The sequence below is a fragment of the Chitinophaga horti genome (assembly GCF_022867795.2).
GTDB lineage: Bacteria > Bacteroidota > Bacteroidia > Chitinophagales > Chitinophagaceae > Chitinophaga > Chitinophaga horti.
Window position 1 is genome coordinate 3,517,161 of sequence record NZ_CP107006.1, and the last position, 115,343, is coordinate 3,632,503.

The 115,343-nt window shown below is 49.2% G+C and carries 106 protein-coding genes, 1 tRNA gene and 1 pseudogene (2 of these 108 cut by a window edge); 52 read left to right on the top strand and 56 right to left on the bottom strand.

Features of this window, described 5'->3' with window-relative positions; translation table 11 throughout:
• The 6 genes from MKQ68_RS14110 to MKQ68_RS14135 all read right to left on the bottom strand — a co-directional run.
• A protein-coding gene (locus MKQ68_RS14110) for a TlpA disulfide reductase family protein (protein WP_264279696.1) crosses the window boundary here: on the bottom strand, positions 1-858 show its 5' portion. 216 nt of this gene lie to the left of the window's left edge; the window shows 858 of its 1,074 coding nt (coding positions 1-858); the start codon lies at positions 856-858; its stop codon lies beyond the left edge, outside the window.
• Positions 859-872: 14 nt separating this feature from the next.
• A complete protein-coding gene (locus MKQ68_RS14115) occupies positions 873-2,402 on the bottom strand; it encodes a RagB/SusD family nutrient uptake outer membrane protein (RefSeq protein WP_244839292.1) in 1,530 nt (509 codons plus the stop codon).
• An 18-nt stretch (positions 2,403-2,420) separates the two neighbouring features.
• Positions 2,421-5,876 (bottom strand): SusC/RagA family TonB-linked outer membrane protein, encoded by a 3,456-nt coding sequence (locus tag MKQ68_RS14120; RefSeq protein WP_264279697.1) that lies wholly within the window; start codon positions 5,874-5,876, stop codon positions 2,421-2,423.
• A 200-nt stretch (positions 5,877-6,076) separates the two neighbouring features.
• Entirely contained in the window at positions 6,077-7,237 is a 1,161-nt protein-coding gene (locus MKQ68_RS14125) for a FecR family protein (RefSeq protein WP_264279698.1), read from the bottom strand.
• A 99-nt stretch (positions 7,238-7,336) separates the two neighbouring features.
• Positions 7,337-7,909, bottom strand: a complete 573-nt coding sequence (locus tag MKQ68_RS14130; protein ID WP_264279699.1) for an RNA polymerase sigma factor — start codon at positions 7,907-7,909, stop codon at positions 7,337-7,339.
• Between the two features lie 117 nt (positions 7,910-8,026).
• Positions 8,027-8,941, bottom strand: coding sequence for a LysR family transcriptional regulator (locus tag MKQ68_RS14135; protein ID WP_264279700.1), 915 nt, complete (start codon positions 8,939-8,941; stop codon positions 8,027-8,029).
• Positions 8,942-9,080: 139 nt separating this feature from the next.
• Between MKQ68_RS14135 and MKQ68_RS14140 the strand changes: the two genes are divergently transcribed.
• A complete protein-coding gene (locus MKQ68_RS14140; protein ID WP_264279701.1) occupies positions 9,081-10,079 on the top strand; it encodes an aldo/keto reductase in 999 nt (332 codons plus the stop codon).
• A 32-nt stretch (positions 10,080-10,111) separates the two neighbouring features.
• Here MKQ68_RS14140 and MKQ68_RS14145 read toward each other — a convergent pair whose 3' ends face one another.
• Together MKQ68_RS14145 and MKQ68_RS14150 are read right to left on the bottom strand one after the other, a co-directional pair.
• The gene (locus MKQ68_RS14145) at positions 10,112-11,380 is read right to left on the bottom strand and encodes an NHL repeat-containing protein (protein WP_264279702.1); all 1,269 of its coding nucleotides are present in this window, start codon (positions 11,378-11,380) and stop codon (positions 10,112-10,114) included.
• A gap of 317 nt (positions 11,381-11,697) precedes the next feature.
• Complete coding sequence (locus tag MKQ68_RS14150) at positions 11,698-12,393, bottom strand: phosphatase PAP2 family protein (protein WP_264279703.1); 696 nt, start codon at positions 12,391-12,393, stop codon at positions 11,698-11,700.
• Between the two features lie 183 nt (positions 12,394-12,576).
• On the opposite strand from MKQ68_RS14150, the gene MKQ68_RS14155 reads away from it, so the two are divergent.
• Together MKQ68_RS14155 and MKQ68_RS14160 are read left to right on the top strand one after the other, a co-directional pair.
• Complete coding sequence (locus MKQ68_RS14155) at positions 12,577-13,251, top strand: response regulator transcription factor (protein ID WP_264279704.1); 675 nt, start codon at positions 12,577-12,579, stop codon at positions 13,249-13,251.
• Positions 13,248-14,318 carry a sensor histidine kinase gene (locus MKQ68_RS14160; protein WP_264279705.1) on the top strand — a complete coding sequence of 357 codons (1,071 nt, stop codon included), beginning with the start codon at positions 13,248-13,250 and terminating at the stop codon, positions 14,316-14,318. The genes MKQ68_RS14155 and MKQ68_RS14160 overlap by 4 nt, the downstream gene beginning before the upstream one ends.
• 37 nt (positions 14,319-14,355) lie before the next feature.
• Here the strand turns inward: MKQ68_RS14160 and MKQ68_RS14165 are convergent, their stop codons facing one another.
• Both MKQ68_RS14165 and MKQ68_RS14170 read right to left on the bottom strand, forming a co-directional pair.
• The gene (locus MKQ68_RS14165; RefSeq protein ID WP_264279706.1) at positions 14,356-14,712 is read right to left on the bottom strand and encodes an EamA family transporter; all 357 of its coding nucleotides are present in this window, start codon (positions 14,710-14,712) and stop codon (positions 14,356-14,358) included.
• A gap of 165 nt (positions 14,713-14,877) precedes the next feature.
• A complete protein-coding gene (locus MKQ68_RS14170) occupies positions 14,878-17,292 on the bottom strand; it encodes a TonB-dependent receptor (RefSeq protein WP_264279707.1) in 2,415 nt (804 codons plus the stop codon).
• 385 nt (positions 17,293-17,677) lie between these two features.
• Between MKQ68_RS14170 and MKQ68_RS14175 the strand changes: the two genes are divergently transcribed.
• Genes MKQ68_RS14175 through MKQ68_RS14195 form a run of 5 tightly spaced genes read left to right on the top strand, consistent with a single transcriptional unit; the run spans position 17,678 to position 21,169 of the window.
• Positions 17,678-17,953: a hypothetical protein gene (locus tag MKQ68_RS14175; protein ID WP_244839308.1), complete on the top strand. Its 276-nt coding sequence runs from the start codon at positions 17,678-17,680 to the stop codon at positions 17,951-17,953.
• Positions 17,919-18,296 carry a helix-turn-helix domain-containing protein gene (locus tag MKQ68_RS14180; RefSeq protein ID WP_264279708.1) on the top strand — a complete coding sequence of 126 codons (378 nt, stop codon included), beginning with the start codon at positions 17,919-17,921 and terminating at the stop codon, positions 18,294-18,296. The genes MKQ68_RS14175 and MKQ68_RS14180 overlap by 35 nt, the downstream gene beginning before the upstream one ends.
• Entirely contained in the window at positions 18,293-19,819 is a 1,527-nt protein-coding gene (locus tag MKQ68_RS14185) for a recombinase family protein (RefSeq protein ID WP_264279709.1), read from the top strand. Before MKQ68_RS14180 ends, MKQ68_RS14185 begins: the two co-directional genes overlap by 4 nt.
• Before the next feature lie 20 nt (positions 19,820-19,839).
• Positions 19,840-20,193 (top strand): ISAon1 family transposase N-terminal region protein, encoded by a 354-nt coding sequence (locus tag MKQ68_RS14190; RefSeq protein WP_264279710.1) that lies wholly within the window; start codon positions 19,840-19,842, stop codon positions 20,191-20,193.
• Positions 20,186-21,169: an ISAon1 family transposase gene (locus tag MKQ68_RS14195; protein ID WP_349773788.1), complete on the top strand. Its 984-nt coding sequence runs from the start codon at positions 20,186-20,188 to the stop codon at positions 21,167-21,169. The genes MKQ68_RS14190 and MKQ68_RS14195 overlap by 8 nt, the downstream gene beginning before the upstream one ends.
• Positions 21,170-21,296: 127 nt before the next feature.
• Here the strand turns inward: MKQ68_RS14195 and MKQ68_RS14200 are convergent.
• The 5 genes from MKQ68_RS14200 to MKQ68_RS14220 form a co-directional block, all read right to left on the bottom strand.
• A tRNA-Leu gene (locus tag MKQ68_RS14200) sits at positions 21,297-21,380 on the bottom strand.
• Positions 21,381-21,460: 80 nt separating this feature from the next.
• Entirely contained in the window at positions 21,461-22,399 is a 939-nt protein-coding gene (locus tag MKQ68_RS14205; RefSeq protein ID WP_264279711.1) for a polyketide cyclase, read from the bottom strand.
• Positions 22,400-22,475: 76 nt separating this feature from the next.
• Positions 22,476-23,318, bottom strand: a complete 843-nt coding sequence (locus tag MKQ68_RS14210; RefSeq protein ID WP_264279712.1) for a sugar phosphate isomerase/epimerase family protein — start codon at positions 23,316-23,318, stop codon at positions 22,476-22,478.
• 401 nt (positions 23,319-23,719) lie between these two features.
• On the bottom strand, positions 23,720-24,559 hold the full coding sequence (locus MKQ68_RS14215; RefSeq protein WP_264279713.1) for a sigma-70 family RNA polymerase sigma factor: 840 nt from the start codon (positions 24,557-24,559) through the stop codon (positions 23,720-23,722).
• Positions 24,560-24,561: 2 nt separating this feature from the next.
• The gene (locus MKQ68_RS14220; RefSeq protein WP_264279714.1) at positions 24,562-25,023 is read right to left on the bottom strand and encodes a carboxymuconolactone decarboxylase family protein; all 462 of its coding nucleotides are present in this window, start codon (positions 25,021-25,023) and stop codon (positions 24,562-24,564) included.
• 390 nt (positions 25,024-25,413) lie between these two features.
• On the opposite strand from MKQ68_RS14220, the gene MKQ68_RS14225 reads away from it, so the two are divergent.
• Both MKQ68_RS14225 and MKQ68_RS14230 read left to right on the top strand, forming a co-directional pair.
• The gene (locus tag MKQ68_RS14225) at positions 25,414-25,878 is read left to right on the top strand and encodes a lipocalin family protein (RefSeq protein WP_264279715.1); all 465 of its coding nucleotides are present in this window, start codon (positions 25,414-25,416) and stop codon (positions 25,876-25,878) included.
• A gap of 98 nt (positions 25,879-25,976) precedes the next feature.
• Entirely contained in the window at positions 25,977-26,582 is a 606-nt protein-coding gene (locus tag MKQ68_RS14230; protein ID WP_244839318.1) for a hypothetical protein, read from the top strand.
• Here MKQ68_RS14230 and MKQ68_RS14235 read toward each other — a convergent pair.
• A complete protein-coding gene (locus tag MKQ68_RS14235; RefSeq protein WP_264279716.1) occupies positions 26,577-27,734 on the bottom strand; it encodes a glycoside hydrolase family 172 protein in 1,158 nt (385 codons plus the stop codon). The genes MKQ68_RS14230 and MKQ68_RS14235 overlap by 6 nt on opposite strands.
• Positions 27,735-27,821: 87 nt before the next feature.
• On the opposite strand from MKQ68_RS14235, the gene MKQ68_RS14240 reads away from it, so the two are divergent.
• The gene (locus MKQ68_RS14240; RefSeq protein WP_244839321.1) at positions 27,822-28,202 is read left to right on the top strand and encodes a VOC family protein; all 381 of its coding nucleotides are present in this window, start codon (positions 27,822-27,824) and stop codon (positions 28,200-28,202) included.
• A 4-nt stretch (positions 28,203-28,206) separates the two neighbouring features.
• Here MKQ68_RS14240 and MKQ68_RS14245 read toward each other — a convergent pair whose 3' ends face one another.
• The 8 genes from MKQ68_RS14245 to MKQ68_RS14280 all read right to left on the bottom strand — a co-directional run bounded on the left by MKQ68_RS14245 (position 28,207) and on the right by MKQ68_RS14280 (position 41,217).
• Entirely contained in the window at positions 28,207-30,609 is a 2,403-nt protein-coding gene (locus MKQ68_RS14245; protein ID WP_264279717.1) for an ABC transporter permease, read from the bottom strand.
• A gap of 130 nt (positions 30,610-30,739) precedes the next feature.
• Complete coding sequence (gene rpiA / locus MKQ68_RS14250; protein ID WP_264279718.1) at positions 30,740-31,417, bottom strand: ribose-5-phosphate isomerase RpiA; 678 nt, start codon at positions 31,415-31,417, stop codon at positions 30,740-30,742.
• 86 nt (positions 31,418-31,503) lie between these two features.
• Positions 31,504-33,462, bottom strand: a complete 1,959-nt coding sequence (locus MKQ68_RS14255; RefSeq protein WP_264279719.1) for a heparinase II/III domain-containing protein — start codon at positions 33,460-33,462, stop codon at positions 31,504-31,506.
• 46 nt (positions 33,463-33,508) lie between these two features.
• Entirely contained in the window at positions 33,509-34,693 is a 1,185-nt protein-coding gene (locus MKQ68_RS14260) for an alginate lyase family protein (RefSeq protein WP_264279720.1), read from the bottom strand.
• 73 nt (positions 34,694-34,766) lie between these two features.
• On the bottom strand, positions 34,767-35,747 hold the full coding sequence (locus tag MKQ68_RS14265) for a DUF4466 family protein (RefSeq protein ID WP_244839327.1): 981 nt from the start codon (positions 35,745-35,747) through the stop codon (positions 34,767-34,769).
• Between the two features lie 23 nt (positions 35,748-35,770).
• Complete coding sequence (locus tag MKQ68_RS14270) at positions 35,771-36,172, bottom strand: DUF5018 domain-containing protein (protein ID WP_244839328.1); 402 nt, start codon at positions 36,170-36,172, stop codon at positions 35,771-35,773.
• Between the two features lie 18 nt (positions 36,173-36,190).
• Positions 36,191-38,047, bottom strand: coding sequence for a RagB/SusD family nutrient uptake outer membrane protein (locus tag MKQ68_RS14275; RefSeq protein WP_264279721.1), 1,857 nt, complete (start codon positions 38,045-38,047; stop codon positions 36,191-36,193).
• Between the two features lie 11 nt (positions 38,048-38,058).
• A complete protein-coding gene (locus MKQ68_RS14280) occupies positions 38,059-41,217 on the bottom strand; it encodes a SusC/RagA family TonB-linked outer membrane protein (RefSeq protein ID WP_264279722.1) in 3,159 nt (1,052 codons plus the stop codon).
• Between the two features lie 459 nt (positions 41,218-41,676).
• Here MKQ68_RS14280 and MKQ68_RS14285 point away from each other — a divergent pair, with 459 nt between their 5' ends.
• A complete protein-coding gene (locus MKQ68_RS14285) occupies positions 41,677-42,192 on the top strand; it encodes a GNAT family N-acetyltransferase (RefSeq protein WP_264279723.1) in 516 nt (171 codons plus the stop codon).
• A gap of 46 nt (positions 42,193-42,238) precedes the next feature.
• Positions 42,239-42,835, top strand: coding sequence for a macro domain-containing protein (locus MKQ68_RS14290; protein ID WP_264279724.1), 597 nt, complete (start codon positions 42,239-42,241; stop codon positions 42,833-42,835).
• Here the strand turns inward: MKQ68_RS14290 and MKQ68_RS14295 are convergent.
• The 3 genes from MKQ68_RS14295 to MKQ68_RS14305 form a co-directional block, all read right to left on the bottom strand.
• Positions 42,832-43,440 (bottom strand): glycosyl-4,4'-diaponeurosporenoate acyltransferase CrtO family protein, encoded by a 609-nt coding sequence (locus MKQ68_RS14295; RefSeq protein ID WP_244839338.1) that lies wholly within the window; start codon positions 43,438-43,440, stop codon positions 42,832-42,834. The two genes, MKQ68_RS14290 and MKQ68_RS14295, sit on opposite strands and share 4 nt — an antisense overlap.
• A gap of 102 nt (positions 43,441-43,542) precedes the next feature.
• Positions 43,543-44,880 (bottom strand): DEAD/DEAH box helicase, encoded by a 1,338-nt coding sequence (locus MKQ68_RS14300; RefSeq protein WP_264279725.1) that lies wholly within the window; start codon positions 44,878-44,880, stop codon positions 43,543-43,545.
• A 36-nt stretch (positions 44,881-44,916) separates the two neighbouring features.
• The gene (locus MKQ68_RS14305) at positions 44,917-45,429 is read right to left on the bottom strand and encodes a DinB family protein (RefSeq protein ID WP_264279726.1); all 513 of its coding nucleotides are present in this window, start codon (positions 45,427-45,429) and stop codon (positions 44,917-44,919) included.
• A gap of 84 nt (positions 45,430-45,513) precedes the next feature.
• On the opposite strand from MKQ68_RS14305, the gene MKQ68_RS14310 reads away from it, so the two are divergent.
• The 4 genes from MKQ68_RS14310 to istB all read left to right on the top strand — a co-directional run bounded on the left by MKQ68_RS14310 (position 45,514) and on the right by istB (position 49,672).
• Complete coding sequence (locus tag MKQ68_RS14310; protein ID WP_244839341.1) at positions 45,514-45,765, top strand: hypothetical protein; 252 nt, start codon at positions 45,514-45,516, stop codon at positions 45,763-45,765.
• A gap of 62 nt (positions 45,766-45,827) precedes the next feature.
• On the top strand, positions 45,828-47,039 hold the full coding sequence (locus MKQ68_RS14315) for a bifunctional pirin family protein/GNAT family N-acetyltransferase (RefSeq protein WP_264279727.1): 1,212 nt from the start codon (positions 45,828-45,830) through the stop codon (positions 47,037-47,039).
• A 340-nt stretch (positions 47,040-47,379) separates the two neighbouring features.
• Complete coding sequence (gene istA, locus MKQ68_RS14320; RefSeq protein ID WP_264279728.1) at positions 47,380-48,903, top strand: IS21 family transposase; 1,524 nt, start codon at positions 47,380-47,382, stop codon at positions 48,901-48,903.
• 28 nt (positions 48,904-48,931) lie between these two features.
• Positions 48,932-49,672 carry an IS21-like element helper ATPase IstB gene (gene istB, locus MKQ68_RS14325; protein WP_264279729.1) on the top strand — a complete coding sequence of 247 codons (741 nt, stop codon included), beginning with the start codon at positions 48,932-48,934 and terminating at the stop codon, positions 49,670-49,672.
• Positions 49,673-49,963: 291 nt separating this feature from the next.
• Here istB and MKQ68_RS14330 read toward each other — a convergent pair whose 3' ends face one another.
• The 4 genes and pseudogenes from MKQ68_RS14330 to MKQ68_RS14345 all read right to left on the bottom strand — a co-directional run bounded on the left by MKQ68_RS14330 (position 49,964) and on the right by MKQ68_RS14345 (position 51,742).
• Positions 49,964-50,263 carry a hypothetical protein gene (locus MKQ68_RS14330; RefSeq protein WP_264279730.1) on the bottom strand — a complete coding sequence of 100 codons (300 nt, stop codon included), beginning with the start codon at positions 50,261-50,263 and terminating at the stop codon, positions 49,964-49,966.
• Positions 50,264-50,481: 218 nt separating this feature from the next.
• On the bottom strand, positions 50,482-50,982 hold the full coding sequence (locus tag MKQ68_RS14335; RefSeq protein WP_264283671.1) for a hypothetical protein: 501 nt from the start codon (positions 50,980-50,982) through the stop codon (positions 50,482-50,484).
• A gap of 57 nt (positions 50,983-51,039) precedes the next feature.
• A pseudogene (locus tag MKQ68_RS25930) lies at positions 51,040-51,225 on the bottom strand (RHS repeat-associated core domain-containing protein); the annotation flags it as partial.
• Between the two features lie 181 nt (positions 51,226-51,406).
• On the bottom strand, positions 51,407-51,742 hold the full coding sequence (locus MKQ68_RS14345; RefSeq protein WP_244839346.1) for a hypothetical protein: 336 nt from the start codon (positions 51,740-51,742) through the stop codon (positions 51,407-51,409).
• A 674-nt stretch (positions 51,743-52,416) separates the two neighbouring features.
• Between MKQ68_RS14345 and MKQ68_RS14350 the strand changes: the two genes are divergently transcribed.
• Together MKQ68_RS14350 and MKQ68_RS14355 are read left to right on the top strand one after the other, a co-directional pair.
• Complete coding sequence (locus tag MKQ68_RS14350) at positions 52,417-52,584, top strand: helix-turn-helix domain-containing protein (protein ID WP_264279731.1); 168 nt, start codon at positions 52,417-52,419, stop codon at positions 52,582-52,584.
• Positions 52,585-52,598: 14 nt separating this feature from the next.
• Positions 52,599-52,751, top strand: a complete 153-nt coding sequence (locus MKQ68_RS14355; RefSeq protein ID WP_244839347.1) for a hypothetical protein — start codon at positions 52,599-52,601, stop codon at positions 52,749-52,751.
• A gap of 56 nt (positions 52,752-52,807) precedes the next feature.
• Here MKQ68_RS14355 and MKQ68_RS14360 read toward each other — a convergent pair whose 3' ends face one another.
• The 6 genes from MKQ68_RS14360 to MKQ68_RS14385 all read right to left on the bottom strand — a co-directional run bounded on the left by MKQ68_RS14360 (position 52,808) and on the right by MKQ68_RS14385 (position 58,477).
• On the bottom strand, positions 52,808-53,374 hold the full coding sequence (locus MKQ68_RS14360) for a hypothetical protein (protein WP_264279732.1): 567 nt from the start codon (positions 53,372-53,374) through the stop codon (positions 52,808-52,810).
• Positions 53,375-53,414: 40 nt separating this feature from the next.
• A complete protein-coding gene (locus tag MKQ68_RS14365; RefSeq protein ID WP_264279733.1) occupies positions 53,415-53,648 on the bottom strand; it encodes a hypothetical protein in 234 nt (77 codons plus the stop codon).
• Between the two features lie 71 nt (positions 53,649-53,719).
• On the bottom strand, positions 53,720-53,872 hold the full coding sequence (locus MKQ68_RS14370; RefSeq protein WP_244839349.1) for a hypothetical protein: 153 nt from the start codon (positions 53,870-53,872) through the stop codon (positions 53,720-53,722).
• 177 nt (positions 53,873-54,049) lie between these two features.
• A complete protein-coding gene (locus tag MKQ68_RS14375) occupies positions 54,050-56,236 on the bottom strand; it encodes a GH92 family glycosyl hydrolase (RefSeq protein WP_264279734.1) in 2,187 nt (728 codons plus the stop codon).
• A gap of 83 nt (positions 56,237-56,319) precedes the next feature.
• A complete protein-coding gene (locus MKQ68_RS14380; protein ID WP_244839353.1) occupies positions 56,320-57,051 on the bottom strand; it encodes a DNA-formamidopyrimidine glycosylase family protein in 732 nt (243 codons plus the stop codon).
• Between the two features lie 235 nt (positions 57,052-57,286).
• Complete coding sequence (locus MKQ68_RS14385; protein ID WP_264279735.1) at positions 57,287-58,477, bottom strand: copper amine oxidase; 1,191 nt, start codon at positions 58,475-58,477, stop codon at positions 57,287-57,289.
• Positions 58,478-59,125: 648 nt separating this feature from the next.
• On the opposite strand from MKQ68_RS14385, the gene MKQ68_RS14390 reads away from it, so the two are divergent.
• Both MKQ68_RS14390 and MKQ68_RS14395 read left to right on the top strand, forming a co-directional pair.
• Complete coding sequence (locus MKQ68_RS14390) at positions 59,126-59,518, top strand: carbohydrate-binding protein (RefSeq protein WP_264279736.1); 393 nt, start codon at positions 59,126-59,128, stop codon at positions 59,516-59,518.
• A gap of 501 nt (positions 59,519-60,019) precedes the next feature.
• A complete protein-coding gene (locus MKQ68_RS14395) occupies positions 60,020-60,391 on the top strand; it encodes a response regulator (RefSeq protein WP_244839357.1) in 372 nt (123 codons plus the stop codon).
• Here MKQ68_RS14395 and MKQ68_RS14400 read toward each other — a convergent pair.
• Positions 60,388-61,098 (bottom strand): sensor histidine kinase, encoded by a 711-nt coding sequence (locus MKQ68_RS14400; RefSeq protein ID WP_264279737.1) that lies wholly within the window; start codon positions 61,096-61,098, stop codon positions 60,388-60,390. The two genes, MKQ68_RS14395 and MKQ68_RS14400, sit on opposite strands and share 4 nt — an antisense overlap.
• Positions 61,056-61,556 (bottom strand): PAS domain-containing protein, encoded by a 501-nt coding sequence (locus MKQ68_RS14405; protein ID WP_264279738.1) that lies wholly within the window; start codon positions 61,554-61,556, stop codon positions 61,056-61,058. The genes MKQ68_RS14400 and MKQ68_RS14405 overlap by 43 nt, the downstream gene beginning before the upstream one ends.
• A gap of 170 nt (positions 61,557-61,726) precedes the next feature.
• Between MKQ68_RS14405 and MKQ68_RS14410 the strand changes: the two genes are divergently transcribed.
• From MKQ68_RS14410 to MKQ68_RS14445, 8 genes are all read left to right on the top strand, one after another.
• Complete coding sequence (locus tag MKQ68_RS14410; protein WP_255860410.1) at positions 61,727-62,095, top strand: SpoIIAA family protein; 369 nt, start codon at positions 61,727-61,729, stop codon at positions 62,093-62,095.
• Positions 62,096-62,464: 369 nt separating this feature from the next.
• Complete coding sequence (locus MKQ68_RS14415; RefSeq protein WP_264279739.1) at positions 62,465-62,845, top strand: hypothetical protein; 381 nt, start codon at positions 62,465-62,467, stop codon at positions 62,843-62,845.
• A 77-nt stretch (positions 62,846-62,922) separates the two neighbouring features.
• Entirely contained in the window at positions 62,923-63,312 is a 390-nt protein-coding gene (locus tag MKQ68_RS14420) for a hypothetical protein (RefSeq protein ID WP_264279740.1), read from the top strand.
• A 174-nt stretch (positions 63,313-63,486) separates the two neighbouring features.
• A complete protein-coding gene (locus MKQ68_RS14425) occupies positions 63,487-66,972 on the top strand; it encodes a histidine kinase (protein ID WP_264279741.1) in 3,486 nt (1,161 codons plus the stop codon).
• A gap of 2 nt (positions 66,973-66,974) precedes the next feature.
• Entirely contained in the window at positions 66,975-67,724 is a 750-nt protein-coding gene (locus tag MKQ68_RS14430) for a LytR/AlgR family response regulator transcription factor (RefSeq protein WP_244839365.1), read from the top strand.
• A gap of 94 nt (positions 67,725-67,818) precedes the next feature.
• On the top strand, positions 67,819-68,643 hold the full coding sequence (locus tag MKQ68_RS14435) for a ThuA domain-containing protein (protein ID WP_264279742.1): 825 nt from the start codon (positions 67,819-67,821) through the stop codon (positions 68,641-68,643).
• A 20-nt stretch (positions 68,644-68,663) separates the two neighbouring features.
• The gene (locus MKQ68_RS14440; protein WP_264279743.1) at positions 68,664-70,043 is read left to right on the top strand and encodes a putative oxidoreductase C-terminal domain-containing protein; all 1,380 of its coding nucleotides are present in this window, start codon (positions 68,664-68,666) and stop codon (positions 70,041-70,043) included.
• 117 nt (positions 70,044-70,160) lie between these two features.
• A complete protein-coding gene (locus tag MKQ68_RS14445; protein WP_264279744.1) occupies positions 70,161-70,622 on the top strand; it encodes a hypothetical protein in 462 nt (153 codons plus the stop codon).
• A 120-nt stretch (positions 70,623-70,742) separates the two neighbouring features.
• Here MKQ68_RS14445 and MKQ68_RS14450 read toward each other — a convergent pair whose 3' ends face one another.
• From MKQ68_RS14450 to MKQ68_RS14465, 4 genes are all read right to left on the bottom strand, one after another.
• A complete protein-coding gene (locus MKQ68_RS14450) occupies positions 70,743-71,867 on the bottom strand; it encodes a hypothetical protein (RefSeq protein ID WP_264279745.1) in 1,125 nt (374 codons plus the stop codon).
• Positions 71,868-72,173: 306 nt separating this feature from the next.
• The gene (locus tag MKQ68_RS14455; protein WP_264279746.1) at positions 72,174-73,034 is read right to left on the bottom strand and encodes a hypothetical protein; all 861 of its coding nucleotides are present in this window, start codon (positions 73,032-73,034) and stop codon (positions 72,174-72,176) included.
• A 66-nt stretch (positions 73,035-73,100) separates the two neighbouring features.
• The gene (locus tag MKQ68_RS14460) at positions 73,101-73,961 is read right to left on the bottom strand and encodes a LuxE/PaaK family acyltransferase (RefSeq protein ID WP_264279747.1); all 861 of its coding nucleotides are present in this window, start codon (positions 73,959-73,961) and stop codon (positions 73,101-73,103) included.
• A gap of 5 nt (positions 73,962-73,966) precedes the next feature.
• Positions 73,967-74,116, bottom strand: coding sequence for a hypothetical protein (locus MKQ68_RS14465; protein ID WP_264279748.1), 150 nt, complete (start codon positions 74,114-74,116; stop codon positions 73,967-73,969).
• Positions 74,117-74,268: 152 nt separating this feature from the next.
• Between MKQ68_RS14465 and MKQ68_RS14470 the strand changes: the two genes are divergently transcribed.
• The 5 genes from MKQ68_RS14470 to bioB all read left to right on the top strand — a co-directional run bounded on the left by MKQ68_RS14470 (position 74,269) and on the right by bioB (position 79,488).
• Positions 74,269-74,718, top strand: coding sequence for a hypothetical protein (locus tag MKQ68_RS14470; protein ID WP_264279749.1), 450 nt, complete (start codon positions 74,269-74,271; stop codon positions 74,716-74,718).
• 84 nt (positions 74,719-74,802) lie between these two features.
• A complete protein-coding gene (locus MKQ68_RS14475; RefSeq protein ID WP_264279750.1) occupies positions 74,803-76,341 on the top strand; it encodes an acyl-CoA carboxylase subunit beta in 1,539 nt (512 codons plus the stop codon).
• Positions 76,342-76,344: 3 nt separating this feature from the next.
• Entirely contained in the window at positions 76,345-77,211 is an 867-nt protein-coding gene (locus tag MKQ68_RS14480; protein ID WP_264279751.1) for a UbiA family prenyltransferase, read from the top strand.
• A 41-nt stretch (positions 77,212-77,252) separates the two neighbouring features.
• On the top strand, positions 77,253-78,353 hold the full coding sequence (locus MKQ68_RS14485; RefSeq protein ID WP_264279752.1) for a M42 family metallopeptidase: 1,101 nt from the start codon (positions 77,253-77,255) through the stop codon (positions 78,351-78,353).
• Positions 78,354-78,492: 139 nt separating this feature from the next.
• Positions 78,493-79,488 (top strand): biotin synthase BioB, encoded by a 996-nt coding sequence (gene bioB, locus MKQ68_RS14490; protein WP_264279753.1) that lies wholly within the window; start codon positions 78,493-78,495, stop codon positions 79,486-79,488.
• 245 nt (positions 79,489-79,733) lie between these two features.
• On the opposite strand, the gene aroQ is transcribed toward bioB, so the two are convergent.
• The 4 genes from aroQ to MKQ68_RS14510 form a co-directional block, all read right to left on the bottom strand.
• Entirely contained in the window at positions 79,734-80,156 is a 423-nt protein-coding gene (gene aroQ / locus MKQ68_RS14495) for a type II 3-dehydroquinate dehydratase (RefSeq protein WP_264279754.1), read from the bottom strand.
• A gap of 34 nt (positions 80,157-80,190) precedes the next feature.
• A complete protein-coding gene (locus tag MKQ68_RS14500) occupies positions 80,191-80,751 on the bottom strand; it encodes a UbiX family flavin prenyltransferase (RefSeq protein ID WP_244839379.1) in 561 nt (186 codons plus the stop codon).
• 84 nt (positions 80,752-80,835) lie between these two features.
• Positions 80,836-81,162 (bottom strand): bacillithiol system redox-active protein YtxJ, encoded by a 327-nt coding sequence (gene ytxJ / locus MKQ68_RS14505; RefSeq protein WP_244839380.1) that lies wholly within the window; start codon positions 81,160-81,162, stop codon positions 80,836-80,838.
• Between the two features lie 4 nt (positions 81,163-81,166).
• Complete coding sequence (locus MKQ68_RS14510) at positions 81,167-81,310, bottom strand: hypothetical protein (protein ID WP_264279755.1); 144 nt, start codon at positions 81,308-81,310, stop codon at positions 81,167-81,169.
• A gap of 186 nt (positions 81,311-81,496) precedes the next feature.
• On the opposite strand from MKQ68_RS14510, the gene MKQ68_RS14515 reads away from it, so the two are divergent.
• The 7 genes from MKQ68_RS14515 (at position 81,497) to MKQ68_RS14545 (ending at position 90,640) form a co-directional block, all read left to right on the top strand.
• Positions 81,497-82,849 carry a UDP-N-acetylmuramate--L-alanine ligase gene (locus tag MKQ68_RS14515; protein WP_264279756.1) on the top strand — a complete coding sequence of 451 codons (1,353 nt, stop codon included), beginning with the start codon at positions 81,497-81,499 and terminating at the stop codon, positions 82,847-82,849.
• A 51-nt stretch (positions 82,850-82,900) separates the two neighbouring features.
• Positions 82,901-83,671, top strand: coding sequence for a 3'-5' exonuclease (locus tag MKQ68_RS14520; protein WP_264279757.1), 771 nt, complete (start codon positions 82,901-82,903; stop codon positions 83,669-83,671).
• 73 nt (positions 83,672-83,744) lie between these two features.
• A complete protein-coding gene (locus MKQ68_RS14525) occupies positions 83,745-84,494 on the top strand; it encodes a polyprenol monophosphomannose synthase (RefSeq protein ID WP_264279758.1) in 750 nt (249 codons plus the stop codon).
• A 36-nt stretch (positions 84,495-84,530) separates the two neighbouring features.
• On the top strand, positions 84,531-85,430 hold the full coding sequence (locus MKQ68_RS14530) for a DMT family transporter (RefSeq protein WP_264279759.1): 900 nt from the start codon (positions 84,531-84,533) through the stop codon (positions 85,428-85,430).
• A gap of 94 nt (positions 85,431-85,524) precedes the next feature.
• Positions 85,525-88,374: an alpha/beta hydrolase family protein gene (locus MKQ68_RS14535; protein WP_264279760.1), complete on the top strand. Its 2,850-nt coding sequence runs from the start codon at positions 85,525-85,527 to the stop codon at positions 88,372-88,374.
• 700 nt (positions 88,375-89,074) lie between these two features.
• On the top strand, positions 89,075-89,923 hold the full coding sequence (locus MKQ68_RS14540) for a helix-turn-helix domain-containing protein (RefSeq protein ID WP_264279761.1): 849 nt from the start codon (positions 89,075-89,077) through the stop codon (positions 89,921-89,923).
• A 93-nt stretch (positions 89,924-90,016) separates the two neighbouring features.
• The gene (locus tag MKQ68_RS14545; RefSeq protein ID WP_264279762.1) at positions 90,017-90,640 is read left to right on the top strand and encodes a DUF4230 domain-containing protein; all 624 of its coding nucleotides are present in this window, start codon (positions 90,017-90,019) and stop codon (positions 90,638-90,640) included.
• Here the strand turns inward: MKQ68_RS14545 and MKQ68_RS14550 are convergent.
• Positions 90,637-91,359 carry a hypothetical protein gene (locus tag MKQ68_RS14550; RefSeq protein WP_264279763.1) on the bottom strand — a complete coding sequence of 241 codons (723 nt, stop codon included), beginning with the start codon at positions 91,357-91,359 and terminating at the stop codon, positions 90,637-90,639. The two genes, MKQ68_RS14545 and MKQ68_RS14550, sit on opposite strands and share 4 nt — an antisense overlap.
• A 242-nt stretch (positions 91,360-91,601) precedes the next feature.
• Between MKQ68_RS14550 and rbp the strand changes: the two genes are divergently transcribed.
• The gene (rbp, locus tag MKQ68_RS14555) at positions 91,602-91,934 is read left to right on the top strand and encodes an RNA-binding regulator (RefSeq protein ID WP_244839396.1); all 333 of its coding nucleotides are present in this window, start codon (positions 91,602-91,604) and stop codon (positions 91,932-91,934) included.
• A 342-nt stretch (positions 91,935-92,276) separates the two neighbouring features.
• On the opposite strand, the gene MKQ68_RS14560 is transcribed toward rbp, so the two are convergent.
• Positions 92,277-93,581: a dihydrolipoamide acetyltransferase family protein gene (locus MKQ68_RS14560; protein ID WP_244839397.1), complete on the bottom strand. Its 1,305-nt coding sequence runs from the start codon at positions 93,579-93,581 to the stop codon at positions 92,277-92,279.
• Positions 93,582-93,647: 66 nt separating this feature from the next.
• Positions 93,648-94,895: a CinA family nicotinamide mononucleotide deamidase-related protein gene (locus tag MKQ68_RS14565; protein ID WP_264279764.1), complete on the bottom strand. Its 1,248-nt coding sequence runs from the start codon at positions 94,893-94,895 to the stop codon at positions 93,648-93,650.
• Between the two features lie 81 nt (positions 94,896-94,976).
• Here MKQ68_RS14565 and dacB point away from each other — a divergent pair, with 81 nt between their 5' ends.
• Positions 94,977-96,380 carry a D-alanyl-D-alanine carboxypeptidase/D-alanyl-D-alanine endopeptidase gene (gene dacB, locus MKQ68_RS14570; RefSeq protein WP_264279765.1) on the top strand — a complete coding sequence of 468 codons (1,404 nt, stop codon included), beginning with the start codon at positions 94,977-94,979 and terminating at the stop codon, positions 96,378-96,380.
• Here the strand turns inward: dacB and MKQ68_RS14575 are convergent.
• Together MKQ68_RS14575 and MKQ68_RS14580 are read right to left on the bottom strand one after the other, a co-directional pair.
• Complete coding sequence (locus tag MKQ68_RS14575) at positions 96,373-96,783, bottom strand: acyl-CoA thioesterase (RefSeq protein WP_264279766.1); 411 nt, start codon at positions 96,781-96,783, stop codon at positions 96,373-96,375. The two genes, dacB and MKQ68_RS14575, sit on opposite strands and share 8 nt — an antisense overlap.
• A 23-nt stretch (positions 96,784-96,806) precedes the next feature.
• Positions 96,807-97,220: a DoxX family protein gene (locus tag MKQ68_RS14580; protein WP_264279767.1), complete on the bottom strand. Its 414-nt coding sequence runs from the start codon at positions 97,218-97,220 to the stop codon at positions 96,807-96,809.
• A gap of 286 nt (positions 97,221-97,506) precedes the next feature.
• Between MKQ68_RS14580 and MKQ68_RS14585 the strand changes: the two genes are divergently transcribed.
• The 3 genes from MKQ68_RS14585 to MKQ68_RS14595 are packed head-to-tail and all read left to right on the top strand — an operon-like array spanning position 97,507 to position 103,268.
• Positions 97,507-100,584, top strand: coding sequence for a tetratricopeptide repeat protein (locus MKQ68_RS14585; protein WP_264279768.1), 3,078 nt, complete (start codon positions 97,507-97,509; stop codon positions 100,582-100,584).
• Between the two features lie 57 nt (positions 100,585-100,641).
• Positions 100,642-102,273: a TonB-dependent receptor gene (locus tag MKQ68_RS14590; RefSeq protein WP_264279769.1), complete on the top strand. Its 1,632-nt coding sequence runs from the start codon at positions 100,642-100,644 to the stop codon at positions 102,271-102,273.
• A 32-nt stretch (positions 102,274-102,305) separates the two neighbouring features.
• Positions 102,306-103,268, top strand: a complete 963-nt coding sequence (locus MKQ68_RS14595; protein WP_255860320.1) for an HU domain-containing protein — start codon at positions 102,306-102,308, stop codon at positions 103,266-103,268.
• Positions 103,269-103,506: 238 nt separating this feature from the next.
• On the opposite strand, the gene MKQ68_RS14600 is transcribed toward MKQ68_RS14595, so the two are convergent.
• Together MKQ68_RS14600 and MKQ68_RS14605 are read right to left on the bottom strand one after the other, a co-directional pair.
• Entirely contained in the window at positions 103,507-104,397 is an 891-nt protein-coding gene (locus MKQ68_RS14600; protein WP_264279770.1) for an SDR family oxidoreductase, read from the bottom strand.
• The gene (locus MKQ68_RS14605; protein ID WP_264279771.1) at positions 104,397-106,478 is read right to left on the bottom strand and encodes a prolyl oligopeptidase family serine peptidase; all 2,082 of its coding nucleotides are present in this window, start codon (positions 106,476-106,478) and stop codon (positions 104,397-104,399) included. The genes MKQ68_RS14600 and MKQ68_RS14605 overlap by 1 nt, the downstream gene beginning before the upstream one ends.
• 181 nt (positions 106,479-106,659) lie before the next feature.
• Between MKQ68_RS14605 and pfkA the strand changes: the two genes are divergently transcribed.
• The gene (gene pfkA / locus MKQ68_RS14610; protein ID WP_264279772.1) at positions 106,660-107,640 is read left to right on the top strand and encodes a 6-phosphofructokinase; all 981 of its coding nucleotides are present in this window, start codon (positions 106,660-106,662) and stop codon (positions 107,638-107,640) included.
• A 13-nt stretch (positions 107,641-107,653) separates the two neighbouring features.
• Positions 107,654-109,150, top strand: coding sequence for a pyruvate kinase (gene pyk, locus MKQ68_RS14615; protein ID WP_264279773.1), 1,497 nt, complete (start codon positions 107,654-107,656; stop codon positions 109,148-109,150).
• A gap of 65 nt (positions 109,151-109,215) precedes the next feature.
• Here the strand turns inward: pyk and MKQ68_RS14620 are convergent, their stop codons facing one another.
• Positions 109,216-110,373: an MFS transporter gene (locus MKQ68_RS14620; protein WP_244839416.1), complete on the bottom strand. Its 1,158-nt coding sequence runs from the start codon at positions 110,371-110,373 to the stop codon at positions 109,216-109,218.
• Positions 110,374-110,484: 111 nt separating this feature from the next.
• Between MKQ68_RS14620 and MKQ68_RS14625 the strand changes: the two genes are divergently transcribed.
• Complete coding sequence (locus tag MKQ68_RS14625) at positions 110,485-111,840, top strand: NAD-dependent succinate-semialdehyde dehydrogenase (RefSeq protein WP_264279774.1); 1,356 nt, start codon at positions 110,485-110,487, stop codon at positions 111,838-111,840.
• 124 nt (positions 111,841-111,964) lie between these two features.
• Here MKQ68_RS14625 and MKQ68_RS14630 read toward each other — a convergent pair whose 3' ends face one another.
• Entirely contained in the window at positions 111,965-113,167 is a 1,203-nt protein-coding gene (locus MKQ68_RS14630; RefSeq protein ID WP_264279775.1) for a DUF6807 domain-containing protein, read from the bottom strand.
• Between the two features lie 70 nt (positions 113,168-113,237).
• Between MKQ68_RS14630 and MKQ68_RS14635 the strand changes: the two genes are divergently transcribed.
• From MKQ68_RS14635 to MKQ68_RS14645, 3 genes are all read left to right on the top strand, one after another.
• Positions 113,238-114,761 (top strand): C25 family cysteine peptidase, encoded by a 1,524-nt coding sequence (locus MKQ68_RS14635; protein ID WP_264279776.1) that lies wholly within the window; start codon positions 113,238-113,240, stop codon positions 114,759-114,761.
• Complete coding sequence (locus MKQ68_RS14640) at positions 114,748-115,023, top strand: hypothetical protein (RefSeq protein ID WP_264279777.1); 276 nt, start codon at positions 114,748-114,750, stop codon at positions 115,021-115,023. Before MKQ68_RS14635 ends, MKQ68_RS14640 begins: the two co-directional genes overlap by 14 nt.
• Positions 115,024-115,220: 197 nt before the next feature.
• Positions 115,221-115,343 carry the 5' portion of a hypothetical protein gene (locus tag MKQ68_RS14645; protein WP_264279778.1) on the top strand. Its footprint extends 405 nt past the window's final position, so only the first 123 of its 528 coding nucleotides appear in the window; it begins with the start codon at positions 115,221-115,223; its stop codon lies beyond the right edge, outside the window.

Below are 115,343 nucleotides of genomic sequence, written 5' to 3' on the forward strand. Positions count from 1 at the left end.
GAGCGATACGCCCAACACTTCAAAATTCCTGGAGCGGTATTTCTCATATGCTTTTGCAACATAAGGATTCTCCGCCCTGCAGGGCTTACACCACGACGCCCAGAAATCCAGCAGCACATATTTGCCCCGGTAATCCGCCAGGCTAATCGTTTTTCCCTTCGGATCGGCTTTGCTGAATAGCGGTGCCAATTGCCCGATATCGCTTTTCTTTAGTTTGATAATAGTTGCTTCCAGGGCTTTACCCTGCGCCGTTTGTTTCACCCCGGCAGAGAGTGTGGAATACAGTGGTTCCAGATCCGAAGCCGCTGGTTGAAAGCCGCCATACTCGATCACCGCGCTCAGACTCACGACACTGTTTGGGTGCGCTTTTACGAAGGCGGCTAAAACGTCCTTCTTTTCTTCCTGCAAAGCTATTTCCGCTGCCTCATCCTGCTTACCGCGCAAAGCCTGCTCCTTTTGCGTAATGGGTTGCAACATGCGCTTTAGTTCGCCATGACTGTCATTGACTGGTCCGCCGGTTACCAACGCATTTTTAATGGCATCGCCGCCCTTCACTGTGATTTGTCCTGGTTCCAGGTATAACGACAGCATATCGCGCGACTGCGTGCCCGGAGCTTTTGCCAGCACCAGGTTTGCGGATACAGGATTTGCAATGGTGCCGTTAATTTTGAAAGCCCCGTTATTCACCAGCGCCGAGTCTTTTATTTGCTGCCCGGCTGCATTGTAATACAAGTATATTTTTGCCGGCGAGCCCACGCCCGTGAGCTGTCCCTGGATAGCGAACGGCTGTTGTGCCCAAAGCACTCCCGGTGCCATCAGCATTGTCGCCATGGCAGTAGTAGTGATAATATGCTTCATGTTGATGTGTTTAATTAATTAAAAGGCCGCTCGTCCAGCGGAATACCCCATTGCGGATTGAATCGCAGGATCGTGTTCGGAATAGGCAACACGAACAACGGCGCGTCTATCGTGCCTTCAAACGTTTCGCTGCCCAGTGTATGTACGACTTTTGTTTTACCCCACGGCTTATCCGGCTCCAGGCAAAAGCGTTTCAGGTCCATAAACCGTTTGATGTGCCCCAGCGGCAATTCCCGGCGGCGTTCGTCCAGCACGAGTTTAATCACCTCATCCTGCGAGGCAGGCATAGCCAGGTCTGGCGTACCGGTAACAAAACGATAGCGGCGCAACAGGTTTACATCGCTCATGGCTTCCGGTAAACGATTGAGGCGGGCGTAAGCTTCCGCACGCATCAGCAACACCTCCGGGTACGTAAAACCGGCTGTCATCTGGAAGCGCGGCAGGCTGTTGGTTAACGAGCCACGGTAGTATTGTACCCGCGGTCCATCATCATAAGCAGTTCCATTGTAGGTGGTCTTATAACCGGGCGCAGTAATCAGGTAATACTTGTAACGCAAATCGCTTGCAGCATCAAACAGCGCAATAAATTCTGCTGATGGATAAGACTGGGTGATGCGTCCCACGGTGTTGTCGGTATTGCGGAAGAAAAGGATTTCCCGGCTGTTGGGCAGGTTGATTTTACTATCCGGGCTTACAATTGCGCTGGACAAGGGGTTACCTGGCGGTGCATAAGTGAGGCTGTTAAAGTTGTAGAGCACACCATCCACCCCTTTTGCCGAGGCTGCCGTCCACGCCAGGTTAGCGTAATAAGCGACGCTGTCGTAACGCCGGGTAAACAGATGATAATAGGCCAGCATCGCTTGTGTAGCAGCTTTATTCGGACGCGAAGGATAGTTAGTCGCCACCGGCGCATGGGCCAGACCGGCATGTAAGTCTGCCAGTACTTTAGTGTAAACTTCCTCCTGGGTAGAAAGGTCCGGCATGGGTGCATTTACGTCGGGATCGGTCAGGTAGGGAATTGTCTTCGTGCTGTTATTGCCTCCTGGTTTGTATACAGGACCGTACACCATGGTCGTATGAAAATATGCCCAGGCCCTGTTAACATACGCCTGCGCCATCACCGCATCCGACTGCGCCGCATTTTCCGGGGTGCGCAATGCACTAACGCCGGAAATCACGTTATTGAAATACTTCATGGCGCGGTAAGTACCCCAGTTCCAGAAGTATTCCAGTGAATTGGGATTCTTAAACGGAGCCCGAAACGTGTAGGCATAGTAGTTATCAAGGCTGGTGTTGTTATTCGCTTTGTAAAACACATTACCCAATCCTTCGGACAGCGTAACATTATCTGTAAGGTAAGCCAGCATGCTCACCGAGTTATTGTTGACGAATGGGTAACGTACGATATCCTCAGCATCCAGCAGATGATCAAAATCCGCTACGGTGGAGGGAATCAGTTTACCCTTAGGCTTTACATCCAGGAACTTGTTGCAGGCACTAAGCGAGATACCTGCGGTCAATATAAGGAAGAATGAAAATCGCATTTGCTTTGCATGTTAAGTTTAAAAATTCACGCGCAATCCCAGGTACACTTCCGGCATGGGACGAAAAGGCGTAAAACCCAATTCCGCATTTATCGGATCCGATGCATTTAATTCATACGCCTCCGGATCGCGCTTATCACTGTTGGCTGCCAGCAGCAGCAGGTTACGGCCCATCAGGGTCAGGCTGGCATTATTCATCCCGATCCTGCGAATCAGTTTGTGATCAAAGTTGTATGTAAGCGAGGCGTCTCGCAGCTTCAGGTAATTCGCACTTTCGACGAATGTGTCGGAATAGCCGAAATAGAACATATCCTCGGAGAAAGGCGCCAGTTTGGGATAAATGGTCGTTTTTTCATCGCCCGGTTTGCGCCAGCGTTTCGCTACATCGGCATGTTGCAGGGAGTAACTTTCGTAAGTGTACTTGCGAAGTACGCCGCCCGTTTTTGCCAGTACCATGAACGATAATTCGAAATTCTTGTAATTGAAGGTGTTCGTGAGGCTGTACATCATTTTCGGACGCACGCTACCATTAAAAACTACATCATCCATTACAACGGACGCACCTTTTATCGCTTCCCCGTTTTTGTTGAAATACAAACCGTTCCCATTATTATCCACACCCGCGCCGCGATAGCTAAACACCGCACTTAAGGGATATCCTTCACGATTAATAGGATACATCGTCAATGAACTGGGGCTTGTGTACAGCGTGTTGTATTCTACTACTTTATTATCGTTGTAAGCCATCGTACCCAGTACATGCCAGGTAAATCCGCCCTGTTTCATCACATTCCCGTCCAGCGCCAGTTCTATACCATTATTGTTGATGCGGCCTACGTTCTGCACCAGGTTAGCGTATCCGATCGTCGGGTCTACGGCGTTTGCGGCCAGCAGGTTATCGCTCCGGCGCTGGTAATAGTCCACCGAAAGATTCAGTCTTGATAAAAGCGTCAGGTCTACGGCAAGGTTAGTCGTTCCTGTTTTTTCCCAGCGCAGCGACTTATTGGGCGGAGAAGTAATAGAATAGGAAATATCGCCTGTCAGGTTAGAATACACGCCCGGCGTCACTATCAAAAAAGGACCGGTTGTGAGCGAAATGTTACCATTGATGCCGAACGATCCTCTCACATGCAGTTTCGTCAGCCAGGGAACATCATAAAAGTCTTCGTTGGATAACTTGTAAGTACCGCCGGCCGACCATAAGGGCTTATAACGGTAGCGCGGATCAGTGCCAAAGAAATTGGTCTGGTCAAGACGGATGCTGCCGCTCACCAGGAAACGCTGATCGTATTCGTACGAGGCGTTGGCATACCACGATGCAAAACGGTTGTCGCGAAACTCCATACTGCCAATATTGACAGGCGATTGTGCCCGAAGCGAGGTGCTCACCATATCTGCATTATACAAACCCGCATTGTAGTCGGCATAATTGAACGTGGCGAAAGTGCCCGCCTGATCATTGTAGCCAAAACGGGTGGGATATGTATTGTAGTCACGGATATCGCGTGTTACTTCCGTACCCGCCAGTGCAATTACGCTATGCGCGCCAAACGTACGATTGTAGTTCATTTGCGCCCGCAGGGTGTAAGCCTGGTTTACATTGCGTGATTCGGTCAGCATGTCGCCATCCGGAATATAATGTTTGGAAGGGTTGGAAACCGAAGTACCCGCATTATACGCCGTACGCATACGAAATGAGTTAGCGCCCGACAACGAACGGGTAAAAGCGTTTCCACGCGTCCAGCTGCCGCCCGCATCGAGTGTAAGTCCTTTCGCGAGCTGAACGTTAATGCCGCCCGTAAAACGCAGTTGCAGGTTTTGGGTGCGGGTAGTTTCCATCGCAAGGTCCTGCAGCGGGTTGTAATTAACGGGTTTCATCCCGCTTAAACCTGCAAACCGGCCGGCCAGGTTAGGATTGATGCCAAATACATCGGCATACTTGCCGGTTTGTGGATCTACCACCAGGTCGTAGGGATGGAGGTAAAAGTTCTGGTAATAACTCAGGAAGTCGTTCGCACTCCGCATCGGCGCTTTACCAGTGCTGTAATTCACGTTTGTCAGCAGGCGCACATTCAGCCAGCGTGCTGGTTTCCAGTCATTCCGTACATCGGCAATAAGGCGATTATTGCTGGTATGCAGCGTGTTGCCACGGTTGGTAATATATTTGAGCGTCGCTGCCGCCTGGTTTTTATCACTGCCGCCAGACAGGGAAATATTATGTTGCTGTGTAAGCTGGTTGCGGAAGAAATAGTCCTGCAGCTGTCCCAGCCCGTCGTTTTGCTTGAGCTGTGCGATCTCGGCATCCACATCTGCCGCAGGCTTTAACCCGCGGGCTTTGGCCAGTAACAGATACGTGACGCGGGAAATAGCCATGTTATTATCGTAATAGAAACCAGGCGTAACAGGGTCCTGGTTAAACAGATCCTCTTCCGCTTCTATATAATCCTTTGCACTACTCCTCCGGAGATACGACAGGTCCGGCGCCTGTATAATGCCTACAGATCCGTTGTACGACACATTCAGCGCTCCTTTACGGCCCTGTTTTGTTGTTACGACAATCACCCCGTTCGACGACCTTGCGCCATAAATAGAAGCGGCCACGCCATCTTTTAACACTGTCACACTCTCAATGTTATCCACATTCAATGTTTCCATCCCACCGGATAACGGATATCCATCTACGATAACCAGTGGTGCAGATTCCGCATTAAAAGTAGAGATACCGCGGATCTCCACGGTGCCTTCTTTCTTTAACACCATACCGGCCACCTGTCCTTCCAGCGCCGCGATCAGATCGGGTCGCAGTTTATTCTCCAGCTGTTTGGCCGTCACGATCGAAAACGATCCGGTGGCCCTGTCACGGGGAATACTCTGGTAACCGGTATTTACCGTAACGGCAATGCCTGCCATAGTGGTGCTCTCAGGGTACAACGTAATCATCAGCGGAGTTGAACCCGCCACACGGTGTTCCAGCGTACGATGTCCCAGGAAGGAAATTACCAGCACATCACCCGCATCCGCCTGTATGTTAAACTGGCCATTCGCATTACAGACAGCCGTCACATCCTTTCCCTTAACGCGTATGGTGGCCCCCGCCAGCGGCGTACCGAGCGAGTCCAGCACGACTCCTGACACGGGCAGAAACACCGGCGTTACAGGTACGGGTGCTGCCATGGGCATAGGTTTCTTTTTGATAAATACGGTTTGCTTTTCCAGGGTATATTCCATCGACTGATCTTTCAGCACCATGGACAGGAAACGCTGTAGCGGCATATTTTCCGCTGCTACGGTAACGGGCTTCGATTCCTTGAGCAATTGTTTACTGACAAGCACCACGTTGCCTGTTTGCTTCTCTATTGCCATAAACACCTGCTCCAGACTAACATTCCGGCCGGAATAGGTGACATGCTGAGCGTACGAATTGGCGGAAAGCTGCAGACAAAAGGCAAACAACAGCAGGAAGGTCATTTTCATCACACGCACGATTTTGGTTGCACACCGGGAACGCGCCACATGTCGCTCTGTAAGGCCTTGTGGCCGGACATGAGGGTCCCGGTTACGAAAAGTTTTAAAAAACATACTTTTGTAACGGTTTTGGTTGATTAAGAAATTAGCATCGCCTGAACTACCGCCGCTTCGTGGATCAGACGGAGCGGCTTCGTTTTATTTAGCGGTCATGGTAACACGACCAGTTTTTTTCCATTTTCTTCTATCCTGAAATTAATACCGGTACCCTCCAGGCCCTTGAGCGCCTCGGCGAGCGTAAGGTTACGCCCCATCTTGCCCCAGAACTCCCGCGAAGGCACATTCCCCTGGTATACCACCTCGATGTCGTACCACCGCGACAACTGTCGCATCACTTCCTTCAACTCCACATTATGAAAATTGAATAACCCATTCTTCCAGGCCATTACCTGGTCTATGTCTGGTTGCTGCACTATACTTATCTTTTCCGCCACCCGTGCCTGCTGCCCGGGTTGAAGTACCGCCGCCTCGCCATCTTTAGTCACCCGCACTGCACCCTGCAAAAGAGTCGTATTGATCGAACCTTCGTCCGCATAGGCATTCAGATTGAAACGGGTACCCAGCACCTGCACGCTCACCTGCTCATTCACCTTTACCCGGAATGGCCGGGCCGCCATCTGCGCCACTTCCAGGTATACCTCTCCGCTCACCTCCACCAGCCGTTCGTTACCTGTAAAAGTAGTCGGGAAGCGGATCGACGATGCCGCATTCAGCCACACTGCCGTACCATCCGGCAATCGCAATTGAAACTGTCCTCCCCGGGGCGTACGCAGTACATTGTAATGCACTTCCGTTTCGCCCGCTTTCGAGTTATAAGACAACCGTCCGCCCTGCTGATGAATAGCAGTTGCACCCTGTTGTAATACCCGGTTGCCTGTACTGTCGAGCGTTACCACACTTCCGTCGGCGAGCGTCAGCGTGGCCCTCGTACCTCCGGGCTGCACATCAACAACGCTCGTCTGCACCACTGCCGGCCGTTCCGGCGCGGGCCTGAACTTGTACAACGCGACGCCTGCCAGTAATAAAATGGCCGCCGCAGCGCTCCAGTAAGGCCACAGCCGGCGTTTTCCGGGAAGCGCTATTGCCGGCTGGTCCATCCGCAACACGTTATCTACGATGTGGTCCCAGTCTGCCCGCCTGTATACAGACAATTCGCCGGGCAAAGGCCGCCCGTCCAGCAACATTTCCAGCTGCGTCGCCGCATCCGGATCGTTGCGCAGCAGTTGTTGCAGCTCCTCATACGCAGCCTCCTGGTCGTCGCCCGACGCTATCCGTTGCAGTAATCGGTCAATATGCGATGAATGGTTCAAATCTTCTTGTTTTGGATGGATGATGAATGATGCATAGGCATTCTCACATACAGCAGATGCCTGAAGAAAGGTTTAGTACCAATGGAAGTAAAAATATTTTTAGAGAGACCACCACCACAGGAGCAGCAGTGGTAAAAACACGCCATGCTCCGCAAGATAGTCCCGGATACTTTTCAACGCACGGCTCAGTGTATTCTTTACAGTTTGCAGCGACAGGCCCAGTGTTTCCGCGATTTCGGGCAGCTTCAGCCCATCTCTGCGGCTCAGCAGGTAAATCTTTTGCGCCTGGGGCGACAACCCTGCCACCGCCTCGTTTACCAGCCGGGAAGTCTCCCGGAAATCGAGCTGCTGGTCTTCTGCGGCCGCTTCAGGCACTATTTCATGGCGGCGCTTTGTGGCTTCCTTGCGCAAATACCCAAAACAGTCATGAAAAGTGATGCGTAATATCCAGGAACGCGGATTTTCAATATCGGGCAGTTTATCACGCGAAAGCCAGATTTTAAAAAACACATCCTGCAAAATATCTTCTATGATATGATCGGTGGTGGTAAGTTTGTAAATGAGCGGACGAAGCAGCGGGGTATAGCGATGGAACAGTTCGCGGAAGGCAGCCTGATCGCCGCCTGCAATCTGCAGGAATAAATGTTTCTCGATATCTGTAGTATGATGCATGCCCTCCCCTACGCTTATGGTTGATATGGGGCTAAAAATAAAAAATCCCCGCCAGTTTTTATCCCGAGGTTTTATTCCGGCACAAAGCGCATGAATGGCGGCAGTTTGAAGATAGCGCTAGGAGACCATTTCCCTCTCCCACTTTTCCTCAAATAGCTTTTTTAATTGCGCTAATTCTTTTTGATACATGGTGTTTTTTCTCGTTCCAAAGTACAGCGTATTTTCCCAGGGGTGGTTTCCGTGCCAGACCAGTTTTATCTTTCCGGCATCCAATGCCTCGTGGCAAAGAAAGTCTGGCACAACGGAGAAGCCCTCGTTATCGCTCAGGCAGCGAATGATAGAACTTATATTAGGAACAATGAAGTTCGGGCTGAAATCAGGGTGTTCATTAAAATTCTTAGACCAGAAGTTTTTCAGGTGTTCGGTATCGCCAGCCGTGCTATACCATAACCGTCCCTTCAAAAATTCCTTCGCACCGTCCATATTACCCTTATCCAATAAACGTTCAAGTTTGGACGTGTTTGTATTACCGCCGGCAATCAGTACGATCCTCTCTTTGGAAAACGGTTCGTAAACGATGTTTTGTTGATTGCCCGTCTGTGGTGTAACGATCATGTCCAGCAGGCCATTGTCCAGGTCCGACTGCATCTGCGGGTAAAGCCCGAATTTGATGATGAGGTTAAAAGGCAGGCTTGCCACATGTTCCTCCAACGTGTACTGGAACGTTTCAAAACACATCCCTACGCTGACGGTCGCCCTTTCGGGCTGTGAACGGCGATGAAAATGCTGCTCGGCATTCTCCAGCTTTTTAAGCGGTTCCAGGATAAAATTGTAAAGGAATTTGCCCTTTTCTGTCGGTACCATCTTTCGCGGGGATCGGTCGAACAGTTTATATCCGGCATATGCTTCCAGCGAATTGAGGTGCAGGCTTACGCCAGGTTGCGAAATAAACAAGGCCTGCGCTGCGGCAGACAAAGTACCCGTTTCATATATGGCCTTGAAAGTCCTGAGCCATTCTAAATTCCACTGCATATCTATTACTTTTCTGATACAAAGGTACAACTTAAACTATTTTCATATTCTACAAATATGATAGACATTTGAAAGATCAATTATAAAAATTATAATTATTATCTCTGGGGATGATAAATCACAATTAAATCTCAGTAAGATGGATTACAGGAAATTAGGTAATTCCGGTTTGAAAGTGCCTATGCTTAGTTTAGGCACCGGAACGTTCGGAGGCACCAATGAGTTCTTCGGACGGTGGGGGAAAACAGATGTAAAAGAAGCCTCACGATTGATAGACATTAGCCTGGAAAGAGGTGTAAACTTCTTCGATACCGCTGACGTATATTCATCTGGTGCTTCGGAAGAAATATTGGGACAGGCAGTAAAAGGGAAAAGACATCATACTATCATCGCGACAAAGGGATCCTTCGCCATGAGTGATCGCATAAACGATAAAGGTTCGTCCCGTTACCATATCATAAACGCTGTTAGCGACAGCCTGAAACGTTTAGATACCGACTATATCGATGTGTACTTCATGCACGGCTTTGATAGTCAGACTCCTGTTGAGGAAACCCTGAGAACGTTAGATCACCTGGTAGCAAGTGGCAAAGTAAGATACATCGGCTGTTCCAATTTTGCCGCCTGGCAGTTGATGAAATCATTGTCTGTTTCAGAAAAATACAATCTGGAAAAGTATGTTATCTATCAAGGTTACTATTCCCTGATAGGCCGGGATTACGAACAGGAATTGAAGCCATTAATAAAAGACCAGCATTTAGGCTTAATGGTATGGAGCCCACTCGGCTGGGGCAGACTTACCGGGAAGATAAAACGAAATCAACCTATAGCCGCAGGCCGGATACAGTCGGGTGGTGCAGTAGGCTCACCACCCGTTGATGACGAGTTTTTATACACCGTCGTCGATGCGCTGGAACGGATCGCCAACGAAACAGGCAAGACCATATCACAGGTTGCCATCAACTGGCTCATACAACAGGAAACCGTTTCCAACATTGTTGTTGGTGCCAGAAATGAGCAGCAGCTTATAGAAAACCTGGATGCTGTCGGATGGTCTTTGACGCCGGAACAGCTTGCGGAGCTGAATGCAGTCAGTGATCAAACGCCGATTTATCCGCATTGGGTTGGGGAGCGGTAATGGTGTAATTGCCCCGAAACGATTACCTCAAATCAATTAGAGATATCTGCTTTTGACCGGTCGAACGGCGTGAAGCTGCTTACTATTCCATCAGGCGTGAGTTTGCGGATCACGCTGTTCTTCCTGTCTACGATAAAGAGATTGCCTTTGCTATCGTATGCCATGCAAGCCGGAAAATTGAAAAGGGCTGTGAGCGCTTTACCGTCCTTATGCCCTTCTTCCGCAAAGCCCCCGATATTTTTCCCGCAATCTGCGATAGCTCCATTCCCCGCCAGGGTGATCACTTTCCCGTCAGCAATTTTGGTGATGCGATGGCTCCTGTTATCGGCATAAACGATATCTCCTTTCTTATCAATTATCAGGTATCCGGGGTCGAATAATTCAGCCTTGCTGGTATCGCCGGTAGTGTAAACAGGGCACCAATCTCTTTTGTAAGGCTTACCGGCCATGGTGCTCACCTGCATTGTTTTTGTATTTAGCTTCCTGACTGCGCGGCTGATCCCACCCCCGGAAAAGATGATGTTGTCGTCCTTGTCAACGGACATGCCAGACAGGCAAAGCAGCAGATACTGGCCATCACTGTTTTTAAGAGTGGTTACTTTGCCATTGCTAACCTTGCGGATAATGCACCAGTAATCCCAGCCGCCGTCTGTCCTTAGCTTTGCTGGAATGCCAGGTTCAAAAGCTACCTGGCCGGTTTTCACACCACCCACGCTCTTCAGGCAACTCGAGGCAACATCTGCAAAATAGATATCCCCGTTGCTGCCGATCGCCGCGCTTCTGAAGCTATTGAATTTTGCAGCCTTCACATCGCCGTCTTCGAAGCCACCATAATTTTTATCGCCTCCATAATACTCGATCTCACAATTTCCGTTGACCACTTTCAATTTATTGATAGTGCTTCCGTACATATAGAACATATTATCGTTCCTGTCAATAACGATCTGACTCCCGCCGATGTTATGTATCCGCTTTACGGTTCCATCAGGAGTGATCATTACCGTACCATCCCTGTCTATCACGTACATATTGTCTTTACTGTCAATTGCCAGGTAGGCGGGGCGATTCACCACGTTGGCTTCCGGCGGGAATGATAGAGGAGCGGCAGCACCTTCCTTTGTTTTATCCACCGATTTGTCGCCTGGCTTCTGCACTGTTTTTTCCGCATTTTTGTCCAGTGATTTATCTATTGACTGCTGAACCGCGCTGTTTACTTTGTCTGTTATCTTTTTCAATAACTGGGCCTGAAGGGGTGCGGTAACAATCATGGTAGCAGCCAGCAGGAGGATAAGCTTTTTCATTATCGTATATTTTTTTCAGATCAAATTTCCCCCGAAATACAGAGGCGGGGCATCCCCTGAAAAGGGGAATTTGAAGTATGCAATGATGCAGAAAGGAACGGGGAGTGAAATGCAGCGGGGGCTAACGAAGGGTCAGGCGTTTATCAATCAGTGGTAGAAGTAGGCATGAGGGCGAGGGAAAAGAGACAGGGGTGATAGAAAAGGATAAAGGCTTGTAATCAGGTGATTACAAGCCTTGGTTGGTGCCCGGTGGCGGAATGTTTTCGAACCAGTTTGTGCAGATGATCAGCGATTTAATTCAAAAAAAGCCGCCCTAATTAACCCTTAAAAACGGCAGCTAGATCGCCACTTCGTCTTTTTCCCCACTTATATTTATGCGTCCAATAAGCCACTTTTATCGACAATATCCCAATTCCTGCTCCCAGCAATACATCCGAAATGTAATGTCGGTTGTTCGCCATGCGGAGCGCCCCTACTGAACTGGCGAGTCCATACGCTGCATATGGCATCCACCTGAAGCGGTGCTTATATTCTTCCACCAGGAACGTAGCCGCCGCAAAAGCCTGGGCAGTATGCCCAGAGGGAAAAGAGGTAAACGCGGAGCCATCTGGGCGAAGCTGGTGGGTATAGGTCTTCAGTATATGTACCGTCGCAAGCATCAATAGTTCCCCCTTTAAAAGTATTCCCGTCCGGTTACCAATATCATTTTTAGACGGGATACCCATTGCGTCCAGACCATAGGCTATAACAAGCGGCGAAAATTGGAGATAGTCATCTATGCTGGTGTGAAACCCGGCAATGTGCTCATTTCTTTCCTCAACAATCTCGTTTTTTACAGATTCTTTACCGTTACCATTGGACGCCACACCCATCACGCTTAATGTAAGCGGTGCCCGTAGCTGCCGGAAACTGAACTTCAAATGAGGATGATATCGCAGGCTGTCCAACGCCTGCCCGCGCGCCATCAAAGCAGTAAAAGAAATCATAAGACAAGACATCCACTTTTTTATCATCGTTAGTTGTTTAACAGGATGCAAAAATGAACTACGATTTGGAGATAATTCTGTATCGTAATTTAGATTTTTCCGCTTTATTTATTTTATATAAATTGATATTCAATTATTTGTGTCTTTTTTGGTGACAATTTGAACAGCCAGGTACAGGAAGAAAACAGAATTACACCATAATTTTATTGCATGAAAATTCTAATCATCGAGGACGAAATAGAGTTGGCAAAGAGCATGGGAACCTACCTTTCAGACGAAAGCTATCTATGTGAATATGCCGCCAATTATGCGGAAGCCCTGGAACGTATTGATTTGTTTGAGTATGATTGCATCTTGCTTGACCTGATGCTGCCCGGCGGGGACGGCTTCCAGATTCTGGAAGAGCTGAAACGGCAAAAGAAAAACGACGGGGTGATTATCATTTCTGCTAAAAACTCCATGGATGATAAAATAAATGGGCTTCGGATTGGGGCTGACGATTACCTCGCAAAACCCTTTCATCTGCCAGAACTGGCTGCACGCGTGTACTCGATTATCCGGCGGAAAAGTTTCGGTAGTACAAACGTTATCGAGCAAAATGAAATTAGGGTGGATGTACTGGGCAAAGCCGTTACCGTTGAAGGAAAGCAAATGGTACTTACAAAAAAGGAGTTCGACCTGTTGATGTATTTCATCGTGAATAAAAACCGTGTCATATCAAAAGCGGCGCTGGCCGAGCACCTTTCCGGCGACGTGGCTGCATTATTCGATAGCTACGATTTCGTTTACTCCCACATCAAAAATCTAAAACGCAAGCTTAACGACGCCGGAGTAGGTCATTATCTTAAAACCATGTACGGAAGCGGTTATAAATGGGAAATATGAGCAAACTGCTGAATTATTCGTTGAAACGGATTGTAATTTGTGCTGCTGCAGTGTTGGTTTGCGTGATACCAATTTACTACGTGGCCCTCAGCCGCCTGTGGCAATATGAACTCGATGAGCATAATGTCATTATAACGCCGGAAGCCGGGCGAGAGGATAAGCTGCTGATCATTGGTGCGGTTACACTCCTAAGCGCATTGTTTTTCGCGGTGTTGCTCCTGGCATTAATTCTGGTGAACCGGATATTATCACGGGGCATGTGGCGGCCGTTCTATCAAACCCTACAACAGATTAGGCAATTTGATTTGGAAAATCCAGACAATATTCAATTTGATAAAACCAATATAGCTGAATTTGACGAACTCAACGAAAGCCTAAGAAAATTACTACAGGCTAACATCGCTGCATACAACCAGCAAAAGGAATTTGCCGACAACGCATCGCACGAATTACAGACCCCGTTGGCCATTGCCCAGTCGAAGCTGGAACTGCTTTCCCAGAGTAAAGCCCTAGACAACGAGGAATACAGCCTCATTGAAGCGGCTCAGTCTGCCCTCACCAGGGCGGGCCGCATCAATAAAAACCTGCTGTTGCTTACCAAAATTGAAAACAAACAGTTTGCGGATAAAGAAGTGATTGGTCTTAGAGAACTTCTAAATGAACTTTGTGTTCAGTTTTCACCGTTTTTTGAAGAAAAGGGCAGCGAGCTGAAGGTAACTATCAATGCAGAACCAACCGTAAATGGCAATAAAATACTGCTGGAAATCCTCATAGGCAACCTGATAACCAATGCCATTCGGCATACCCTGCTGCCGGGTAACATTTATGTGACCCTGGCGGCCGGCCGCCTTACGGTTTCCAATCCCGGGGCGGAATCGCTTAACAAAGCCCAGCTATTCAAGCGCTTTGCCTCTGCCTCGCATAATTTGCCCGGCACCGGTTTGGGGCTGGCGATTGTCAAGCAAATCGTGATGCGTTATCAATGGAATGTGGATTATGATTTCGCGGAAGGATATCACCATTTTATTTTGTGTTTTTCAAAGCTTAAGGAAGTAACAGCACAATAGTTCCAAGTATAATAAGTTCGGCCCCCAGTGCCATTTTTTAAGTTAGTGTTTCGCCCAGAAAAACAATGGCGAACAATAGCGTTAGTGCCACGCTCAGTTTGTCTACTGGGGCCACCTGTGATAACTTACCCACCTGTATCGCCTTAAAATAAAATAGCCATGAAAGTCCGGTGGCCAGACCAGAAACAAGGAGGGAATAAACGCCCTGCTTCGAGAGGGCGCCTAGTCCTTTTGCTTCTCCACGCAGGAGTGTAATTGTGCAGGCCAAAATAAGTATTACCATCGTGCGGATGCAGGTAGCGAGATTGGAATTGATACTCACTACACCGACTTTCGTAAAAACGGCAGTCATAGCAGCAAACAGCGCCGACAATAAAGCATACATCCACCACATAACATTAATGTTGTTGCAGCCAACGCAAATTTTCCGCTTTTTGTTCCGAAAGCTTTCGCTGGCAATACACTGTAAAGAAAATGATGTTTTTTCATAAACGCGATAGATCGCTCCCGCTTATCCGACTGGCCTATTTCACGAAGCATCCGTTTCCATTCCATTTTGCTAAAACTTATAGTTATAACCGACGCGTATCACCTGCGTTTCATAATAATCTTTGCTAGTATAAGTGAAACCGTTGCCGATAATGGTGCGTTTAATTACCATGGTATTCAGCAGGTCGGTGGCATTAATAAAAATTTCTCCTTTGGATTGTTGTATTGTCTTTTTGATACCCGCATCTAGGGAGAAGCGCGCTTCCATTGTTCCTTGGGGAATAATGTCCGGTGCCATGTAAACTGCCGTCAATTGTGCCTCCAGACCATTTCTAAACCTTAAATTGTTGTTGAGCTTCACGCTGCCCGAGGTGATATTCTGTGCCGCGGCGGTAAATTGATGCTCCACCGGGTACAGATTATTAACGGTGTACGCATCGATCCGATTACGGTAGATGTTTCCATTTATATTGAACGTGTAGAAAGGTGCCACCTTTTGTTCTAACACCATTTCCATCCCTGTGTTATAGCTTTTGCCTGCATTCTGAAAAATGGCGTATACCGATGTGCTGCCCGGCACTACCGTGGAAATGCGGGTGATAGTCCCGTCCACATAACGGTGATATGCGGCGGCGTACAAACTACCACCCGACCAGGTGTTTTTGTAACCCAGCTCAATGGAATTGGTGAACTGTGGCCGCAGCGCGGGATTACCCACTTTGATAATATCCGCATCGTCGTATTTCGGGAAAATCCGGATGTCCACTTCATTAGGCCGGTCAACACGGCGATTAAAGAAGGCTGACAGCTTATTCCGGTCGTTAAGCTTATAGCTTAACCGGAAGTTCGGGAACGGTTGTGTGTAATGGTATCCATCGCTACTATAGGTCCGGTGGCCCGGGTTTACATCATACCGGATACGCACGTATTCCAGTCGCAGCCCCAGTTCCGCCTCCCATTTCGGCGTTTCGAACACGTAGTTGCCGTACACGGCTGGGATCAGTTCACGGTAGGTGGCCCAACCACCCGCCGTGGTGTCCAGTACGGAATTAAGGCCGGGAATAAAGTTCATGTCCGTTGGAATACTGCGGTTACGCAGCTTAATGCCTGTTTCGATCCGTCCGTATTTCAGGGGCTTCACATAATCGATGTTCAGGTCATATACCTGCTCGTCCGATAACAGCTTAAAGGCATCAGTGCCTTTGGAAGCAGGCAGCGTGTTGTCATAAAAATACTTTTCGTCCTCCCTATGAAATGTGTAGTTAAACCCGATATTCAGTTGGTGGCCGGGCTGCTCAAACTTACGCTGGTAGTTTGCGGTAGCCATTACGGTCGTTTTCAATTCATCTTCCAGGAATTGCCAAAGGCGCGTGCGTTGAGATAAATCCGCGTTAAAGAATGGCTGATCGCCACGGTCTATAATCTTTTCGCTGCCGAACATTCCGGATATCGTGAGCGTATTTTTATCGTTGATGAACCAGTCTATTCCCGCGCGGGAATTGAAGAAGTTAGTATTTCGGTTGCGCTTCAGCTGCTGCCTCACCACATCGCCGTTATCGTATATCCTGTTGACAAACTCGTTTTTGTTCAATGTGTGCGTGTACAGGTTGTCCGCCTGCAGGAAGGCGTTTACCTTGTTCTTGCGGTAATTCAACGACAGGGAAGGGTTGATTTTAGGCGTCATCCTGTACTGCGGACGAATGCCCGGCAGGTTCGCCTGCCGCTCCCACAGCGCACCGGCGCCTAAGGCAATGCCGGCTTTTCCGTTCCAGCCATCCTGATTATTTTTCTTCATGATGATATTGATGATACCTGCATTCCCATTTGCATCGTACCGCGAAGAGGGATTATTGATGATCTCAATTCTTTCAATGGAAGATGCGGGAATATTATCCAGGCCGTACTGACTGCCGAATCCCGTCAGCGCTGTTTGTTTCCCATCTATTAACACCGTCACTTTATCATTTCCGCGCAGTTGCACCTTGCCGTCCTGTATTGTAATACCAGGCAGGTTTTGCATGGCCTGTAGTACAGAGCCTCCGCCCTGGCTAATGTTATCCGATAGGTTATAAGTCTTTTTGTCCATGGCGAGGCTAACTGACTGTTGTTGCCCCGCTACCTCTACACCTTTCAGCTGCGATGCCGTTTCCTCAAGTTCGATGGGCGGGATATCAATGTAGGGCGACAATGTACCGACGAACAACGGCTGTGTAATCGTTTTGAATCCCATAAAAGAAGCCTCCAGCAAATAGTTCCCGGGCTTTACGCCGCTCAACGTAAATAATCCTTTCTCATTACTTGCGGCGCCGGCTACAAAGGTGCTGTCTTGTACCTTCCTTAAGATCACGTTTACATAGGGTAGGGCTACGCCGTCCTTCTTTGACTTAATCGTTCCGGATATGGAAATGCTGGGCGACTGCGCATTAACCGCCTGCGATAGAATTTGCAGCAGGGCTACAAACAATAAGATGGTAGTTGTTTTCATCGTATAGTTTTACTTGTTCTGCCGCTAAGTTCAAAAGCGATTTAGGAGAGATTTAGGAAGGGATTAAGAGTTACTTAGTATTAGATGTTTTGTACGCTTTTTTGCGAAAGGCTATTGGTTTCTGATGAAGGTGGCAATATCTGTCGACAGAAAAAAACAGATTCTCCACAGAATTGAAGTAGGGTTTCTTCATAATACAGTACCAGTCTACATTTGGCGACGCCCTCCCGAAGCTGGCGAATGTTAGCTTGTCAGTCCGAGAAATTTTTGTTTATATTTTTCACCTATTGAATTTGTTGAATATCTACGCCGAAGCTGTTACAATGGTGCTACATGGAGAAACCGGCAAGGCACAGACAGTCATATTGTGACATATGCGGGAACAATGATGCAGAATTGGGATATGCTGTTTGCGGGGGTGGTTATTTTGATGGAAAATGACATGAAGAACGAAAATGTAGATGCCACCCCCAGCATTGCCGGACTTAGGGTTACGTATAACGCCACCAAATATGGCTATACAGATGAGGAATTGCTAATGATACACAACTTTCTCGAACATCTATGTATGCTCGATGTTGATATTTTTCTCAATAGTCGCGTCGCCGATAGAAATGATATCGAAAATGAGTTTAGGAAAAAGCATAAGAAGGCTGCGTGAGCTAAAAGGCGTGTCGCGGGAGTACATAGCAAGCAGGCTAGGTATGGGCGTTACCGCTTACGGCAATATTGAGCGCGATTATGTAAAAAATTTAGCTGTAAATAAACTGTCAGAAATTGCAGACATTCTGGAGATTGATATTTGTATGATTTTACGATTTGATGCTAAAACGGATCAGTTAGTTGGAGGAGGTGTTGTAAGTCAGGCGGCTCGTTCTGAACAAGAGGCAATCACGGATGCTTTTGCAGAACTGCGCGTTGTGTTGATGATTCAACGGCAGGCCAATGAAAAAATGTTAGAGGCTTTAAATCTAGTTGTTCTTTTATTAAAACAAAAAATATGAAAATACCTATGCCTATTGTAAACACCAGCGGCTCCTGCATTAAGCAGCGGGCCGCTTTTCTTTACCCCAGGGTAAGTACCGATGACCAGGCCGACGGCTACAGCCCCGCGCACCAGGAAGACGCCCTTCAGAAATATTGCTTACGTGAAAATATTCTCGTTAGGGATGTTTTTCACGAGGACTATTCCGCCAAGACGTTCGACCGACCGGAGTTTAATAACATCCTTTCTATTATTAAAAAGAACCGCGGCACCGTTGATCTGCTGCTGATTACGAAATGGGATAGGTTTTCACGAAATTTCGCGGAAGCCTACCGGATGATCGGCGTACTAAAAAAGCTGGGCGTCGAAGTTCAGGCCATAGAACAGCCATTGGACATGGAGATTCCGGAGAGCAAAATCATGCTGGCCATCTACCTCACAGCGCCTGAGGTCGAGAACGACCGGCGTGCACTGAACACACTCCACGGCATGCGCAGGGCAAAGAAGGAGGGCCGGTATCTCGGCATCGCGCCCCGTGGTTATTTTAATGGCAGGGATGCCGCTAACAAACCGCTGCTTATCCCGAATAAAGATGCCGCAACGGTTAAGTGGTGTTTTGAAGAAATGTCCAGGGAGCTTTTCGACATACAGGCGTTATGGCGCATGGCTCGCCAGCGAGGATTGAAAGTGCAAAAGAGCCAATTTTGGAGCATGTTGCGCAATCCTATTTACTGCGGAAAAGTATTCGTGGCTGCTTATAAAACCGAACCAGCACATTGCGTGAGCGGCATCCACCAACCGCTTATTACGGAACATCTTTTCAATGAGGTGCAGGATGTATTGCAGGGGAGGCGCCGCAAAATCAGGGTTGACGCAAATTACCATATTACCGAAAGCCTTCCCTTGCGTGGCTTTCTTGTTTGCAGTCAATGCGGGCAGCCGCTTACAGGCAGTGGCTCAAAAGGAAATGGAGGGATTTATTACTATTACCATTGCGCTCCCGCGCGAAAATGCAAAGAACGTTTCCGGGCAACGGACGCGAACGAGGCGTTCGTCAAATTGCTCCAAGGGATAGCCGTCAATTCGGACATACTGCGCGCGTATGCGGCTATGGTGTATAAGAACCTGGAGAAAGGACAAGTAAATGATAAAGCCGAGCTGTCCGCGATTGATGATTCCATAGTAAAAATTGGCATCCGCCTCCAAAACGCCCGTAGCATCTTATTGGATGGCGAGTTACCGATGGCGGAGTACAACCAGATCAAATCGGATTTGCTGCGAGAACAGGAGGTACTTGCGGAGCGAAAGAACGCGCTTTTACAAAAGCCGAAAATCACAGAGGAATTTTTAAGGGCAGGCGGGGACATACTTGCGAACATTGCCGTGCGCTTTAATAACGCCACTTCGGAAGAAAAAAAGAAGATCATCGGTTCTATCTTTCCGGGAAAGTTAATTTTTCAGGAAAAAAAGTTCGAACCACGGAGCCGAATGTCGGATCAAGTCAAATTCTTGGGGGCTGACAAAAAAGCTGTTTCTTTGTGATGTAGTAACGTTATAGCAGCTTGGACCAGAATTATAAACAACTCATAGAACTACTATTGCCAGCCGGGATTTTGGATTATTTTGAACTCACCAATAGTACAAAGAATGCTAAGGGTATAAGTATTTATCTTGAGGAGAAGAATATCATACCCGAGGAATACAAAGATCAGCTACTGCATTCAAAAGGGTTCTTGCCAGAAACTTCTATTGAAGATTTTCCTATCCGCGGCCACAAGGTAGCATTACGGATAAAACGCCGTCGCTGGGTGGTTCAGCCGACTGGTCAAATAGTAACCAGGAACTGGACACTGGTGATAGAAGGGACGCGAATGACAACGGAATTCGGTCTTTTTTTAAAAGGCATATTTGGATAAATACCCTATCAGTCCTTTACAATTAGGGCATTTCTTTCAGGTAGATGGAAAACAACTTCAACAACAATATAAAAATCACCTTAGCGGCTTTCATCAATGGACCCAAAAGCAGCATTGCGCTGAATGGATGTTATTTGAAGATAATATCGGCCCTTTCCTCAGTATTGACGAAACAGCTTTTTCAAGCGGAGAACTTTATACCATAGTTACTAATAAGGCCGCAAGAGGGCGTAAAGGGTCTATAGTGGCCATGATCAGGGGTACGCAGGCTGATCAGCTAATCGCTATTTTACAGAAGATTCCCAAACGACGTCGGGACAAGGTACAGGAGGTGACTATCGATATGGCAGCCAGTCTCAACCTGGCAGTTAAACGCTGTTTCCCCAATGCGGACAGAGTAATCGATCGTTTCCATGTACAACAACTGGCTTTTGACGCCGTTCAGGAAATAAGGATACAATATCGCTGGGAAGCGCTGGAGCAGGAAAATGAGGCTTATGACCAGGCTAAAAAGCAGCAGGTTCCTTATTGTCCTGAAGTATTGCCTAATGGAGATACGGTTAAACAACTCCTTGCCCGCAGCCGGTATTTATTGTTTAAGCACTCCCGATTATGGACAAGGGAACAGCAGCAAAGGGCTCAGCTATTATTTAATCGGTATCCGATTATCCAAAAGGCTTATCAGTTATCCCTACGACTGGGTGAAGTATTTCGACAATGTAAGAGTAAACAGGAGGCTTTTAAAAAGCTGGCTCTGTGGTATAACGATGTGGAAAATACAGGCCTGGCGTCATTCAGAACCCTTTCCAGAACCATCCAAACCCACTATCTCGGGATACTCAACTTCTTCAATAACAGAGCCACAAACGCTTCTGCCGAATCCTTTAATGCTAAGATAAAATCGTTCAGGAATGCAATGAGAGGTGTCAGAGACGTAGAATTCTTTCTCTTCAGGCTGAATAAATTGTATGCGTAGACATTCAATCCCTCAACTTTTCAACTTGATCCGAATGTCTTGCTTGAGTTGATTAGCAGGACTGGAAAGGATTTGAACGGGCCTAAAAAGGAAAAGGTTGGAGATATCTCCAACCTTTCCGCTCTTGTGCCCAGAACTGGATTCGAACCAGCACACCGTTGCCGGCGCTGCGACCTGAACACAGTGCGTCTACCAATTTCGCCATCTGGGCATCATTCCTTTTGTGTCAGGGAGTGCAAAGGTAAACAAGTTGATTTAATTTCCAAATTTTTGTTGCCGTGCGATAAAAAATTATTTGGCTGCCGCATTGTGAAGGTCTTTGTCAATGTTGTTGAACACGTATTCATGCTCCTGCTCGATGCCTAAACGTTCCATTGGTTCCCAGTAAAACCTGGGGGTTAAAACGGAGGTGTAGGTGGTGATGCGGGTCATCTTACAACCGTTGTTGCCAGCGGGTTCAAAGTAATAGATGGCTTCTTTAAAGCCAAGCCAGTTGCGGCCAACGAGATTGTAATCAAGTACGTCCATGCGTAACACTTTGCCACGTTCCAGTTCGGTGATGCGCTCTACGATGGAGCCGCCTCCAAAATCGGCGTTGCTTAAACGGCCACCGCGGAAATAACAGGTACGCAGTCCGCCCACTTCTTCTTTTTCCAGCACGCATTTAATGGGAATGGGAAGATCAAGTTTCAGGAGGAAGGGCTTTTCTGCATCAACGGTATCAACGGACTTAATAGCGTCGTACACTTGCTCGGGGGTGTAATTGAAATAACGCGCTGATTTCACTTCGATCACTACTTCTTTTTCCTTCTTCATGTAATGCTCGGTGGGCGCGGCAATCAGGAATGGGATAAGGGGCAGGATGAGGATAGGCAGCTTGTTGGTCTCTTTGATCAGCCTGTAACGCCTTACTAATCGCGCGATCACGTACCCCAGGAAGATGAATGGCACGACCAGGCCGATGGCCATTACGATACAGATGATGCCGGAAAGCCCCGGGATGTAAATCCCGATCAGCATGATGATGGTGGTGATGATGGCGCCCCATAAGGCATACATCCGCACTTTCATGGTACCGATGGCCACCCCCAGTACAACGGGAAGCAGGCCGAATAACACCCAGCTATAATCAACCAGGCCGTAGAACAGGAACGCGATGCCCGTCCCGATAAAGATGAGTGTAATGATAATGGATAAACGAAAACTTTCGTCTTTCAGGATCTTTTTCATGGTATAGGAAACTTTGGGTTACGACGCAAGGTAGGATAAAAAAGGACGCCTTTTCCTGGCGTCCTTTCTAAATTTTTCAGGCAGTAACGGTTTTTACGACTCCCCTGAAGTAACCAGCTGATTCGGCAATGCCTGGCAGCGGATCACTCATGTCTTTTTCATACTCAATTGCGCAGATACCCTGGTACTTAATCTTTTCGAGTGACTTGATCAGTCCTGCAAAATCGATCACACCCCGGCCGATTTCTACGGCTTTGCCATCTTTCGATCCAACGGTAACATCCTTAATATGCAGATCGAATATCTTGTCTTTATACTCGCGGATCGCTTTGCCCGGCTCCTCTCCTGCCCTCATGGCGTGGCCGATATCGATACAGAGGCCCATGCGGGGATCGCGGTTTTTAAGGAGGCCGATCACATTGGCCGGACCAGGATACAGTTTATCCTCCGGACCATGGTTATGAATGGCCAGTTTGATGCCATACTCCTTTACTTTCTTTTCCGTATGATCCAGCAGCTCGGGATTGGGTACGCCAACGATCATCGGAACGCCTACACGTTTTGCGTAGGCAAAGGCTTCGTCCACTGCTTTTTCTGTTTTCATATAGATAACGCCCACGGCATATACGTTGATTCCCGCCGCAGCAAACTTGCCTTTCACCTCGGCAATCTTTTCGTCGGAGGCATTCAGGGGCAGATGAATATCTTTTACGGAGATGTGTTTAATTCCTACCCGCTTCATCATAGCAATGGCCTGGTCCACATCGAACTTGGCGAAGGTATAACCGGCCATGCCGATGTTTACGTCGGTGTTCTTATTACCCTTTACCTGCACGGCGGCTACAGAAGCCAGGGGTGCAACGGCGGTGGCAGCAACGCCGAGGGCGGATTGCAACAGGAAGTTTCTTCTGGAAGACATATTGTTTTAATTTTTATAGTAAAACTGATCACATCGGCGCTGCTCATAACGTGGCCCTGAAGCTCCGGCACCGGCGGATGAATAACAAGATGGTGAATTTTCGGGATTTATTCTACAGTAATTACATGAACGTTCGATTGCATAATTTAAAAGAGGTAAAATAGTATCAAACAATAATGGGATGACGCAGGCGCCATCCCGTTATCATATCTATACCAGCAAGTTTTCGGGATCGCACGCAGAGCCGTCCTACCTGCATTCCCAATTGCCGGTAAACAGGTACTAATTCTACTGTAATTCTACTGTAATCCTACTACAACTCCGATACACGAGGCTTCCCATCCCTCTGAAACTCCTATGCTACTTCATGTAAAGTAGCCAGTAATCCTACTGCAACTCCACTACTTCCCCGCTACCAGCTTCAACTTCTCCGGATCCAGCATGCTCAGTACCTGGGTAATTACCCCGCCCTGTATCTCCAGCACCTGGCAGGCGGTTAAACGGCTGTTGTCATAGTACAGGATGGCGGGTTGATGATTAACAACTGCCAGGTGGATGGTATAGTTTTGCTGGAAGGTCTTATACACATACTGCAGCAAACCAGCCACCTTGTCGGCGCCCTGGCAATGACGCATTACCAGTTGCATACCCGGGCCACCATCGGCGTAGAAGGCGATGTCGGCGGATAATAACTTCTCCAGCCGGGCAACATCTCCGCTTTGAATGGCGCCGATGTACTGTTCGATCATCCGGAAGCCTTCGTCCTGGCGCGGGAGTGCAGCGGGTTGGCGGGATTTTTCCAACCTGGCTTTGGCGCGGCTGAGCAGTTTACGGCTATTCTCGACCGTAAAGCCTAACACTTCGGCAATGTCCTCATGGGAATAGGAAAAAGCTTCTTTCAGGATAAATACAGCCCGTTCCCGCGGGTTTAACTGCTCCAGCAGCACCAGCATCGAGTAGGATACGATGTCACGGGTATGCAGGCTGCTATCGGCTTGCTCGGTGGCGATGGGTTCGGGCAGCCATACCTCCTCGGTGCTAAGCACTCTTCGTTTTGCCTTCAGGTTGATGCTCTGGTTAATGACGGCTTTCACCAGGTAGCCTTTTTCGTTTTCGATGTGACTGCGATCGACGGCTACGTAGTGACCCAGCACGTCCTGGATGGCATCGCGGGCATCCTCGGCGGAACCGAGGATGTTGTACGCGTAGGGGAATAACTCTTGCTGATAATTGTTGATCATAGTTAAGCATATTGTCCAACCTGGTAGCTGCCGGCTACTGGCCTGAAAGTTTTGTTGATGCGGTTCCAAACATTAGTAAGGCTAACAGCCAATGCAAGGTCGGCGATTTCGGCGAGGGTGAAAAATTGCTGCAATTGTGCAAACAGGGCGTCTTCTATATCCTGGCTGGATGCATTTGTTAAGGCCTCCGCATAGGCAAGCGCCACGCGCTCCTGCTCGGTGTACCAGGAAAATTCGCGCCAGGCAGCCAGGCCATGTAAACGTTCCTGCAATTCACCTTTGGCCATGGCCTCCTTATGCCCCATGTCCAGGCAATAGGCGCAACCGTTAATCTGCGACACGCGGTAGTGCAACAGTTCCAGCAACAGGGGATCGAGGGTGCTCTTTTTAATGTACATGCCCGACTTCATCAGTCCGTCGGCAAATCCTTTGTTTACATCCTGGTAAGAAATTCTTGTGGTCATTGTTAATCCGTTTTTAAAATGAGGTAGATAATGTGGTTACGGAATAATGACCGGCATGGAAATAAAAACGTGACAGCTTTTTGAAAAAAAGAAAAATGGCTGTCACCGTATCACGGAGCAGCCATTTTCTACCTCTGTATTTATACCCCTAAACCTTTAATAAAGTTTTCATGAGGATGATTTCCTAAACTGGTATATACACAGAAAAAACCGGGCCAAAACTAAGTAATAACGTCCACCATCGCGCTTGCGCGGATGAAGTTGCTTGTCCCTCCACACTCGCTGTGGCGAAACCACGCCACTTTACATAAATTTATCATGCAACTAAAGTACTAGTTCATCTGCCCGGAAAAAGCTGTTCATTTGTAGCGTATAAACCCTTATCTATCCATGAAAAATACCCTTACCTGCGCCGGCCTGCTGGCCGCCTGTATGTTTACCGCCTCTGCCTGTAAGAAAGACGACAACAAGACTCAAACGGCCCATGAAAAGAACGTCGCGCTTATCACCGACAGAAACTGGAACATCGCTTTTAATGGCTACGACAATAATGGCGATGGCGTACTCGATTACAATTATATGGATGGTCCAGACAACTCCCTGGCAGCATGTATAATAGACGATGAGTGGGAATTTCGCAGCGACAGCACGTTCTTTATGCGACTCAAAGGAGAAGATAATTGCGCCACAGAGGATGGCGGCCCGTTCCCCTGGAGCCTGAGCAAAGACAGCAAGACGATCAATTACAGCGGCACGATCAATAATGTATTGCTGCTGAACGATACTGCCTTCCAATTTTCCCAGGAGGTAAATGGTGAAACGCATTACACGCATTTTCGCCGGGCAAAGAAATAATACAACCGTTAAAAATGAATGGAGGCTGCCCGTAACAGGCAGCCTCTTCATTTTGTATCGTAAATGCTTATCTTGCAGCGCATTTGACCGTTCAAGCAATGAAAAACCTGTTCCAGCTACTGTTGCCGGCCACCCTGTTTGCAGGATGCCAGCAACGTGAAAATTCCGCGCGCGAAATGAGCGAACCGGATACGCTCGTTGTGAGCCGTCCGCAGGCAACCGCCGAATCACTGATCGTTCCGGGCCAGTCGGCCGGACAACTCCACATCAACGGCGACGCTGCCAAAGCGACCAGGTTGCTGGGCAAACCAGACAGCACTGATGCCGGCATGGGCAAGTTACTGGCAGTGTGGTTCTCGCAGCACCATCGGGGCGATGATCTTACAGCCGTTTACGCTGAACGTAATATGGGTGTTGATGAAACTGCCCGCATCCGTATGATCCGCGTCACCTCTCCTGCCTACGCTACTGCCGAAGGTATTCATACCGGCAAAAGCATCGCCGACGTCCGGCAGCATTATCAACTTACGGCAGAAGCTACGTTTACGCACTTCGATTACCGCTACACGGTGTTCGGTACCAACGAGGGTATTGCTTTCGAGATCAACAGCGACAGCCTGCTTACAGGCATTATCGTGCGTGACACCGGGCGCCTTGCTAAAAAGGGCTATCTGCCTTTTCATCCTAACCATACGAAACTATAACACCTCCAGCTCGTCCCGCGTAGGCATAGGCGGAAACTTCACATGAGGTTCTGCCTGGTACCAGTATACTACGGACGATATATCTGATTGCTGCTTTAAATAACGGCCGCCCGAGCGCCAGCCAAGATCCTGTATGGTTACACGCAGGTCTTTGTGAAAGCGCACGGGGTCAACAATATGCCAGCGATACATGCCAAATCGCTGCCTCGCACGATAGGTACCATCGGAGCCGATTACCTGGTGCAGACCGGCGTAAGGCGTGCAAAACGGTATATACTTGCCCCCGCGATCGAAATTGTAAGAACCGCAGAAGTAATCTTCCGTGCCGGTGCCGCAAATCGTGGGGAACTGTTTATCGCCATCGATAAAGAACTTGATCTCGCCTTCGCCCCACCAGCCATTATTGTTTACGCTCAATGCCATGTAAGTACCCACGAATTGGCCTTTACCACGAATATTATCGATCAGTACATAGTCCGAAGCCGTATCCGGCCTGGCCTGGCGGAACTGGGCATGAAAGTACGCATCGGCCGGCACTTCCGTAAGTGTATAATCGATCTGGTAATACAAAGTCATTTGCTCTGTATTGATGTTTTCCATTGTAATGCGGCACTTTTTACGGAATGGCATGGTCCAGTAGGAATTGAAGGCGCTGCCGGGATTAACGGTGATGGGCAGTGAGTTCAGGGGAGCATACTCATTAAAGGCCATCCCAAAGAAATCGCCTACAGGGCATTCGATAGATGGATCTTTTTCATCGTCCCAATACACGCGTAGAATAGAGTAACGCCAGGTGCCGGTGGGCGTCATCCAGATGTGCTGAATCGCACCCGGACCCATAATCTCACCCAAAGTAAATGTTTCTCCAGGTTTGATGATTACATAAGGATTCACTTTCCAACCCTGACCGAGGTCGCGGGCGGCATTGGTCGCATTGGCGGTATTGGCGGGTGCATCTTTACGGGGAATCGCCATGCCGCCTTTCCCTTTTTCACCAGTAAAGTTTTCGGGGCTGATGGAACGGGTTTGCGCAGCTGATAAACGGAAGAGGTTGCCGAGGTTCATATCCAGACCGTTAAAGCCGCCAGCCTGCTGGCTAAAGGCGCGGGTCATCAACATACAGCAGAGTAGCAAGAGGGGTAGTTTTTTCATAATGACGTTTTGTGGATGCTTAAATTAACAAATCCGGCTGCAGAATGGCCGTAAATTTGACGTATGGTCTGACAAAAACGTATTGCCATGTTTACAAACACCAAAGCAATCAGTGGATTTTCGGTAAACGATCTGCAGGCAGCCAGGGCATTTTATCAAGATGTACTGGGCATAAAAGTAACGGCGGAAGATGAAATGCCGGTACTGCAACTACACATTGCAGGCAGCACGCCTATCATGGTTTACGAAAAAGGCAACCACGAGCCGGCTACTTACACGGTACTCAACTTTCCGGTAGATGATATTGATACTGCGGTAGATGCGCTGCGCGCGAAAGGCGTCACGTTCCTGCAATATGAAGGTGATATCAAAACAGATGAAAAAGGCATTTCCCGTGATAACGGAGGCCCGGCCATCGCCTGGTTCGAGGATCCGGCGGGGAATATTTTCTCTGTATTAAAAATGTAGAACGTTACTCTGTCCTTAAACTCTTCACCGGGTTCATTTGCGCGGTGCGTATGGTTTGTGCGATGATGAGTATCACGGTAATCGCCGCCAGCGACATGATCGTCAATGCGAACGGCATCGCCGTTATAGGGATATGGTACACGTAATCCTGCAACCAATGCAGCATCAGGAAATAAGCGACCGGACAGGCCAGCAGCATGGCTACTAACAATACCGTCAGCATATCTTTTACAAAGAGGGATACAATGCCTGCTACGGATGCTCCCAGTACTTTTCGCACCCCAATTTCTTTCGTGCGCTTGTGCACGTTGAGTGATACAGTACCGAGAATGCCCAGCAGCGCAATCAGCAAAGCAAGCGCAGTGGCAATGTAAGCCGCCTGTTTTAGCTGCATCTCTGTCGCGTATACCTGCGCCAGTGTTTCGTCCATAAACTTGTATTCGAATGGCGCGCCAGGCATTAGTTCTTCCCATTTGTGCTTAACTGCTGCCAGGGAAGCGGTAAGGTTACCGGATTGCAGGCGTACGGACAAGTAGCGATAGAGCGGAACCTGGCTTACATGGGTAAACACGATGGGCTGTATGGCCTGTTGCATCGTACCGAAATGGAAGTCTTTCATCACTCCTGTTACATTAAGTACGGTGGTAGTTTGCGCGATTTTTATCTGTCGGCCCGTGGCTTCCTGTGGCTGCCAGCCCAATGCTTTGGCCATCGTTTCATTGATCACCACGCCCGAGCTGTCCATCTGCCCGCCCTTCTCTTTAAAAAAGCGACCGCCCTTCATCGCTACATCGTACGTGCGCGCAAAGGCTTCGTCGGTAATCAGCATATAGGCAGAGATCACCTCATCCGCATCGCCACCGGGACGCTGTATGCTGATATTATTGCCATTGTTGCCGTCCGGCACTTCGTACGACAGCGACACTTCTTTTACCTGTGGTATTTCGGACAAACGATCACGTACAGATAACATGTGCGCCACCCCTTCGGGCGTCCAGTTGCGGGGCACCTGTGCCGATAACAGGTGCGACTTATCATACCCCAGCGAACTGCCGAAAAACAGCTGCACCTGCCGCGATACGATCACCGCACCAATCAATACGACGGCGGCCGTAAAGAACTGGAAACCCACCAATGACTGCCGCATCCAGCGGTGATCTTTGCCGGACTTCATTTTTCCTTTTAACGAGTCCACCGACTTAAAGGACGAGAGTATGAAAGCAGGATACAAGCCTGCCATAAAGCCCGTAACCAGGATCAGCAAAAGCGGAAAAACTACGAACCAGGCGGGAAAATCGCCCAACGCGGGCAACGGCCTGTTCAGCGCACGGTTCACTAGTGGCCGCACTAATGGATAGATCGCTAACGCCAACACTGCCGAGAACGAAACAAGAATAGTCGACTCTACCAGGAACTGCGCTACCAGTTGACGCTTCACTCCACCCAAAGCCTTCCTGACACCGATCTCTTTTAACCTGGAAGCAGCGCGGCTTACAGACATATTTACAAAGTTGACGATCGCCATCAGCAGAATAAACAATCCTATGCCCGAAAGGGTGTAAAGCATGCGGCGTACCAGGCCGTTATCGCGTTCAAAGTAATAATCATCCAGTTGGGAAAGTTGAGGGGTAAGATTGGCTGACACTGCGGCACTGGCATTAGCTGCGACCAGGTCTTTAATGGGTTTGTCCAGCTGCTCGGGCCGCACGCCCGGTTGTAACTGTATAAAACCGGCAATGTATGGGTTGTTCCAACTCTCGATATCGCGACCAAAGTGTTTGGCGGCGGTAATGGGTATAAAGAAGTCGCTGGTTTCGGCCCGGGAAATATCTGTAATCACATTCGTAAACGGTTTCCTGATCACAGTAGTTACCTGGAAATCACTTTTGACGCCAGCAAAGTTTTCGATACTGATGGTTTGTCCTGCCACGTCGGCTTTACCAAAATACTTCACCGCTGCCTTATCTGTAATGATCACACTAAACGGATCAGACGAAGGTTGCCTGCTGCCATCTACAACCTGAAGGCCATACATATCAAGAAGTGAAGTATCGCCCACCTGTAGGCTTTCGCGAAAGGCCTTCTCCCCTTTCGAGGCAGTCACCGTAATACCATCCCAGCGGTAATAGTTTTTCACGAGTGCAGGGTACTGTTCTTTCAGCACTTTAGGCAGCATGCCCAGCGTAGCGAGCTCGAAGCCCATGTTAGGCTGCTTCCACTCACTGCGGATGATGTATTGCTGTCCGCGGTCTTTGATGTCGCGGTTTACACTAAACTCGTTCCACACATAAGCCAGTACGAACAAGGTAAAGGCGAGGCCCGCAGCGAGGCCGATCACGTTCAGCGAAGAATAGAAACGGCTTCTGAAGATGTTTCTCCAACCTGTTTTGATGTAATTACGCAGCATATACGACCAATTGGTAGTTACAGATAGCTTTCGTAACCAAAGCCAATGCCACAGAAAAGATCATTGCAAATCAAGCATTTACAAAGACTAACCGGCATTATCTGTCCGGTTTTGATACAAGGCCTGTCCGTTAGCGGAATATCTTAACACCGCCTTCATGCCCCATGATCACTTGCTGCGCCAGCCCGGTAAACAACCCATGCTCTACCACACCAACGATACCGTTCAGGGCGTCAGACAAAGCGACGGGGTCGGAAATCTTTTTAAAATCAGCATCAATGATCACATTCCCTTCATCGGTAATAAAAGGTTGACCATTTACCTGCCGGACAACGCCATCGCCGCCCAGCTTCGCCAGCTGCGCCATCACATATCGCGAAGCGAAAGGAATGACTTCGACAGGCAGTTTAAACTTACCCAGGAAGGCTACGTGTTTGGAAGAATCTGCAATAATGATCTGCTGCGTAGTTTTAGACGCCACGATCTTTTCCTTCAGCAAGGCACCGCCACCACCTTTGATCAGATGCAGCTGCTCAGTAAACTCATCTGCCCCGTCTATCGTAATATCGATCGTATCGATCGAGTTGATATCGATGAGGGGAATGCCCAGTTGACGGGCCATTTGGGCGGTATTGTCAGATGTGGGAATGCCTTTGATCTGCAAGCCCTGCTTCACCCTTTCCGCGATTGCCTTTACCGCAAACTCCGCGGTGGAGCCGGTACCCAGGCCTACGACCTGCGCGTCTTTTACCATTGCTACTGCCGCTTCGGCGGCTATTCTTTTTTCTGCAATAAGATCTGTTGCCATGACTACGCGGTTTAACACATCGAATGTACAATAAAAAAACCCGCTGCCGTGCGGTACAGGCAGCGGGTTTTCGCTTAAATGTTGTATTATTTACCGGTGATCACAAAAGTGAACTTCGCTTTCGGCAGGTCCTTCACCGTAGTAAAGTTGATGCGATAGATGTTATCGCCCCACTTCTGTTTAATACCCTCGTCTTCCATCGCCTGCAGCTTCACCTTTTCTACATTCGCACCGAACAGTTTTTCGGGGTAATGAATGTAGAAGTCTTTTGCCTCGCCCTTTTCAGACTTCCAATGCACCACTATTTTCCCGGGGGATATGAGCGCTGCCGGGAAACAGGTGACCAAATGTTCGACAATATTACCACCCTGCTTAAGCACAATATCCTCGCTTATCTCTACCTTTTTACCTTTCGTGAAAAGAATGTTGCGCTGCCATTTTTCAATGCCGGCCGCTTCGGGATAGGCATCTTTCAGGTCGAGCGAGAACTTAGTATACCATTTGCCCCGCATATAATCCACCTTGCCTGCCTTATATTTCATGCCCGGCAACTGCGTCTGACCATTTACCGTAGGCAGGTTGTGATAGTCGGAACGGTTGTACCAGATGTCGTACCGTTTATCGCTGAACGTTTTCGCCGTGTACGTACCACGGCCCACATCGATCAGCAGGGGCTGGCCATCGTAGTATACCACGTAATTGCCAATATCGTTGTGGTTGTGACTTTCGTCGTTATGCCCGCCTTTCGCCGCGACGAAGTAACCGTCGGTAGAACCATTCAAGTCGCGGGATACGAAAACCTGCAGATCAGGCAGCCAACTGTCGGCCGGCAATGGCAGGCCTTTTTCCGCCTTGGCAAACTCGTCCTGCATAAATATTTCGAACAGGTTGCGGAAGTAGTGGTAGCGCGTAAGTTTAGCAGGTGCTTTCCCATCGATGTAATAAGCACCGAAACGCATCATATCCGCATCTTTGATCGCTTTGCCGTAACGATAGATCATCGCACCGTCCATATTCGGTTGCGGATCTGCATCTGCAAAGTTTAAAAAGTATTTACGACTGATCTGCGCGCGGTAAATATAGCGCCCCATGTTACGTACTTTCTCATCTTCAAATACATAGTTGAATGCATCATTGCTCGCCAGGTTCAGCATGGCCAGGTTATCGTACAGCGAAGCCGCCGCTGCGCCCCAGTAGCTCGGACCTTCATCGCAGCCACCATCGGCCGGGTAAGGGTTCAGGAAGGCGTCGAGGGTTTGCAGCAGTTTGTGTACGGCAGCCGTGCGTTTAGTGTCGTCTTTTTCGAGCAACAGCACAGCGTTTAACCAGTTGGAGCAGATCCAGGGGTTCCAGTTATTGGGCGGGCGGCCTTGTGAGTTGGCGGCCATCCATCCGTGATGCTGGTTCATTAATGGTTCAAAGATGCGGTAATTCGTTTCATGGTAGATGCGTTTGCGTACCTGCAACGATACTTCGTCCAGCTTATCACCCACGAAATAATCGACCCAGGCGAGCAGCGTGGCTGTTTCGGCAGAAAAGAGTTCCACGAAAGGCTTCGACACATCCGGTAATCCCGAATGGGGTTTATTCCTGGGCAGATGCGCCGACGCGCCCCAGAAAGACTCTTCGCAAATCGCCCATACACCGTTAATGATATCGTCCGTAAACCGGCCCTTGTCTTCAAACACCTCCGCCAGCAACAGGTAACCCAGCGCTTCGCGTTTAATGTTGGCAATGTCCTGGTAGTCGCTGCGATTGCCGTTGCGTACGATCAGCAATGATTTAGTGGCGGGAATAGTGGGCCAGGTAAAGCCGATAAAACTTTCCGCTTTTTTGATTACCGCCGCTTTGGTTGCTGCATCAGCTTTGGCCCATCCGGACTTATCCTGCCGCTTGGGAAAGGGCGTCCACTTCGCTTGTGGTATCAGTATCTTCCCTAATTCTTCCTTTGAATATTTGCCGCTCAGCAGGTTTTGTTTCGACTGCTGTGCCCGGGCCAACGCTGTGCCTGTAAATAACAGCACGACCATCATCAAATAACGCATGTGTCTTCTTTTTTTAACCAGATCAGTGTATCCCGTTCGCGTAATGCTAGTAAGTCCAGCCAACCAGCTGCAGCATCGGGTTATAGTAATTGTTATGTTTCTGATAAAGTGGCGCCAGGTCCAGCTGTGGGTACTTTCGTTTAGCCATGACTGCTAATTCCAGGTAGCCGTCTGTGTCCATATGTTTAATCTGCTGATGCTGCCAGGTTTGTTTGCCTTCTGCAAATGGCAGCAGCCAACTGAATGCTTTCTCTATCGTTTTGCCGGAGGCGGTTTTATATTGCCATAAATCTACGTTTACATTTTCGGCCAGCAAAGCCAGTTCAAAAAATGCTTTCAGGTTCATTTGTGAATAGTTCCAGGAGAGCGTGCGGGCCAGCTCGTGCGGTTGACTGCCATCTTGCTTCAACTGGCTTTCAATGCGCGCCTTCGTTTGCTGCTCCAACCACAGTCGCGCCGAATCTTTCTGTTCCGTGAACAAGGCGATGGCCACCGCCTGTACATCGTACCAGGTGCCATGGTTATTCTTTTCATCCGCCTCATCCAATCCCACCGGGCTGGTACGCATCCAGGTTAAATATTGGTTAAACCATTGTTGAATGGCTTTGTAATCGGCTTTAGGAAGCGCGCCGGAGTTTTTCAGCAGCTGCATCCCATCGATGAGTTTATCGGCGTTACGCGTATCGATCAGCCCAATGCCACGGCCATCTGTAATACCGGGTATCGCCTGTCCGTAATTGAGGTTCGGGTTCATGCGCGTAGCCGTGTCGATGTACCAGGTGCGCAGCAATTTCGCGGCATGCCTTGCATAAGCTTCTTTCCCTGTAAAATACCAGCCAATCGCCAGCGTGTATACTTCCCGGTTAAGCGATGATTGAAAGTCCGCATCCCTGATCGTGTAACGTTCGGGGTTAATCTGGCCGTCTTTACGAATGTAGGGCAAACCGTCAGCCTTGGACGAATCCGGCCACCAGTAGGGACCTACACTCATGTAATCGTGCTTATCGCCACTGGGAGGCACTTTGCTTTTATACGTTACGGAATACGGACCGCGCGTGAGCAAGGTATCACATTCCTTCACCAGCCAGGCTAGCGCCTTCAGCGTTGCCGGGTCTTTACGCGTTATCTTACGGCGGGTTTCCTGCAGCATTTCTTTTTTGAGCAGAAACGTTTCCTGTGCGTGGACGGTGGCACAGGCGGTCAGGCATAACATTATCAATAGTGTTCTCATGTACATGGTTTAAATATAAATCAACAGGGGCTATTATAAAACAGCCCCTGTACATGCATCCTTTCACTCATTGTTACAGGGGATAGCGCTTGATACTGATCGTTGCGCCCTTGCCTGCATTATCTATCTTATTAATGTAGATATATGCCCTGTATTTTTTATCGGCCGTTTCTACCCAAATGCCTGCTTCCGCTTTCATGTTGATCGCGTAATTCGGTGCATTGGTAAAATCGGTCTTCTCGAAATCGATATCGTCGATAAACACATTATAAGCTGCTCTCGACAACTGCACATCCCGCAGTCCCCAGGCTTTTACAAGCTTACAACTGTTTGTGAGTCCTACGGGTATAGTAGCACCCTGCAGGTATTGTGCTTCGGCTACAGGTGATACGAACGCGTGGTTATAAGTAGCATTCGTCAGCGCGCGGTAAATATATACCAGGTCGATGGCAGCGCCCTTAGTGCCGGCATCTGCGGCATTGTACACCGCCATATCTGCAATAGAAATAAAACAGTTGCCGGCGTCTTTCACCACCATGTCCAGCTTCATATCCATTTTAGACACGTTGTAAGGCCCCATTTTATAAGTTACCTTTTCGCCATCGCTGCTTTGAGCGCTGAAGGTAAAGCTCACCGCTTTGCCACGTGCGGCGTCGGGAACGTTGTAGAAGTAACGCAGCGTGGCGGCCGATGTATCGACTGTAAAGTCAACCTTCGTTACGGCGCCTGTGCTTACGGATGGCGCGCCAATCACTACACCTACATCTTGTCCGGCTCCATTCGTGTAAAACGACCGGTGTTCGAGATAAGTGGGACCAGCACCGGCGATGGTCGCTTCTACCTGTGCGTTGCTCAGTTTACCTTTGGCGGGCGGCAGGGCCATGGCATAGGCAAATTCGATGTTGTTGCCTACGATGTTCGGTCCCATCGATCGTTTGATCACGTCGTTCTGCAGGCGGTTTTCCGGCACAGGCGTTTCGTAGCCCTCATCTTCTGAGCAGGCGGCAAAGGCTACGGGCAGCAAAAGCAGTAATAATATATTCCTGATTAACATGTTAGTTCATTTTAAGGTGATCACTATTGCTTTACGGTTACGTAAACAGTGTACGTCCGTTTGATCTTCCTGTTACCGGAAATAACGGTGTACTTACGCGGAGCTGCCAGGTCGGAGAAGTCGGTCTTTACGACTTTCGGATCCAGCTTGCAATCCTGCGCCAGGCTAAATACCGGGTAAATGTTTTTCAGATCAGTACCAAAAAACACCGTTACGTTGATCGTCAGCGCCGAGGTATCTACCAAAGTGGGCCCCGTACGAACGGTTTGCTGATCCGCGCCAAGCAGGTCGAGATCGGTGATGAAACACTCGGTACGACTGGTGATCAGCAACCCGTCTTCATCCACCGGGAATTCCTTTTTACAGCCGTTTAACACGAGTGCGGCTGTTACTATCAATATGGAGAATACAAAAAACTTTTTCATGTTGATGGGTTTTAGAAGTTACAGCCAGGGCGTGTTCTGAGTCAGGTTTGGATTACGGTCACGCTCACCGGTCGGGATGCGCCAGATGTAAAACTGCTGGTAATTCCTTTCGGGCTGGTTCTGGTAAAACTGTTGTACCTGGCCGCCATGTGTATCTCTCATCCACACGCCTGCAGAACCGGGAGCGCCCCATATCTGCTCCAGTTTACGCCAGCGGCGGATGTCGAAGTAGCGATGCCCTTCTGCCAGCAATTCAATGATCCTTTCCTGTTCAATCGCTTCAAGGAACGCTTCTTTATTTGCGGTTTTAGCAGGTGCCAGTGCGGGCAAATTACCGCGACGACGAATCCTGTTCAGCAAATCGATCGCGTCCGCCTGCGGCCCGGAAACGGCGTTGGTAGCTTCTGCATACATCAGGAACACATCTGCCAGTCGCATTACCGGGAAGGCATAATCGCCATCGCTGCGGCCCTGACCAGCATAGTTGCGCAGGTACTTGCGAAATACGTAGCCGGAGTTGGTACCATCGGTGTTATAAGGATTGTAGGTCACACCACCAATAGTAATGGGCTGCGTCCAGGTTTTGTAAAGGAAAGGCACCCAGCCGGTAGACTTCAATGCGGCCATGCCCACGCTCATTTCATAATCCCACATGATAGACGCCTTCATGCGATAATCGCGGCCGGCATAGCTTTGTGGGTTGATGGCGGAGTTAACGGCGGTGCGCGCACCCGCTACACTCGGATCGGTTGGTACCAGTTTAGGCGCGTAGTCACCAGTAGCAATCAACTGGTATCGATCGGCAATTTCATAACGCGGCGACACCCAGCACTGCGAGCTTTCGTGGGAACGACCGGCTACATCACGCATCAGTTCCTCACCCTGGTTTGTACCCGTACCACCATGCGTAAATACCATGATCATTTCTGTATTGCCCTGGTTGGCCTGCGGTGTGAACAGGTAGTAATAATTGGGCAGATTATCAGCCTTACCCGGCGGATCGCACAAACCAGGATCGCCGTTACGCCAGAGCGTTAAACCGTAATCGTTGATCACCTTCCTGAAATCTTCCGCCGCTGCTTTGTAAGCTTCTTCTGCCGCTGCGGGACTAGGTGTAAACCCTGCCAGCTCGGGCCAACCGAAGCCATTCCAGCATGCCCAGTACAATTGCAGTTTACCCCTGAAAGCTAATGCTGCGGGTTTGCTGGCACGACCAAATTCTGTCGCTTTAATGGGCAGTTTCTCAAACGCATAGGTAAAGTCGGCCATGATGGAATCTTTTACCTGAGCGATGGGGGTGCGTGCTAACTTACTCACTTCCGAATCGGCAAACACGGTTTTACCAATGTAAGGCACATCACCCCAGAGCGTGATGAGGCGGAAGTAGAGCATGCCGCGTAACAGCCGGGCCTCTCCTACTATACGCTCTAGTCCTGCTACGGATGTTGGTGCCGCGGTGGTGAGCATCCTGTTCACGTTATCGATTACGTAGTTAGCGCGGTTCACGCCGCCATAGAGGTAACGGTACATTTTGTCGAACGAGCCGCCGGATTGTGGGTTACCCCCGCCCGGTGCATAGTTGCCGTTATGATAGGCATCGCCCTTTTGCAGGTTGCCGCTCAATGCACTCGTGCCGCGCACCCGAACAAAATCGCCCATCCCATCGAAATAATAATCACGGTCAAACACCGGTCGAATATCTGCGTACGCGCCTTGCAACGCAATCACCGCATCGTTCTCTGTTTTCCAGAAAGCACCTGCATCCAGCTCTCCCGTAGGCTTCTGGTTCAGCAGGTCTTTGCGGCATCCCGCCGTAAATGTGGCCAGTGCGGTAATCACGGCCACGCCTGATATAATGCTGTTCAGTCTTTTCATGATCGAAATTTTTAGAAGCCTACGTTAACGCCAACGGAATACGACTTGGTAAGAGGATAGGCATTGCTCCTGTTTGCCTGAATTTCCGGGTCCAGACCGCGATACTTCGTGATGGTAGCCAAGTTCTCGGTGGAACCAAACACCCTGAAGTTGTTGATCTTCAGTTTCTCCATCCATTGCTGCGGCAGGTTATAACCCAATTGGATATTTTTCAAACGCATGTAGTTCATGTTATCCAGCCAGTACTGGGTTTCAGAACGGTTACCACCAGATCCGCCAAGGCGTGGCCATTCGGCGGCGCGGTTATCCAGGTTCCAGGTGTTGTAGTAGTGGTCCCAGGTGGATGCGTAACGCTGCGTGCCCATATTCGTGTTGTTGTAGTTATTGGTCACATAGTCTTTTCTACCCAAGGCGCCGGTCAACAGGAACGACAGATCAATGCCTTTCCAGGATAATGAACTGCGCAAGGAAAGGAACGTCGTCGGACGATCGCGCTGCAACTTCGGATACGCTTTCTGGTCATTACCATCGATCTTTCCATCACCGTTCAAATCCTTACGCAGGATGTCGCCCGGCTGCGCGCCTTGTGGTGTGGCGTTGTACACGTCCTGCCAGGTTTGCGCAATGCCCATATCTTCATACACATACACGAAGTGGTAAGGCATGCCCAGGAAAGTATAACCGCGGCCCAGGAACTCGTTCCAGGATTCGAGGCGAGTCCAGTTATGCGAACCGTTAAAGTTGAACAGGTAGTTGAAATCGCCCATTTTATCGGCCCAGGTAAGATTCATTTCCACACCGCGGTTGCGCAGGTTACCGATGTTGCGGCGCGGCGGCGGATTGTATGCGCCGGACAAATGAATGGAGAAGTCAGACGGACGGTTCATACCGGTGGTGAGACGGTCGTAGTAATCCATTTCCGTAGTGAGTCGGCCATTGAAGAAACCGAGGTCCAGGCCGATGTTCAGCACGTCTGTATTTTCCCAGGTAAGGGAAGTGTTTACCATCTTAGAGTTCACCAAACCTTTTACGCTGGTAGCATTGATCATGTAAGAACTGGAGGCCAGCGTGTTCAGTTGCTCGTATCTGCCCACCCCACTGTTGTTACCAAGGCCACCGTAGGAAACACGTACTTTACCATTGCTCAACCACGAACGTGTGCTGGCCATAAATGCTTCTTCGGAAAAGCGCCAGCCTGCGGCTACAGAAGAAAACAGGCCGTACTGGCTCCCCGGCAGGAAGCGGGAAGAACCATCCACACGAAAGTTCGCTTCCAGCAGATAGCGTTGGAATGCAGTATAGTTCACACGACCGATATAGGAACGCATGCCTTCTGTATTCGTATTACCACTGGCAGACTGGATGTCTGGCAGTGCCGCGTCCAGCTCGTGTAAGGTCGGGTACAGACGGTCGTTACGCGAGCCGTTCTGCCAACGATCGAACCAGTACTCTTCGCTGTATACGAACAACGCACCCAGCTCATGATTTTTGCCGATCTGTGTATTGTAGTTTAGTCGCGCATTCATCATGGTTTTGTAGCCCGTATTCGTAAAGTTTTGTATAGGCGCGTTGTCGCCTACATAAATACGGCTGCCGAAAATACCCTGCTGAAAATTGTAAGCACGGTTAGGCATATCCGCTTTATAACGGAACTGGTTGTAATAGTTTAAGGTATAGTCCAGGCGCGCTGTCAACCCTTTGATGGGCGTCCAGTCGATGTAAGCCATCGTGTTGGCCTCCTGGCGGTTCTGGCGGTTAAGGGCATTGGTGTACACCGTGTACGGGTTATACGCCTGCGGATCTTCATTATAAGCCATTACGCCCCCGAAGTAACCAGACACCGGATCGTACGGAGTGATGCCGGCAATGGCGTATTGCATATCGAAACCTGCGGTGTTAGCGGCGTCGTCATCTGTATACCCATCTTCCAATGCATATTTAAACTGCGACCAGTTACCGAAGAAACGTACGCCGGTATTCATGTTCTTCTTCAGCTTATAATCGAAGTTGAAACGTGCGTTGTACTGTTTGTAATCGTTATTGATCTGCAATCCTTTCTGATCGAGCGTACCCACGGAGAAGAAGAAGTTGGAAGCTTCCGTACCGCCCGTTGCCGACACGTTATAGTTCTGCATCGTACCGTTGCGCATAATAATGTCCCACCAATCTGTGCTGGGATATTTCAACGGATCGATCATGGCGAGTGCCATCCACTGATCGATGGTGCCGTCTTTAAATAATAGCTGCGAGCGCAGCGTATTGTTCAGCGCCGCCCGTTGATGCACCGTTAACGCGCGGGCATAGTCATTCATAAAGTTGTACGACTTCACCGGCTGTTCTATGGCGTAGTTGCCGTTGAAATTGAGTTGTGTGCGTCGTTGGCCCTTACCCGATTTGGTCGTGATCAATATAACGCCATTGGCCGCACGCGAACCGTAGATCGATGCGGAGGTCGCGTCTTTCAGTACGGAGATACTTTCGATATCATTGATGTTAACGCGGTTAATGTTTACATCCGGCATACCATCTACTACTACAAGCGGGTTGGCATTGTTTACCGTACCCAGGCCACGTATCATCAGGGCGGCGTTGTTACGGCCGGCCATGCCTGTAGACTGCGTAACAGCCAATCCGGGAACGAGTCCGGACAGGGCCGAGGATGCATTGGGTAACGAGCGGCTTGTAATTTTCTGGTCCACCGTAATGGCAGAAACAGCGCCTACCATGTTTACTTTCTTTTGCGTGCCGTAGCCCACTACGATTACCTCACCTAACGCTTTTTGGTCAGACTTCAGCGTTACGCGCAGTGCTTCACCGGTGTAAGCTACTTGTTGGGCAAGATAACCCATGAAAGAAAACTCCAGCGTTTGACCGGCGAGGCTGGAAGTGCTGCGGAGACTAAAGTTGCCCTGGGCATCGGTTACCGTACCTAAGCGGGCACCTTTTACAGACACCGTTACGCCAGGCAGCGGTTGATTGGCTTCGTCTACCACCTTACCGGTGGCTACGCCATCTTTAGCAGCAGTGGGTTGCTGGTCCTGGAAAACGATCGTCGTGGTCATCGCCGCCCTCACATTGGGCGACAGGGCGAACAGCGCCACCGACGGGATCAACAGCCGGCATAAGGGCAGCCGGCGAATAGCGAATGATCGCGGTAAATGTTTTGACATAACGTAAAATTTTGAGTGAAAGGCAATAGCTTGTCACGACCGTCAGGAACGGCCAAGTCAGCAATACATCAAAGCAACGAATAGACAATACCCCACCGGATGCAGTTCATCGCGTCAAAAATCAGGGCTATGCGTCTAAATAGTGATACACGTGTTACCGTGTTTTAAATGGTGCAAACGTTTGCATGCAGCTACGTAAAAGATGATTGTGGTTGTTTACAAAATGACATTGTTCGTGGATTTAAAGTCGATACGTGGATTTTGGTTTTATACGCTGTAACAAATCTAGGTAAAAACAATCGATTGTAATAACATGTGATCAAATATTTTTTAGAAATAACCGGCATATGATAATAATTCTCTAAAAAAGAGGTGTTTTTAGAAACGTATTTTGAACATTTATTAAAGAATGCGTGAATCCCATCAACATTGGCTAACTTATATAATGAAACTGCGAGCATGGAGAAACCGCTAGTAACGCCACACCTGATCATACGCGAAATTACGCTTGCCGACGACCAGTTTATTCTCAAATTACTGAACATGCCGTCGTGGCTGAAATTCATTGGCGATCGTAATATTCATACGGTTACGGATGCACGGCGATACATCCGCACCGGACCACTGCGCAGTTATGAGGAAAATGGATTTGGGGCCTGGGTGGTAGTGAGTAAAGCGACACTTCGTCCGGCCGGTATGTGTGGCTTTTTTAAACGCGCGTACCTGGATGTACCCGATCTTGGTTTTGCATTTTTGCCAGAATATGAAGGGAAGGGTTATGCAAGGGAAGCAGTTACTGCCTGTCTCGACTACGCCCGCACTTCGCTCGGCCTGCAAAGCCTGTTGGCCATCACACTTCCGCACAACGATCGCTGCATCTCATTGCTTGAACGAACGGGCTTCCGTTTCCTTAAAACGATTGCACCACAGAACGACGAATCTTTGTCTTTATACGAACTGAAACAGCTGTTTTAGCTGTCGCATTTTTGTTTTAACTTACCATATCAACCGAGTCGAGCACATGCAATACATTCTGATCGATACTAAACCCGAAATGATCGGTGCCTGGAATAGTTACTTCAAGGACCAGCCAAACGTTGACATCGTTCACGGCGATATTACCCGTTTAAATTGTGACGCGATCGTTAGTCCGGCCAACTCATTCGGCTTTATGGACGGCGGCCTGGATTACCTTATTTCCGAACGGCTCGGGTGGGACCTGGAAAAGGAACTGCAACGGCGCATCAAAGCATTGCCGGAAGGTGAGCTGCTCGTAGGCACCGCCATGGTTGTAGCAACCGGCGACAATGCTATTCCTTTCATCATCTCCGCCCCTACAATGCGCGTGCCGACCAACTTTAATATTGACACATCCGTAAACGCCTACCTGGCGATGAAAGCGGTACTACTGCATGCGCGGCAGCACGATGATATTCATTGCGTAGCCATACCTGGCCTGTGCACCGGTGTGGGCAGGATGTCGCCCATTATTTCGGCGCGGCAGATGTGGTATGCCTTCCAGGAAATTGAACTGGGCGAAAAGCAGGATTTTTCAAGCTTTGGGGCAGCGCAAAAGTATCACCGGCATATTAACCCGGATGGCAAATTGTGGCATTAATACAGGCCCATTCTCCCCTTTCTCACAAACATATCGAACCCCTCGCGACGATGGCTGATTTCGTGCAGGCGAATACGATTGTATTGCTGCAAAAACATCGGGTACAGATTGTACAACACGTTGTTTAACGCCATCACCAGCGCCCAGCCGTATTGGCCTGCAGCGAGCGCATAGATCATTGCGCCCAGCATAAAGATGAACAGCCCGCAGTGAAAACGCTCATTCATGTTTGCGCGGAGAATGTAGCGCCTTACACCCGAGGGTTCGCTGATTACTTTGTAACCGGGGTAACGTTTGCGCAGTAAGCGATTGATCACATCTCCATCCTGGCTGAAACGCCTGATCCAGATGATGCCAATTCGTTTGTACACGCCTACACCGCCGCCCAATTGTATCTTCTTATAAAACCAGGACGGCAGTAAAGCAACCAGTAAAGCGACGCCTAACAGGATATATACCCACAGGGGGCGCATCCCGCTAAAACAAAAATAAGAAACGGGGGCCAGGTGGATGATCGTCCAGCTGAGGTTCGGCACCATATTGTAAATCGCAGTCGTTCTCCTGATCCGTGCCAATTGTGGGGAAGGCAGTTGTGTAGTTTTCATAACAGTTAATACAGGATGACATAAGTTTTTCAATAGCGGCTAAATGGTAACTAAATATAGTAAAATCCTGCAAAAAAAGAAAGCGCCGTTGCCGGCGCTTCTCTAACGTTTTTTCTTTTTGGCTCCCCGGGTTTTCGGCTTGCCATATTTTAGCTGCATTTTTTCTGCGTGGGTCATCGTCTTATTCGTTTTCAGGTTCTTGGCCTTCTTCTCATGGAAAGCCGCACCGGCACCTTCGCGGTTCACAGGTTTCAGCTTGATTTCCTTCACAATTACCTGTGGCATCTCGTCTGGCGTAAGTACGTCTGAAACCACGAGCTGCTCAGGCAAAGGCAACATCGGTACCTGGTAGTTCATAAGCGCTTCGATCTGCTCCTTTTGCTCCTGCTCGCGCGGTGTGGTAAGCAGGATGGCGATACCTTCCTTGTCGGCACGACCGGTACGACCGATGCGGTGAATATAACTTTCCGGCTGCTCGGGCGCGTCAAAGTTGATTACGTGCGTTACTTCCGCAATATCCAAACCGCGGGCGATGATATCCGTAGCAATGATGAAACGGTAAGTGCCGTTCTTGAACTGCTTCACCGTGTTAAAACGATGGTTTTGTTCTTTGTTGGAATGGATCACACCTACCTGTCCGGGAAACCGCGTTTCCACCTGTTCGTACAACTGGTCTGCCAGTGACTTTGTAGCCACGAACACCAGCACCTTCGTCATTTCCGGATCGCTGGTGATGAGCAGTTCCAGCAGGTTTACTTTCGTGTTGAAGTTAGGCACTTCGTACCCGGACTGACGAATGCTTTTCAGTGGCGTGCCTGCAGGTGCAGCTTCCACCGTTACGGGGTGGTTAAAGTACGACTGGATCAATGCTTCCACCTCTTCGGTGATGGTAGCGGAGAACATGAGGTTCTGCCGTTTTGCAGGCAGCAGGTCGAATATATGTTTGAGCTGCGTGCGGAAACCGAGGTTCAGCATTTCGTCCACCTCATCGATCACCAGTTTCTTAATAGACTTCAGTTTCAGGGCACCGCTGAGTGCCACGTCCACCAAACGGCCGGGCGTAGCTACGATAATGTCCTGCTTTTCTTTAGCCGCGGCCATCTGCGGATTCATATTGGTGCCGCCGTAAATGCCGAGCACCTCTACGCTCATATAGGCGGTAAGCTTCTTCACCTCTTCCACAACCTGCGCTACGAGTTCGCGGGTAGGTACAATAATCAGTATCCGCGGAGATTTTTCTTTTGAAAACTCCAGCTGTCGCAGGGCCGGCAGCAGGTAAGCCAGTGTTTTACCCGTACCCGTTTGCGCGATGCCGCACACGTCCTGGCCGGACATTACCACCGAAAACACTTTCTGCTGGATGGTGGTAGGTGTAGTGAGGCCCAGGTCGGACAAGGCATTGAGCAGCGGCCTGTTAAGGTTTAAATCTTCAAAAGTCATATTACAGATACCAAAAATTTGAACCGCAAAGGTAGGCTATTCTTTGCTTTTCAGCACGCTTACCGTAACGATGAGCTGTCCCGTATGCCGCATGGTATGCTCTGCTGCGTGGAAAAGTAATCCTATTACGGTGGATGGGATCTGCTTACGGCCTACGCCCCTTACTTCGGTAAGACTATCTTCCGGCGTATTTTCCAGCTGTCTGATGCTTTGCTCCACCTGCCAGGTGAAACGCTCGAGCAGCGTGGTCGTCGTAAGATCTTTATGCACGATCGCCTCCTGCTCCAGGTACTCCAGCTGCTCTGCGCTTAATGCTTCCGCGCGGGCGTAGGTAAACAGCCGGTCGAGCACGCCGATGAGATGTTGCAGGTGAAAAGCGGGCGACGCTACGCCTGCGGGGCGCTCCCACAGCCAGGCGTCATGAAATCCCTCCATCAGTCTTTCTATTTCCTCGCGTGCCTGCAGCAATGCGTGTGCTACAGGTTGCAATAAAGCAGGGATGCCCGCTACCGGTCCGCGCTGCCATACTTCCAGGTTATTTGCCGCCATCTGTTTTTTATTTAAAAGTACGAATGCCAGCTTTTTTTACCACTTTTGCGGGCGATATTTTAAAGACGGGACACAGATCAAGCAATGACAATCACCATTAAGAAGTTCAGCAAGCCGTTTATGATCGGCGACAGTGAAGTGCAATTCGAGTTTTTACCGATGAACATACGCATCCGCGAATTATACCAGGTATATGCTACACATGGCGAAAAGAAACTCCGTTTTCACATGCAGGTAAATGGTGAAGGCCAGTTTAAGATCATGGACAAACATCGCGTACCGCCCGTGTTCCTGCCACTTGAAAATGACTTTTCAGACGCGATCCTCGCCAGCTAGTTAAAGTCCCCCTCCTGCCACGACGGCAAATATTGTATATTAGGCACCGTAAACCGAATAACATGTCGAACATACAGCTGATCATCGAAGAACGTGCCCGCGACATCGGCAACTTCATGGTAGGCCGCCTGCTTCCTTTCCGCGAAAAGAAGATGGTAGGCCCTTTCGTGTTCATCGACCATATGGGTCCTGTGAACATGAACGACCACCAGAACGTGGACATCGGCCCCCATCCGCACATTGGCCTGTCAACCCTCACCTTTTTGTTCGAGGGTAATATTATGCATAAAGACAGCCTCGGCACCGAGGTAGAAATTAAACCCGGCCAGGTGAACTGGATGACGGCCGGTAAAGGCATCGTTCACTCCGAACGCACGCCCGACCATCTGCGTCACAGCGATAAACATATGCACGGCCTGCAGATATGGGTGGCGCTGCCTAAAGAACTGGAACAAATGGACCCGTCGTTCGCACACATCGAGGCGGACGAGCTGCCCCACTGGCAGCAGGACGGCGTCAACATCAAACTCATTGCAGGAGAAGCTTTTGGCAAAAAGAGCCCCGTGCCCGTTTACAGCAAACTCTTTTTCCTGGAACTGAAAAGTGACAGCGAACAAACCGTGAACATCGGCCCGCATTTATATGGCGAGTGGGGCATGTATATTCTGGAAGGCAATGTAGAAAGCGAAGGCAATGTATTTGGCCCCAAACAACTGCTGGTGGCTAAACCTGAAATATTCTGCGCCTTTAAGATGCAAGCTAATACCACCATCTACATCGTAGGTGGTGAACCCTTCCCCGAGCCGCGTTATATCGACTGGAACTTCGTCGCCAGCGACCGCGCCCTCATCGAAGCCGCCAAACAAAAGTGGCGCGAGCAATCCTTCGATCCTGTTCCCGGCGAACATGGTTTTATTCCATTACCTAACGAAAGTCCTTTCTTAAAAAATAAAGATATGTCACAGACAGAAATCAAACATACACAACACCAGGGCCAGCATGGCAAACGCGGTTCCTTCGACTTTATGGTAGATGGCGTTAAGATGGCCGAAATGGCCTACGTAATGGCCGGCGAACACAAGATGATCATCGAACACACCGAAGTAGATGACTCCTTAGGCGGCCAGGGCATTGGCAAAAGATTGCAGGCGGAACTGGTGAACTATGTGCGTGAGCATGGGCTGAAAGTGTTGCCGTTATGTCCTTTTGCGCATGCGATGTTTAAGAAGATGCCGGAGTGGCAGGATGTGTTGGAGAACAGGGAGCATTTGTAGGGATGGGGCTAGGGTGTTAGATGCATTGCTTTCAAACGACCTACTTTCCTTATTACAGCATAACAACTGTAAATTCTGTTCCATGCTGACCCACCATTCTGTTTTATGTTGACCCACCATTCTGGGATGTTGACCCACCCTTTTGGTTGCCGGATTCTGGGATGCTGACCCACCCCGTTTTCGGAATGGAATGGATCGGGATTCTGGGTTGCTGACCCACCTTTTCGGAGTTTGAGTCGACTGGCATTCTGGCATGTTGACCCACCTGCGGACGTCGGTAATAAGAGTTTTTGCAGTCATTTGCTCCCAAAAACGGAGCATGGCGCAAAAACCTATAGCGATGGAACAATTAAAACAGATCGTTCAACTAAAGGAAGATGGTATCGGTATCCGTGAGATGGCGCGTCGTATCGGCATCAGCCGCAATACGGTCCGTAAATATCTTGAATTGATAGCAGAGAAGACGGAATCAACCCATGCCTTAACAGATAAGGAACTAGCAGATACTGCCTATAACAATGATTTGCTTGTGCATGACGAGCAACGGTTAGCTCAGCTGACCACCCATTTTCAGTATGCGCAAAATGAAATCAGCAAAACAGGGGTTACCCGCGCTTTACTTTGGCAGGAATACATAGATCAACACGCGGATGGCTATGTTTATAGTCATTATTGCTATCACTTCGCTCAGTATCTTAAAAGCCGGGACCTATCCATGCATCTGCAATACAGCCCGGCAGATACGATCATGGTTGACTTTGCGGGCAAAAAGCTGCATTACATTGACTCCTCTACGGGTGAGTATATTGAGTGTGAGGTCTTTATCGCTATTCTTCCTTTCAGTGGTGTTATCTTTTGTCAGGCTGTACACTCACAGCGAACCGCCGACTTTACCCACTGCATTAATAGCATGCTGAAGTTTTACGGTGGCGTCCCCGCCACGATTTTATGCGACAACCTAAAAACAGCGGTGATCCGCCCGGATCGTTACGAACCCATATTTACCGACGTTTGCACTCAGCTCGGCGAGCATTACGCTACCACCTTCAGCGCAACAAGGCCATATAGCCCTCGCGACAAAGCGATGGTGGAACGGGCCGTCAGTATTGTATACAACAGTATTTTTGGGCCATTGCGTAACCAAGACTTCACCAGTCTGGCAGCATTGAATGCTGCCATCGCACAACAGCTCATTTTACTTAACGACAAGCCCTATAAGAAGACACCTTATAGTCGTAACTATCTGTTTAAACAGGATGAGCAAAACTTGTTAAAACCGCTGCCAACAGCGGCATTTACCCCCAAAAAAGTAGTGGTGCTGACTGTCCAGCGTAACTATCACGTTCAGTTGTCTGAAGATCACCGGTATTACAGCGTCCCCTTTCAGTATACAGGAAAGAAGGTAAGGGTACTTTATGACGCCCGAACAGTGGAAATCTATCTTGACTATGAGCGTATTGCATTACACCCGCGTAATACAAAACAGGCCTATACCACCCTTGCGGAGCATATGCCGCCTAACCACCAGCGTATGCAACAAATCAAAGGATGGAATCGCGATGACCTGTTAGCCTACGCATTACGCATTGGCACCGCAACGCACCAGGCAGCCTCATTAATCCTGCAAAATAGCATCTATATGGAGCAAAATTACAAGTCCTGCTTCGGCATGTTGATGCTACAAAAGAAGTATTCGATGCAGCGCCTGGAGGCCGCCTGCACCAGAGCCCTGCTTGGCAGCAGGGTTAACTATATCATGATCAAAAACATACTGGAACGAGGTCTGGACCAACAGGTGCCTCCTCAAACCGGAATACCAATCCCGGATCATGACAACATAAGAGGCAAAGATCATTATCAATAAACAAAATTTCATCAAAAACACGACAGCAATGAACACTACTCAAACACTGGAGCAAATGCAACAACTCAGGTTATCCGGCATGTATCAGGCCTATCGCTCGCAACTGGAACTGCCTTTAAACAAGCAGTTAGAAGGCCATGACCAGGTAGCCCACCTTGTACAGGCAGAATTACTTAACCGCACTAATGAAAAAACAGCCTACTACCTTAAGCTGGCTAAATTAAGGCTGGCATCTACTATTGAACAGATAGAGTGCTCAGCAGCCCGCAATATTACCAAACAGCAGCTGGCCGGTCTTGCTGAGGGCCGATACCTGGCCCAGGGTGAAAATATTCTTATTACGGGTGCAACAGGCTGCGGAAAAAGTTACCTGGCCTGTGCTTTGGGCCATCAGGCCTGCTTGCAGGGACATAAAACTACCTACCTGAACATGAATCGCCTGATAGAAAAGATTACACTGTCGAAGCTCGACGGCTCCTATATCAGGATGCTAAATCACCTGGAACGCCAAACGCTCATTATATTAGACGACTTTGGCCTGGCACCTATGACTCAGGAGGTCAGATTAACCATATTGCAACTCCTGGAAGATAGGTATGGCAAAAAGAGCATCATCATCACCTCCCAACTTCCGGTAGCAAAATGGTACGAATATATCAACGACCCAACGCTGGCCGATGCTATTATGGACAGAATGACAGCCAATGCACAACGAATAGAATTAAAGGGTGATTCTATGAGACGGAAAAAGGGGAAAGCAAATCAATAACAAGTCTTACTTTTAACACGCAAAAGCTCTTATCACTTTTACCTGCTTCGCAGGTGGGTCAACATCCCAGAATAGTGGGTCAACATGACCAGAATATACAACAACGAGGGCTTCAATTTAAGCGTGGGTTCCCTAATCGGTGAAGGGATAACTGGCCGCTCTGGACATGCTAAAACGAATCGAGGATATTGAGAAACGGGATTAGGACACCAAAAGTACCTGTTCTTTCTTATTGAAAAGGTTATTCAGAACTACAAAACGAAAAAAACTTTTAATAAATAATAAAGCCCGCTATTGCGGGCTTTGCTCGTGTAACTTCTCTTTGGTTTCGATTATCTTCTGCCTTAATTGTTCTTCATCGTAATAAGTACCTGGATATTTTACTAAATCCTCTTGAACATCAGTATATCTACTGCTTATTTTATCCAATTCAAAAAACGCAGACTGTTCTATGTCTGTCAAATCACCATTTTCAATCTCCAAGCCATAAGAGTAGTAATATTCATTACAAAATGTCCACCCATTTATTTGTTCGGATAAATATTGGTCAATTAGCCAATATAATCTTCTTTTATCATTTTTTTCAAACATAATTTACTATCAATTTATTGCTGGTAAAGAACCCAAGGACTTTTGGGTATATTTAAAGTGCATTATTGTATTAGCTCCTTTGTCATATAAAACCTCTACATTATATAGCTTGCCATTCTTCCACATTTGTGAATAATGCATTAGTGCATTTGTACCCTGAGGATCTTTCACTACTGACATCGGGGCTTTTATTATGTCATCTAGAGTCTGAATAGGTATCATACGGCCTGCTTCATCCATGTGCTTAGCGGCTGTACCTGTGAACTTAAATAATTCACTCCCCCCTTAGCTGCCACCTTTGACGCCGATTTTGCACCGAACTGTACCCCCGACTTCAAAATGCCGCTAGCCGCTAACCCTTCAAATCCCAAGGCAGCGACTAATTCCACTAGTGGCACCTCCACATTTTCAATGAACCAAAACACTCTCGACTGGCTATTTACAGCATCCTGAAATGCTTGCCAACTGCCCTTATAGTAATCATAATACCTTGCCTTTTCAACCATAGAAGCAGGAAATCCGTCGATAGTTCGTTCCGACTGAATTTCATAAATTGGTAAAGTATATCCTAAACTCCAGTCCTTCTGCCAGACATAGTCAGTTTGTTTTTTCGCTTTCTCATCTTTCTTGCTAGGCTCTCCATCTGTTCCTGACATCGTACTTTTGAGTGCTTTAAACATCGTTTCAGCACCGGCCCCGGTAAACGTCAGCGCTTCCATCCCATCAGGATCGATAAAACATATTGGATTATCTAGGGCGTATGTATATGGGGCAAACCTCGTCGACTTTTCAGAAAGTGGGTCAGTAACACTCCACCTCCCTATCTGCGCATCATACATCCTTGCCCCATAATCATACCACTCCAGCCCCCCATTTGAGAAGTCGTTACTCTGTATCTCCTTTCCATTATACCGAAACCTGTTCTCCCGCACCCCAGCCGTAGTAGAAGATATCCCCTGCATCGTCAACCCGAACGGACAATAAATACCGCCTTCCCCGCATGCCCGCCGGCTTTTTCAAAAAAAGGTTTTAAAGATAGCTTGTTACGGTATCTTATATACCATTTAAAATATGTCTATAAACCAACAGTCCGCGCGATAAGCGACGACTACTAGCGTATTGGGGTGTTATTTTCCAATTACTTCAAAAATAAAAATAGATACCGGTTTTCCGCTTTATAGCTTCCTCAAAAAGGTTCCTAAGTTGACTTAGCTTATTTGTCACAGCACTATGAGAGAAGATTTCACTCCTCAATATTTCTTTCAACTTCTCCTCATCCGTTATATTTTCATCTTCATAATCGTCAATATTAGAGCCTGCAATGCTATTGATTCTTTCAAAAAAACCAATCGCCAATAAGTTATCAAATTCGTCTTCATCTAATACGACTTCTAATAACTGTTCTGGCATTACTTTATCATAATCTAATGATTGCTCAGCTTCTTTGGTTTTTGGAACAACTATTGCTCTATATTTCATCTATCAATATTATTAAAGTGAGTAACTTGGTTATATTCCGCCTGAGTTCTACCTATAGTACGCCCATTTACTACTTCATTATTTGGTACATTCCCATTGAGGTCTAAATAAGTCCTTTTTCCTGGCAAATTTGTATTTTGAATCCGAAAATAATCCCCTGAATTATCAACCACAACTTGAATACCGGTTTCACTTGTATATATAGTTTTCTGGCCGCTAACGACTCCCTCTGCTCCAGGTGCAAACTTTTCTATTGTGCTCTGAAGACTTGCATCTGACCAACCTTGCGAATATTGAGCAGCCCTTTGCGCTCCCCTCCGACTACTGATGCCTCCACAGTTCCTTCGACAGTACCGACCTCTACACCTGCTGCCGCTCTCGATACTTGCCCGCCTGATGCAAGGGGTGACTGACCAGCTTCAAACGGAGAGGCGGTATTTCTCATGCTTCGAACTCCTGTAGTAAAAAGACTTCCAGAACCGCCCCCCGTCGCTATACCGACCAGCTTCAAAACAGTAACTGTGTGCCATAGTGAAAATTATTTTTTAGTACCTATTGGTAACAAAAGCAATGGATTCGTTTTAAACTGCCAATACCTATTTGCTTTGCATAGCATCAATAAGTAACTTAAATTTGTTAACCCCTGCATTTACGGGGCATTTAAAGCACTTTTTTTGACTTTTGGCGAACGCATTGCCCTGCAACGTAAGCAGCTTAAACTATCCCAGGACGACCTGGCTAGAAAGGCCGGCACTTCCGCACCCATCATCGGCAGGTACGAGCGCGGGGAGATTAAACCATCTATTGAGTTACCAAAAAAATTGCTGACGAACTGGAGGTAACAATAGATTACCTGATGGGAGGAGCAGCCAACATGGTGCTGGATAAAAAGCTGCTTAAAAGAATGGAGGATATTGAAGCGCTACCGCCGGACGAGAAGGAGAAGATTTATTATTTCATTGATATGGCTATCACTTATAACAAAACTAAAAAAGCGTATTCTTTATAAAGTAAAAACCCGCGCAGTCTTGCGCGGGTTTTTAGCTATAATTAAATTGATATATTTTATCCAATAATATACAATCGGGCAGACAATTGTAAGTAAACTTCTCTAAGGACCTTGCTAATCAAATCAACATCATTACATAACACCAACTCCGATACCTCCTTCCAAAGATAATAATCTGCCAACTTATCGTTGAGTTGACAAATAATTTCACCTTCAAGAATGTTCAAAAGTAAAGCATTCTGAACTTGCTGTGCATAATCCTTAACCATACCAAGAACACTAAATATCTCTTCAAAAACATCTACGTTCTTATCTAAGATCTTTTCGCTTATCAAAGCGTCCAGATTTATTTGAGCATACGGGATTGCATTCATATTATTACGATCAACCCACTTTTGAAGCGTTTCATTATCAAAAAAATAGGAATGGGAGGAAATAAAACTATACAAAGACAATGGTGTCCTAAAAAGCAATATATCCCCTTTTTGATCAACCATGATCTTATCGGGAGCATCTTCTAAAGACGTATCAGCCCCAACAACCGAATAATAACCAACATTCCCAAAAGTGTACTTGATTAAGTATTTCCGATATACCTCTGAGATTTCATTTACATTGCTCATCGAACTATTTTTTAGTATTTTTCGGGCGCTTGTCCCTAAACTATTTCTTCATCCAGTTATGTGGCGTATTGGGACCTCTTTTATCACCTGGATCACTAAGTTCGGTGGCTAAATCATCGTCAGACTTACTCCAGTCTATCTTATTGGGATCTGGCTTTGCATAGCCATCTGGCCATACCTGCTTTTTACCCCCTTTTGAAAAAAGATAAGGAATGGCTGGCAGGGATACTTGATAACCATCGTTATGAGTATACTGGTAAATTTCATATGCCACAACCGCCACAACTATTACTATAACAATTGGATGTGGGCGTAGAATTGGGACCGGAGCCACAATTGTATTACCTAATACAGTAGGCGGCGGCGCGTAACTACCTCCACCTCGGGGGTGATTTGGCGTAAGTCCAGGCATTCCCATTCCTCCCCCATTTCCTTCACTACCTGTGCCAGTGCTGCCATTTCCTGCTCCACCATTATCAGGCCTAATGGTAGTTCCACTTAACTGAACCTGATCATTTTGGGTATCAAAAGTATTCCATTTGTCAGGCAGTTGGCTCGATGGCACTACAGAATCACCGTAAAAATCACTTAATATTTTTTCTTAACGCATCGAACGCATGTGAATAAATTCCTTTCAAAAGAACCGCCGGTCACCCCGGCGGCTTTTTTCTCAAATTACTTACCCCAATCCTTATTCGGCTTCGCCCCCATTTCCAATTCCAACACACCGCCGTTCATCAGCTGATCATGCGTAAAGAAAGGCTTGTCCAGCACTTTACCGTTGAACCGTGCCCGTTGAATATATTTGTTGACAACCGAGCTGTTTTTAGCGATCACTTTAAACGTTTTGCCGTTCTCCAGTTTGATAGCCGATTCTTCAAACAGCGGACTACCGATCGTATACACTGGTTCACCAGGAGTTACGGGGTAAAATCCGAGGGAGGAGAAGACAACGAATGCAGTCATACCGCCACCGTCTTCATCGCCGGGAATGCCGAAAATGTTGTCTTTATACCAAACATCCAGCAGGAAGCGGATACGCTTCTGGGTTTTCCAGGCAGAGCCGGTGTAGTTGTACAGGTACGGGATGTGGAAGCTGGGTTCGTTGCCCATAGAGAACTGTCCTACGTTGCCCGTAGCATCGGGCAGCTTTGACCAGAACTCGTATTTGCTTCTTCCCAATCCCTCGCGGAATAGCTGGTCGAGGTTGGCTTCCATCGCGGCTGCGCCGCCCATTAAGTCGCGCAAACCGGGAATATCGTGCTGCACCTGCCACTGGAAGGTGTAACCATTGTTTTCATCATAATAATCGCGGGCGCCCATGCCACCGTCCCACTTTGGATCGATTTCTACCCAATTACCTTTGCTATCCTTCGGGATAAACATTTTGTATTTGGGATTATACAGGTTTTTATAGTTGAGGGCACGTTTGGCGAAACGATCGGCATCGGCCTTTTTACCCAATGTGGTGGCGAGTTGCCCTACTGCCCAATCGTCGTAAGCACCGCCAAGTGTAACAGCTACGGCCTGGCGTTTTTCCCAACTGTGAATGATTTTATCCGTTTCTTCCTCACCTTTCGCCAATGCGGGGAAATAGCCGTTCTTGTGATAGAAGTCGTCGAGCGGACCTTTAGGCCCGTTCTTCCAGGGTGCCATGGTGGCTTCGTCGGCATTCTTTAAAGATCCTTCGTAAGCTTTCTCCAGGTTAAAACGTTTCAATCCTTTTCTATGCGCATCAAGGAAAGTGATGGTGGGGTGAAAGCCGTTCATACAGGCATGATCGCCGTATACGAGCGGGAATGTAGGCACCCAGCCGCTTTGTTCATACATCAAAACGTAGGAGTTCAGCATGTCTTCTTCCTGCGCGGGATGTAAGATCGTTCTTAAAGGATGATGAGCGAGGTAAGTATCCCAGCTCCAGTCATCTACATAAAACGGGCGGTCGGAGGTATGTACCTGTTTATCGTAACCACTGTAGTAGCGGCCGTTTTCGGTGATGTTGACCATTCGCTCGTAACAGCGATAGAGGGCGCTGTAGAAGCTGCGTTTCTGCGCTTCTGTACCACCTTTCACCTGCACCTGGTTAATTACTTTGGCCCAGGCGGCTTCTCCTCTTTTAGCTAACGCTGCCGGCGTGATGCCATTGCCTAATTCCTGTTGGTAATTCTGTTTTGCCTGTTCTGCGCTGATGAAGGATACGGCGTAGCGAAGCTCCACAACATCGGCATCAAACTTGACCGCTAAGCGATTTTTATTGAGGGCCTCCTGCGATGCGGGTTTGGCGTTGAATACACCGTATACATAAATGTTTACGTCTCCATGAAAGATCGTATGGCCGTTAAGCTCAGAACCGTTCAGCGACCAGCTGTTTTTACCGCCGTTATAATCGTCGAGCAGCAGGTAGTGCGGTTTACCCTTTGGAAACTTTACCTGGTAGATGCCCGATTTTTCACCGGGCGTAAATCCTACCGTAATATCATCATCCACCAAAAACGTTTCATACTGCCACGGCTTTAGTACTTCCAGGTCGTGGTCGTAGGTCATACGTTTACGGAAGCTTTCGGGGCTCACTTCTCCTACAACGGGTTTGAGTGAAAAAGCCTCTCCCTGGCGATGCGACACGACCAGTAGCGGAAAGCTGCTGATCTGATCGTCGATGTAATTGGCCCTGATGGGATACATACGCATCACCTGATTGGGTAATTGCACCGTGGGGCGCGTAGGTTCCAGCAACTGGCCTACGTTACCGATACGGGTATCAACATAAGAAAGAAAATTGGGCTGTTGTTGTGCAAAGCTCACTGTTACGGGGCCGCAAAGTAATGCTGCGAAGCCCATCCACTTAATACTGTTTCTGATCATAAACAAACTGGTTATAGGCGGATGCTACCGCCTTGCCGCAAAGTACAATTCAAATGTCAAAGCAGCTAACCGTTCGCGTAAAACTAGGTATACAGCTCCTGGCAGTTATGGCAAAAGAAGCTACGGCGTTTGGTTTTGCCCGCATATTTCTTTTCGAAGGGAATGTTGCAGCGGGGACAAATTTTCTTTGTATGCGCCAGCCAGTGCTTTTTGAGGGTGTTTTGTTTTTTCCAGTGAAGGAAGTCGAAGCTATATTTGACGACTTCTGTGAGCATTTCGGTGATCTTTTTAGGAGGAAGGGCACCAATGCGGCTTTCGGGCTGTACACGAATGCGGAACAACACTTCGTTTTTGATGATGTTGCCCGATCCCGAAAAGATGTGCTGGTCGAGCAACGCATCGCAGGCCATCATGTCGGGTACCTGCTTTAGTTTGGCCCTGGCGGCGCGGCGATCCCATTGTTCGCTCATTACATCGGCGCTCCAGTCGTACACCTCGTCCAGCGGCTCGTCGATGATCTTAACCAGGCAGGCATAGAACGACAACTCTCCTTTCGCAAAGGTGAGCCGCATTCTCGGCACTTTATCACGCCGCTCGTTAATGCTGTAGGAGCCGAACAGCATAAAGTGCACACGCACCGTAAATTTTTTGAAACAGATGAGAAAGTGTTTGCCCCAGGATTTGAAGCCGGTGATTTTCTGACCAACGAGACGATCGAGATCTACCGGCGCGTTTCCGGATACTTCCAGTACCTTCTTGCCAGTGAAACTTTCTACCAGTTCTTTCAGGATAACGATGGAGGGGCCTTCGGGCATAACAAGCTATTTATACCTGGCAATGCAAATAGCGAGCCATCGGGCGATACAATAGCGTGGTATGGGAGGTGATGGTAGTTAGATTTGGTAATTGGCCGGAACGTGGATAGCCACTACAGGGACACGATGCGCTGTGCACAGATAGCAGGCCACCCGGAATACGATACCATGGAAGGCTCGCAAAGCCGGCCGCGCGCCGAAAAAAGGCCGCCGTTTATCCCGGCGGCCAGTAGCATTATCTGATATCCACCGGTATAAACACCAATGGCGTCGGCAGGCACGATGCACCTGGCGGCGAATAGGTCATCTTAATCGTTTGCTCCTCTCCGTTAGCAGCAGGCTTAAACACCTGTACAAGGATGGCTTCCGGCGCGGCTTTGGTCACCAGCCGGTCGCTCGGCAGCTGGATGATGCCTTCTTTGAACTTACCACCGCTTACCACCATGGTGTTGGCCATACCACCACACCATTGACTATTACCACTGCGGGAGTTCCAGGTCACGAGCGCAAGCCCTTTACCATCGGTGCTCTTCCACTTTAACTCGATATTGTACATCACGCCGTAGTTACCGGCCAGTTCCGCAATGCCTTCGCTGATGGCCGATTTACCTGTCACCCATGGATCGAGATCGCCATCGGCCACGATAATTTCTTTTGTACCTTCTTTCGTATCATATACCGCTTTGTTCACGATGCAGTAGTTGCTCACCCCGAACACGCCACGGCCAGCACCGCTCTGACTTTTGCTGGGCAACACTGTTTTGATCCGCGCGTAGGCTTTAGGACCACTTGTATTTATATCCGTCTGAATCACACTGATCTCCCCCGGCTGGTCGATCACGAACTCGTAGAACCCGTGTACCAGCTCATCATATTTCACGATCGCCTTTTCGAATTTGTCGTCTATAGCCACTACCTCTCCCGGCTTAATGCTGCGGATCACGTCCGAAGGTTTGGAAGCGAAGAAGTCAGCCAATCCCTGTTTGCCACACAGGTAGTAATTCGTACTAGGCTTTTGCGACGAATAACGCAACATGCGCAGGTGCATCACCCCAGTACCCGTATTTTTAATCACCGCCGTAATACGGCGATCGATTTTTACCGGCTCCTTTACCCCGTTCACATTATAAACATAGAGCCGAACAGCGCCCGGGGTCACTGCTTCCTGCAGGGCAATGGCTTCCGGTACACGAATGTATTCCGGATCGTCAGAAATGACGTGTTGCGGACCAGCCATCGGCACTTTGTGATAATCGATGTTCGGAATTTTCTCGGTTAAGAATCCGGGCAGTTCTACGATCGTTCCTTGTTTTGCGGACACCAGGGCTTTGGCCTGATCCGGTTTCAGTTCCTGTGCGGCTGCGGGCAGTGCTAAAGCGGCCATTACCCCGGAAAACAGCAGCGGTTTCCATTTTGGTTGTATCATATGTATTGATGCGTTTAGTCGGCAAATGACGTGGATGCCGCGTGTCAGTTGAATGAGACCAAACTTAATAATATTTTTTATTAATTGCGCATTTGTTTTAAAATTATTTATCAAACTGATACAATAGCTTTGTTTTATGTTGATACGCTAGTAATTCTACTATAATTCTACCACAACTCCGATCCAGGCGTTTATCAAGTCCGTTGTAACCCGATGAAACTGCACGGAAAGTAGCCGGTAATTCTACTATAACTCTACCACAACTCCGATCCAGGTGTTTATCAAGTCCGTTGTCAACCCGATAAAACTGCACGGAAAGTAGCCGTTAATTCTACTATAACCCTATTAAAATCCGATCCAGACGTCTCTCAAGTCCGTTGTAAACCCGATGAAACTGTATGGAAAGTAGCCGGTTATCCTACAAAAAATCCGATGCAAGCAACGTGAACGTAAAACCCTTCAGCCTTTAAACGCCCTACAAACGCGGCTTGACTTAGAATACACACATTATCAGGCGGATAGCCACAGCCGTTTTATTATATTTTTTCCACATTTATTCGATTTACTGGTATTAATTTTTATCTTTATATGAAATAAAGAAGAGTCACCTATCCTATGAGGCCGATTATATTAGCTATTACGATAGCTATGTTCACTTTCATTGTTTTGCCCGCACGCGGGCAGAATAATGCTGCGCCTCCCCTTCCCAAACCAAAGGACAATGAATTTGTAATGAAAAAAGGCACGATCCTCGGCTTCAGGCAAATTAACCTGAATATGGGGCAAGTGGGTTTTGAAGTTATGGTTACCTGTGCCGATAAAACCGGTACCGGCCGGCTCGAGTTCCGGTTAGATCATGTACGCGGTAAAAAAATAGGCACGCTGGAAATACCCTACACGGCAGATACGGTTTATTCGGCCAAACTGGTCGGACATATGCCTAACGCGATGGGGGTACACGATATTTTCCTGATTGCCAAGGGGGGCAGCGAGTTTAGTATCAGCGCTTTCGGGTTCATCCAGAATTATTGGTACAGGTAAACAACCGAGTTATCCACATAATTTGCTTCAGAGCATTTTTATACACATTGAATAATTTAACGCTCTATAAATAATTTATATGTCTATCTTAGCTTTGTTACCGACAGGTACGACGGACGTTCATTAACGCGACATCATAAAATTATAATAGCAAATAGAAGTTCAGATGTAATAAGCCAGTGGTTCCCCACTGGCTTTTTTATGCGCAGCAATGAGGCTACTGTTGCGATGTAACTCATTCAAAATTAATTTGCAATTAGCCGTTTTAATACTATTTTTATGCTACGATCACACCACTCTCCGTGTGTATTGCTTATACATCTTTCCCTTTACATTTCTGATTGTAACCCGTTACTATTGGCATGCGTGTATCAATAGCTTCCCGCTATGTTACAGCAGCTATCTCCTTTCGCCATTTTTCGTAAACCCTTTTGAATCGACAGATTGGCCTTTTCCGGCGGCAGGTCCGCAGCGAACAGTATTAACTAAAACAAGCGCTAGATGCAGAAACAAATTCTTATTATCGACGATGACCGCGATGAGCTGGAAATCTTTATAGAAGCACTGGAAGGCATTCCGGCAGCCTACAGCTGCTCTTATGCAGAAAGTCCGGAAGAAGCGTTGGTAATGCTTACCAACACCTCCCCGGACTATATATTTATCGATTACAATATGCCCCGCACAAACGGGCTGGAATGTTTACAGGCGATCAAAAAAATAGAACAATTACAAAACACACCGCTCATCATCTATTCTAATTCTATCAGCGAAGAAACACGTCGTCATGCGAAACAACTCGGTGCCGCCACCTGTATCGTTAAACCGCCGACGATCGATATTTTAACCGCCATGCTTAAAGAGATTCTCGCTTAACGAGGAAACCAGCAACTAAATAAACTGCCTTCTCCCGGATGACTCTCGGTGGTAATCAAACCGCCGTGCAGGTCCATTATTTTTTTACAAACCGCCAGGCCCATGCCCGATCCTTTGTAACGCTGCTTGTCCTCATGGCGGATGAACAACTCGAACACTTCGCTCGTTTTGCTCTCTTCGAAACCAATACCGTTATCACGGAAAGAGATGACATGATAACTACGATCGGCCCCCTCCACGAGTTCGTGCTGTACCGACACCTGCGGCTCCGGACCCTTACGCACAAACTTACAGGCATTGTCGAGCAGGTGGTAGAACAACAGGGAAATCAGCATCGCATAGCCCGGTATAACAGGCAATTCACCTGCTACCACTTTCAGCTCACAGCTATTCAGCTTTTCCTCCATCTCGTCCTGCACGATCTCAAGCACCTGGTTCAAATTCACGTCAGACAAACCGGCCTCGTCGGCCTCTATCTTCGAGAACGCCACCAGGTCGTCGGTCATCAGCTTCATGCGCTGCAGGCCGCCTTGTACACGGCGCAGACTGGCGCGGCCTTCGTTGCTCAGGTTGCGTGCATCGTTGCCAATCAAAAACTCCAGCGAGGTATATGCTTTCTGTAATGCATCGGTATACTGCCCGCCAATCACCCGCGTAAAGGTGCTCAGCTCCTCCACCAGCGCTTCCTGCAGGCGCGCCTTATGCAACAGCGGCGGTTAACCTCCTCCAGCTCTATTTTAATGTTGTGCGTATGGGTAATATCCCGTGCAATGTTCAGCACCGTGGTTACCGTTCCATCTACCGCAAACTCGGGTACCATGCGCGAATGAAAATAAAGGTTCCCTTCCGGAGACGGATAGTAATTGTAGTGCTCCTGGGGCTGCTGTGTCTCAAATACTTTCCGCAATTTTTCCACGAAGGCATGTGATACCTCGGGTGGATGCCCCATTTGTACACTGGTTTTGCCCAGGGCTTCGTTTACAGGTGTTCCGCTCTTCTCCGCGAAGGCGTTGTTCGCGAACACTAATCTGAAATTCGAATCCCATCTGGTAATCGCATCCGGCGTGTTTTCCACCAGGGCTCTCAACTGTTCGTCCTTCATCCTCATCACATGTTCTGCCCCTGGTCCGTCCGGATTTCCTGCATGAAAGTGCTTTTCTAACATAACATGATTTTTTCCGGTGAATACTTGATATGGCTGAGTTATCGACTAACAAAACCGTGCCATTTTTCGCTAATAAATTACTAACACCAGTAGTGTGGAGAATCATACACAGCGCAGGTTTAGGCGTACGGTGGCACAATATTTACCCGGTAATAGTTAAACAAAAAGCCATGATCTCACAACTTTCCAATGTACCTTCTAACATCGTCGCATTTCGTGCGAGTGGAGAGGTAACCAAAGAAGATTTTGAAACAGATGTATTGCCAGCCGTGCAGGAACTAGTGAAGCGTACCGGCAAACTCAATTACCTCATGGTAATCGATACCGATATCAAAAACTTTACAGGCGGCGCCTGGGTGCAGGATGCGCTGTTGGGCATTAAACAGCTTACGAAGTGGCACCGTGCCGCCATTCTTACTGATTCAGAAAACATTAATAAGTTTACGGACGCCTTTAGCTACCTGGTACCCGGCGAGTTCAAAGGGTTTCGCACCAATGAGCTGGAGGCCGCCGTACTATGGGTATCAGCCGAAGATTAGGACTGCGAACGGCTCCTGCTGAATTATTACTTCAGTATGCAGAAATAATGAAAGATATGTTGTAGTATTGCACTCAGAATAATACAATCTATTCATACCAACACCAGCGGTGTTAAAACCCAAAAAAGAAAACGAGAAGCTTTGCCTGTGCAAAGCTTCTTTGTTTTTGTAGCCATCTTTATTCAGCCAGCTTTCCATCACTATTCATCCCCCGTTGTGTCACTCACTTCAGCCATCCCGCTCCGTTCATCGTACATTACACGCATTCACGCAACGCGCTCAAAAAACACCGCCAAACACTCAGCCTCCTGAGGCCCGCCTGCAGCACCATACTACCTTTGCCATGCAAATCAAAATAATCACTACATCATGAAACTTACATGCTTATCAGCAATCATTGCTTGTACCCTTTTGTTCTCTTGTAAAAAAGATGATGCCCCATCACCCCTGGCCGGCTCGTGGAGCGGCAAACTGAGTAAAGGAACGGAAGCTCCGCCAGTAGGATCTTTCTACATGAAACTGGGCTCCGACCACTCACTGAAACGTCTTGAATCTGACGGCGACATTGCCGCTACAGGCACCTGGAAAGTAACAGGCGACCAGTTTACAGCGCAGTATAAATACCTCGACGATCCCACCATCGTGGTGTTCCTTACCGGTACGTACGATTCAAAAACGAATGCCATTACCGGCTCATGGGAAAATAGCTACGAAGTAAAAGGACTCTGGAATGCACAAAAAGGAAAGTAACCGCCCCTGCTGGCATTGGCCCGTGTATGAAACATCACATCATGCCGGGCCATTTACACCCACTTAAATTACCCGATATGCACCTACATACCAATCGCTCATTGATGATACTCGTCGCCGGCCCGTACCGCTCCGGCACCAACGACGACCCAAAGCGCATACAGGCCAATGTGGACCATATGCAAACCGTGGCCCTGCAACTTTACCGTCGTGGCCATCTGCCGGTACTCGGCGAATGGTTCGCATTGCCACTCATTCACATGGCCGGCTCGCAACAGATCGGCGACGCAGTGTTCAATGAGATCTTTCATCCCATTTCCATCCAGCTGCTCGACCGCTGCGACGCCGTACTTCGTATAGGCGGCCCCTCGGCCGGTGCAGATGAAATGGTGGCCCACGCAGTGAAGAAAGACAAACTGGTGTTCCTGGACCTCCAGGAGATACCGGCCGTACTGCACACGAACTGATTATCTGCTAAACACTCGATAAAATCAGCCAATGGCTCAAAGCACAGAGGCCCGGACTTCTTCCGGGCCTATTTTTATACCCGGAAGCGGCTATTTTTGTTACAACGCTGACTAACTTTTACCTAAACCGATTACCGCTTGCATACGAGGCGACCAATATCTTACTTAAGGGCAATGGCTGCCCTGTGGCTGTTAAGCATACTGCCGCTCCTTCGGGCGCAGGCACAACTGCCCGACTACCACCTGCAAATGTTCGGCTATTCCTATGGTATCAAGGGGGGCACCATCACTTCCGCCGCCCGCGATGCACAAGGTTACCTCTGGATATTGGGGCCGCGCGCCCTCACCCGCTTCGATGGTAAACACACCCGCGATTTTTCACTGCCCGACCGCATGAGCAGCCTGCTTTGCGACCACAACGGCCGCATCTGGGTGCTTACGGCCAAAGGCGTATTCCGTTATAAAGACGATTTCCGTGGGTTTCAACCGCTAACGGTTACCGGTAGTACACCGGGCAAAATATTCGAGCATCGCGACAAGTCTGTCTGGCTGCTCACCCGCGAAGGATTTTTGAAATACGACGAAGCCACCGGCATCTTCCGCCCCGCCCTTTCCGAATTAACCGATACACGTGCTTTCGACCCCACTTTTACCACCAGTTACGGGCACACGTTCTTTTATGCAAAGGATAGTTTGTACGCCTATCACAGCACGGCGCACCGTACGCGAAGCCTGCCGCTCCATGATTACAAATCCATCTTCGCCATCAACGAAGACAGTGTAATGGTCAGCAGCTGGAACAACAACAGTTACTGGTACAACTTTCGCGCGCAGCGGATTACGCCGGTGGTCTATAATAACGAGCTGCTAACCGTTCGTTGTTTCACCCGGCTGGATGCGAATCGTTTCCTCGTGGTAGCCGCACAGGGCATCTTCGAATATCACCTCAAAGAAGGTACGTATATTCCGCTGCGTTTCTTTGTAAACGGCCTGCCTGTACTTGCTGGCGACTATGCCAGCTACGCTTTCACCGACCCCTGGGGATACGCCTGGATGGCTACGATCGATGGCATGGCGAGGTTCCCGCTGCAGCAGTCGGAGTTCGGCCTGGTGCGTATCAGCTCATTTACCAACGACCGTTCTATTGCCGTGAACAATGTGCGCCGTATGCTGGAAGATAAGCAGGGTAACATTTGGATGGCAACGGGTGCGGGCTTCGTTTCATGGCAGCAGCAAAGCGGTAAATGGCAGTTCTTTGAACCTATGCCCGGTTCTGCGAAACAATTACAACATCCGTCCATTCGGGGTATGAGCTACGACGGGCGTTACCTCATACTTGGGCCTACCAACTTCGGTCCCTGGCTTTTCGAGCCGTCTACGAAACGTTATAGCCGTCCGCGTTATGCAAATGAGTATGTACGCAAACTGGCGGAGCAGGACTTTTTCGATGATATTCTTACATTGCGGAACGGGCATCATCTGTTCATGGGCCGTGATGCGCTGTACTTGCTGGATGGCCGCACTTACGAGATGGATACGCTGAACAACCCGGCGGCTCACCAAAACACGAACAACGCCTTCCAGGGTACCGATGGCATTGTGTGGCTGGCGACTAATCGCGGCCTGCACTGCTTTGATGCGGACATGCAGTATTTGGGAGCAGTGAGTTATCCGGACAGCTCGACGTTTGTAAGCGCTGGTTACATGCGTGCGGACAACCAGTTATTATTTGCCGTAAACGGGAAACTCTACATCGCAAAGTACGCGCACGGCAAGGTCATCGTACAGCTGATGGCGGCGCCGGCATTTGCACAGGCGTTCATCAATATTCTTTACCAGGACCAGCAGGATGTGATTTGGGCCGCTTCGGAAAACGGCATCTATCGCTTCGATCCGCATACCAATCAGCTGCAGTTGTTCGATCATACGGATAATGTGCAGGGGTACGGCTTTAACAACAACGCCTGGCTGGTGAGCAAGGCAGGTACACTTTTCTTTGGCGGCAACAACGGCATCAATTATTTAACTTCTCCTACCCTCTTAAACAATGACCAAACGCCGCCGGTTATCTTTTCGCAAATCCGCATCAACAACAACGATACGCTCATTTATGAATTGGGCGACCAGCCCACGCTGAGCTACTCGCAAAACACGCTGGACTTCACGTTCAGCTGCCCGTACTTCAACAATCCCGACAAAGTACAATACAGGTACCAGCTAGCCGGGCTGGATACCAGCTGGAAATTCCTGGGCAACAACAACGTAGTACGACTCATCTCCCTGCCACCAGGCAAGTACGAACTGCAGGTGCAGGCGAGTCTTAACGGGGTGGACTGGATACCCGCCAAGAAGAACTTCGGCTTTCGCATTGATGCGCCCTATTGGCGTAAATGGTGGTTCCTGGCACCGGTGATTTTGTTCGGTGTGTTCGCCCTGTGGATGTACGTGCGCAACCGCAACCGCAAGCTGAAGGAGAAAGAAGAGGAACTGGACACCGAGCAGGCCATTAATTATTTCGCATCCAGCCTGTACGAGCATCAGCAAACCGATCATATCTTGTGGGATGTAGCCCGCAACTGTATTGGCCGCCTGCACTTTGAGGACTGCGTTATCTACCTGGTGGATGAGGAAAGGAATGTGCTCGTTCAAAAGGCCGCTCACGGCCCTAAGAGCCACCTGCGTTTCGAAGTAAAAACACCATTGGAAATTCCGGTGGGTCGCGGTATTACAGGCAGCGTGGCCGCTACGGGCAAGGCCGAGATCATTCACGACACCACGAAAGATCCGCGGTATATCGTGGACGATAAGGTACGTTATTCGGAAATTACGGTGCCTATTGTGTTCGGCGACCAGGTACTCGGCGTAATTGACTGCGAACACTCACAAAAAAGGTTTTTTACTCAAAAGCATTTGTCTATCCTCACAACAATTGCGTCCTTGTGTGCAAATAAGATCGCAAGAGCCCGCGCAGAGGCCGAAAAAAGAGCTGCTGAGCGCATACTGATGGATACTCAACAAAAAATGGCAGATATGGAAATGCAGGCGCTGAGGGCACAAATGAACCCTCACTTTATTTTTAATTGTCTTAATTCCATTAACCGCTACATCGTGAAAAGCGACCAGGCCACCGCATCACTGTACCTGACCAAATTCGCCAAATTAATAAGGCTGATACTGGACAACTCCAACAGCAAACATGTGATCCTCAGTAATGAACTGGAAGCTTTAAAATTGTATATTGACATGGAAGCGCTCCGGTTCGATAAGAAGTTTTCGTACGAAATCGTGGTGCAACGCAATGTAAATCCCGACAGCGTAGAAGTACCGCCCCTGATCATTCAGCCTTACGTGGAAAATGCCATCTGGCACGGACTGTTACATAAACAAACCGTCGGTCACCTGAAAATAGAATTGTGCATGCCCCAGGAAGGAATGCTGCAATGCACCATAGAAGACAACGGCATTGGCCGCGAAAAGGCACAGGAACTAAAAAGCAAAACGGCCACCACGAAGAAATCGCTGGGCATGAAGATTACCGAAAACAGGCTAAGCCTGCTCAACAAACACGCCGCGCTGAATGCCAGCGTGGACATCATTAACCTGTACGAGCCGGACCAAAGTGCGGCCGGTACAAAAGTCATCTTAAAAATCCCCGTTTAACCATGATACGCTGCATACTTGTAGACGATGAAAGGAACAGCCTCGAAATGATGGAATGGCTCCTGAAAACTTACTGCCCGCAGGTAAAGATCGAAGCGATGTGTAACGATGCCATGAAAGGCATTGCAGCCATCCAGCAATACCAGCCCGACCTTGTGTTTCTCGATATTGAAATGCCACATATGAACGGCTTTGATATGCTGGAGCAATTCCCCAGGATCAACTTTGACGTGGTATTTTGTACGGCCTACGACCAGTTTGCGATACGCGCCTTTAAATACAGCGCGCTCAATTATCTGCTCAAACCCGTTGACCCGGACGATCTTAAAGAGACGATCCGCCGCATCGAAGACCGCAGAACGGCGCCCACCCGCGAGCAGATCGAAATGCTCATGCAGGGCATCCGCCAGGCGCAAAAGCCCACTATTCCCCGTATTGCACTCACCACCAGCGACGGACTGCTGTTCGTGCCCACCAGTGATATTATTTACTGTCAGGCCGAAAGCAACTATACCATCGTAATGCTGGTCAATAATAAAAAGATCGTTGTATCGAAAGTGTTGAAGGAGATTGACGAGGCCCTCTCCGGTCCCGACTTTTTCCGTATTCATAATTCGTACCTGGTCAACATGAACCACATTCATAAATACATTCGCGGCGAAGGCGGTTATGTGCTGATGAGCGATGGTGCCAATATCACCATTTCCCGGTCGCGACGACAGGAGTTCATGGAACTATTCGAGAGGTTTTAATTTTATATATTGAAGAGAACAGGCGGCGGTTTCTACCGCCGTTTGTCGTTTCTATAAATCCGCCTTATATTGTTGCCAGTCATCACAGCCCGTTATGAAACTATTCTGGACGATATTGGCCGCCATACTACTCACCGCCTTTGTGCCGCCGAAGAAAGAACGCTTTTCGTGGAAAGGCGTGCGCGTACTGGTGTACACCAAAAACGGCAAAGGCTATGTGCATAATAATATCGCTGCCGGCACGGCAGCGCTGCGTCAACTGGCCCGGGACAATGGCTTCGGCATAGATGTTACCGATGATCCGGCTTACTTTACCAATGAGCGGTTAAAGCAATACCAGGTACTCATCTTCCACAATACCAATAATGATGTTTTTGATAACGATACGCAAAAGCTGGCGTTAATGCATTACGTGCAGGCGGGCGGAGGCGTAGTAGGCGTTCATTCTGCCACTGGCACCGAACGTAACTGGCCCTGGTTTAAACGCATGATGGGTGGCAGCTTCGTACGGCATCCGCCTTATCAACGTTATAAACAAATCGTGATCGACAGCACCCATCCTTCCACATCATTTTTACCGAAGGTGTGGGAACAACAAACAGAATGCTATTACGTGAAAGAAATCAATCCCGATCTGCATGTGCTGATGGTAAATGATTTAAACAGCGTGCAGGACAAAGATCGTGATAGCTACGCCGGCGGCAGGTTTTACGGCAACAGCTTCCCGGCAGTCTGGTGCCACGAGTTTGACGGCGGCCGGCAGTGGTACACTTCTTTCGGGCACGATAGCACCACTTATAAAGATCCGCTGTTCCTGAAACATGTATTGGGCGGCATACAATGGGCGGCCGGCAATAAAAGGCTGCCGGACTACCGCAAAGCCCGGGCTATATCACCCAATGATCCGTTACCTTATTAAATTTGAAAACAATCCATTTCATGAAACGATACCGCTATCTTTTACCGCTGGTTGCCAGTGCCCTCGCTACCCAAAGCTGCCAGCAGTCTGCACCTAAAACGGCCACCGCCGATTCCAATATGGTAAAACTAATCACCGTCGATCCAGGCCACTTCCACTCAGCGCTCGTGCAGAAAAGTATGTCTGCCGGCATTGACTCCGTTGTGCACGTATACGCGCCGGAAGGCAAAGAGCTGGAGGCACACCTGGCATTGATCAAACAATACAATGAAAGAGCCGAATCGCCCACCAGCTGGTCAGAACAGGTGTACAAGGGCGCGGACTATTTTGAGAAAATGCTGGCGGACAAACCAGGCAACGTGGTCGTACTGGCAGGCAACAACAAACGCAAAACAGATTACATCTCCAAATCCATAGAAGCCGGTTTGAATGTTTTGAGCGACAAACCGATGGTGATCACCCCGGCTGCCTTTCCCCAACTGGAAGCCGCGTTTAAAACCGCTGCAGATAAAAAAGTGTTGCTGTACGATATTATGACCGAACGGTCGGAGATCAGCAACATGCTGCAGAAAGAATTAATGCAGCAACCCACCGTATTCGGTGAACTGCAGAAAGGCTCGCAAGATGCACCAGCGGTGCTGATCGAAAGCGTCCATTTCTATTTCAAGAACGTATCCGGCAAGACGCTGGTACGCCCCTCCTGGTTCTTCGATGCCGGTCAGCAAGGCGATGCCATTGCCGATGTGGGCGTACACCTCATCGACCTGGCACAATGGGCCTGTTTTCCAGAAACGGCGATTGATCATACTAAAGACATCAACGTGGTGGCTGCGCGCAACTGGCCTACGCCGCTCACTAAATCACAATTCACTTCTATCACCCAGCAAAGCGAGTTCCCTGATTTTTTACAGCCACTCGTAAAAGATTCGGTGCTGAACGCCCGCGGCAACGGTGAGGTCACCTATTCCCTCAAAGGCGTATTCGTAAAAGTGATCGCCCGTTGGGAGTATAAAGCAGAAGAAGGCGGTGATACGCATTACGCGCTGGTGAAAGGCAGCCTGTCCTCACTGGAAATCAAACAAGGCAAGGAAGAAAACTTTAAGCCCACCCTGTACATTCGCCCGGCCAAGAACGACACGGCCTTTGCCACGGCGCTTACGCAGGTAGTAACGCAACTCAACACCAAATACCCCGGTGTGGCAGTAGAAAAGATCGCCACGGGCTACAAGGTAAACATCCCTGAGAAATATAAGGATGGGCACGAGGCGCATTTCTCGCAGGTGCTGCAACGTTTCCTGGGCTACCTCAACACTGGTTTGCCCGCCTGGGAAGTTCCCTGCATGCTGTCGAAATATTACACGTCTACCGCCGCATTAAAGCTGGCAGACGCACAAAAATAAGCTGGCAAGGGGCGCTATCTAACGGTAACGCCCCTTGTTTTTAATATCACACGTTCGTTTCTCCTGAAAACACCTATCTTGCTGCCTCAAATCCTTATCCCTATAAAAAACCGACACATGATGATCAGGAAGATGGGTTACACCCTCGCGCTGTTAGCCTTAGAAATGCTGCTTTATTTCGTTATCACCACCGTTTTTATGTTATTCTTTTCTCGTTTTAATGTAAACCTGGGGCTGGAAGAATGGTTTGCCGTTATCACCCGCAGAGTGGTGGTGTATTACGTATTCGCCTTCGCAGGTTTCACTTTATTAACGATGCTGCTGCAGCCCAAAAACAAAGTGAGAGCGATCGCCCTCATCAACGCCGGCCTGTTTCTGCTCATAACTTTTGTAACGCTGTACATTCAGCACGTGCCGTTGAGCAGCGCATTCGGCAACCGTATGATCTTAATACAACTGCTGGCCGCGTTTGTAGTACCATTTATGCTGAACCGGAGCGTGAATTTCCGTACCATGGTGGCACTCGACATCTTCCCGGAAAAACAGAAATGGGATGCGGCAGAAGCGCCCGTTAAATAGCACAAACTTTTTCTTATATAGCAAAAGCCCCGTCATCACCGGCGGGGCTTTTTTAATGACCGGTAGCAAAAAGGGCCTGCCGGATACCCGACAAGCCCACGCCTCTGCGTTCCGCGCCAATTAATATTTATACACGGTTTTGATCGTAAAGAGGTGCTCGTTACTCATAAAACCTTTAAAGCTGGTGAGCAACTGGATAGGATACCCATCCTCGTCGTACGTATAGGTAAATTCATACGGTACCGAAGAAGGAATATTTCCTCCATAATTTTTTTCCTCGCCCGTGCGGTTATGCTTGGAACGGCGGCTCAGGAACATATCGGGGTAATTGAGTTGTGCAAACGGGTTGATGAAAAAGTCGTATCTGTACTTACTCGTTTCGGATCCACCACGGCTGCTGTAAGCAGCATCTTCCACCAGGTTGCCGTTGCGGTACTGCTGCGTGTAACCCATCGTGTTACCATTGGCGTATTGGTAGTTAAACTTCACCTGCGCACGTTCGGGCAGATAATTGATCGCCGCGCTGGTGCCGCTTTTATCTTCTTTATTTTCTTTGAGTGAGATCAACTCGCCCGCGTCATTATAACCCAGGTGGGTTGCTATCCACAGGTCGCCATTTTCGTCATAGCGCTTCACCGTTGTAAGGCGACCGCCCTCGTACACGAAAAAGTCTTCCATGTTGATGAACAGGCCTTCTTTACCCGCCCGCCTGCCGTAGTACAACACCGATTCGAGGTTACCGTCGGCCTGGTAGCTGTATTTGGATTTGCTGTCAGCACGCCAGGTATTACCTACAGAAGTGTATTTTTCTTCCCCGGTGAGGCGTTTAGCCGCTTTGGATGCAGCCAGTATGATCTTATCTATTTTAGCAAGATCGGCTGCCTGTACGGTCGTATCGGCCGTAACGCCCCATTTCGAAAGTTTAAGCTGATACTTTACCGCACCGGCTGGCAGGGCAATGTCGTTAGGACCCGGTTTTAGGGCAACTGTTGTTTCCCTGGAAGCCTGAAGGGTGTCCCAGGCGATGATTGACAAAGTGCCGGGGATGCTGTCGTACCGTACTTTGCCTACCGTAATGGCAGCCCGCACCGTAACAATGGGAGCAGCAGGATCAAATGGTCCTTTCGGTTTACCCGCCGGAGCTTCCGCGCCTTTCTCCGGACCTTCCGGCAGGGAAGCTTCCTTTGAACAGGCGGTAAAAAATGTAACGCCTAAAGCGGCGATGAGCATGCGTTTCCTTAGCATTGGTTCTACTGTTTTATGTGAGCGGGTACGTAGGAGTAACTAAACACAGCTGCAAATGTACCACGCCTGCGCACGCTAATTATTCGTAATTCCACTGAAAATAAACCTGCGGGAACTACTGAGATGCAAAAAAAGGCTGACCGTTTTAAGTCGGCCAGCGGTTGCATGATGCAAAGGGGCTGACCGTAACAGTTGGTCTTTTCATGGTGCAAAAGGCCGACCGTTTTAAGTCGGCCAGCGGTTGCATGATGCAAAAAAGGCTGACCGTACAAACCGGCCAGCCCTCGTATTACAAGCATCTTCGTTCTACTTAATAATATCCGTCAGCATCACCCTTCTTCCCTCTCCGAAAATGATTTCCCGGGTATATGTATACACCTTATCCCCATTACCATATTGCAAAAACATTTCCAGCGGCATTACTACCGGCGGATAGGAACCCTGGATGCGCATGGTATCGATCTCGGCTTTATAGTGATCGGGAATGAAGCTGTAACCGGGGAACAGTGTGTGCGGGTCCATCGGGATCCATACGTGGGCGGTGACTTTCGCGTGGTTGGTATTGGTTACCCGGGCATGGTGGCGGTAGTTATTGGCCACATACTCCTCACAGGCCACGCCGGCAATTACGCGCTTGGCGCCGGTTTTCAGTAACTGGCCCAGGTAACCGATCTCGCCGGGGTACACGGGCTCCATAGTATTGAGATCGAGTTTGGTTTTGTCGCCGCTTGCAATCTTGTCTACCCCCGCCAGGCTTAATTGCGACTCCTTATTAAAATCCCCGAAGAAGTAATATTTAGTACGGGTACTGCGGCTATTTAACTGTATGCAGAAGTGCGCGTTTTTGCTGCTGTAATAAATAACGATCTCCTCGCCGCCGTCGATCACCAGCTGGTTACCCTGGAAGGCGGCAGACTCCTGGTAAACAGCTATATCATAATCGTAGCTGGAGTCGATTGTTACCCGTTCGTCGCCACCAATGATCAGCGCAGGATTGGCCTGTGCCGTGGTGTTGCGGGAGGTATTGAAGATCGCCTCTCCCGTATCGGCGTCTTCGGTCTGTTCGGTCTTCTCTTTGTTCCTGCCGGTGATCTTCTTCAACAACTGTGCATGCAGTACCTGCGTACACAGCGAAAATGCCACCGCCAGCAGCATTGGTTTTATCATAGGGATAGTTTAATGCTGCCAACTTAGCAAAATTCCGGCTAAACATGAAGAATATTTTCAATATCGCTAGCTCACCATCAGGCTGCAACCTCTCAGGGCGGAGTTATCGAGGCGGCCAAGTACGGCAAAGCTGCCGTCGGCCTGCAGGCGGCCTATGTCCTCAGTGGCGATAAAGGCGCAGGAGTAGATATTGGCGAGGTCCACCACGTTGATCACGCCGGGGGCGCTGCGCTCGAAAAGCTGGAAGGGATCGTTTTCGTCACGCACCAGCACTTTCATCCAGGCGGGTGTGTGAAAACGGCTGTCGGCCAGTGAGTAGGCCTGGCTCAGCAGCTCGGTCATTCCATATTCGGCATGCACCTGCTGTACGCCCAGGCGATCCTTCAGGTAAGCATGTACTTCTTCCCGCGTCCACTCCTCCCGGCGGCCTTTCATGCCCCCGGTTTCCATGACGATGGTATTTTTCAGCTGTAACTCATAGTTGGTCGCGAAATCGAGGAGGCCGAACGTAACGCCGATGAGCAATACTTTACGTCCCTGGGCTTCCAGTGCTTCGAGGGTCGACTTCAGCTTATCATGTTCATAGAGGTAAAAGCCGCTTTCAGGCTGACCGCTGCGGGCGATCATATCCTGCACCATATGCACCAGCGAAGAGGATTTGCGCTCGAGGTAAGATGGTAGCAGTCCGAGTACCACGTAGTCGCTTACCGGGCCGTAAAACTGTTCAAAACAAGTGAGGTAACTTCTTTGATAGATGTCTGCATCCTTTACTTCGTGACGGCTGTTGATCGTCTGGGTCGTGCCGCTGCTTTCGAACACCACTTCCGGCTCAAACTGGCCGCACACCACCCGGTGACTTTTAAAGAACTGGATCGGTAAAAAAGGGATACGCAGCAGGCTGTTTACTTGCGCCGGCTTTACCCGCAACGCATCTACGTACGCCCGGTAAATCGTATTTTCCTGGTATTGGTACCGGAAAAGATCGAGTGCGGCAGCTTCAAGCCCTGCTCCTGTAAGTTAAATATCCTGTTCGTAAACGCCTGGTCCATGTAAAAAAATACGGCACTTTTATCCGGCCACAAAGGTAGGATTTAAGCAAACATGCCGCGCCGGCCTTTTTTTGTAACTGTGGCAACCGCGACGTAACAAAGTGACGTATCACACGTTTTATAAGGGAACGGGAACGGTTTGGTCCCGTATTGGCATATTGGTTAATTTAACGTACGTTTGTTATATGAAGAAATTGTTCATTTTAAGCGCAGTTTTACTTACAACGGTGATGGGATGTTCCAAAGAAGAGAATGGGGATGATAAGCCTGTTATCAAGTTTAAAAGCTATTCCGTACCAGAAATACCAGCCGGCTTCCAGGGCAACCTGGTGGTAACGCTGGACGTGGCAGACGGTGATGGCGATATCGAAGATACACTCTTCATTCAAACCAACTGGACCACTTCCACAACGACACTCAACTACGATCCCAGGCGTATGCCCGGCATCGGCGCCTACAAAGGTACCAACCTGAAAGCAGAGGTGCAGCTGCTGCTGGACAATACGTACGTAATTCCCAATCCTGAAGGCTACCAGGATAACGACTCTATCTACTTCCGCATTTATGTGCAGGACAATTCCAAGAACATCAGCGATACGATCGTAACACCTCCTATCCGCATTTATCATCGATAGGTGATGTATCAACTTATATAAATAAAGGATTCCCAACGGAGGGAATCCTTTTATTTTTTAGCTTTACTCCTCATTTTCAGTTCCATGAGCAAAATTGAACAACTGCATACCAAAACAGCGGCTGCCCAATTGGGCGGAGGCCAGGCACGTATAGATTCCCAACACAAGAAAGGAAAACTCACCGCCCGCGAACGGCTCACGCTGTTGCTGGACGAAGGCTCATTCGAAGAAATGGGCATGCTGGTGAGCAATAATAACAAAGGGCTCACCCTCGACCAGGAGGCCTTCCTGGGTGACGGTGTAGTTACCGGTTACGGCACCATCAACGGACGCCTGGTTTACGTGTATTCGCAGGACTTTACCGTGTACGGTGGCAGCTTAAGCGAGCCGCATGCAGAAAAGATCGTGAAGATCATGGACCTGGCCATGCAGAATGGCGCGCCGATCATAGGCCTGAATGACAGCGGCGGCGCCAGGATACAGGAAGGTGTGGTGAGTTTAGGTGGATATGCTGACATATTTTACCGTAACACCCGTGCTTCCGGCGTTATTCCGCAACTGTCGGCGATTATGGGCCCTTGTGCAGGTGGTGCGGTGTACTCCCCTGCCATTACCGACTTTATCCTCATGGTGGAGCAAACTTCTTACATGTTCGTAACCGGGCCTAACGTGGTAAAAACGGTTACCCACGAAGAAGTGACCTCCGAAGAACTGGGCGGTGCGCAAACGCATGCCTCCAAAAGCGGTGTGACGCACTTTGCCTGCGCCAATGAACTGGAATGTATCCAAAATCTGAAACAGTTGCTGAGTTATATGCCGCAGAACTGCCAGGACGATGCACCTGTCTATCCTTACGAACCTGCCGCGGAAGAACGCCCGGCCCTCAATACGCTCATCCCCGAAAATCCGAACCAGCCTTACGATATGAAAGAGGTGATCGCCGAGCTGGTGGATGCGGAGAGCTTTTTAGAAGTACACAAAGACTTTGCAGAAAACATCATCGTAGGCTTCGCCCGCATTGCCGGCAGAAGCATCGGCATCGTGGCCAACCAGCCCGCGCACCTGGCAGGTGTGCTCGACATTCACGCTTCTGTAAAAGGTGCACGTTTCACCCGCTTCTGTGATGCATTTAATATTCCATTGCTCGTACTGGTAGATGTACCGGGCTTTTTGCCGGGTACCGACCAGGAATGGAATGCGATCATCACTAACGGCGCCAAACTGTTGTACGCATTAAGCGAGGCCACCGTTCCGCGTATCACCATCACCACCCGCAAAGCTTACGGCGGCGCTTATTGCGTGATGAACTCCAAACACATCGGTGCAGACCTGAACTTCGCATTCCCACAGGCAGAAATTGCGGTGATGGGAGCCAAAGGCGCGGTAGAGATCATCTTCAAAAAAGATATTGACAGCGCTTCCAATGCAGAAGTACGCATGAACGAACTGGTAGACGAATACACCAATCGCTTTTCCAACCCCTACCTGGCGGCGGAAAAAGGTTATATAGACGAGGTGATCGTTCCGGAACAGGCACGTAAAAAACTGATCAGGGGCTTTAAAATGCTGGAAAATAAAGTGGTGGACATGCCGCGTAAAAAGCACGGTAACATCCCACTTTAAACTATGCAGTCCGTCGTTCGCATCACCCGCAGCTTTTTCAACTTCCTGCTTTTCAGCTCGCTGTACATCGCGTTTTGCGCGGTGGCAATGACCTGGCAAAGCAATGAAATGCTGGGCCTATCTTACGACCACAGTACGTACTACGCATTCGTGTTCTTCGCCACCATTTGCAGTTATAATTTTCACTGGTACTTAACGCCCGGTGGTATTGAAGCCACTTCGCAACGGCTGTCGTGGAATAACCGTCGCCGCATGTTGCAGATAGCCCTTTATCTCCTGGGACTGATCGGCGCCGTTTGGTTCTACTGGCCGTTAAGGCACCACTGGTTCCCGGTAAGTGGCGCGATACTACTCACATTTTTATACTCTGCGCCCAAACTGGCCTATCCGCCATTCATTTGGTTGCGCAAAATCGCCATCGGCAAAACGCTGTTTCTCACGTTTGTATGGACGTACGTAACGACGGTGTTGCCGGCGTTCATCGCCGATGAAGTACATGGGCTGTCACTCGCCTGGCTTACCTGCCACCGCTTTTTCCTGATTTATGCGATCTGCATCTTGTTCGATAACCGCGACCGGGAGCAGGATAAAGCCGAAGGCATCCGCAGCCTGATCACGTATTTCGACCGCAATGGCGTAAGTCGCCTGTATTACTTTTCGGTGTTACTGGCGGCCGTTTTTGCCGGGCTGTTATGGCCTTATGTACCCGCCTGGACCATCGGCACGTTGCTGGTGCCCGTTGCGGTTACCGCGATGATCAAACGTTACTCAGAAACGCATGCTTCCGATTACGTGTATTATTTTTACCTGGATGGATTGATGATGTTATCCGCCCTGTTGCATTATGCCGGGCACATCGCAGGCTGGTAAAGCATTTTCCTTTATTTTTGTTGACATTTATTGATATAACCATGGCTAAAAAGCAAAAATCTATATTAACGAAGGAGTCACTGACATTCCTGAAAACTTACCTGAACAACCCTTCTCCCACCGGCTTCGAGAAAGAAGGACAGAAATTATGGCTGAAATACCTCGCACCTTACATCGATGAAACCTATGTAGACCCTTATGGTTCGGCGGTAGGCATTATCAACCCGGATGCGCCCTTCAAAGTGGTGATAGAAGCGCATGCGGACGAGATTTCCTGGTTCGTGAACTACATCTCTGCCGACGGTTTGATTTATGTGATCCGCAATGGTGGTTCGGATCAGCAGATCGCGCCATCTAAAAGGGTGAACATCCATACAGAAAAAGGAATCGTGAAAGCGGTATTCGGCTGGCCAGCCATTCACACGCGCTTACGCGGTGGCGATGGTAAGGAACCGCAACCAAAGGTAGATAACATCTTCCTGGACTGCGGCGCCCGCAATCGTAAAGAGGTGGAAGACCTGGGCATCCATGTAGGCTGTGTAATCACGTTCGAAGATGGATTTGAAGAACTGAACTACGACTATTATATCTGCCGCGCGATCGATAACCGCATTGGTGGTTTTATGATCGCCGAAGTAGCACGTCTGCTGAAAGAAAATAAGCAGAAGCTGCCTTTCGGTCTGTACATCGTAAACGCCGTACAGGAAGAAGTAGGTTTGCGTGGCGCAGAGATGATCGCCAAACGCATTAAACCCAATGTGGCCATCATTACCGATGTAACGCACGATAGCACTACACCGATGATCAACAAAAATGTAGAAGGTGAAATTAAATGCGGTGCAGGCCCAAGCATTACTTACGGCCCGGCTGTACACAACATCCTGCGCGACCTGATCATCAAAACGGCAGAGAAGAACAACATTCCGTTCCAGCGCCACGCCGTAAGCCGCAGCACGGGCACCGATACAGACGCTTTTGCATACTCGAACGATGGTACGCCATCTGCGCTAATCAGTCTGCCGCTGCGCTACATGCACACCACGGTGGAAATGGTGAAGAAAGAAGATATTGAAAATACCATTATGTTGATTTATCAAAGCCTGTTGAACATCACACCGAAAACAAATTTCCGGTACCTGTAACGAAGGCGAAACATGTATACAAAGAGGCTGCACCATCATACGGTGCGGCCTCTCTTTTTTAAAACTGGTGTTTAAACTTTCATGTGGTTGACTTTTAAGCTTAATACTGTATGTTTGTTCCGACCAAAAACAACCAACTATGCAATCAGTGCAGATCCGGCACAACTGGACCATTGAAGAAATTAAGGAAGTTTACAACACGCCGCTGCTAGAGTTGATTTACCGCGCGGCCACTGCTCACCGCGAATACCAGGACACCGCTGAAGTACAGGTATGCACGTTGCTTTCTATTAAGACAGGCGGCTGCTCGGAAGACTGTGCTTACTGTCCGCAGGCGGCGCGATACAACACCGGCGTAAACGTACAAGCCCTCATGAAAAAAGACGAGGTGCTGGCCTACGCGCAAAAAGCTAAAGACGCTGGCTCTACCCGCTTCTGCATGGGTGCCGCCTGGCGCGAAGTACGCGACAACCGCGACTTTGACCGGGTGTTAGACATGGTAAAAGGCGTAAATGAAATAGGGATGGAAGTATGCTGCACATTAGGTATGCTTACCGAAGACCAGGCACAGAAGCTTGCTGATGCGGGCCTCTACTCTTACAACCACAACCTCGATACCAGCGATGAATTTTATGGGGAGATCATTACCACCCGCACATACGACGATCGCCTCAAAACGCTCGACAATGTGCGTAAGGCCGGCGTAACCGTTTGCTGCGGCGGCATTATCGGTTTGGGCGAATCGCACGAAGACCGTATCGGTATGCTGAAAACACTGGCCACGCTGCCTAAACACCCCGACTCCGTGCCCATTAACGCACTGGTAAGGGTAGAAGGCACGCCACTCTCCCACTTACCGAAAGTCGAGTTCTGGGACATGGTACGTATGATCGCCACCGCCCGCATCCTGATGCCGGCCACCATGGTACGCCTCAGCGCCGGTCGTACGGAAATGAGCCTGTCCGAACAGGCATTATGTTTTATGGCAGGCGCCAACTCGATCTTCGCAGGTGAAAAGTTATTGACTACGCCTAATCCTTCCTTTGATGAGGATAACATGATGTTCCAGTTGCTGGGACTGAAGCCCAGAGAGGCGTTTAAGGACGAGAAGGCAGCGATGTCGGTGGAATACTAAATCGTTTCGTATTGTAAAGGTGACGATGCAGCCGAAAAATCGTCATCATGTATCTATAGATGGTGACGAAGCATTAAAAAGATTCGTCATTATATATTGGCAATAAGGACGAAGTGTTAAAAAAATCGTCATTGGTAATGAAATGAAGCAACCCTCGTGTTCAATCTCCGCACCAGTAAGCCATGGAGACTTGTGCGGAAGTTTGCTTCGTTGCGCTACCAATGACGTTTTTTTCCTTTACAAACTTATTGTTTCCCTAAAAAATACTCCACCGCCAATCCATACCCCTGCATACCCAAACCTGCAATCACTCCTACACACTTCGCAGCGATCATCGATACATGACGGAACTCTTCGCGTGCGTGTACATTGCTGATATGCACTTCTACCACCGGCGTGGTAATAGCGGCAATGGCATCGCGCAGGGCGATGGAAGTGTGTGTGTAAGCGCCGGCATTGAGTACGATGCCATCCAGCTCAAAACCATTGGCGTGTAAAAAGTTGATCAGCTCCCCTTCCACATTGCTTTGGAAATAGACGAGCTGCACCTGCGGGTATTTGCTCACCAGTTGGTGAAAGCAATCTTCTGCAGTGGTGTTGCCATAGATGCCGGGTTCGCGTTTACCGAGCAGGTTAAGATTAGGGCCGTTGACGATGGCGATTTTCATGATTAGAAACGATTGAATGCCTAAAATAGGAAAATTATTCTCCCCAGCGGAAAGTATCCTGCTCGATGCCCGCAAGGTCCAGCACGCGGTCGACCACCGTGGCGGCTACTTCTTCGATGCTGGCAGGTTTGCTGTAGAAGGATGGCGTGGCCGGGCAAATAATGCCACCCGCCTCCGTCACCGTTTGCATATTACGGATATGAATGAGGTTATAAGGCGTATCGCGCAGCACACAAATTAGCTTACGGCGCTCCTTCAACACCACATCGGCGGCGCGGGTAATTAGGTCGTTGGAAATACCGCCGGCAATGCGGCCAAGAGTGCCCATGCTGCACGGACAAATAATCATGGTATCGTACCTGCCCGATCCCGAAGCGAATGGGGCGTGAAAGTCCTGCTGCGAGTAGAAGGGAAAAGGCAGTTGTTTATAACCGTCTTCATCCAGCTCCGTTTGCCATACCGTTTTGGCGTTTTCTGTCATCACGATCGCTACCTGGTTTACCTGGTCGCCTGCTTTGGCCAGCTTTTGTAATAACTGGCGGGCGTAGATGGAACCACTGGCCCCGGTAACTGCTACTACTATACGATGTGTCATATCACAAAGCTAGGTAATAAAGTGCAGAAGGCCGTGCGTATCGCTACGCAACAGCCTTCCGTATTAATTCCTTGTTTTGTTGGCCTATGCCCGGGCCGCGATCGCGTCCATTGAAATGCCCATATGACTTTCGTCGTACACGCATTTACCCTCCCTTAGCACCAACACCTGCGGCGATTCATGCTGGATGTTAAACATCCCCGACACCTTATTGCTGATCTCACGATACCGGATCAGGTCGAGATAGTAAAAATCCATGCCTTGCGGCTGCGCTGAGCGGTCGAGCCGCGACTTCGCCATTGCACTGATCGAGCAGCGGGTGCTGTGTTTAAATATCACCACCGGGCGCAGGAACGAGTCTGATTGGATCTGCTGCAACTGTTCCTCATTCGTCAATTCCATCCAATTCATAATACTAACAATTCTTACTTTTTTCGGTTACAGGCGCTTTCGATATCTTCATCGGGCAACCCAGTTTCTGTGAAGCGCAGGAGCTGAACATGGCTGTCATTACTGCCATCAAACAAATAACACCCGCCAGCTTAATACTTGGTTTCATTTCTGGTACTTTAATTAGTGAACGATTTTTCATAGGCAATAGATATATCTCTTTTTTAATCCCTCATTACTACGTTATATTTGCAAATATAACTTTTATATTAAAAAAAACAATCCTATGTATTGTTAACAGCTTGCTAATGTGATAGCAAATCTGTTACCAAATTAAGGTTTTTGCTCCAGAACTATGGCAAAGGTACACTTTATCGCTATCGGCGGCAGCGTTATGCACCAGCTCGCAATTGCCCTGAAACTCAAGGGCTACCAGGTAACAGGCAGCGACGATGAAATATTCGACCCCGCTACTACGAACCTCACCAATGCCGGAATTATGCCGGCCACTATCGGTTGGGACCCTGCCCGCATTACTGCGGACCTGGACGCCGTGATCCTTGGCATGCATGCCCGGCTCGATAACCCGGAACTGCAGAAAGCCAGGGAACTGGGCCTCAAGATCTACTCCTTCCCCGAGTATATTTACCAGGAAAGTAAGACCAAAACCCGCGTGGCCGTTGGTGGCAGTCATGGTAAAACGACCATCACTTCCATGATCATGCATGTATTGAGAACGGTACAAAAGGATTTCGACTATCTCGTTGGCGCAAAGCTGGAAGGTTTTTCCCAGTCAGTAAACATCACAAATGCCCCACTTATTGTGTGCGAGGCAGATGAATATCCGGCGTCGGCCATCGAAAAACGTCCTAAGTTCCACTTTTTGCACCCGCATATTGCGGTGCTGAGCGGTATTGCGTGGGACCATATCAATGTTTTCCCTACATTCGAAAATTATAAGGAACAGTTCGTCATTTTTCTCCGCACCATCGAAGCCGGCGGCAAGCTGATTTACAACAGCAGCGACCCGATCCTGAAGGAGCTGGTGGAAAAAGAGGCAGGGCATTTAAACCTGCTGCCATACGAAGTTCCGGTGAACAGCATCACGAACGGTGTAACCAGCATTATCCTGGAAGGACATACCACCCCACTGCTGGTGTTTGGAGAACATAACCTCATGAACATCAACGCCGCCTGGCACGTATGCCGCGAGTTAGGGGTGGATGTGCGCAGCTTCCTGGCGGCTATCTCCTCCTTTACCGGCGCCGCCAAAAGGATGGAGCTGGTAGGTAAGAACGAACAAACGGCCATCTATCGCGACTTCGCGCACGCGCCATCGAAAGTGAAGGCCACAATGCAGGCACTGAAAGCGCAGTACCCCGGCCGCAAACTGATTGCCGTACTGGAATTACACACGTACAGCAGCCTGAACCGCGACTTCCTCACGGAATACAAAGGCGCGATGGACCCGGCAGACAAAGCAGTGGTGTTTTACAGTCAGCATGCATTGGAAATCAAACGTATGCCCGACTTACCGGTAGATGCGATCTACGACGGCTTTGGCAGAACGGACCTGAGCGTGATTACCAGCAACGCGGCGCTGCTCTCCTGGCTGGACGAGCAGGAATATGCGAATGCCAACCTGCTGCTCATGAGCTCGGGCACGTACGACGGACTGGACTTTCCGTCGCTTAAAAAGTATTTATAACAAACAGTAACGCCGCCGACATGCGGCTGTATGCTGAAACCTCCTTATAACATGTCTGCTTTACAGCTAAACCGCCCGCTGGCCTTTATTGACCTGGAAACTACCGGCACCAATGTGGCTACCGACCGAATTATTGAAATTGCCGTAGTGAAAGTTATGCCGGACAGGACCGTGCAGAAGAAAGTAAAGCGCATCAATCCGGGTATTCCCATTCCCCCGGCTACCACAAACATCCACGGTATTTCGGACGAGGACGTAAAGGACGCACCTACTTTTCGCGAGGTAGCCAACGAGTTCAGGCAGTTCCTGGAGAACTGCGACCTGGCGGGATATAACTCCAATCGTTTCGATGTTCCGTTACTGGTAGAGGAATTCCTGCGGGTGGAACTGCCGCTCGACATCAGTACCCGTAAACTGATCGACGTGCAGAAGATTTTCCACCTGATGGAGAAACGCACCCTCAGCGCGGCTTATAAGTTTTACTGTGATAAGATCCTTGAAAACGCGCACAGCGCCGAAGCCGATGCCACTGCTACTTTCGAAATACTGGAAGCGCAGCTGGACCGGTACGATATGCTGAAAGCAGACGTAAACTCGCTGGCAGACTTCACCAGGGAGGAAGACTTTGTAGACTTCGCCCGCCGCATCGTGATGCAGGGCGGACAGGAAACGTTCAACTTCGGCAAGTACAAAGGCCGCGCGGTGAGAGAGGTGCTGAAAATAGAGCCACAGTACTACGATTGGATGATGAAGGCCGATTTCCCCCTCAACACCAAGCAGAAACTGACAGAGATTTACCACAAAATGATGTTAAAAAAATGATAATCCATGCCGGGGGATCACATTGATTCCCCCGGATTTGTGCTAATTTCGCCATCCTAAAGAACAAACCTGTTTGGAAAAGCTAGTCATCATACCGACTTATAACGAAAAGGACAATATTCGCAAGATTATCGCAGCTGTATTTGCCCTGGAGCAGAACTTTCATGTATTGATCATTGATGACGGCTCTCCCGATGGCACGGGAGCCATTGTAAAACAATTACAGGCCGACAACGCCGGCAGGTTGTTCCTCGAGGAGCGTACAGGTAAACTGGGACTGGGTACCGCCTACATCCATGGCTTTAAATGGGCGCTGGCCCGCGGTTACCAGTACATTATCGAAATGGACGCCGACTTCTCCCACCCCCCTAAAGACCTTATTCGTTTACACCATGCCTGTGCCCATGAAGGCGCCGACGTATCCGTTGGTTCACGTTATGTGAAAGGCGGTGCTACCGAAAACTGGCCCTGGAACAGGGCTTTACTCTCCCGCGGCGCTTCCGTTTATGTACAAATGATTACCTGGATGCCGGTAAAAGATGCTACCGCCGGTTTTGTGTGTTACAAGCGGGAAGTACTCGAAACGATTAATCTCGACGAAATACAGTTCGTAGGCTATGCCTTCCAGATAGAAATGAAATTTACCGCCTGGAAGCTCGGCTTCAAGGTAAAGGAAGTACCCATCACCTTTGTGGAAAGAGTAGAAGGATACTCCAAAATGAGTAAAAACATTGTTAAAGAAGGCGTGCTGGGCGTACTGAAAATACAGTGGCAAAGCCTGTTTCGCAATTACGCAGGCAGGGTGAAGAACGAAAATAACTGATACATGCAGCCGCTGGCTGTGTGATCGTGTGATGGAATGAAAAAAGCTTTTATACAACTGCACCTGGCAGTATTCCTGGCAGGTTTTACCGGCATACTTGGTAAACTGATCAGCCTCAACGAAGGCCTGCTTACCTGGTACCGGATGCTCTTTACAGTGATCGCCCTGTACCTGCTATTCCGCTTCCAGGGCGCTTTAAAAAGACTCTCCTTTAAAGAAGCCCTGCCTATCGGCCTTACCGGCTGTGTAATCGCCATGCACTGGCTGTTCTTTTACGGCAGTATTAAATACGCCAACGCCACCATCGGGGTAGTCTGCTTCTCCCTCACCAGTTTCTTTACCGCTATTCTTGAACCGCTCATCATCCGGCGTAAGTTCGATGCCTCGGAGCTATTACTAAGTTTGCTCACGTTAGGCGGTATTCTTTTAATTTTTCATTTTGATACGCAATACCGCACGGGCATCATTCTCGGGATATTCTCCTCGATGTTTGCCGCGCTGTTTACCATCTTCAATAAAAAACTGATCGTAAAACACGATACTAAAACCATTACTTTTTACGAACTGACGGTGGGCTTCCTGGGATTGACGCTGCTGATGCCGCTGTACCTGTATTTATTCCCGCCGCAGGGGTCAATGCTGCCCGGCGGCATGGATATCGTGTACCTGCTCGTTCTCGCCTGGTTCTGTACGGTACTGCTATACTTGTTCCAGATGAGCGCGCTGACAAAGATTTCTGCGTTTACCGTCAACCTCACATTTAACCTGGAGCCGCTATATACGATTGCGCTCGCCTTTCTGCTGTTTCAGGAGAATGAAAACCTTAATCCGAATTTTTATATCGGTTTAAGCCTGATTATGATATCGGTGGTATTACAAATGGCCAAGGTGTTTTACGAAGGCCGTAAAGCGAAAAAGGCCGCCATTGCCGCATAAATTACACCAGCGGAAACAATAGCCGCCGGTATTTTTATATTTTTATCCGGATTAAAAGCCAACAATCAGGATCTAAAACCATTTTTGAGCGTTTATGAGAGCATTTTTAAGAAGAAGTGCGGTGCTGCTATTATTAACACCGGCTTATACCTATGCACAACAGCCAGGTAAAAAACCACTCGACCATACCGTGTACGACGGATGGCAAAGCATTGGCGCCAAAACCATCAGCAACGATGGTAAATGGGTAGCCTACGTTATTCAGCCACAGGAAGGTGACGCCACACTGGTGGTTACCGACAGCAAAGGCACCAGGAAACTGGAAGTGCCCCGCGGTATTACGCCTTCTGTTACGGAGGATAGTAAGTATGTACTGTTCACCATCAAACCGTTGTACAAAGACACCCGCCAGGCGCGCATCAAAAAGAAGAAGCCGGATGAAATGCCCAGGGATACAATGGCTTACGTACAGCTCGGCAGCCACGAGATCATCCGCATCCCGCAGGTAAAAACATTTAAAACGCCTGAAAAGGGAGCCGGTGTTATTGCGTACACACTCGAAAAGCCTAAGGCAGATACCAGTGCAAAGAAACGTGAACTGAAAGGCCAGCCACACTACGATAGCTTCCTGGACGCCGACGACGACAAACCAGGCAGCGATAAACCGACCGACGGCAGCACGCTCGTAATCTGGAACTATGCGAAGAAAACGATCGACACGGTAAAAAACGTGACGGACTTTACCTTCAGCAAACCCGGTAACAAACTGTTACTGGTGACTAAACCTGATAAGAAAGATTCCCTCGCGAAACCTTCGGTCATGTTGTGGGATATTGCTTCCCGTAAAACAGACATCCTTAACCGCGGTGCAGGCAACTATAAATTTTTTACGTTCGATGAGGAAGGCAGACAGGTAGCGTATCTCGCAGAAAGGGACAGCGCCAAAGCTATTCAGAAATCGCACAAATTATACTACTACGCTCCCGGCGCCGACAGTGCCGTGATCGTAGCAGACAACAACAGCAAAGGCATTCCCGCCAAATGGGGCGTATCCGAAAATGGTTCGCTTAGTTTTTCGAAGGATGGCAAAAAGCTGTTCTTTGGTACGTCACCTGTTGCCCCGCCCAAGGATACCAACATCGTAGACTTTGAAGTGGCAAAGGTGGATGTGTGGCATTACCAGGACGATTATCTGCAAACACAGCAGCTCAAAACGCTGGACCGCGACCTGAAAAAGAGTTTTACCGCCGTGTACTACCCTGCTACGAAACAACTGGTGCAACTGGCCGACCGCAAAATGGATTTCCTCATTTTCCCGGATAACAATAACGGCCCATACGCACTCGGCTACAGCGATTACGATCAGCGCATTGCGTTGCAGTGGACAGGCAAGACGCTGAAAACACTGTACCTCGTTAACACGGTAACCGGCGAACGTAAGGTGATCAAAGACAAACTGATCGGCCTGCAGAACATATCGCCAGAGGGTAAGTTTATTAACTGGTTCGACCTGGAAAAGAGCCAGCACTTTGCTTACGAAGTTGCTACGGGCGTTACGCGGGAGATTACGACTGCCATCCCTACTAAACTGGCAGACGAGGAAAACGACGTACCCGATTTCGCTGGATCTTACGGCGCACCCACCTGGCTGGAAGGCGACAAATATCTGTATGTAAACGACCGTTACGACATCTGGCAGGTAGACCCGCAGGGAAAAGAAGCACCGGTGATGATCACCGGCGGTTACGGCCGTAAAACGCGTACTGTATTGCGTTACGTAAAGCTGGACAAAGAAGAAAAATTCATCCGCCCGAAACAAAGCCTGTTATTATCTGCATACAACGACAGCACCAAATACGGCGGCTACTTTAGCCTGAAACTGGGTGATAAAAAAGGTCCGCAGCAAATCGCACTCGGCCCCTACGGTTACCTTGGCATAGAGAAAGCAGTGAACGCAGATATGTTCCTCTTCCAGCGGATGAACTATGTGGAAAGTCCGGACGTATATGCCGGTAAAAACATTGCCAGCGCCGTGAAACTGAGCGCAATCAACCCACAGCAAAAGGAATACAACTGGGGCACCGCCGAACTGTTTAAATGGACCACCTTCAGCGGTAAACAAACAGAAGGCATTTTATATAAACCAGAGGACTTTGATCCTAGTAAAAAATATCCCGTACTGTTTTATTTCTATGAGAAGCTGACAGACGGACTCTATGGCTACCAGCCACCTGCGCCAACGCCTTCGAGGCTGAACATCAGCTTCTTCGTAAGCCGCGGTTACCTCGTACTGGCACCGGATATCAGTTACGAAATCGGTCACCCCGGTGAGAGCGCATACGACTACATTGTAAGCGGTGCCGAAGCGCTGACTAAAAATCCATGGGCCGACAAAGCCAATATGGGTATACAGGGACAGAGCTGGGGCGGTTACCAGGTGGCTTACCTGGTGACGCGTACTAATATGTTCAAGGCCGCCTGGGCCGGTGCCCCGGTAGCCAACATGACCAGTGCCTATGGAGGTATTCGTTGGGAAAGCGGCATGAACCGCCAGTTCCAGTACGAGCACACCCAAAGCCGAATTGGCGCCACCCTGTGGGAAAAGCCGGAGCTATACATCGAAAACTCTCCCCTTTTCCACTTGCCGAAGGTAAACACCCCTATGGTGATTATGGCCAACGACGCCGACGGTGCCGTACCGTGGTACCAGGGTATAGAGCTGTTTACCGGCCTGCGCCGCCTGGGTAAGCCGGTTTGGATGCTGAACTACAACAACGAAGCCCACAACCTGGTACAACGCCAGAACCGGAAAGACATTCAGGTACGGGAACAACAATTCTTCGACCATATGTTGAAAGGCGCGCCCGCCGCCCAGTGGATCAAATACGGACTGCCCGCCACTGACAAAGGCCGAAACTGGGGGTTTGAAAATGCCGCCGAGTAATGATGCTTAACGTCCCGGCCTGTTGGCCGGGACGTTTTTTTAGTTCGACTTCCCTTACACTTCCCCTATACAAATTTTGCTTGTGAGTAATATTTGGCAGGACGAATTGCGCCCTCCGGGCCTGATTGCGACATATTTGTCCTGCATCCTCCGAAGATCCCTCCTGCATCCTTGCTAAGTTGTTGCTAAAAAGTAGCTGAAACACCAGTGTTTTAGCAGGGATGTAGCAAGGATGTAGCAAGGATTCAGCAAGGATGCAAGTTGGCAGACGAGAGAACCGGACGCTGAAGTGAGTGAACTTTAGATTTGTGCCGATGAGGCGAATCCATGAAGTGGATAGCATCGCTTCCACCGTCATCGCGACTGAAAGGAAGCGAACCTCCGCGATAGTCTTCGCGGCAATAGGTCGGCAGCCATAAACTAGTTGTACGAAGACGGCACACGAGGATGGCTTCAGTTTGTTCGCCAGGACGGAAACGGGTGATCCGCTTCGCCGAATAGGGTAAATACCGTACAAGGGAGTGACACAACGGCGGCTGAAAAAAGGCCCAAAAGCTGGTCCCGAAAAAATAAATCACTGATACAGTGGAGGTTGGTACGAAAGACAAAAAATTATTTTTCTAATATAACTTATTTACTATATTTACATACGAATATTCTATTTGTGAGCTGAAGAAGCCAAACCTGAAAACCTAGACCTATGAATATCCAACAGTTTCTTCCCAAACAGTCGCTGAATCCGTTTGTGCAGCAATATTTCTTGCTGGAGGATTTTACTGCCGACACCACTTTTGCCGGACAACAATTGTTTTCACTTGGAAATCAATACCTGGTATTCGTTTTAAAGGGAGAGATCACCTTCCGTCCCTCCGACCATGCGCCGTTTACTTTGCCTGACGCATCGGTGGTTGGACCTTTCACCTGTTCCGGTTCTGTTAAACTGAGTGGTCCCAGCTCGGCTGTGATCGTACAGTTAAATGCTTGTGGCAGCCATCGTTTGCTGGGCCTGAGCATGGATACCGTGACCAACTATTACCGCGACCTTAGCAAGCTGGACGCAGGCCAATGGAAATACCTGGGCCGCGAGCTGGCATCTGCCAATGATATTGTATCGCTGCTGGACCGCGCGCTGGAAAAGGCGTTGCGCGAACAGGAACGCTCATTACAGGGTGTCGACGAAATCCTGGAACACTTGCTGCTGCAGAACGGTAATGTGGACATGGAAAGCGTTGCCCTGTACTTCAAAACCTCCCGTCATACGCTCGAAAGACGTTTTATGGAGGTGACCGGTCTTACACCACAAATGTTCAGCCGCATCGCCCGCTTTAACATGGCTATGTCGAGCATTAAGGAAGACATGCACACCCAACAGTGGCAGAGCGTGCTGCAGGATTGTGGTTATGGCGACCAGACGCACTTTATCAAAGACTTCCTGTACTTCGGTGCGCCGAAAGCGGAAAAAGAGCCTAAAACGCCGCAGGTATCGTTACGTAAGATCTTTAAACTGGCGGAGACCATGTATCCCCAGTACAGAACTGCGCTTAATTAATCGCTAGTATATATGCAATTCGCTCCCGGCGCCCAGGCGTCGGGATTTTTTTTGGTACGATTTAAGCGCACAAAACAGTAATTTGAACTTACTATGAAAAAGATAATCGGTTGGCTTTTACTGGTATTGGCATTGATAGGCGTATTTTTTATCGGCAAACAATTTGGCGGTAAAACTGTGAGTGAACAGGTGGTGTCGAACAGCCTGATCGTACGCGAAATAGCCGAACTCGCATCGCTGGAAGTGCAGGGGAACGCCAGTATTAAACGCAGCAATGTGGAGAACGACGGCACCTGGAGCAACAATATGCGCAAGCTGTTCATGGAAAGCACCATCTGGGTAAATGTGCCTTATACCGCCAAATTTGGCGTGGACCTGGACGATAAAAACTTCGACATCGACGTTTCAGAAAAGCGTGTAACCGTACACCTGCCCGTGCCCAAACTGCTTAGTTACGAGTTGAAGATCGATAAGATGGAAACCTCTAACAAGAAAGGCTGGCTGATGTTTTCGGACGACGAAACTTATACCGACGTGCAGAAAAAGCTGTACCAGACCTCACGCGGGCAGCTGGAGCACAATGTCACTTACCTGCAAAGTGCAAAAACCAAAATACAACAAGTGATCGCACGCTACTACGAGCCACTTGGCTACGAAGTGCGTGTGCAGTTTGGCAGCGAAAATGCCGTGACCGTGTTACCCCTTAAAAAAGACTAGGCCGCGTTGATGGCCAGGTACTTCACCAGCGACCGTTTGGCGATGGGCAGTAACGTTTCCGCCACCGGGAAGGTAAGGTCCGTTTCTATCTTGTAAACAGCCGGGTTGGGCAACTGCTCCCGCCGGGTGCGAATCAGTTCTGTTTTGATGTTTTCGCAGGTATTATTAAAGCTTTTTGTATAAGCAGAAAGATATTGGGTATGGATACCGCGATATCGTTCGTCATGCCGTTCGAAGATCGTGAGGCGGTAGTAGTATACCAGCGTGTCGCTGTAACGGCCGTCGCAAAGCAACATATACCCTTCCTGCATATCCAGCGGTACAAGCCCTACCGGCGTGATGTTCATCTGCTCCGCCACAAATTCATAAATGCCCGTTCCGTTTTTGATCGTATGGTCCATTTTGCGCATCGCATACTGGATAATCTCCTCCATTTCGCACATCACCGCATCGTCGGCAATCATTTGCTCGTAAAGGAGCTGCAGGCGTTCCATGTTAACGGCGGTAAGCGTTTTAGGGAATTTCTCGCGGAGCAGGTTCCGGTTCTCGCGGAAATCGCGCAGGTTGTTGTAATGGAACACTACATCGGCCAGCTGCGGGTACAGTTTGTTTTCATTGAAATAGCCGCTTATTTCCTGTAGATAGGCTAACAGGGTGTACTTTTTCTGTTCGAAATCGATATAACCATCTGCAAACCAGGTTTCACTCAATCTTTTCATAATGTCAGGTTTAAAAATATCGCCTTAATGAATTTACGAAAAAAAGTAATATAAAATTAGGGTGATCCGTAAAGTTGGAATTATGGAAAATAAGTATTAACTTCAAAGTAGCCACCAGTAAGGGATTAAGAGGTTTATGCGAAATGAGGGCAGAGAGGCTATCAAATTAATTTGGCGCTGACAAAACTTACTATTAAATTTATTATATTGAAGTATTAATTCATTTTTTTAATTTTTCTATCATGAACATCTACGTAGCCAACCTACACTATAGGTTGAACGATGAGGATCTCCACCAGATCTTCAGCGAATTCGGTCAGGTAACCTCAGCTAAAGTCATCAAAGATCACGAAACTGGCCGCTCACGTGGTTTTGCGTTCGTAGAAATGCCAAATCAGGAAGAAGGCGCCAAAGCGATGGAGAGCCTGAATGGCAGCCAGGTTGAAGGCAAACAGCTGACCGTGAACGAAGCCCGTCCTAAAGCACCAGGTTCTGGTGGTGGTGGCAACCGTGGCGGCGGTGGTGGAAACCGTGGCGGCGGCGGCTATGGCGGCCCACGTGATCGCCGTTATTAATCAAGTTTGATTGTTACTTATCGATCATAGAGAAAGCCTCCCGTTGGGAGGCTTTTTTCGTGTACTGATATAACTCAGGAAACTTTGTTTCGAAGCTTAAGAATCGCTCTGTAAACCAGCATAATTACAGTAGGGGCTGCGAGGAGGGCCAGAAAAACGAAGATAAAAGGGTATATTTTTCTCCTCAAAAAACTTTCTCTGAAACAGATATATTGTTACAATTAATTGATATGGCATACACGTATACTGACAATCCCCCCAAATCAAAACACAAAAGGCGCAAAAGCAGCCTTTCAGCTTCTTTTACGCCCTCGCGTTTATTTAGCTTGCCGTGCTAATTCGTTAGTATTCCCTCGTCGGGTCGAAGTGCTCCATTTCCTGCGCTACTGCGGTAAGGAAGGTGGCTCCCAGGGCGCCGTCGACGATACGGTGGTCGTACGACATAGACAGGTACATCATATGACGGATAGCGATAGAATCGCCTTGCTCCGTTTCTACTACCACCGGGCGTTTTTTGATCGCACCTACCGCCAGTATCGCTACCTGCGGCTGGTTGATGATCGGGGTGCCGGTAAGGCTGCCAAAAGTACCTACGTTCGTGATCGTGAAGGTACCATTTTGCGTGTCTTCCGGTTTCAGTTTGTTGTTACGGGCAGCGTTGGCCAGTTGGTTTACGCTTTTGGTAAGCCCTACCAGGTTCAGCATGTCCGCATTACGGATGACCGGAACAATGAGGTTGCCGGTCGGTAAGGCAGTCGCCATACCTATATTGATGTCTTTCTTTACAATGATCTTATCCCCGTCGATTGAACAGTTCACCAGCGGGAACTTCTTGATACACCTCACCAGCGCCTCGATGAACAGGGGCATAAATGTGATCTTCTCTCCTTCTCGTTTCTGGAAACCGTCTTTCACACTATCGCGCCATCTTACCATATTGGTTACGTCTACCTCGGCAAAGCTGGTCACGTGCGGACTTGTTTGTTTGCTGCGCACCATGTGATCGGCAATCAGTTTACGCATGCGGTCCATCTCGATGATCTCTACGTTGCCGCTGTAGCTGGCCGGTTTAGCAGCCGGTGTTTCCGCTGCTTTTGCCGCAGGTGGCGCTTTAGGTGCTTCTTCTGCAGCAGGGGCAGGAGCCGCTTTTTTAGCAGCAATATATTCGAGGATGTCTTTCTTCGTTACGCGGCCGTCGTTACCGGTGCCAGGCACCTTTTCCAATTCCGCAAAGCCGAGACCTTCCTGCTGTGCGATGGTCAGCACCAGCGGGGAGTAGAAACGCGCTTCGCCGGAAGTGGCGGCGGGAGCAGGCGTTTCCGTACGTTCGGGGGCGCTGAATTTCTTCTCCGTCACCGCGGGTGCAGCGGGCGCCGTAGCGGGGGATGCAGCGGGTGCATCTTCGCCAGCTGTTTTGATGCGGGCTATCACTGTACCAACCGGTACCACATCATTTTCATTAAACAGCACCTCGGCAATTTCACCGTCCGCAATAGAAGGTACTTCACTGTCAACTTTATCGGTCGCAATTTCCAGCACGGTTTCATCAGCGCTCACCTTGTCACCGGCTTTCTTGTGCCAGCGCAGGATGGTCGCTTCCATGATACTCTCTCCCATTTTGGGCATCACCAATTCTACTATAGCCATATTTTTGAATTTAGTGTTTAAGTGGTCGCAAAAATAGGGAAATTAGTATATCCCAACTTCAATCTGCTAACGCGTGATAAACTTTCTGAGCAGATTGATCGCTGCAACCGATGCCATATCCGTATTTCGTGCCCTGTCGTACCGGAAGTGGTGTTTAATCGTTACTACGTCTTTACTGTCGCCGGCCGCCATCCACACGGTACCCACCGGTTTTTCTTCCGTACCGCCGTCTGGTCCCAGGATACCACTTACGGCCACCATATAGTCGGAACCAAGTGTTTTAATACCACCGGCGACCATGGCCTTTACGGTTTCTTCGCTCACCGCACCATATTGCTGCAAAATGCTTTCCGGCACACTCAGCACGCTGGTTTTGATCTCGTTTGCGTAGCTCACCACACTGCCCTTAAAGTATGCAGAACTGCCCGCCACCGAAGTAATCATGTGCGCAATGTTTCCGCCGGTACAGCTTTCTGCAGTGCCCATGGTTTTACCAGCAGCCTTCAGCAAACGGCCGATCACCTGTTCGATCGGGATATCTTCATCCACGACGATAATATCTTCCAATATTGATTTCAGCTCATGAAAATGCTCGGACAATAATGCCGCCGTGCTGATCTTGTCTTTGCCCATCGCGGTGAGGCGCAGTTTTAGCAGTCCGAAATTAGGCAGGTAAGCCAGTTTAATAGATGCAGGTAATGCCTCTTCAAACTTCTTAATGCGTTCTGCCACGAAGGATTCGCCCATGCCTGAGGTAAGCAGGGTTTGATGCAGCAGCGCGGGTGTATGAAATTCTTCCTTGATGATATTGAGTACATAATCCTCCATAATACCTTTCATTTCATGAGGCACGCCGGGCATAGATACATACAGTTTATCATGCTTGCGGAACAACATGCCGGGGGCAGTACCGCGACGATTGAACAACACCTGGCAGGTATCCGGCACGCGGGCCTGATCAACGTTGCGTTGCAGTACAGGCAATCCGCGGCTTTCGAAAAAGGCCATTACGGAGTGTAAGGTTTCTTCATGCACAATGAGGCGGCCGCCGAAGTAATCGTTAAGTACCGGTTTGGTAATATCGTCGGCCGTGGGGCCCAGTCCGCCGGTGATAAGAATGATATGTGCATCGCGGCTTTCTTCTTCGAGCGCCTGGATGATATCTTTTTTATTATCCCCTACGGCTACACGGCGCTTTACCCATACACCGATGTTATTCAGTTGCTGGGCGATCCAGGCCGAGTTGGTGTCGATGGTCTGACCGATCAGGAGTTCATCGCCTATGGTAATGAGGCTGGCAAATATTTTTTCCACGCAATGGTATCTTTAAAGGTTGAGGCAAATTTACAGGCAAAAAGTTTGCCGTTGCGCACGATTCGGGGTAAATTAAGCCCTATGAGAACTTACCTGATGCTGTTGGCGGGCTGCATGGCGCTACAGGCGGCCGTTGCGCAATCGCCCGAAGTGAAAGTGAAAGCGGCCCTGTCCGAACTTGTCCGCGACCCGCAAATGACGTATGCGAGTTATTCTTTCTACCTGCTCGACGGACAAACCGGGCAAAAGGTGTGGTCGGTCAACGAAAACATGGGCCTGGCGCCCGCCTCGTGCTTAAAAGTGCTGACGGCCGCCGCTGCGCTGCATACACTCGGCAGCAGCTATCAATATAAAACACAACTCGCGTATGAAGGCAAGATTGACGCGCAGGGCACGTTGCAGGGTAACCTGGTCATTAAGGGCGCGGGCGATCCTTCGCTGGGCAGCAACCGGTACCAGGCATCTACAGAAACGGTAGTATTGCAAAGCTGGCTGGCTGCGATCAAAAAAGCAGGCATTAAGCAGATAAACGGACAAGTGATCGGCGACGACAGTATATTCGACACGCAATCGCTTCCCGATGGCTGGATATGGCAGGATATGGGCAACTATTATGGCGCGGGCCCTTCGGGCTTAAGTTGGCGCGAAAACCAGTTCAGTATCCGTTTTAAACCGGGTAACAGTCTCGGCGCACCGGCGACATTAGCCTCCACCACGCCTGCCATGCCTAATCTTACGCTGATCAATGAACTGCGCACGGGAGCCAAAGGCAGCGGCGACCAGGCCTATGCGTACATAGCACCTTATACGGAGAGCGGCTATATTCGCGGTACCGCCGGCATTGATGAACAATACTTTTCCATCTCCGCCGCCGTACCCGACCCGGCGTATGACTGCGCTTACCGGCTGCAGCAAGCCCTGGAAGCGGATCAGATCAAAGTAACAAAAGGTATTACGACCACGCGCCGCCAGGCTTCCACGCCGCAGAAGCTGCAGCAAATTACGGCGACGCTTTCGCCCACACTCGATAAACTGGTGTACTGGTTCCTGCGTAAAAGCGTAAACTTATATGGTGAACATTTCGTGAAAACCCTGGCCCTGGAAGCAAAAGAGCAGGTATCGACCCCGGCGGGCGTAAAGGTGTTAAAAGCGTATTGTGCGAAACTGGGGATTGCAGAAGGGGCAGTCAACATCATCGACGGCAGCGGTTTATCGCCCGCCAATCGTATTACCACGGCGGCTTTGGCTACGGTTTTATACAATGCGCAAAAGCAACCCTGGTTCAATGCCTACTATGATGCGCTGCCCGAAGCCAATGGTATCAAAATGAAGGATGGCTATATCAGTAATGTGCGTTCGTATGCGGGCTACATAAAACCGAAACAGGGCCCTCCCCTCGTATTCGCGTTCATAGTGAACAACTTCAACGGTGGCGCGGGCCCTATGCGGCAAAAAATGTGGAAGGTGTTGGATTCGCTTAAGTAAAGTAAGGCGTCAATTTTTCTTTCAACGGTTCCGGCAGCGGCGTTTTTTGTCGCGTGGCGGCATCCAGGAACACGAGTGTGGTAACGCCCACGTTCAGCAACTCCCCTTTTTCGTTGAACAGTTCCGTATGAAACTGGATCTTATGCGCAGGCGGTAATTCGCGCAGCGTGGTCTTAACCGTTATCAGATCGTCGTACAGCGCGGGCCGCAGGTATTTGATATTGAGTTCGGCCACCGGCATAATGATGCCCCGCTCTTCCAGTTCACGATAGGTAAAGCCTAACTGGCGGATCGCCTCGGCCCTGCCCACTTCAAAATACAAAGCGTAATTGCCATAATAGAGATAGCCCATCTGGTCGGTTTCCCCATATCTCACCCTGATTTGCGTCGTTGCTGTAAACATATCCTGTCTCTTTAAAAATGATTTTATTTACCAATCATGCCGTCGATAGATACGCGGCCCGGACCACAAAACATCAGCACCAGGTAACCAACCAGGTAAAACACCGGAAGCTCCAGTTTGCCGGAACCATCATGCAAATGGATCCTGAACACGATCACCGCCGTTAAGATCAGTAATGGTACCAGCGCCAGCCTGGTGAACAGTCCGAGTATGAGAAACACAGAACAAAATACTTCTGCAAATACAGCCATACCCAGGGAAGCCGACTTGCCAACACCCAACGGATCATTGAACTTTTGTGCCAGGTGCGCAAAATTCATCATCAGCTTAGGCCAGCCATGGTTCAATATCATGAAAATACCGAGGGCCAGGCGTAAACCCAGCATAGAAAAGTGTACCGCATTGTCGGAAAATGAGGTGGAAAAAAGTTTTTTCATAGAACGGTTTGTGGTTTGATTCTTGCTAATAACCGCTGCAAGATAGGAAAATGAATGTTTTTGCTGCAAAAGCGAGTTATCCACATTCCTGTAGATAACCTGCAGGACTTACCAAAAATGTAAATTTTATATTTGTTTTGTTTGAAAACCCCCAAATTTGCACACTCTTGATAATGTGGGAGAACAAGATTAACGGGATATTCCGGTAGTGCCGATGGCCAGTCCGAAATATTTTCGTTAACAGATCGTTTTAATTCGAGTATTATAAGGTATTAACAAATAAAGCATGAAGCAATTCATAAACAGGCTCTTATTACCAGGACAGTTTAGCGTACTATTGATCACGTTTGCCGGCAGCAGTCTTTTGACTTCCACTGTCGCAAGCGCGCAGCAGACCAAGATATACACAGACGAAGAAAAGGTGTTCAAACACGCGCAGCAGCTGTTCCGCGAAGAGAAGTACGCCGTATCGATGCAGCTTTTTAAACAGACGATCGACCATATCGATTACTGGCACGAAACCAACCGCACGCTCGTCAACACCGACGCGCACTACTATTTCACCATCTGTGCGCTGCGTTTAGGTCAGGCCGACGGTGAAAAATATGCCTTACGTTTCCTGCAGATGTTTAATAACGGCCCGCGCGAGCAACTCGTAAGTTTTGAACTGGCCCGCTATTACTTCCACAAAAATAAACTGAAAGAAGCCATCCCTTATTACGAAACAGCCGGCATCGACAATCTGACCAACGAACAAGTGGCCGACGCTAAGTTTGAATTGGCCTATTGCTATTTCAACGTAAAGGACTTCAAAAAAGCATTGCCGCTGTTCGCCTCCATCAAGGACGTACAAAACAAATACTACCTGCCCGCTAACTACTATTACGGCTTTATCGCTTATTATAACAAGCAGTATGACCAGGCGCTCAACAGCTTCAAAAAGGTAGTGAACGAACCGAAGTACAGTGCCGTAGTGCCTTACTACATCGCGGAGATCTACTACTTCCAGAACAAAAAACAGGAACTGATCGCCTTCGTGGAACCGCTTATCAAAAAAGGCGGCATGTATTACGAAGCCGAACTGAAACAACTGGTGGGTCAGGCTTACTTCGAAAAACAGGAGTATACGAAAGCGCTTCCTTACCTGGAAGAATTTCAGCAAAACTCGGATGAGATCAGGAAGGAAGATGTATACCAGCTGTCTTACAGCTACTACCAGACAGGCAACCTGGAAAAAGCCATTACCGGCTTTAAACAACTGAGCAGCGAAAAGGACTCCCTCGGACAGAACTCGATGTACCTGCTGGGCGACTGTTACCTGCGTACCGGTCAAAAACAGAATGCCCGTAACGCCTTCGCTTTTTGCGCCCGCAACAGCTCTAACGCCACACAGCAGGAGATCTCGCGCTTTAACTATGGTAAACTGTCTTACGAACTCGGTTACCAGGATGTAGCCATCACGGAACTGACCAACTTCGTAAAAACTTACCCGCAATCCAAATACAACAAAGAATCCCGCGAAATACTGGTAAGCCTGTTCGCCAACACGAACAACTACCAGGACGCACTGTCCATCATCGAAAGCCTGCCCGAAAAGAACGCCATGGTGCTGAAAGCCTACCAGCGCGTAGCTTACGGTCGCGCCACGCAACTGGTGAACGACCAGCAACTGGCGGAAGCAGAACGTTTGCTGAACATCGCGATCGCCAATCCGTACGACCAGCAGATCACCCAGCTGGCTAATTTCTGGAAGGCGGAAATCGCCCTGCGCCAGAACAATTCCGATAAAGCGATTGCTGGTTTACGCGGCTACCTGGCCACCAACCCTCCCCCGGCTTCCGGTGAGGCGAATGCACAAACGGCCAGTTATAACCTCGGTTACAGCCTGCTGAAAAAAGAAAGCTATTCCGAAGCACTGCCTTATTTCGAAGCTGCACAGCGTAGTGGTGGACCAAACGCACAACGTATCGCCAACGATGCGGCCCTGCGTTCTGCTGATTGTTACTACATGCTGAAAGACTTTGCGAAAGCGAACAGCCTGTACGACCGTGTAATTGCCAATAGCGAACCGGGGGCAGACTATGCGATGTACCAGAAAAGTATCATTCTCGGCATCCAGAACAAAAGCAATGAGAAGATCGCCATGCTGAAACAGCTGGCCAATAAATACCCGTCCTCCGGCTTTAATAATGAAGGCGAGCTGGAAATTGCCAACACGTACCTTTCAGAAGAACGCTTCAACGATGCGATCCCTTACCTGAAGAATGTGTTGCAGAAACAGCCGAATGGTCCTAACGCCCCTAAAGCCCTCCTGAAACTGGGCCTGGCGTATTACAACATGGACAATGACAATACGGCCATGACTTATTATAAAGAAGTGGTGCAGAAATATCCTAACTCCGCCGAAAGCGCCGAGGCCCTGGAAAGCCTGCAGGCAATTTATGTAGGTCAGGGTAAAACCGACGATTACGTGGCCTTCATGAAAGCGAACGGCAAAACGGTATCTGTTACGGCGGAAGACTCCATCAGCTTTGCTGCTGCGGAAACCCGCTTCAGTAAAGGCGATTGCGTTGGTGCGGCTCCGGCGTTGACCTCCTACCTGCAAAAGTTCCCGAACGGGCAGTTCGTATTACAGGCTAACTTCTACAAAGCAGAATGCCTGTACAACAATAAAGACTATACGAACGCACTGCCGGGTTACGAATATGTACTCACCAAAGGCGCCAGTCCGTTTGCGGAAAGAGCGGCCCAGCAGGCAGCGTACATTCACTACTACCAGGTGAAGAACTATGCCAAAGCCCGCGAGTACTATACCCAACTGCAATCACTGTCTACCAATAAAGAAAACACCCTCGCCGCCAACCGCGGACTGCTGCGCAGCAACTACCAGCTGAAAAACTGGACAGAAGTAACGACGTACGCAGAAAACCTGCTGAGCGGTACCAATATCAGCACCGACGACCAGATCATCGGTCACTTCTACCTCGGTAAAGCCCACCAGGAAAATGGCAAGTACGATGATGCGATCAGCGAGTACAAAACCGTTAGCGGCCTTACCAAATCGGAGATCGGTGCGGAAGCACGTTACAGCATTGCCCACAGCTACCTGCTGAAAAACGACCTGGCAGCGGCTGAAAAAGCGGGCTTCGACCTCATCAAAAATGCACCCGGTTACGAATACTGGACGGCTAAAACTTACATCCTGTTAGGCGACGTGTACTGGAAACAGAAAGACTACTTCAATGCGAAAGCCACCTTCCAGAGCATCGCCGAAAACTGTCCGATCGACGAGTTGAAGAACGAAGCGAAGGACAAGCTGAACAAAGTAGAAGCAGAAGAAAAAGCAGGATCAAAAATCAAATAAGCCATGTAATGCCCCGCGCAGGCGGACATTATCTGTAACATAAATTATTCGAACAGCATGCAGTTATTACGCAACATATTACTCGTTTCGGGCGCAGCCCTGGCAGGTCTGCAACAGGCACAGGCGCAGGACACCCTGAAACAGGAAACGATCAACATCATCTCCGTTTACCAGCCTAAACTGCGCGAAGCAGCCAAGCTGAACCTGAACGCATCTTTGCCTACGGCAGATACAAGCCGTCCACGGTTGAACTACCAGGTGCCGGCACTCAACCTGTACTTCATGTACCAGCCCGTTCCGCTGAAACCGCTGGCACTGGGCAAAGATTCGCTGAAAGCGCTTCAAAACAATTATGTGAAGTTCGGTTATGGTAACCTCAGCACACCACTGGTGGAAGCAGGTTTCGGCAGCGGTCGTAACGATAAATGGAACTTTGGCCTGTTTGGCAGTTATACCGGCTCTAAGGGCGAGATCAAAAACCAGGACTATACCGCGGTAAACGTACTGGCCAGCGGCACCTACTACTCTCCCCTCTTCGAGATCAACGGTAGCCTCAAATACAGCCTGAACCAGGTACATTACTATGGTTACGACCACTCTGTGTTCGACTTCAAAAAGAGCGATATCAAACAATCGTTTAATGAAGTAGTAGCCCAGCTGGGATTGAAGAACAGGCCGCAGGACGACTGGGGCTGGCAGTTTCAGCCGGATGCGAAGTTTATCGTATTTGGAGATTCTTTCGAACGTATGGAGAACACCTTCATCCTGAAAGCGCCTATCCGCAAACAGCTGTTCGAAGATCTCTACCTGAAAGCAGAAGGTGTATTAGACCTGTCGACCTTTAAAGAAGACAACAATGCAGCCATCAACAATAACGTAATGGCCATTCACCCCGCGCTGGAACTGATTAAGCCAGGCTTCATGCTGCACGCGGGTTTGAATCCTACCTGGACTAAAAAAAATAAGTTCTACCTGCTGCCCGATATCGTGAACGAATCGCACCTGATCCGTAAGAAACTGATCCTGAGCAGTGGCTGGATCTCTTATATCGACAAGAACAACTACCGCAACCTGGCTAACAAGAACCCCTTCATCAGCGGGTTTGCCGATAGCATTATGAATACGCGGATTGAAGAAAAATACACGGGTATTAAAGGTACCCTCGGCAGTCACTTTACGTACAACACCAAATTTGCCGGCGTTACCTACCATAACCTGCCCCTGTTCGTAAACGACAGTATTGACGGTAAAACCTTCGATACCCGTAACGAGGAAGAGCTGCGTGCCTTCCAGTTCCATGCAGAAGTAGGTTACATCCAGGAAGAGAAGTTCCAGATTCGCCTGAGCGGTGACTGGTGGAGCTTTAACAAGCAGGAAACCGAGCTGAAAGCATGGGGTATGGTGCCGTTCCAGTATAACCTGTACGGACAGTACACCTTCTTCAAAAAACTGCACTTAAACGCTGACCTGTTTGCCCTGGGCCGCAGTTATTACCTGGACCCGAAAACGATGGCTTTCGGCCGTACGAAGGCGGCGATGGACCTGAACGTAGGTGCTACCTTCAATATTGGTAAGAATTTCAACCTGTGGGCTAACGCGAATAACCTGCTGAACAGCAAGTACCAGCGTTGGAACAACTATGCCTCTTACGGGTTGAACGTGCTGGGCGGTGTGATGATCAAATTTTAAATCGTAAACTTGCACCCAAATTAAGCCGGCGGATGCTACAACATTTTATCACAGAAGTCCTTTTTAAAGAGCAAACCTGCTGCGTACCTGGCGTGGGTACGTTTACCATACAGCACATCCCTGCGCATTTTAACGTAGTGGAGCAGCAACTGGTACCTCCCAGGCAGCAGATCCTGTTCGAAGAAAAGTGGGACGACGACAGCGCCTGCGCCCAATGGGTTTCTCATAAAGAAAACCTGGTGGAGAGCGTGGCCCGGCTTAAAATGGATAAGTACGTGCTGCAGTTCAAAGATGACCTGGCCGCTGGTCAGCCCATCGCGATCCCGAGCGTAGGTACCCTCCACAAAGACCCGTTCGGACAGCTGGTATTTACGCCGCAGGAGCTGCCGGACACCTGGGAGCCCCTCGTACTGCAACCCGTACTGCGCCACGATTCGGCACCCAAAGTAACCGTAGGCAACACCGAAATGGTGAACCAGCAGGTAGTAAATCATATGTCTGCCGTATCCGACGAAGGCAGTGGTTTTAAATGGTGGTGGGTAGTATTTCCCTTGCTGCTCGTAGGTTTGGGCGGCCTGGGCTGGTACTTATGGCAACAGCAGTCGCAACCAGGCGATAGTACAGCCATCACGCCCGAAACAACCGTACGTTTTGCCCCCGCAGCCATCGCCGATTCCAGTACCGATGGCGTACAACTGCCTTCCGACACGAGTGAGCTGCCGCTGCCCGAGGAAACGGTCATGCAGCCGGTCGCTAACGGTGATTCGGTGCAATACTACGCGGTGTACATTATTGCGAACGCGGCTAAGGCAGACAAGAACTTTAAACAACAAACCACCTGGCAGCAAGGCCGCGCGGTGATGTATACCAAAGATGATTCGCTTACTTTCCGTATAGCCATCCCTGTAAGGGCGCTGCCGAAGGACACGGCGGCGGTGAAAGACTCGATGCGTAATGCACTGGGCATGGTGATCCGCTGTATGGATACTAAATAATTTGAGTGAAGGTTATGAGATCGCCTGAGCGATGACTGGCTTTCGACACCCGAAATAAAAGGGGGCTGTCTCAAAAGTAATTAACCCGTTTTCATTCGGGTACCTGATGGAGAGATTTTTCGTTTACGCGATTCTCGTGGCCATCAAACTACTTTTGATACAGCCCTAATTTTTTCGGCTACCTGATGGAGACATGTCATCGTTTAAGCCTTCATTTTACTTTTTGGTCAGCCCCTTTTTATGTCAATTGTCGTTTTACGATTTCAATTCCCTCTTTGAAACTTCTCGGTGCAAACCCCAGGTCCTTCACGGCCTTATCGATCACAAACCCGGTGCGTGCAGGTCGTTTAGCCGGCTGCGTGAACGTATCGGCATTCACCCGTTCCATTAATGATGCGTCGAGTGAGAAGTGTTCCGCTACGGCCAGGGCCATGTCGTAAGGCGTCATCAAATCTTTACCAGACAGATGATAAATCCCCGTTGCCTGCTGCTCCACGATCAGTTTGCAGCCGATCGCTAAGTCCTGCACCAGTGTGGGCGTACGCCATTGATCATCCACCACTTTGATGGATTTACCCTGTTCCAGGTTGCCTTTCACCCAGGTAATAATGTTACTGCGCTTAGGATCATCCGACACACCGTACACGAGCACCGTGCGGGCAATGGCCCATGGCTGTCTGGCCGCCATCACTGCGCGTTCGGCCAGCACTTTGCTGGAGCCGTAGAAGCTGATCGGGTTCACCAGGTCATCTTCCCGGTACGGACCGTTTAATCCATCGAATACGAAGTCCGTAGAGAGGAAGAGGAAAAATGCAACCGAAGCTTCCAGCAGGTATTTGGTGGCTGTCACGTTCGTGTCGCGACAGGCGTCCTTATTGCGCTCGCAGTCATCCGCCTGTGTCATGGCGCCGGAGTGGATGATGACCTGTGGCTGATGTTTGGCAATAAGCGACGCAATGGCCTCCTGGTCGGTGAGGTCTGCCGCCTCGTAGGTGTAGCCGCTTTGCCGGCGCAGGCGGTTTGGACCTTTGCCGGTCGCCACCACCTGCCAGGCTGCGTCTTCACTGAATAATTGTACGAGGTACTGACCTAACAGGCCGTTACTCCCGGTGATGAGGATCGTCTTCATTACATTTTCATCCCCAGGTTATACATCGTAAACGCCCATATGTCGGCCGCTTCGTCGATTACTTTTGAAGTAGGTTTACCTGCCCCATGGCCCGCCTGTGTTTCAATACGGATCAGCGCCGGGTTAGGACCAGCAGCGGCTTCCTGTAGGGCTGCGGCAAACTTAAAGGAGTGTGCAGGCACTACACGATCGTCGTGGTCGCCGGTGGTGATGAGGGTTGCCGGGTAATTCACGCCTTTGCGCAGGTTGTGTAACGGGGAATATTTGTATAAATAAGGGAACTCGTCTGCCTTTTCGCTGCTGCCGTATTCTACTACCCATGCCCAGCCGATGGTGAACTTCTGGTAACGGAGCATGTCCAGCACGCCTACAGCAGGCAGGGCTACTTTGAACAGGTCGGGGCGCTGGGTCATACAGGCACCTACGAGCAAACCACCGTTAGAACCGCCACGGATAGCGATCTTACCGGGATTAGTATATTTCTCTCTGATGAGGTATTCTGCCGCACCAATGAAGTCGTCGAATACGTTCTGTTTCTTGTCCTTCATGCCCGCTTTATGCCAGCTTTCGCCGTACTCACTGCCGCCGCGCAGGTTTACTACTGCGTAAATGCCACCCTGTTCCATGAAGAAAAGGTTGGTTACGCTAAAACCCGGCGTCATCGGGATGTTAAAGCCACCATAGCCGTACAGCAACACCGGTGTATTGCCATCCTGCTTCAAACCCTTCTTGTAAGAAAGGAAAATGGGCACACGGGAGCCGTCTTTGCTGGTGAAGAACACCTGTTTGGTTTCGTATTGCGTAGCGTCAAACTTTGCTTCCGGGCGTTTGTACACATCAGACTTGCCCGAAGTAATGTCGTATTTGTAGATGGTAGCTGGTGCGACGAACGAAGTATAGGTATAAAAGAACTGCGCATCTTCCTTTTTACCGCCAAATCCGCTGGCAGTACCCAGACCGGGCAGTTGTATCTCCTGCTCCAGTTTACCGGTTACATCATATTGGTAAATTTTGGTAGATGCATCCTTCAGGTAGCTGGCGAACAGTTTACCGCCGCCGGTGCCTACACTGCCCAACACTTCCGGCTTCTCCGGGATGATGGTTTGCCAGTTGGCCTTGTCCGGATTTTTAGGATCGATCGCCACCAGTTTGAAGTTAGGCGCGTCTTCGTTAGTGAGTACCAGCAGTTTGTCGCCTACATTATCTACCACAGAGGGATCGAATGCGAAGCCTTTCACCAGCACTTTGAAGTCTGTTTGGCTGGCATCTGTCAGGTCGCGAACGGCCAGCTGCGCGCCGGAAGTACCTTCGGTAGTACTGAGGACGAGGAAACGCTCATCTTCAGTAAGACCTACGCCGGCATTGCGAAGCGGGTGTTCCTTATCTACATAAATAAGTTCATCCTGCTCCTGTTTGGTGCCGAGTTTATGGTAGTATACTTTATGATATTCGTTTTTACCGGACAGGCGGCTCTTCTCATCCGGCTTGTCGTAACGGCTGTAATAAAATCCATCCCCTTTCCAGCTGATGCCACTGAATTTGATCCAGTCGAGATGATCTTCCAGTACCTTTTTGGATTCCACGTCCATCACGAACGCTTCCTGCCAGTCGGAGCCGGCTTTCGCGATGAGGTAAGCGGCATAACGGCTGTCTTTCGAAAAACGCAGCGCGCCCAGGGCCACTGTTCCTTTATCTGATAATTTATTGGGATCGATAAAAACCTCCGGGGTACCGTCGGTTCCCTGTTGGCGGTAGAGCACTGCCTGGTTCTGCAGCCCGTCGTTCTTATAAAAATAATAGTATTTGCCTTCGCGGAAGGGGGCGCCATACTTGGGATAATCCATCATTTCCTCTATACGGGCCTTTATTTTATCGCGGAAGGGAATTTTATCGAGATAGTTGCGGGTGACCTTATTTTGCTCGATTACCCAGGCCTTGGTGTCGTCCGCATGGTCATTTTCGAGCCAGCGGTATGGATCTGCTACTTTGCGGCCATGATATTCATCGGTTGTATCCACTTTTTTTGTTAATGGATAGGAAATTTTGCTTTGTTGCGCGGCTGCTCCGTTCGTCATGCTCATCAGTGTAAATATTAGAAAGCTATGGTAGTAAAACGATTTCATTCGTATAACTTTTAAAAATGGAAGGCTTTTTTTACAAGAAAATCAAAATTTAACGATAAATGCTAACATTATATATAAGAATAGTTTTCCAAAAATGTTATTTTTGTGCGCCCTTTAACGCAATATTTTGACCAATAATATGAAAAAAGTGAACAACATCGCAGTTCTTACTTCCGGGGGTGACGCTCCCGGGATGAACGCCGCAATACGCGCCGTGGTAAGAGCAGGTATCTATCATCATTTGAATGTATACGGTGTTATGTATGGCTACAAGGGGATGTTGACTAATGATATCTTTCCTATGGAATCGAAGACCGTAGCCAACATCATTCAGCGTGGTGGTACGATCTTGAAAACAGCCCGTTGCAAGGAATTTTACGAGCCTGAAGGTCGCAAAAAGGCATACGAGAACCTGAAAAAACTGGATATTGACGGTTTAGTGGTGATCGGTGGCGACGGTTCCTTCAAAGGGGCACAAAAATTCAGTGAGGAATTTGATATACCCTGTATCGGGTTGCCTGGCACAATCGATAAAGATATTGCCGGTACTGACTTTACAATTGGTTTTGACACAGCAGTGAACACTGCTGTAGATGCGATCGATAAGATCCGTGATACGGCCGACGCGCACGACCGCCTGTTCATTATCGAAGTAATGGGCCGCGACGCCGGGTACATTGCCCTGCACAGTGGTATTGCTACCGGTGCCGAACACGTACTGATGCCCGAACGTAAAAGCGAGATCGACGACATTATCAACGAACTGCAGGCTAACGAGCGCAGGAAGAAATTGGTAAACCTGATCGTGGTAGCGGAAGGTGATGAGTTTGGCGGCGCTAACGGCGTAGTGAAACACATCAAGGAACGCCTCCCCCAACTGGATACCCGCGTATGTATACTCGGTCACATCCAGCGCGGTGGTACTCCAACCTGTATGGACCGCATCATTGCCAGCCGCCTTGGCTACGCAGCCGTAGAAGCGCTGCTCGACGGTACGCATAATGTAATGGTCGGTGTGGTAAATGACAAAATCGCGTACACCCCGCTTACACAGGCGGTTAAGGCAAAACAGTCCATAGACGAAGAATGGTTCAAGATTATTAAAATTCTGGCGAGTTAAAATTATATAGCTTATGAGTACACAAGACCTGTCGAAATACTATCACAAGCAAATGGACAACGTTGCAGGACGTGAGCATTCCACACACAAGACTAAGATAGTAGCAACCGTAGGCCCCGCCTGCGATACCTATGAGAAATTATTGGAGCTGGTGCAGTCTGGCGTAAACGTGTTCCGTTTGAACTTCTCTCACGGCAGCCACGAAGACAAAGCTAAGATCATCAGCTTTATCCGCCAGATCAACGCGACCCAACCTTACAATGTGGCCATCCTGGCCGACCTGCAAGGCCCGAAGCTGCGTGTGGGTGAAATCGAGAACAATGCATTGCCGCTTAAAACGGGTGATATCCTCACTTTCGTGAACGAAAAATGCGTAGGTAACATGGAGCGCATCTATGTTTCTTACCATAACCTGCATAAAGATGTTCGTCCCGGTCAGAAAATTCTGCTGGACGACGGTAAGATCGAAACCGTGGTTAAAGAAGTAACGGCTAACCACGAAATTAAAGCAGAAGTTACCCTCGGCGGTATTCTTTCTTCCAAAAAAGGCTTCAACCTGCCCGATACTAAGGTAGAACTGCCCTCGCTGACCGAGAAAGACCTGATCGACCTGGACTTCATCATCGACCAGGCGCCTGACTGGGTAGCACTGTCTTTCGTAAGAAACGCCGCCGACCTGGTAGACCTGCGCAACCGTATTAAAGAGCGCAACTCTAAGCTGAAGATTATTTCTAAGATAGAAAAACCGGAAGCGATCGAGAACCTGAAGGAAATCATCTGGGAAAGCGACGGCGTAATGATTGCCCGTGGTGACCTCGGTGTGGAGCTGCCTGTAGAGGTAATTCCAATGATCCAGAAGGACATCATCCGCAAATGTATCCACCGTGCAAAACCTGTAATCGTGGCTACACAGATGATGGAAAGCATGATCGACCGCACCCGTCCGAACCGCAGTGAAATCACCGACGTGGCAAACGCGGTACTGGAAGGCGCCGACGCAGTGATGCTGAGTGGTGAAACGGCTACCGGCCAACATCCTGCACTGGTTATCCAGACGATGAAAAAAATCATCATGGAGGTGGAAAAAGAAGAGATCATTTACAACCGTAACCTGATCCCTCACCGCCACTCTCCTACCTTCCTGAGCGACGCACTGTGCTACAATGCTGCTAAGATCGCGGAAGACCTGGATGCTGACGCGCTGATCGGTATGACAGCTTCCGGTTACACCGGCTTCATGCTCTCCAGCTATCGTCCGAAATCACCACTGTACGTATTTACCAAAGAAAGGTCACTGGTGAACCAGTTGAGCCTTAGCTGGGGTGTACGCGCCTTCTACTATGCAGAAGAAATGAGTGTGGACGAGATCGTAAAAGATCAGATCAACATCCTGAAAGAGCGTGGTTTCCTGAAAACCAACGACGTAGTGGTAAACACAGGTAGCACGCCTGTAAAAGAGCACCTGCCTACCAACATGATCAAAATTACCAGGGTAACCGACGAGAAATAGTCAACTCCCACATTGGTCAAAATATCAGGAAAGCGTACAGTCGGAAGATTGTACGCTTTTTTTAGTTACTGTTTCTTATAAGTCATCGCGTAAACAGCAATGGCCGTTCCTACCAGCAGCGCCCCTGCGGCACATGCACCATTCCATTTTGCTACGTCCCACACAAGCAAACCTAAGCCGGAGCCGGCCGCCGTGCCGATGAAGCTCACCGTCATAAACACCGTGTTCATACGGTTACGCGCATCCGGCAAAATAGCATAGATGCGTGTTTGGTTCGATACGTGTACGCCCTGTATGCCAAGGTCCAGCACGATAATGCCCACCACGATACCAATGATATTTGCCTGGGAAAGCCAAAAGATAACAAAGCTGAGGAACACCAACGTTAGCCCGTAACCAATCGCAATGCGCGGGTTCTTTTTATCCGCGATACGCCCAATCAACGGAGCGCCCAGCGCACCCGCCGCCGCTGCCAGTCCCAGCATGCCGATCACATCGCTGCCGTAGTTGAAAGGCGGTGCTGCCAGGTGAAACACGATCGTTACCCAAAACAGGCCGAACGACGCGAACACACAGGCGTTAATCACCGAGGCCTCACGTAACAATGGTTGCTCCTTCGCCAACGTAAACAACGAACGCATCAACGCGCCATAACTACCCGCAAAATGCGGACGGCTTTGCGGAAACGACCGCCACATCACGATCCACAAAAGAAATACGATGCCCGCCGCGATCCAGAACATGGCGCGCCAGCCGAAGTGTTGTCCTACAATACCGCTCAGCGTACGTGAAAGCAAAATGCCTACGAGCAACCCGCTCATAATTGAACCAACGATCTTACCACGATGCTGCGGATCACTCAGGTTTGCCGCGAGTGGCAGGATGAGTTGAGGAATAACAGAAGTAAACCCGATCAGCAGACCGCTGATCTTCAGCACGAAAATATTAGGCGCTTTGGCCGCAAGCAATAATGCCAGCAACGACAAACCTGCCATCACCAAGATCTGTCGCTTCCGCTCGATCTTATCGCCCAAAGGCACACAAAAGAACAAGCCAAGCGCATATCCCGCCTGGGTAAGAAAGGTTACCTGTCCCGCATTGCTCTCCGACACGCCAAAATCCTGCGCGATCAATACCAGCAGGGGCTGACTGTAATAAATATTGGCCACGATCAACCCCGTGCACATTGCCATCACGATAATATTCCACCTGCTTAACGCCATATCCGTTTTTATTTGCGTACCAAAATTAGCTATTTGAAATGCAAACTCCGTTGTACGAATCGAATGTATTTGCGTTAATTTTACCTATACCATTACCAAACGGAACATCTTATGACCTTCAGCAGCATTTACCCATACACCCAGGAAACCATTGCGGAATACCCCGCCCATACACCGGCAGAGATCGAAAAGAAGCTGGCACTGGCAGATAAGGCTTACCGTCAATGGCAGCAGGTGCCGTTACCAAAACGCGCGGAGCTGATGCGTAAACTGGCCGCCGTGCTGAAACAGGATGCCGTGGAGCATGCCACCATCATCACCCGCGAAATGGGCAAAACCCTGAAAGAAGCCACTGCAGAAGTACAGAAATGTGCCACCACCGCAGAACACTACGCCGATCATATAGAAAGCATGCTGCAACCAAAGCTCATCGCTTCGGATGCGCAAAAGAGTTATGTGTCGTACGAGCCTAAAGGCGTGATACTCGCGATCATGCCCTGGAACTTCCCGTACTGGCAGGTGTTCCGCTTCGCTATTCCGAACATATTGGCCGGTAATACCGGTGTATTGAAACACGCGAGCAACGTGAGTGGCTGTGCCCTGGCGATCGAAAAAGTGTTTTTGAAGGCGGGTTTCCCGGAAGGTATTTTCCAGTCGTTGCTGGTATCATCCAAAAGTATGGAGCCGGTGATTGCCGACAACCGGATACAGGGGGTAACGCTTACAGGCAGTACGCCCGCAGGCATGAGCGTAGCGCAACTGGCCGGCAGGTACATCAAAAAAACCGTACTGGAACTGGGCGGCAGCGACCCGTTTATCGTGTTGAAAGATGCAGATATTGAACAGGCCGCGAAGGTAGCCGTACAGGCACGTATGCAAAACGCCGGGCAATCCTGCATCGCTGCTAAACGCTGGATCGTAGACAAATCGGTCGCGGCCGAGTTTACCGCCAAAGTACAAGACCTCATTCACCACTTGCAGCAGGGCGACCCGATGCTGGAAAGTACTAATACCGGCCCAATGGCGCGCCCCGACCTGGCCGAAGAGCTGTTGAAACAAATGAACGACAGCCTGAAACTCGGCGCCCGCATACTGGCAGGCGGTGTGCTGGAAGGTTGCAACTTCACCCCTGCCCTGCTGGCCGACGTAAAACCAGGCATGAAAGCCTTCGACGAAGAAACCTTTGGCCCGCTCGCCGCCGTCATTACCGCCGAAAACGAACAGGAAGCCATCAGGCTGGCGAATATGACCGAGTTTGGACTAGGTGCCTCATTGTGGACAAAAGACCTTGAAAAAGCGGCTGCTTTGGCCCGGCAAATTGAAAGCGGCAATGTATTCGTGAACGCCATGGTGCGGTCGGACGCCAGGCTGCCTTTCGGTGGGATTAAACAGTCGGGGTATGGCAGGGAGTTGTCGATGGAAGGCGTACATGAATTTCTGAACCTTAAAACGGTTTACGTACAGTAATGGTTGTTCCCGCAGGACTGCTCTCTGCCTGCCCCGGGCGGACTCCCCGCAAAAGCATGGTATATCTTGTCGAGGCTGTTGTTTCAGCCGGTGTATATACTGTGATTGTATTGGGCAGTGCCGGCTATTTAACCGTCACTTCCACCGGCGCTGCATAATCCTGCCACAGGGCTTCTGCGGCGGCTGTACTCATCTCCCCATCGAACACTTTTACCCGGTAACGTTGCGCGTAAGCCGTGCCGCCCGTCAGCAGCCAGCTGGTCGTTTTGGTAGGGGTGAAAAATACGCAAACCTGCCCCTGCTGGTCCTTCTCGGGCCACACGCGTAAAGGAACTGGAAAGTTATAGTTAGATGGATGCGCCATGATCAGCAAACCCGCCCGTCCCTTTTCGGTATCGCCGTAAATCAGCACCCAGCGGGCCAGCGACGAATCGGCGTTGTTGCGGGTATGGCCTTCGGATGTGATGATACGGCTGTTCGTAGCATTCCAGTTGGCGTTACCCCGGATGTTGAAGCCGCCGCCGTAACGATATTGTTTCAACAACAAGGGGCTGGACGTCGCACAACTTTGGATCGATGCAAAGTCCCAGGTATGTGAGTTTTCATACGCGCGCACATCGAGTAGTTCATTTAACGCGGTTTTGCCCGTGGTAAGCACCACATGGTCCTGCAGGGCGGCGAAGCCTGTCCATACCGGCCCTTCGGTTTTACTGGCAAAGCCTTTGAACTGCACGGTACCTTGTTTCTTCACCAGGTTCCAAAAGTCGATACGCTCGCCTTCAAACTCGGTTTCCGTCCAGGGATTCCAGATGCCGTAGTGGTGATAGTGATCTTTAGGATGCATATTGGTGAGCATGGCTCCCTTGGGTGACCATAGCGGGTGAATAAAACCGCTGCGGCGAAACACGGTATCTACGCCGGCGGGCGGATTTACCGTGGCGTAGTTGTATTGCAACAGGCCCTCGATGATAAGGGCGCCGTTTTCATCTTTTAGTGAGATATGAGGAGTTGATGGTGATGGCTTTTTTACCAGTTCATAGCTGCGCGAACTACCGGCGGCCAGGTCTCCTGATACCTGCCACCACAGCCTGCGGGCGGCTCCCTCCTGCTCTACCTGCACGGGAACGTTGAGGCGTTTGCCGTTACGTACTTCCTCCAACGTAAACAGGCTATCGGCCGTTGCAGGAAAGCGATCCAGCGAAATACTGGCAAGCGTGTTCGTACGGGCTACTTTTCCTGCCTTTACGGTAATGCGTGCAAGCATTTGAGCATCCATATTCATCAGGTTCAGCATAAAAAAACTAAATAACAGGGTCAGCTTCTTCATATCCGGGAATGGGTTGAACGTACAAAATAGGAATATTGCGTAACTTTCTACCCATAAAAACAGCCCCAAAATGAAAACAGAAAAACTGATCGTCACCAACCTGGCGGCGCTTACCCGTAAATACGGCAGTAAGCACAAGTCCATTCTCTCCGACCTCAAGCTGTTACAGGCGTCCGACAAAAAACGTGGATTGGGAACGCAACTGGTATTCCTCGACAAAGCCGCCGACATGCAAAAGTTCAAGGCTAAAGCTGTTACCGACCCGGCTAATGCGAAACAAAACAAAGACGCGATCGATGCGCTGTACAAACACTTTTCGCCAGACTACCTGCTGATCGTAGGTGCGCAGGACGTAGTGCCTTTTCAACTGCTCAACAACCTGCTGTATAGCGAAGACGACGGAGATCAAAAGGTAGCGAGTGACTTACCGTACGCCTGCGAAGCCTCGTACAGCGTAAGCGCCGCGAAGTTTATCGCCCCCACCCGCGTAGTGGGCCGGCTGCCGGATATTCCAGGAGGATCTGACCCGGCTTACTTTCATGCACTGGTGCAAGATGTGATCAACCACCAACCGGGCAGCGACAAGGATTACAAAAAGTACTTTTCGGTAAGTGTATCTGAATGGCAGAAGTCAACCGAAGAAAGCCTGCGCAACATGTTCGGCGAGCACTCATCCCTGTTCATTTCTCCGGTGAAGGGCCCGAAATGGACGAGCAGCCAGTTCAAGCCGAAAACACACTTCATCAACTGCCACGGCTCGCTGGACGATCCTGCGTTTTACGGACAAAAGGGCAAGGTATATCCCGAAGCGGTTAACGCCACCCTGCTTGCGAAAAAGGTAACGCCCGGCACGATCGTGGCCGCGGAGTGCTGCTACGGTGCTCAATTGTACAATCCGCAACTCACCGAATACGACCAGCCCAGCATGGCGAATACTTACCTGCAACACCACGCCCTCGCGTTTGTAGGCAGTTCCACCATTGCTTACGGTCCGGCGGAAGGGAACGGACTGGCAGACCTGATCACGCAATACTTCCTGGTCAACGTGATCAAAGGCGCCTCTACCGGTCGTGCATTGCTGGAGGCCAGGCAACGTTTCCTCGACGAAATGGGGCCCACGCTCGATCCGTACGAGCTTAAAACAATCGCGCAATTCTATCTCCTGGGTGATCCATCCGTTACCGTCGTAAGCACGCCTAAAACAACCGCCACGCTGCGCAGCATAGACGCTAACACGCGCATCAACCGCCGCGACGGACTGGAAGCAAAAGGCAGGATGCTCGAGCGCTTTATTACCACGCCACAGCAATTGATCGTAAAACCGATCATCAAACCCCGGCACGAAACGGCTTTACAGGCACAGGTAGATACGCTGCTGAAACAAAGAGGCTTTCGCCAAGCGACGTTGATGACGTTCGAGAATACGCCTAAGGCTTCGCAAACACGCAGTGGTGCAAAAGCCTTCGCGCAACCGGTAAAATTTCATGTATATTCGGAGAGTGCCACGCACGGTAAGTTTAAAGAGACGAAAGTGCTGGTGGTGAAAGAAAAAAATAACGCCATTATCGGTTACCGGGAATATGTCAGCAAATAAACATAATAACGAGCCTGCCACTGTAAAACTCAGGGGCAGGCTTATCTTGAAGACCTTCGCACGCAACTCAAAAAGCGAGCACCTCGGTGTACATATCGACACCGGGGAACATACTTACCTCATCCGCAACGCCGGCGGCAATCCCTTTATGGACAATCCTTTTGAAGCACTGGCAGGTAAATTTATCGAAGCAGAAGGGCGCATCAGCGATTATGTTTTCTTCGCCAAAACATGGGTGGAAATCGATGCGCCGGAGAGCTAGGAAACTTGCTTCGTCACGTTAACATACAAAACACAAAAAATACGCATCAACTTATCAACCCCTGAAACACTGTACAGCTAAGGCTTAGCGCGTACATATCTTATCCTTTTATGATCCGGCAGGCTGCCATTCGTCCTATATAGGGCGAACGCGATGTTATTACGCGCAACTTTGTATTCACTAAAACTCGTTTGTTTATGAATCGCCATTCTAACAACAAGCCGGGTGCGTGCATTGCTTTACTGCTCTTGCTTTGCAGCTCTTTTGGGGTGCGCGCGCAGCATTCAAATCATTTCTTCCGCGAAAAAACCGACAGCCTC

Coding starts and splice junctions, on each gene's coding strand:
- MKQ68_RS14210 (WP_264279712.1), bottom strand. CDS start 23,318: ATGTCTTCCAGAAGAAACTTCCTGTTGCAATCCGCCCTCGGCGTTGCT.
- MKQ68_RS14315 (WP_264279727.1), top strand. CDS start 45,828: ATGTCGAACATACAGCTGATCATCGAAGAACGTGCCCGCGACATCGGC.
- MKQ68_RS14520 (WP_264279757.1), top strand. CDS start 82,901: ATGTCTGCTTTACAGCTAAACCGCCCGCTGGCCTTTATTGACCTGGAA.
- MKQ68_RS14240 (WP_244839321.1), top strand. CDS start 27,822: ATGTTTACAAACACCAAAGCAATCAGTGGATTTTCGGTAAACGATCTG.
- MKQ68_RS14380 (WP_244839353.1), bottom strand. CDS start 57,051: ATGCCCGAAGGCCCCTCCATCGTTATCCTGAAAGAACTGGTAGAAAGT.
- MKQ68_RS14130 (WP_264279699.1), bottom strand. CDS start 7,909: ATGCATCATACTACAGATATCGAGAAACATTTATTCCTGCAGATTGCA.
- MKQ68_RS14640 (WP_264279777.1), top strand. CDS start 114,748: ATGTCAGCAAATAAACATAATAACGAGCCTGCCACTGTAAAACTCAGG.
- MKQ68_RS14160 (WP_264279705.1), top strand. CDS start 13,248: ATGAGCAAACTGCTGAATTATTCGTTGAAACGGATTGTAATTTGTGCT.
- MKQ68_RS14445 (WP_264279744.1), top strand. CDS start 70,161: ATGATGATCAGGAAGATGGGTTACACCCTCGCGCTGTTAGCCTTAGAA.
- MKQ68_RS14255 (WP_264279719.1), bottom strand. CDS start 33,462: ATGCGTTATTTGATGATGGTCGTGCTGTTATTTACAGGCACAGCGTTG.
- MKQ68_RS14475 (WP_264279750.1), top strand. CDS start 74,803: ATGAGCAAAATTGAACAACTGCATACCAAAACAGCGGCTGCCCAATTG.
- istB (WP_264279729.1), top strand. CDS start 48,932: ATGAACACTACTCAAACACTGGAGCAAATGCAACAACTCAGGTTATCC.
- MKQ68_RS14225 (WP_264279715.1), top strand. CDS start 25,414: ATGAAAAATACCCTTACCTGCGCCGGCCTGCTGGCCGCCTGTATGTTT.
- MKQ68_RS14635 (WP_264279776.1), top strand. CDS start 113,238: ATGAAAACAGAAAAACTGATCGTCACCAACCTGGCGGCGCTTACCCGT.
- MKQ68_RS14345 (WP_244839346.1), bottom strand. CDS start 51,742: ATGAAATATAGAGCAATAGTTGTTCCAAAAACCAAAGAAGCTGAGCAA.
- dacB (WP_264279765.1), top strand. CDS start 94,977: ATGAGAACTTACCTGATGCTGTTGGCGGGCTGCATGGCGCTACAGGCG.
- MKQ68_RS14260 (WP_264279720.1), bottom strand. CDS start 34,693: ATGAGAACACTATTGATAATGTTATGCCTGACCGCCTGTGCCACCGTC.
- MKQ68_RS14135 (WP_264279700.1), bottom strand. CDS start 8,941: ATGCAGTGGAATTTAGAATGGCTCAGGACTTTCAAGGCCATATATGAA.
- MKQ68_RS14420 (WP_264279740.1), top strand. CDS start 62,923: ATGCACCTACATACCAATCGCTCATTGATGATACTCGTCGCCGGCCCG.
- MKQ68_RS14390 (WP_264279736.1), top strand. CDS start 59,126: ATGTTCACTTTCATTGTTTTGCCCGCACGCGGGCAGAATAATGCTGCG.
- MKQ68_RS14485 (WP_264279752.1), top strand. CDS start 77,253: ATGGCTAAAAAGCAAAAATCTATATTAACGAAGGAGTCACTGACATTC.
- MKQ68_RS14605 (WP_264279771.1), bottom strand. CDS start 106,478: ATGAGCATGACGAACGGAGCAGCCGCGCAACAAAGCAAAATTTCCTAT.
- aroQ (WP_264279754.1), bottom strand. CDS start 80,156: ATGAAAATCGCCATCGTCAACGGCCCTAATCTTAACCTGCTCGGTAAA.
- istA (WP_264279728.1), top strand. CDS start 47,380: ATGGAACAATTAAAACAGATCGTTCAACTAAAGGAAGATGGTATCGGT.
- MKQ68_RS14560 (WP_244839397.1), bottom strand. CDS start 93,581: ATGGCTATAGTAGAATTGGTGATGCCCAAAATGGGAGAGAGTATCATG.
- MKQ68_RS14515 (WP_264279756.1), top strand. CDS start 81,497: ATGGCAAAGGTACACTTTATCGCTATCGGCGGCAGCGTTATGCACCAG.
- MKQ68_RS14620 (WP_244839416.1), bottom strand. CDS start 110,373: ATGGCGTTAAGCAGGTGGAATATTATCGTGATGGCAATGTGCACGGGG.
- MKQ68_RS14155 (WP_264279704.1), top strand. CDS start 12,577: ATGAAAATTCTAATCATCGAGGACGAAATAGAGTTGGCAAAGAGCATG.
- MKQ68_RS14220 (WP_264279714.1), bottom strand. CDS start 25,023: ATGACCACAAGAATTTCTTACCAGGATGTAAACAAAGGATTTGCCGAC.
- rpiA (WP_264279718.1), bottom strand. CDS start 31,417: ATGGCAACAGATCTTATTGCAGAAAAAAGAATAGCCGCCGAAGCGGCA.
- MKQ68_RS14440 (WP_264279743.1), top strand. CDS start 68,664: ATGAAACGATACCGCTATCTTTTACCGCTGGTTGCCAGTGCCCTCGCT.
- MKQ68_RS14450 (WP_264279745.1), bottom strand. CDS start 71,867: ATGCTAAGGAAACGCATGCTCATCGCCGCTTTAGGCGTTACATTTTTT.
- MKQ68_RS14180 (WP_264279708.1), top strand. CDS start 17,919: ATGAGTTTAGGAAAAAGCATAAGAAGGCTGCGTGAGCTAAAAGGCGTG.
- MKQ68_RS14385 (WP_264279735.1), bottom strand. CDS start 58,477: ATGATACAACCAAAATGGAAACCGCTGCTGTTTTCCGGGGTAATGGCC.
- MKQ68_RS14115 (WP_244839292.1), bottom strand. CDS start 2,402: ATGCGATTTTCATTCTTCCTTATATTGACCGCAGGTATCTCGCTTAGT.
- MKQ68_RS14590 (WP_264279769.1), top strand. CDS start 100,642: ATGCAGTTATTACGCAACATATTACTCGTTTCGGGCGCAGCCCTGGCA.
- MKQ68_RS14600 (WP_264279770.1), bottom strand. CDS start 104,397: ATGAAGACGATCCTCATCACCGGGAGTAACGGCCTGTTAGGTCAGTAC.
- MKQ68_RS14575 (WP_264279766.1), bottom strand. CDS start 96,783: ATGTTTACAGCAACGACGCAAATCAGGGTGAGATATGGGGAAACCGAC.
- MKQ68_RS14145 (WP_264279702.1), bottom strand. CDS start 11,380: ATGAAAAAGCTTATCCTCCTGCTGGCTGCTACCATGATTGTTACCGCA.
- ytxJ (WP_244839380.1), bottom strand. CDS start 81,162: ATGAATTGGATGGAATTGACGAATGAGGAACAGTTGCAGCAGATCCAA.
- MKQ68_RS14215 (WP_264279713.1), bottom strand. CDS start 24,559: ATGATCAACAATTATCAGCAAGAGTTATTCCCCTACGCGTACAACATC.
- MKQ68_RS14545 (WP_264279762.1), top strand. CDS start 90,017: ATGAAAAAGATAATCGGTTGGCTTTTACTGGTATTGGCATTGATAGGC.
- MKQ68_RS14165 (WP_264279706.1), bottom strand. CDS start 14,712: ATGTGGTGGATGTATGCTTTATTGTCGGCGCTGTTTGCTGCTATGACT.
- MKQ68_RS14430 (WP_244839365.1), top strand. CDS start 66,975: ATGATACGCTGCATACTTGTAGACGATGAAAGGAACAGCCTCGAAATG.
- MKQ68_RS14230 (WP_244839318.1), top strand. CDS start 25,977: ATGAAAAACCTGTTCCAGCTACTGTTGCCGGCCACCCTGTTTGCAGGA.
- rbp (WP_244839396.1), top strand. CDS start 91,602: ATGAACATCTACGTAGCCAACCTACACTATAGGTTGAACGATGAGGAT.
- MKQ68_RS14580 (WP_264279767.1), bottom strand. CDS start 97,220: ATGAAAAAACTTTTTTCCACCTCATTTTCCGACAATGCGGTACACTTT.
- pfkA (WP_264279772.1), top strand. CDS start 106,660: ATGAAAAAAGTGAACAACATCGCAGTTCTTACTTCCGGGGGTGACGCT.
- pyk (WP_264279773.1), top strand. CDS start 107,654: ATGAGTACACAAGACCTGTCGAAATACTATCACAAGCAAATGGACAAC.
- MKQ68_RS14425 (WP_264279741.1), top strand. CDS start 63,487: ATGGCTGCCCTGTGGCTGTTAAGCATACTGCCGCTCCTTCGGGCGCAG.
- MKQ68_RS14280 (WP_264279722.1), bottom strand. CDS start 41,217: ATGTCAAAACATTTACCGCGATCATTCGCTATTCGCCGGCTGCCCTTA.
- MKQ68_RS14310 (WP_244839341.1), top strand. CDS start 45,514: ATGACAATCACCATTAAGAAGTTCAGCAAGCCGTTTATGATCGGCGAC.
- MKQ68_RS14470 (WP_264279749.1), top strand. CDS start 74,269: ATGAAGAAATTGTTCATTTTAAGCGCAGTTTTACTTACAACGGTGATG.
- MKQ68_RS14120 (WP_264279697.1), bottom strand. CDS start 5,876: ATGAAAATGACCTTCCTGCTGTTGTTTGCCTTTTGTCTGCAGCTTTCC.
- MKQ68_RS14375 (WP_264279734.1), bottom strand. CDS start 56,236: ATGATCAGAAACAGTATTAAGTGGATGGGCTTCGCAGCATTACTTTGC.
- MKQ68_RS14480 (WP_264279751.1), top strand. CDS start 76,345: ATGCAGTCCGTCGTTCGCATCACCCGCAGCTTTTTCAACTTCCTGCTT.
- MKQ68_RS14585 (WP_264279768.1), top strand. CDS start 97,507: ATGAAGCAATTCATAAACAGGCTCTTATTACCAGGACAGTTTAGCGTA.
- MKQ68_RS14140 (WP_264279701.1), top strand. CDS start 9,081: ATGGATTACAGGAAATTAGGTAATTCCGGTTTGAAAGTGCCTATGCTT.
- MKQ68_RS14170 (WP_264279707.1), bottom strand. CDS start 17,292: ATGAAAACAACTACCATCTTATTGTTTGTAGCCCTGCTGCAAATTCTA.
- MKQ68_RS14415 (WP_264279739.1), top strand. CDS start 62,465: ATGAAACTTACATGCTTATCAGCAATCATTGCTTGTACCCTTTTGTTC.
- MKQ68_RS14405 (WP_264279738.1), bottom strand. CDS start 61,556: ATGTTAGAAAAGCACTTTCATGCAGGAAATCCGGACGGACCAGGGGCA.
- MKQ68_RS14300 (WP_264279725.1), bottom strand. CDS start 44,880: ATGACTTTTGAAGATTTAAACCTTAACAGGCCGCTGCTCAATGCCTTG.
- MKQ68_RS14330 (WP_264279730.1), bottom strand. CDS start 50,263: ATGTTTGAAAAAAATGATAAAAGAAGATTATATTGGCTAATTGACCAA.
- MKQ68_RS14500 (WP_244839379.1), bottom strand. CDS start 80,751: ATGACACATCGTATAGTAGTAGCAGTTACCGGGGCCAGTGGTTCCATC.
- MKQ68_RS14275 (WP_264279721.1), bottom strand. CDS start 38,047: ATGAAAAGACTGAACAGCATTATATCAGGCGTGGCCGTGATTACCGCA.
- MKQ68_RS14435 (WP_264279742.1), top strand. CDS start 67,819: ATGAAACTATTCTGGACGATATTGGCCGCCATACTACTCACCGCCTTT.
- MKQ68_RS14290 (WP_264279724.1), top strand. CDS start 42,239: ATGCAATACATTCTGATCGATACTAAACCCGAAATGATCGGTGCCTGG.
- MKQ68_RS14410 (WP_255860410.1), top strand. CDS start 61,727: ATGATCTCACAACTTTCCAATGTACCTTCTAACATCGTCGCATTTCGT.
- MKQ68_RS14510 (WP_264279755.1), bottom strand. CDS start 81,310: ATGAAACCAAGTATTAAGCTGGCGGGTGTTATTTGTTTGATGGCAGTA.
- MKQ68_RS14285 (WP_264279723.1), top strand. CDS start 41,677: ATGGAGAAACCGCTAGTAACGCCACACCTGATCATACGCGAAATTACG.
- MKQ68_RS14305 (WP_264279726.1), bottom strand. CDS start 45,429: ATGGCGGCAAATAACCTGGAAGTATGGCAGCGCGGACCGGTAGCGGGC.
- MKQ68_RS14205 (WP_264279711.1), bottom strand. CDS start 22,399: ATGAAAAAGATCCTGAAAGACGAAAGTTTTCGTTTATCCATTATCATT.
- MKQ68_RS14335 (WP_264283671.1), bottom strand. CDS start 50,982: ATGGAAGCGCTGACGTTTACCGGGGCCGGTGCTGAAACGATGTTTAAA.
- MKQ68_RS14150 (WP_264279703.1), bottom strand. CDS start 12,393: ATGATAAAAAAGTGGATGTCTTGTCTTATGATTTCTTTTACTGCTTTG.
- MKQ68_RS14235 (WP_264279716.1), bottom strand. CDS start 27,734: ATGAAAAAACTACCCCTCTTGCTACTCTGCTGTATGTTGATGACCCGC.
- MKQ68_RS14535 (WP_264279760.1), top strand. CDS start 85,525: ATGAGAGCATTTTTAAGAAGAAGTGCGGTGCTGCTATTATTAACACCG.
- MKQ68_RS14175 (WP_244839308.1), top strand. CDS start 17,678: ATGATGCAGAATTGGGATATGCTGTTTGCGGGGGTGGTTATTTTGATG.
- MKQ68_RS14455 (WP_264279746.1), bottom strand. CDS start 73,034: ATGATAAAACCAATGCTGCTGGCGGTGGCATTTTCGCTGTGTACGCAG.
- MKQ68_RS14595 (WP_255860320.1), top strand. CDS start 102,306: ATGCTACAACATTTTATCACAGAAGTCCTTTTTAAAGAGCAAACCTGC.
- MKQ68_RS14245 (WP_264279717.1), bottom strand. CDS start 30,609: ATGCTGCGTAATTACATCAAAACAGGTTGGAGAAACATCTTCAGAAGC.
- MKQ68_RS14550 (WP_264279763.1), bottom strand. CDS start 91,359: ATGAAAAGATTGAGTGAAACCTGGTTTGCAGATGGTTATATCGATTTC.
- MKQ68_RS14625 (WP_264279774.1), top strand. CDS start 110,485: ATGACCTTCAGCAGCATTTACCCATACACCCAGGAAACCATTGCGGAA.
- MKQ68_RS14360 (WP_264279732.1), bottom strand. CDS start 53,374: ATGAGCAATGTAAATGAAATCTCAGAGGTATATCGGAAATACTTAATC.
- MKQ68_RS14530 (WP_264279759.1), top strand. CDS start 84,531: ATGAAAAAAGCTTTTATACAACTGCACCTGGCAGTATTCCTGGCAGGT.
- MKQ68_RS14295 (WP_244839338.1), bottom strand. CDS start 43,440: ATGAAAACTACACAACTGCCTTCCCCACAATTGGCACGGATCAGGAGA.
- MKQ68_RS14540 (WP_264279761.1), top strand. CDS start 89,075: ATGAATATCCAACAGTTTCTTCCCAAACAGTCGCTGAATCCGTTTGTG.
- MKQ68_RS14395 (WP_244839357.1), top strand. CDS start 60,020: ATGCAGAAACAAATTCTTATTATCGACGATGACCGCGATGAGCTGGAA.
- MKQ68_RS14270 (WP_244839328.1), bottom strand. CDS start 36,172: ATGAAAAAGTTTTTTGTATTCTCCATATTGATAGTAACAGCCGCACTC.
- MKQ68_RS14265 (WP_244839327.1), bottom strand. CDS start 35,747: ATGTTAATCAGGAATATATTATTACTGCTTTTGCTGCCCGTAGCCTTT.
- MKQ68_RS14630 (WP_264279775.1), bottom strand. CDS start 113,167: ATGAAGAAGCTGACCCTGTTATTTAGTTTTTTTATGCTGAACCTGATG.
- bioB (WP_264279753.1), top strand. CDS start 78,493: ATGCAATCAGTGCAGATCCGGCACAACTGGACCATTGAAGAAATTAAG.
- MKQ68_RS14185 (WP_264279709.1), top strand. CDS start 18,293: ATGAAAATACCTATGCCTATTGTAAACACCAGCGGCTCCTGCATTAAG.
- MKQ68_RS14355 (WP_244839347.1), top strand. CDS start 52,599: ATGGGAGGAGCAGCCAACATGGTGCTGGATAAAAAGCTGCTTAAAAGA.